Origin of the sequence: Streptomyces sp. cf386, from assembly GCF_900103585.1 — a bacterium.
GTDB lineage: Bacteria > Actinomycetota > Actinomycetes > Streptomycetales > Streptomycetaceae > Streptomyces.
Genome location: NZ_FNHV01000001.1, coordinates 651,508 through 750,386 on the forward strand (window position 1 = coordinate 651,508; position 98,879 = coordinate 750,386).

A 98,879-nucleotide genomic window follows, 5' to 3' on the forward strand; every position below is an offset into this window, starting at 1 on the left:
GAAGCAGCGGGAAGGTCGAAGCATCAGCCCGCTCCCAGGAGGTCAGGAGGTTCAGGGATGCCCATCGCAACGGTGAACCCGGCCAACGGCGAGACGCTCAAGACGTACGAGGCCATGGGCGCCGAAGAGATCGAGCGCAGGCTCCAGCTCGCCGAGGCCACGTTCCGCACGTACCGGACGACGAGCTTCGTCGACCGTGGCCGCCTGCTGCTCCAGGCCGCGAATCACCTGGACGAGGACCAGCAGGACGTCGCCCGGATGATGACCACCGAGATGGGCAAGCCCGTCAAGCAGGCCCGCGCGGAGGCCGCCAAGTGCGCCAAGGCGATGCGCTGGTACGCCGAGCGCGCTGAGGAACTGCTCGCCGACGAGGAGCCGCTCGACTCCGACGTGAAGGACTCGAACGCGTCCCGCGTACGGGTGCGCTACCGCCCGCTCGGGCCCATCCTCGCGGTGATGCCGTGGAACTTCCCCCTCTGGCAGGTCGTCCGCTTCGCGGCCCCGGCGCTGATGGCGGGCAACGTCGGCCTCCTGAAGCACTCCTCGAACGTCCCCCAGACCGCCCTCTACCTCGAGGACCTGTTCCACCGCGCGGGCTACACCGAGGGCTGCTTCCAGACGCTGCTGATCGGCGCCGGGCAGGTCGACGAGATCCTGCGCGACGAGCGTGTCAGGGCGGCCACGCTGACCGGCAGCGAACCCGCGGGCCGCGCGGTGGCCGCCACCGCCGGGGAGATGATCAAGAAGACGGTGCTGGAGCTGGGCGGCAGCGACCCGTACGTCGTCATGCCGTCGGCCGACCTCGACCGTGCGGCCCAGGTCGCGGTGACGGCGCGCGTGCAGAACACCGGGCAGTCGTGCATCGCCGCCAAGCGGTTCATCGTGCACACGGACGTCTACGACGCCTTCGCCGAGCGGTTCGTCGAGGGCATGAAGGCGCTGGTGGTCGGCGACCCGATGCTGGACGAGACGGACGTCGGCCCGCTGGCGACCGAGAACGGGCGGTCCGATCTGGAGGAACTGGTCGACGACGCCCGGCGCAGCGGAGCGGACGTGCTGTGCGGCGGCCACCAGCTCCGCCGGCCCGAACTGCCCGGCTGGTACTACGCACCCACCGTCATCGCCGGCGTCACCCGTGAGATGCGGATCCACCGGGAGGAGGCGTTCGGACCGGTCGCCACGCTGTACCGGGCCGGTGACCTCGACGAAGCGGTGCTGATCGCCAACGACTCGCCCTTCGGGTTGAGTTCGAACGTGTGGACGCGGGACGAGGCCGAGGTCGACCGTTTCGTACGGGATCTGGAGGCCGGGAGTGTCTTCGTCAACGGGATGACGGCGTCCCATCCGGCGTTCCCGTTCGGCGGAGTGAAGCGGTCCGGATACGGGCGTGAGCTGTCCGGGCACGGAATCCGCGAGTTCTGCAACATCACCACCGTTTGGCACGGTGCGTGAGCGCTGCGCGACTACGATCCCGGGTGTGAACCGCGAAGTTACTCTGCCGCTGATCGTCGATGACCGCGGGACCTTGCAGGTGGCTGCCGCCGATGTGAGCAGGCTGCTGCGTACCGTCGGTGGTCGGTGGCTGCACCTTGTCGAGGCCGGGGAGGACGGGCTCGACGAGGACACGGTGGCTGCGTTGACCATTGAGCTGGCGAAGCTCGCGGATCGCATTGATGTGGCGTGCATTGCCCATAGCAGCGGGAGTGCCCCCTAGGGGTGGGTCGGCTCGCGCAGCGTCTCCCAGAACATCTCCTCGTAGGACTGGAGCAAGCGGGCGTACCCGCGTGCGCGCTTCTCATCCAGGTGCCCGGCGTCTCGTCCCGCCTGGACCGCGGCTGCCGCTCTCTGCTCCAGCTCCGCGGAAGGTTCCGCGAAGAAGTCGAAGAAGGCGCAGGCCTCGTCCGTGAAGGCGTAGTGGTGGCGTAGGCCCTGGGCGATCGTGGCGCAATAGCCGCCCCAGGTGGAGAAGTTGGCCGTGAGGGCGAGGACCGCTTCGGCCGGTGAGGCGTTCAGGGCGAGCCAGGCGACGTAGGCGGGATAGGCCTGGCAGCCCGGGAGGGGCTCGTAGGCCGCCGACTGCCCCTCGGCCACGCCGCACGCCGCCGCGAAGGCACCCAGCCGCTCCGCCGCCAGGGCCTCACCCTCGGCCAGGAGGGTGAAGAAGGCGGCGGACTCGGGGGCGGCGGGCGTGGCCCGCTGGGCCAGATGGAGGAAGGCCCGGCGGTCGGCGGGGATCACCCGGCTCTGTTCGAGGGCGAGGGCGGCGAGGGTGGTGGTGCGGTCGGCTTCGCCACGGGCGATCAGCGGTACGAGGGGGTTGACCGTCATCGGGTTCCTCCTTCGACGCGGGTGCGGACAGCGCCCTGAGGGGCGCGGGGAACTGCGCGACCAGCCACCAACGACCCGCAGTCCGCATCGCGCAGAATCCCCCACGGCGCTACCGAATCGACATACCCGACAACGTACGCGCGATCACCAGCCGCTGGATCTCACTCGTCCCCTCGAAGATCGTGTAGATGGCGCTGTCCCGGTGCATCCGCTCCACGGGGTACTCCCGCGTGTAGCCGTTACCGCCGAGGATCTGTATCGCCTGCGCCGTCACCTTCTTCGCCGTCTCGCTCGCGAACAGCTTCGACATCGACCCCTCGGCCGCCGTGAACGGCTTCCCGCTGATCGCCATCCAGGACGCCCGCCACACCAGCAGCCGCGCGGCGTCGATCTGCGTCGCCATCTCGGCCAGCTGGAAGGCGACCCCCTGGTTGTCGATGATCGGCCGCCCGAACTGCTCGCGCGTCATCGCGTAGTCGAGGGCGACTTCGTACGCGGCACGGGCCGTACCGACGGCCATCGCGCCGACGGCCGGCCGCGAGGCCTCGAACGTGGCCATCGCCGCGTTCTTCACGCGCTCGCCGCCCGCCTTGGCCCGCTCACGTGCCCGCGCCAGCCGCTCGTCCAGCTTCGCCTTGCCGCCCAGCAGGCAGGAGCCCGGCACGCGCACGTTGTCCAGGACGACCTCGGCGGTGTGCGAGGCACGGATCCCGTGCTTCTTGAACTTCTGGCCCTGGGTGAGGCCGGGCGTGTTCGGCGGGACGATGAAGGAGGCGTGGCCCTTGGAGCCGAGCTCCGGGTCGACGACCGCGACGACCACATGGACGTTGGCGATGCCGCCGTTGGTCGCCCAGGTCTTCGTGCCGTTGATCACCCACTCGTCCTTGGCCTCGTCGTACACCGCACGCGTGCGCATCGAGGCCACATCCGACCCGGCGTCGGGCTCCGAGGAGCAGAACGCGGCGAGCTTGACATCGCCCGCGTCACCGTACATCTGGGGCACCCAGGTGCCGATCTGCTCCTCGGTGCCGTTGGCGAGGACGCCGACAGCGGCGAGACCGGTGCCGACGATCGACAGGGCGATGCCCGCGTCGCCCCAGAACAGCTCCTCCATCGCCATGGGGATGCCGAGACCGGTCGGGTCGAAGTACTGCTGGGCGTAGAAGTCGAGCGAGTAGATGCCGACCTTCGCGGCCTCCTGGATGACCGGCCAGGGAGTCTCCTCACGCTCGTCCCATTCGGCGGCCGCGGGGCGGATCACATCGGCGGCGAAGCCGTGGAGCCAGTCGCGGACCTCCTTCTGTTCGTCGTTGAGCTCCATGGTGAACTCGGCCATGACCCCTCCAGCGGCGGTACGTGCGTGTTACTAGCGGTAACCCTAGTTTGTTACTGGCTAGTAGGTAAAGTCAACTCCCGATGCCTCATCGACAGCCCATTCGATGGATGGGACATGTTGAGTGTTAGTTTGCGCAGGCGTCACCGATTCAGCACGGGTGGGGAGAGCACATGGACACCACGCAGCGGACCGATCAGCAACGGTCCGCCGACCGCCGTCGGCGCGAGCTGCTCGAGGCCGCCGACAGAGTGGTGCTGCGCGACGGCCCCCAGGCCTCGATGAACGCCATCGCGGCGGAAGCGGGGATTACGAAGCCGATTCTGTACCGGCACTTCGGCGACAAGAGTGGACTTTACGCGGCGTTGGCCAAGCGGCACACGGATGCGCTGCTGGACTCGTTGCGGGCCGCGCTGGACGCTCCCGCGGACCGGCGTGAGCGGGTCGAGGCCACGTTGGACACGTACCTCGCGGCGATCGAGGCCCGTCCTCAGGTGTATCGGTTTCTGATGCATCCGACGGAGGGGGGTCAGACGGCGGATCAGGGATTCGACGTCGGCAAGCACTCGATGCCGTTGCTGCGGCGGATGGGCGAGGAACTGGCCACCGTGATCGAGGAGCGGTTGGATCTCGGGCCGGGGAGTCAGCAGCTGGCCCGGGTGTGGGGGCACGGGATCGTCGGGATGATGCATGCCGCCGGGGACTGGTGGCTGGGGGAACGGCCTTGTTCGCGGGCGGAGTTGGTGCGGAGTTTGGCCGACCTTTTGTGGGGACGACTTGCTGCCGCGGGGGACAAGGTGGGCGGTCCGGGGTTCTGACGGTCGTCGCTCGACTGTCACCGGTGCCAGGAAGCTCGTGCCACTTGACGCATCAGGCGTCTGTGGCGCCAGCCCGTCACTCGGTCCGCGTACACCCGGCCTTCCAAGTGGTCGCACTCATGCTGCAAGCACCGCGCGAAGAAACCCGTGCCGTGGACCGTCACCGGCTCCCCCGTCATCGTGAAACCCTCGACCACCGCATGGTCGTACCGCTCCGTCCCCGCCTCCAGGCCCGGCAGCGACAGGCACCCCTCCGGGCCTCGGAGCACCACCCCGTCCGTCTCCACGAGCCGCGGGTTCACCACGTGTCCGAGGTGTCGTACGTCCTCGTCGTCGGGGCAGTCGTACACGAAGACCCGCAGCAGCTCCCCCACCTGGTTCGCAGCGAGGCCCACGCCCTGGGCGGCGTACATCGTCGCGAACAAGTCCTCGACGAGTGCCGCGAGTTCCGGGCCGAACTCGGTCACCTCGTGGCAGGGCTCACGCAGGAGCGGGGAGCCATGCAGGGTGAGAGGCCGGACGCGCCCGTTGGTGCCCGGAATGGAGCCGTTTCGCATGGCGGCAAGGGTACGGCGATTCGGGAGTGCGAATGGATCTCGATAGGCTGACCACCACCACGTTGCCGTAGGGCTTCAGGCGCGGCGCGTACGCAAGGAGGATCGAGAACTGATGGCAGGCAACTCGGACCCGCTTTCGCCGCGGGCCAAGCTGGCCGTGACCGCGGGCAAGGCGGTCGCGGCGGCATCACGCGCCGCAGGGCGCGGCAGCGGTTCGGTGATCGGCGGCCGGGTGGCGCTCAAACTCGACCCCGACCTCCTCGCTCGGCTCGCGCAGAACCTGGACGTGATCCTGGTCTCGGCGACCAACGGGAAGACCACGACCACCCGGCTGATCGCGGAGGCCCTGCGGGCCGCCGGGCCCGTCGTGTCCAACGCGCTCGGCGCCAACATGCCCGCGGGCATCACCTCGGCGCTCGCCGGCGGCTCGGAGGCGCGGTACGGCGTCATCGAGGTCGACGAGAAGTACCTCGCCGGGGTCGCCCGGGACACCGACCCGAAGTGCATCGCGCTGCTCAACCTCTCCCGTGACCAGCTGGACCGCGCCGCCGAGACCCGGATGCTCGCCGAGAACTGGCGTGAGGGGCTCACGGGTTCGAAGGCCGTGGTCATCGCCAACGCCGATGATCCGCTGGTCGTGTGGGCGGCTTCCTCGTCCCCGAATGTGATCTGGGTCGCCGCCGGGCAGATGTGGAAGGACGACGCCTGGTCCTGCCCGTCCTGCGGTGGTGTGATGCAGCGGCCGGGAGATGACTGGTTCTGTGGTGAGTGCGGCTTCCGCCGTCCTACGCCGAGCTGGGCGCTTTCCGGCGATCATGTCCTCGACCCGCACGGGTCCGCCTGGCCCATTCATCTTCAGCTGCCCGGGCGCGCCAACAAGGCCAACGCCGCCTCCTCGGCCGCCGTCGCCGCCGTGTTCGGAGTGCCGCCGCAGGTCGCCCTGGAGCGGATGTACCAGGTGCAGGCCGTCGCGGGACGGTACGACGTCGTGCAGTTCCAGGAGCGGGATCTGCGACTGCTGCTCGCCAAGAACCCGGCCGGCTGGCTGGAGACGTTCTCCCTGATCGACCCGCCGCCGACCCCGGTGATCCTCTCCGTGAACGCGCGCGGCGCCGACGGCACCGACACCTCCTGGCTGTGGGACGTCGACTACACGCGGCTGTCCGGGCACCCGATCTGTGTCATCGGCGACCGCAGGCTCGACCTCGCGGTGCGTCTGGAGGTCGCGAACCAGCAGTTCCAGGTCTGCGAGAACCTCGACCAGGCGGTCCAGCTGAGCCCGCCGGGCCGAATCGAGGTCATCGCCAACTACACCGCGTTCCAGGACCTGCGCCGCCGGGTCGGCAACTGAGCACGAGACTTCAGGGGACTTAAGTGAGCGACAACCAACTGCGGGTCGTCTGGATCTACCCGGACCTGCTCAGCACCTACGGCGACCAGGGCAACGTCCTCGTCGTGGAGCGCCGGGCCCGGCAGCGCGGCCTCGACGTGGCCCGCCTCGACGTGCGCAGCGATCAGCCGATCCCGACGTCCGGCGACATCTACCTGATCGGCGGCGGCGAGGACCGTCCGCAGCGGCTGGCTGCCGAGCGGCTGCGCCGGGACGGCGGTCTGACACGGGCCGTCGAGAACGGCGCCATCGTGTTCTCCGTCTGCGCCGGCTACCAGATCCTCGGGCACGAGTTCATCAACGACCTCGGTCAGCGTGAGCCCGGCCTCGGGCTGATCGACGTGGTGTCCGTGCGGGGTGAGGGCGAACGGTGCGTCGGTGACGTGCTCGCCGACATCGACCCGCGTCTCGGCCTGCCCCCGCTGACCGGCTTCGAGAACCACCAGGGCGTCACCCACCTCGGCCCGACCGCCCGCCCCTTCGCCCAGGTCCGCCTCGGCAACGGCAACGGCACGGGTGACGGCACGGAGGGGGCGTACAACGACACCGTGTTCGGTACGTACATGCACGGCCCGGTGCTCGCCCGGAACCCGCTGATCGCCGACCTGCTGCTGAAGCTGGCACTCGACGTGAACGCGCTGCCACCGACCGACGACCGCTGGTACGAGGCACTGCGCAGCGAGCGCATCGCGGCCGCGCAGCAGCCCGCTTGAACAGGGTCGCTCGGCAGCCCGTCTGACGGCACGTCCGCACAGGTGAGCGGGGTCGTCCAGCAGGCGGACGGACGGTTCGGCCCCGCCCCCCGATGCCGCTAGGGTGGCGGGGATTCGAGCCGGACAACGTGGTCCGGTCCCGGCCCACGTTGAGAAGGTTTTTCGGGCTATGCGCATTGGTGTCCTCACGTCCGGCGGCGACTGCCCCGGCCTGAACGCCGTCATCCGGTCCGTCGTGCACCGCGCCGTCGTCGACCACGGCGACGAGGTCATCGGCTTTCGGGACGGCTGGAAGGGCCTCCTGGAGTGCGACTACCTCAAGCTCGACCTCGACGCGGTGGGCGGCATCCTGGCCCGCGGCGGCACGATCCTCGGGTCCTCCCGGGTCCAGCCCTCCCATCTGCGGGACGGTGTGGAGCGGGCCAAGGGCCATGTCGCGGAGCTCGGCCTCGACGCGATCATCCCGATCGGCGGCGAGGGCACCCTGAAGGCGGCCCGGCTGATGTCGGACAGCGGCCTGCCCGTCGTGGGTGTGCCGAAGACCATCGACAACGACATCGCCGTCACCGACGTCACCTTCGGCTTCGACACGGCGGTGACCGTGGCGACCGAGGCGCTGGACCGGCTCAAGACCACCGCCGAGTCCCACCAGCGGGTGCTGGTCGTCGAGGTCATGGGGCGGCACACCGGGTGGATCGCGCTGCACTCCGGTATGGCGGCCGGCGCGCATGCCGTCGTCGTGCCGGAACGGCCCTTCGACATCGAGGAGTTGACCCGGGTCGTCGGGCAGCGGTTCGAGGCGGGCAAGCGCTTCGCGATCGTCGTGGCGGCGGAGGGGGCCAAGCCGAAGCCCGGGACCATGGAGTTCGACGAGGGCGGCAAGGACGTCTACGGGCACGAGCGGTTCGCCGGCATCGCGCGGCAGCTGTCCATCGAGCTGGAGGAGCGCCTCGGCAAGGAGGCGCGGCCGGTGATTCTGGGGCATGTGCAGCGGGGCGGTACGCCTACCGCGTACGACCGGGTGCTGGCCACGCGCTTCGGGTGGCATGCGGTGGAGGCGGTGCACCGGGGCGAGTTCGGCCAGATGACGGCGCTGCGCGGGACCGACATAGTGATGGTTCCGCTCGCCGAGGCGGTCGAGACCCTGAAGACCGTTCCCGAGGACCGCTACGACGAGGCGGAATGCGTTCTGTAGGTTCGGTTCGCCATTGAACACAATGCCCCCGGTCGCAAGGTCGACCGGGGGCAGTTCTAGTCTGGGGCGGACAGACTTGCACAACCCCCACGAATCAGGAGCCGGCGGATGGATCACAGCGGGCACGGCATGACCATGGATTTGCCGCCGTTCACGCTGGGGCGGGGACTTCAGTGGTCGACCGACCCGTTCTTTCTCGTCGCCTGCCTGGTCGGGCTCGCGCTGTACGCGTGGGGGGTCGTGCGGCTGCGGCGGCGGGGCGACGCGTGGCCCGTGGGGCGGACCGTGTCGTACGTCGTCGGTGTGCTGTCCGTGATGCTGATGATGTGCACCGGGCTGAACGACTACGGCATGGTGATGTTCAGCGTGCACATGGTGCAGCACATGGTGATCAGCATGCTGTCACCGATCCTCATCCTGCTCGGCGCTCCGGTCACGCTGGCACTGCGTGCGCTGCCGCCCGCCGGGCGCGGGCGCAAGGGGCCGCGGGAGTGGTTGCTGGCCCTGCTGCACAGCCGGTACATGCAGATCATCACGCACCCGGCGTTCACCATCCCGCTGTTCATCGCCAGCCTGTACGCGCTGTACTTCACGCCGATGTTCGACTTCCTGATGGGCTCCAAGACGGGGCACATCGCGATGATGGTGCACTTCCTCGCCGTGGGCGTGGTGTTCTTCTGGCCGATCATCGGCGTGGACCCCGGGCCGCACCGGCCGGGGTATCTGATGCGGATGCTGGAGCTGTTCGCGGGAATGCCGTTCCACGCGTTCTTCGGCATCGCGTTGATGATGGCGTCGGAGCCGATGGTCGAGACGTTCAAGAACCCGCCCTCCTCGCTCGGCATCGAGGCCCTCGCCGACCAGAACGCGGCCGGCGGTATCGCCTGGGCGTTCAGTGAGATTCCGTCCGTGCTGGTGCTGATCGCGCTGCTGTTCCAGTGGTACCGCTCGGAGCAGCGCCAAGCCCGGCGCAAGGACCGGGCCGCGGACCGGGACGGCGACAAGGAACTCGAGGCGTACAACGCCTATTTGGCCTCATTGAACGCACGCGGAAACTGAGGAAACCGAAAGGCTTCGCCTTTCAGTAGCATGAAGCGCGTCGGGGGAACCGCACCGGGGGGAGCGGTAATGGCGCTTCGTGTGTTCGTACGCAGGGTCGGGAAATCGGCGATTCGGAGGATCGCCGTCCTGTTGGTGTTCGTTCTGGCGCTCAGTGGGTGTGACCGGGACGCACCGATGTTCGCGGTGAAGGCCGTCGCCGCGGGAGTTCCGTCGCTCGCGCCCTTCTTCGACGAGGGCCAGGGGTTGGGACGGGACCAGCAGGTCAGGGCGCAGACGGCGCACGGTGGTCTGCAGCAGGGCGACTCTCCCGGCCTGTACGGGGGATCGAAGCAGCCGACGATCTGTGACGTCGTACGGCTCAGGGAGTTTCTCACCGATCCCGCCAATGAGCGGAAGGCACAGGCGTGGGCAGCCGCGCTCTCCATCACCAAAGCGGAGATTCCCGGTTATCTCGATCGCCTCACACCTGTTCTCCTGCGTCACGACACTCTCGTGCGGAATCACGACTACAAGAAGGAAAAAGCCGTCCCCTTCAACGCATTGCTGCAGACGGGAATCGCGATTCTCGTCGATACGGACGGACTTCCCGCCGTGAAGTGCTCGTGCGGAAATCCGCTGCGGCCCTTCGAGGGAGACACCAGTCGGATAAAGGTCGAGTTCGACGACCGCAACGAGGAGTGGAAGGGCTACGAGAAGACTTCCGTGGTGGCCGTGCGGCCCGCCACGCGGAAAGTGGAGCGGCTCGCGCTCGTCGATGTCGAGGAGCCGGATCGGGGCATCAACCGTCCGGTCGGGAGCACGGGCGAGGACGACACGTCGTTCGACACGCGCGAGCGGCGCGCGGTGCCCGACCTCGCCGGGGCGACCTTCCGGCGGGCGAGCCGGACGCTGGCCGACCAGGGGCTGGCGGTCGCCTTCGAGGGCGGAGGGCTGCCGCCGGAGGGCGCCCGGGTCACGGCGTCGGATCCGCCGGCCGGGACGGAGCTGCGGTTCGGGGAGTACGTGACGCTGAGCGTGGCCGGCGGGACGACGACGTCCACTCCCCCCAGCTCCGGGACCTCCCCGCCGACGCGGGATCCGTCGTCACCGACGCCGTCGGCTCCGTCCTCCGGGCCGGGCAGTTCCGGTCCGGGCAGCTCCGGGCCTACGAGCCCCGAGCCCACGAGCCCGGGTCCCACCAGTCCTGGTCCGACGAGCCCTGGCCCCACGAGCAAGCCACCGTCCTCGTCCGCACCGCCTGCCTCCGCGTCTCCGCCCAGCTCCAGGCCGCCCTCCTCGGACCCACCCCCGTCGACCAAGGACCCCACGACCAGCTCACCACCCCCGCCCGAGACCACCAGCGCACCACCGGCGACCACCAGCGCACCACCGGCTACCGCCGACCCGCCCCCGACCAGCGCCCCGGTCACCAGCAGCGAGCCGCCACCCGGGACTAGCGCGCCCGCCACGAGCACGACCGCCTAGCAACCAACGCGGCGCCCCCGCAGAACCCGGGAGTCACCGGATGCCTTCAGGATCACCGACGTCGGGAGTGGGCCGGGTCATCGCCGGCCGCTATCTGCTGCTGAACCGGCTCGGCAGCGGCGGTATGGGCCATGTCTGGCTCGCCCACGACCGCAGACTCGCCTGTGAGGTCGCGCTCAAGGAGATCGTGTTCCGGGACCCGGCCGAGGCCGACGAGCGCGAGGCCCGGGTGGCCCGTGCCCGAGCCGAGGCCCGGCACGCGGCGGGGCTGCGCGGACATCCGCATGTGGTGACCGTGCACGACGTGCTGGAGCACGAGGGGCTGCCGTGGATCGTCATGGAGTACGTGGCGGGCGCCGTCAACCTGCGCGACCTGGTCGAACGGCACGGTCCGCCCGCGCCCGCGGAGTGCGCCCGGATCGGGCTCGCCGTACTCGACGCGCTGACCGCCGGGCACCAGCGGGGCGTCATGCACCGGGACGTGAAACCGGCGAACATCCTGCTGTCGCCGGACCGCACCGGGGCGCCGTACGGCCGGGTACTGCTCACCGACTACGGCATCTCGGTGCAGCCGGACGCCGGGGAGACGCGGTACACGCTGGCGTCGGTGCTCGTGGGCACGACGGGCTATCTGGCGCCGGAGCGCGTCACGGGCGGGGCGCCCACGCCGGCCACCGATCTGTTCTCGCTGGGCTGCACGTTGTATTACGGCATCGAGGGTCGGGGGCCCTTCGACCGGGAGTCGCATCTGGCGGAGCTCACCGCGGTCGTCATGGAGGACCCGCGGCCGGCCGCGCGGGCCGGTGCGCTGGGCCCCGTCCTGCGGGCGCTGCTGGAGAAGGATCCGGCACAGCGGATATCGGCCGCGGAGGCGGAGGCGGCGCTGTCGCGGATCATCACGCCGGAGGTCGACGCGTACGCACGGACTCAGACCGACCTCGGTTCCCAGCCGCACTGGGGTGGGGCCCCGCCACCGGGAACCGCGCCCGACGCGGCGGCGGGATTCGGCTCCCCGCCGAGGGCGGATCGGCCCGGTACCGCGGGCTTCGGACCCCCGTCGGCAACCGATCGCCCCGAGGCCGCGGGCTACGGCCCTCATCCCGGGGCCGCACAGGGCTTCAGCCCTCCGTCCGGCCCGGCCGGGGCGGGATCAGGCTCGGGCTCGGGCTCCGTGGCCGGGCAGCCCGGCGTACCGCAGGGCTTCGCCTCCCCGCCCGGCCAACGCGACGGACCGCAGTTCTTCGGCCCCGGCCCCGGCGGGCGCCGCCGTACTCGCCCCCGCGTCCTCCACGCGGTGCTCGCCGGGCTTCTCGGGCTGGCGCTCGCGGGGGCCGGCGTCTGGTACGCCATGGCCCAGGAACCGGACACCAAGGGGACGCAGCGGCCGTACGGCGACGCCGTAGGACTCGGCGATGCGCTGAAGGGCGGGGACTGCGTGCTCGCCGACTGGCCCGGCGCGAAGGTCTTCCAGGGCATGCCCCGGCTGAGTCTGGATCCCAGTTGCGGGGAGAAGGCACCCGACGGTCAGGTGATGGACTTCGTCACGGCCGCGTCCGCCGCCGAGGCGCGTGAGGAGGGGCCGGCGGCGTGCGAGGAGCGGACCGAGGAGATCCGCGGGCGGCTCGCGGACGTCCGCAGCTTCGCCGTCGTACCGACCGAGGCGGGGTTCGAGGCGGCCGGGCGGCGTACCGCCTGTCTGGTGCTGGGCGCGCACGGGCCGGTGTTCGGGCCGCTGGGCGAGCATCGCAAGACCGGGGCGGCCTTCGCCGACACCGCGACCATGCAGCGGCGGGACTGTCTGGACGTCCGCTCCCAGCGGGACGCCCGCCTGGCGTCCTGCGACGGGCCGCACGACGAGGAGGTGCTCGGGTTCACCCGGTTGGGCGCCGACGTCACGCTGACCGAGGCACGCACCGAGTCGGACACGGCGTGCGCCCGGGAGGTGCCGCCACGCGACTATGGCTTCGATCCTTCCGTCTACACGGCCGGCTCCTGGACGAGCGACGGGCCCTGGAAGAACGGCACCCATTTCGTCGTGTGCACCGTCAGGAAGCAGAACGGGGGCACCATGGAGGGGGATGAACCTTAGGAGGGTGTTGCGATGCCCGGTTCTACGGACGGTTCTACGAAGGCGATGGGGGTGGTCACCGTCGGTGGGCTCGTCGTGGTGACGGCCTACACGGTGGCGCTCGGGAGCAATGGCTGGCTGTGGTTCGGGTGGGTGGTGCTGGGGCTGATCACGCTGGGGCTGGTGGTCAGCCGCGGCACCTGAGCCTCACTCCCGGGTGAGTCGCCCGGCGGAGTGCACGCCCGGCTGGTACTTCGGCAGCCGGGCGGTGATCTTCATGCCCGCACCCATGGCGGTCTCGATGACGAGGCCGTAGTCGTCGCCGTACACCTGACGGAGCCGGTCGTCGACGTTGGACAGCCCGATGCCGCCCGAGGGGCTGACCTCGCCGGCGAGGATGCGGCGCAGCACCTCGGGGTCCATTCCGGCGCCGTCGTCCTCGATGACGACGAGGGCCTCGGCGCCGGCGTCCTGTGCGGTGATGCTGATGTGGCTCTTGCCCGCGCCGGACTCGGCCCTGCCCTCCAGGCCGTGCTTGACGGCGTTCTCGACGAGCGGCTGGAGGCAGAGGAACGGCAGGGCGACCGGGAGCACCTCGGGGGCGATCTGCAGGGTGACGGAGAGGCGGTCGCCGAAGCGTGCCCGGACCAGCGCCAAGTAGTGGTCGATGGCGTGGAGTTCGTCGGCGAGGGTGGTGAAGTCGCCGTGCTTGCGGAAGGAGTAGCGGGTGAAGTCGGCGAATTCCAGGAGGAGTTCGCGGGCTCGCTCGGGGTCGGTGCGCACGAACGAGGCGATCACCGCCAGCGAGTTGAAGATGAAGTGCGGGGATATCTGGGCGCGCAGGGCCTTGATCTCGGCCTCGATGAGGCGGGTGCGGGACTGGTCGAGGTCGGCGAGCTCCAGCTGTACGGAGACCCAGCGGGCCACCTCGCCGGCCGCCCGGATGAGTACCGCCGACTCTCGGGGCGCGCAGGCGACGAGCGCGCCGTGGACCCGGTCGTCGACGGTGAGCGGGGCGACCACCGCCCAGCGCACCGGGCAGTCGGGCGCGTCGCAGGTGAGCGGGAAGGCCTCGCCTCGGCCTGACTCCAGTGGGCCCGCGAGGAGTTCCATGATCTCCGTACGGTGATGGCCGCCCACCCCGTCCCAGACCAGGACGTCCTTCTCGTCCGTCAGGCACAGCGCGTCGGTGCCGAGCAGTGAGCGGAGTCTGCGGGCCGACTTGCGGGCGGTCTCCTCCGTGAGTCCGGCCCGCAGCGGGGGCGCGGCGAGGGAGGCGGTGTGCAGGGTCTCGAAGGTGGCGTGCTCGACGGGGGTGCCGAGGCCGCCGAGATCCCGGGGGCGGGCGGTGCGCCGGCCGAGCCAGAATCCGGCGGCGAGCAGCGGGAGGATCGCCACGCACAGGCCCGCGATGAAGTCGCTCATGCCTTAGCCTCCGCCCGCAGTTCCTCCGGCAGATGGAACCGTGCCAGGATCGCCGCCGTCCCGGCCGGCACCCGGCCCGGGGTGGCCAGGGACACCAGGATCATGGTGAGGAAGCCCAGCGGCACCGACCAGAGCGCGGGCCAGGCGAGCAGCGCGTGCAGGGCACCGGAGCCCGGGAAGCCCGCCATCGTCGCCGCGACGGCGAGCAGCGCCGAGCCGCCGCCCACCAGCATCCCGGCCGCCGCACCGGGCGGGGTCAGCCGCCGCCACCAGATGCCGAGGACGAGCAGCGGGCAGAAGGAGGACGCCGACACGGCGAAGGCGAGGCCCACCGCGTCGGCCACCGGGAGCCCGCCGACCAGGACGCTCGCGGCGAGCGGAACGGCCATGGCGAGGACCGTGCCGAGCCGGAAGTGCCGTACGCCGCGCGACGGGAGCACGTCCTGGGTGAGGACGCCCGCGACGGCCATGGTCAGCCCCGAGGCCGTGGACAGGAACGCGGCGAAGGCGCCTCCGGCGATCAGCGCGCCGAGCAGGTCGCCGCCGAGGCCGCCGATCATGCGCTGGGGCAGGAGGAGTACGGCGGCGTCCGCGTCGCCGCTGAGGGTGAGTTCGGGGGCGTAGAGGCGGCCGAGGGCGCCGTAGACCGGGGGCAGCAGGTAGAAGGCGCCGATCAGGCCGAGCACGGCGACGGTGGTGCGGCGGGCGGCGACGCCGTGCGGGCTGGTGTAGAAGCGGACGACGACGTGCGGGAGGCCCATGGTGCCGAGGAAGGTGGCGAGGATCAGTCCGTAGGTGGCGTACAGCGGGCGTTCGCCGCGGCTCTCGGCCTGCGAGGGTGACAGGCTGCCGCCCGCTCGGTGGTCGGGTTCGGGGACCTCGGCGCCCTTGGCGAAGGTCAGACGGGTGCCGCCCTCGATGCGGTGTGTGCCGGCGGGGAGCCGGAGTTGCTTCTCCTCGTGGTCGCGGCCGTCGATCGTGCCGTTGACCGTGACCGTCAGAGGTCGGTCCAGCTTCAGGTCGAGGGTGCCGTCGACGCGGACGACGCTCTGTTCGCGGAAGGTGGCCGGTTCGTCGAAGGCACGGCTGGGGGCGCCGTCGCCCTGCCAGGCGAGGATGAGGAAGAGGGCGGGGACGAGCAGGGCGGTGAGTTTGAGCCAGTACTGGAAGGCCTGCACGAAGGTGATGCTGCGCATGCCGCCCGCGGCGACGATGGCGACCACCACGACGGCGACGATCAGCCCGCCGAGCGAGTCGGGCGCCCCGGTCAGCACGGTCAACGTCAGCCCGGCGCCCTGGAGTTGGGGCAGCAGGTAGAGCCAGCCGGTGCCGACGACGAAGGCGCCCGCGAGCCGCCGTACCGCCTGGGAGGAGAGGCGTGCCTCGGCGAAGTCGGGGAGGGTGTAGGCGCCGGAGCGGCGCAGCGGGGCCGCGACGAAGAGCAGCAGGACCAGGTATCCGGCGGTGTAGCCGACCGGGTACCAGAGCATGTCGGGGCCCTGGACGAGGACCAGGCCCGCGATGCCTAGGAAGGAGGCGGCGGAGAGGTACTCGCCGCTGATCGCGGCCGCGTTGAGGCGGGGGCCGACGGTGCGGGAGGCGACGTAGAAGTCGGAGGTGGTGCGGGAGATGCGCAGGCCGAAGGCGCCGACGAGGACGGTCGCGAGGACGACGAGGGCGACGGCGGGGACGGCGTAGCTGGAGTTCACGTCGGCGTCGCTCCTCGGGCTCAGCGGTCTTCGACGAGGCGCACGAAGTCCCGCTCGTTGCGTTCCGCGCGCCGCACGTACCAGCGGGCCAGCAGGACCAGGGGGGCGTAGAGACCGAAGCCGAGCACCAGCCATTCCAGGCCACGGGCGTCCGGCATGGCCGCGAACAGCAGCGGCAGGGGGCCGATGAGCAGTCCGAGGACGGCGAACACCGTGAGTCCGGCGCGGAGTTGGCTGCGCATCAGGGAGCGGACGTAGGTGTGGCCGAGGGTGGTCTGCTCGTCGATCTCGGTGCGCGGGCGGTAGTAGCCGGAGACGCGGCTGGTCCGCCGGGGCGGGCCGGTGACGACGACGCGGCGGTCGGCGGGGCTCTGGGGCATGGTCACGGCCTCCTCATCAGCAGGTCCCGCAGTTCGCGCGTGTGTCGGCGGCTGACCTGGAGTTCCTCGGAGCCGACCATGACGCTGACGGTGCCCGCGTCCAGGCGGAGTTCGCCGACGTGGCGCAGGGCGACGAGATGGCGGCGGTGGATGCGGACGAAGCCGCGGGAGCGCCAGCGCTCCTCCAGGGTCGACAGGGGGATGCGGATGAGGTGGCTGCCCCGGTCGGTGTGCAGGCGGGCGTAGTCGCCCTGGGCCTCGACATGGGTGATGTCGTCGACGGAGACGAAGCGGGTCACTCCGCCGAGCTCGACGGATATGTGGTCGGGGTCGGGCTCGCTCACGGGTATGCGGGGGGCGGCGGTGTCCCTGAGCTCGGCGGCCCGGCGGACGGCCTCCGCCAGGCGCTCCTTGCGCACGGGCTTGAGGACGTAGTCGACGGCCTTGAGGTCGAAGGCCTGGACGGCGAAGTCCTCGTGGGCGGTGACGAACACGACGAGCGGCGGGTCGGCGAAGCCGGTGAGCAGCCGGGCCAGGTCCAGGCCGTCCAGGCCGGGCATGTGGATGTCGAGGAAGACGACGTCGATCGCCTCGGGCCCGCCCGGCCCCGACTCCAGGGCGCGGTTGATCCGGCGCAGCGCCTCGGTCGCGTCGCCGGCGCCCTCCGCGGTGCCGATCCGGGGATCGGCGTTGAGGAGGTAGAGGAGCTCCTCCAGCGAAGGGCGTTCGTCGTCGACAGCCAGGGCGCGCAGCATGAACCCGGAGTGTAGGAGCAATTCGTACGCCTGCACACGTGCGGACGTCTGCGCGTTCCCGCTGGATACAGTGCCGCCATGGAGAGCAGCACCCCGCCGTTCGACGAGCTCGACCGGAAGATCATCACCGCCCTGATGGCGAACGCCAGGACGAGCTTCGCCGAGATCGGTACGGCCGTCGGGCTGTCCTCGACGGCGGTCAAGCGGCGCGTGGACCGGCTGCGGGACACGGGCGTGATCACCGGATTCACGGCCACCGTCCAGCCGTCGGCGCTGGGCTGGCGCACGGAGGCATACGTCGAGGTGTACTGCGAGGGCGCGGCTCCCCCGCGGCGGCTGGCGGAAGTGGTCCGCAACCATCCGGAGATCACCGCGGCGATGACGGTGACCGGGGGCGCGGACGCGCTGCTGCATGTGCGGGCACGGGACGTGGATCACTTCGAGGAGGTGCTGGAGCGGATCCGGATCGAGCCGTTCATCCGGAAGACGATCAGCGTGATGGTGCTGTCCCATCTGCTCCCGGAGAGCCCCGAGGCGGGCGCGAGCCAGCCCGCGCCGGAGTAAACCTCGCGGCGCGCAGCAAAGCTGCGTCCGGTCGGAAAAACTCGCAGCATTCCTGCGTAGACGCGCAATATTAATTCCTTGTCGGTCGTATTCGCCGCTTCCTACCTTTGTGTCAACCCTCAGTCGACACTCGCAGGAAGCGGAGGAACCCCTCTGTGTCCGACACCCGTGTGCCGCGCCGGCGGCGGTATCTCGTCTGCGAACCCAGACACTTCGCCGTGCAGTACGCGATCAACCCCTGGATGCGTCCCGACGCACCCGTCGACGTCGACCTGGCCCAGGCGCAGTGGCAGGCGCTGATCAGCACGTACCGGGCCCACGGTCACACCGTCGACATCGTGCAGCCCGCCCCCGGGCTGCCCGACATGGTCTTCGCCGCGAACTCGGCGGTCGTCGTGGACGGCCGGGTCTTCGGCTCCCTCTTCCACGCGCCGGAGCGGCGCCCCGAGTCCACGCACTACGACACCTGGTTCAAGACGGCGGGCTACGACGTGTACCGCCCCGAGTCCGTGTGCGAGGGTGAGGGCGATCTGGTCTGGACGGGCCGGTACGTCCTGGCCGGCACCGGGTTCCGCACGACCCGCGAGGCGCATCGCGAGGTGCAGGAGTTCTTCGGCCACCCGGTGATCAGCCTGACGCTGGTGGACCCGCGCTTCTACCACCTGGACACGGCGCTGTTCGTCCTCGACGACGACAACATCTCGTACTACCCGGAGGCGTTCTCGCCGGGCAGCCGTGAGGTGCTCGGGCGGCTGTACCCGGACGCGGTGCTCGCGACCCGCGAGGACGCGCTGGCGTTCGGGCTCAACTCCGTGTCCGACGGAAGCAACGTCTTCATCGCGCCCCAGGCCGAGGCCCTCGCCTCCGCCCTCGCCGACCGCGGCTATGTCCCCGTCCCCGTCGACCTGTCGGAATTCCGCAAGGCCGGCGGCGGCATCAAGTGCTGCACCCAGGAGATCCGCTGATGACCGCTCCCGTCACCACCCGCTCGTCCGCCGACCTGATCCGCGCCGAGGAGCCGGTCGTCGCGCACAACTACCACCCGCTGCCCGTGGTCGTCGCCCGTGCCGAGGGCACCTGGGTGGAGGACGTGGAGGGCCGCCGCTACCTGGACCTGCTGGCCGGGTACTCGGCGCTGAACTTCGGCCACCGCCACCCGGCGCTGATCGAGGCGGCGCACCGCCAGCTGGACCGCCTCACCCTGACCTCCCGCGCGTTCCACAACGACCGCCTCGCCGAGTTCGCGGAGCGGCTGGCGGCGTTGACGGGCCTCGACATGGTGCTGCCGATGAACACGGGCGCCGAGGCCGTGGAGAGCGGCATCAAGGTGGCCCGCAAGTGGGCGTACGAGGTGAAGGGCGTCCCGGCGGACCAAGCGACGATCGTGGTCGCCGCGGAGAACTTCCACGGCCGTACGACGACGATCGTCAGCTTCTCGACGGACGAGACCGCGCGGCAGGGCTTCGGTCCTTTCACTCCGGGGTTCCGGATAGTGCCGTACAACGACCTGGCGGCCCTGGAGGCGGCGGTCGACGAGACGACGGCGGCGGTGCTGCTGGAGCCGATCCAGGGCGAGGCCGGGGTCGTCATCCCTGACGACGGCTATCTGGCCGGGGTCCGCGAACTGACCCGCCGCAAGGGCTGTCTGTTCGTCGCGGACGAGATCCAGTCGGGCCTCGGCCGCACGGGCCGTACGCTCGCCGTCCAGCACGAGGGGGTCGTCCCGGACGTACTGCTCCTCGGCAAGGCGCTGGGCGGCGGCATCGTCCCGGTGTCGGCGGTGGTGGCCCGCCGCGACGTACTCGGCGTCCTGCGGCCGGGCGAGCACGGATCGACCTTCGGCGGCAACCCGCTGTCCGCCGCGGTCGGCACGGCGGTGGTCGAGATCCTGGAGACCGGCGAGTTCCAGCGCCGCGCCGCCGAGCTGGGCGTGGTCCTGCGGGGCGGCCTGTCGGCCCTGCTCGGCAAGGGCGTCGTCGGCTTCCGCGCGCGGGGGCTGTGGGCGGGCGTGGACATCGACCCGGAGGTCGGCACGGGCCGCGAGATCAGCCAACGCCTGCTGCGCGAGGGAGTCCTCGTCAAGGACACCCACGGCTCCACCATCCGGCTGGCCCCACCGCTGACGATCACGTCGGAGGAGTTGGAGGGGGCGCTGGGGGCACTGGCGAGGGTCCTGACGTAAGGGCACCTGGTCGAGCCTGCAGTCCGGCTCCCGTATCTCCGAGCAACCCGGCAGCCCGGCTCCCGCACCATCGGGGCCGGGCTGTCGGCGTTTCCCCCCCCGCCGCCCCCGCCCGGCCCCCGCGAAGAGGCGACGTTGACCGGAAGGGTGAAGATGGGGACAAGAGGTGGTAGACCGCTCTCAGCGACAGAGAGGTCGGCCGTGGGCACACACGAGGAGCAGGGCGTTGCCAGGCAGGGGTTCGACGTGGCGGACGCCGCGCCTCTGCTGCTCGACGCGCAGGGTCTGGTGACGGGGTGGACCAGGGACGCGCAGCGGCTGCTGGCGTACGCGGCCTCCGAGGCGGTGGGAAAGCACGTCGGCGAGCTGTTCTGTGCCGAGGACGCCGAGCGGATCCCGGGGCTGATCGAGCGGTGCCGTGACGAGGGCGGCTGGGCGGGGCTGCTCACCGCGCTGCACAGGGACGGCGCGCCCGTCAGGCTGATGGTGCGGATCACGTCGGCCCCCGACGCCGAGGGCCCCTCGCGCTGGCTGGTGCTTCTGTCCGAGCTCGGCGACGCGCACGGCTGGGACATGAGCCGGGGCACCCTGATGCAGATGGTCGCCCGCTCCCCCGTCGGCATAGCGATCGTCGACACGGAACTGCGCTACGTCTGGTCGAACCCGGCCCTCGCCCAGTTCGGCGGCGGCCCGCCGCCCCACCGGCTCGGTATGCGGCTCGCGGACATCCAGCCCGGCCTGGACTCCCAGTCCATCGAGGCACAGATGCGCCAGGTCCTGACGACCGGCGACCCGATCGTCGGCTACGAGCACGTCGGCCACGCACGCTCCGCCCCGCTGCGCGAGACCGCGCACATGATGTCGTTCACCCGGCTCGACGACGGCCACGGCCACCCCACCGGCGTGTACTACACGGTGGAGGACATCTCCGAGCGGCACCGCGCCCGGCAGCGTCTTGCCCTGCTCGACCGGGCCGGCGAGCGCATCGGCCGCACCCTCGACATCACGCGCACCGCCCAGGAGCTGGCGGACGTGGCCGTACCGGGACTCGCCGACATCGTCACGGTGGATCTGCTGGAGTCGGTGCTGCGGGGCGGCGAGCCCGCGCCCGGGCCGCTGGGCGACACCGAACCGGTGCCGCTCCGCCGGGCGGGACACCAGTCGGTCAACGGGAGCGTGCCGGTGACCGTCGTCGACATCGGCCAGGTGGCCGCCTATCCGGCGGAGTCGCCGCCGATCCGCTGTCTGCGGACGGGCAGGTCCTGGCGCGAGGAGAAGCTCGATCCGCTCGGCGAGGCCTGGGCCAAGCACTCGCGCGGCGGCCCGGCCGCCATCTTCCTCGAACTGGGCCTGCACAGCGTGATGATCGTGCCGATCCGGGCACGGGGCGTCACCCTGGGCATCACCACCTTCTTCCGGCGCCACCGCCAGGAGCCTTTCGAGGAGGACGACCTGAACCTGGCGGAGGACCTCGTCTCCCGCGCCGCCGTCTGTGTCGACAACGCCCGCCGCTACACCCGTGAGCGCGACGCCGCCCTGGTCCTGCAACGCAGTTTGCTGCCGCACCGGCTGCCCGAGCAGGACGCGGTGGAGGTGGCCGCCTGCTACCGGCCGGCCGACGAGCTGACCGGCCTCGGCGGCGACTGGTACGACGTCATCCCGCTGTCGGGCGCCCGCGTCGCCCTGGTGGTGGGCGAGGTGCCCGGGCACGGCATCGGGGCCGCCGCGGCGATGGGGCGGCTGCGGACAGCCGTACGGACGCTCGCCGCGCTGGAGCTGCCGCCCGACGAGGTGCTGGCCCATCTCGACGACCTGGTCGCTCGGTCGGCCCGCGAGGAGGGCGTCGAGCCGGGCGGGGAGCCGCGCGGGGAGGAAGCCGACGGCACGCAGTCCGTGGGCGCCGGGTGCGTGTACGTCGTCTACGACCCCGTCGACGGGACGTGCACGATGGCGGCCGCGGGCCATCCGGCGCCCGCCGTGGTCATGCCCGACGGCTCCGTCACCTTCGTGGACCTGCCGCTGGGCCCGCCGCTCGGCGTCGGCGGTCCCCCCTTCGAGTCGGTGGAGCTGGCCCTGGCGGCGGGCAGCACGCTCGCCCTGCACACCGACGGGCTGCTGGCCGGCGGGGACGCGTGGGCCGTGGACGCCGACCGGGCCCGGCTGCGGCAGGCCCTGGAGCGGGGCGCGGCCTCGCTCGACGAGCAGTGCCGGACCGTGGTCGACGCGCTGGTCCCGGACCGGCCGTTCGACGATGTGGCCCTGCTGATGGCCCGCACCCGCCTCCTGGGCGCCGAGCAGGTCGCCGACTGGGACCTGCCCGCGGACCCGGCCGCCGTCGCCGACGCCCGCAAGACGGCCGCCCGGCAGCTGACGGAGTGGGGCCTGGAGGAGCTGGCGTTCACGACGGAACTGGTCGTCAGCGAGCTGGTCACCAACGCCATCCGGTATGCCGCCGGACCCATCCGGCTGCGTCTGATCAGGGAGCGAGCGCTGTTCTGCGAGGTGTACGACGGCGGTGCCACCGCCCCCCATCTGCGCCATCCGCGCACCACGGACGAGGGTGGGCGCGGGCTGCTGCTGGTCTCCCAGTTCACCCAGCAGTGGGGTACGCGCTTCGTCCCCGAGGGGAAGATCATCTGGGCCGAGCAGTCGCTGACGGAACCACCACCCTGACCTGCCGAATCCTCTCAGATGTAGTACATCGGTACATACGCCGTACGGCGTGGGAAACTGGTCAGGTCCCGGTGGTGAGGCGGGAGCCATGGATGAGACGTCGATCGACTACGAGATGGTGTTCCAGGCCCTGCCCGGAATGGTGGCGCTGCTGACCCCGGAGCTGATCTACGCCGACGCCAACGAGGACTTCCAGCGTCTGTCCGGGCGCACCCGGGAGCAGTTGGTGGGCCGGTACATCTTCGATGTCTTCCCCGACAACCCCAACGACCCGGCCGCGACCGGCATGAGCGACGTCCGGGCGTCGATGCTCCGCGTGGTGGCCACCGGCGAGCGCGACACGATGGCGTTGCAGCGCTACGACGTCGAGGACCCCATGCTCCCCGGCCAGTGGGAGGAGCGTTACTGGAGCCCGATCAACGCGCCCGTGCACGGCCCCGACGGGCAGGTGGAGTTCGTTCTGCACCGGGTGGAGGAGGTCACCGAGCTGATCCGGCTGCGCGGCGGCGCGGGCGGTGACAGCCGGGCGCGGGTGCTGGAGGCCGAGCTGTACACGCGAGCCCGCGAGCTGCAGGAGGTCAACGACCGGCTGCGGCAGGCCCACGCCCGCGAGCGCGAGGTCGCGCTGGCGTTGCAGGAGGCGATGTTGCCCGCCCGGCGGCAGGTGGGCAACCACCGGGCGGCGGTGCGCTACCGGCCCGCGGTCGGCGCGCTGAACGTCTGCGGCGACTGGTACGACCTGGTCGACCTGGTGGGCGGCAACCGTATCGGCGTGTCGGTGGGCGACGTGGTCGGCCACGGCCTCGCGGCGGCCGGCGTCATGGGCCAACTGCGCAGCGCGCTCAGCGCCTCCTCCCGCGTGGCCGACGGCCCGGCCCAGGCGCTCGACGTCCTCGGGCGGTACGCCCATGTGGTCGACGGCGCGGAATCGGCCACCGCGGTCACCACGTTCATCGACTTCGACGCCCGCACCGTCACCTACAGCAGCGCGGGCCATCCGCCGCCGGTGCTGGTCCACCCGGACGGCCGGGTGGAGTTCCTCGACAAGGCCACCGACACACCCCTGGACGCCCGCCCCGAGCCGATCTCCAGACCACAGGCCGTGACGACGTACGCCGACGGAGCCACCCTCGCGCTGTACACGGACGGCCTGATCGAGCGCCGCCGCGAGGACATCGACACCGGCCTGTCCCGGCTCGCCGACTCCCTCGTCCGCCATCGCACGGCAGACCCCGAGAGACTCGCCGACGCCGTCCTGCTGGAGCTGCTGCCGCCCGGCGGCTCCACCGACGACACGGCGCTGATCATCGTGCGGCTGTGATGCGTGCGGCCACGGTGGACGAGCAGGCGCGACGGCGCCCCGCAAGGACGGGCCGCCTGCCACCCGGTGGCCGTGATCACGCCAAACCGGGCCCACCCGGTTGCCGCGCGCCGACCCGTGCCACCAGGCTGGTCCGGCGGTCCTCCCCATCCGCAAGCGCCGCCACCCGGCCACTTCCTGACATCCGGTCAGGATTCGCCATTGGTCGGCATCCGTCCGACCCGACCCGGTTCCGGCCCGTCAACCCTGCCCCTACACTGGCAGCCCCACGGCACGCTGGTTGACCTGCCAGAACGCGGCGGCCCGAGCTGATCCCCCCGAGTGAGGAGCGCCCCCTTTGTTCTACTACGTACTGAAATACGTACTGTTGGGACCTCTCCTGAGACTGGTCTTCCGGCCCCGAATAGAGGGTCTTGAGCACGTACCGGCCACGGGCGCGGCCATCGTCGCCGGCAACCACCTGTCGTTCTCCGACCACTTCCTGATGCCGGCGATGCTCAAACGGCGCATCACCTTCCTCGCGAAGAAGGAGTACTTCACGGGCCCCGGCGTCAAGGGACGCCTGACCGCGGCCTTCTTCCGCAGCGCCGGCCAGATCCCGGTCGACCGCACCGGCAAGGAGGCGGGCCAGGCCGCGATCCGCGAAGGCCTCGGCGTCCTCAGCAAGGACGAGCTCCTCGGCATCTACCCCGAGGGCACCCGCTCGCACGACGGCCGCCTCTACAAGGGCAAGGTCGGCGTCGCGGTGATGGCCCTCAAGGCCCGGGTCCCGGTCATCCCCTGCGCGATGATCGGCACGTTCGAGGCACAGCCGCCGGGCAAGGTCATCCCGAACATCCACCCGGTGACGATCCGCTTCGGCGAGCCCCTCGACTTCTCCCGCTACGACGGCATGGAGAACGAGAAGGCGATCCTGCGCGCGGTGACCGACGAGATCATGTACGCGATCCTGTCCCTGTCCGAGCAGGAGTACGTCGACCAGTACGCGGCCGTGGCCAAGGCCGAGCAGGAAGCCGCCGCCAAGGCCAAGGCCAAGGCGGAGAAGGAGCGCAAGTTCCCGCGGCTGCCCATAAGCTGACCCGCCCTCGCGGGGGGGACTCAGCCGACGGCGGCGAGCGCCTCGTCGAGCACCTCACGCAGCCGCAGCGCGTCCGCCGCCACGGCGCTCACCAGGGCGGCGGGCCCGGCGAGGGGCATGACGGCGGCGTTGTCCCCGAGCAGCCGGGCCATCACCGGAGCAGCCGCGAACTCGGGCCGTACGACGACGAGTTGCCCGACCGCGCGATACCCGCCGAGCCCGGCGGGGCCGTCCCAGCCACCCGGCGCACCGGGCCCACAGGCAAGCTCCTGATCAAGAACCACCCGCCCCGCGACACCCACCCGGATCCGGCTGCTCAGCCGCCCGGACTCCTCCCCCACCCGCCCGAGCACCTGCTCCTCACGCAGCACGAGCCGTCCCGTCGCACCGACGTCGACGCGGGTGGTGACGTGCAGATCGCTGCCCCGGGCGGAGATCAACTGCTCGGGCAGCCAGTGCAGTTCACCGCCGTCGGCGACGCGGAGCCGTACGTCGTAACGGGCCCCGCCCTTGCTCTGCCCCGGCAGCGCGATGGTGGCGGCAGCCGAACCGACGCGCAGCCGGGCACCGGGCTCCACGTCGGCCTCGACGGTGAAGTGGTCGCCGCCGAGGGGCCCGCTCATCGCGCCGACAAGCATGACCCGCGCCTGCGCACCGCTCCCCCGGGTCCGCCTGAGCGCCAGCGGCCCCTCGCTGTCGAGCACGGGCAGGGAGGCGCCGCCCCGCCCGTCGTCCCGGGCCACGATCCGCGCGACGGCCCGTACCCCACCGGCCACCGTCGTCATGCCGCCCACGCGGCGAGCTGGGCCCGCACCCAGTCGGCGACGTCCTGCACGCCGGGCTCGCTCCTGAGCGACTGGAACACCACCGGCAGCTCGGCCCGCTGGGCCTTGGCGTCCGCGGCCATCCGCGCCAGGTCGGAGCCGACGTACGGCGCGAGGTCGGTCTTGTTGACGACGAGCAGATCGGCGGTCGTCACACCCGGACCGCCCTTGCGCGGAATGTCGTCCCCACCGGCGACATCGATGACGAAGACCTGCGCATCGACGAGCCCCTTGGAGAAGGTGGCGGTGAGGTTGTCCCCGCCGGACTCGACCAGGATGAGATCGAGGGGCCCGACCTCGTCCTCCAGATCCTCGACGGCTTCGAGGTTCGCGGAGATGTCGTCCCGGATCGCGGTGTGCGGACAGGCCCCCGTCTCCACGGCCGTGATCCGCTCGGGCGGCAGCACGGCCTCCCGCAGCAGGAACTCGGCGTCCTCACGCGTATAGATGTCGTTCGTGACGACGGCGAGGGACAACTCGTCCCGCAACGCCCGGCAGAGCGCGGCAACGGTGGCGGTCTTACCGGACCCGACGGGCCCACCGAGACCGATACGCAGGGCGCGGCGCGAGCCGTCGGGACGGTGAGCGTCGGCGCTGACGGCGGCGGGACCGTCGTGGGAGTGGTCGAGGTGCATGGGCGGCTCCTTTTCATCGATGGACCGGCAAATATGGGGCCTCGGCGTGTGACGCCGGTCCGCGCATCTCAGCCCGTCCGGCGTTTGAGGACAAGGCCCCTTCAGGGCCGGAGCGGGGTCTGGGGCGGCAGCCCCAGCGGGGTCGAAGGGGCAGAGCCCCTGGGGATGGGACGGGTAGGGGCGGCGGGGGCGAAAACCCTCAGGACGCGAACAGCCGCACACCCCAAGCCGCATGCACCTCCGCCCCGATCTCCAGCAACGGAGCAGAAGCCGCAGGCAGCGCATCGACCCCGTCGTCGACCACCCGCCGAGCCGCCTCCACCGCCCGATCCGCAACCCGGTCCATCTCCGGCGCCAACCGCGCCAGCACAGCCGTAGCGTCAAAGGGATCGAGACTCAGCAACCGCACCGTCGCACTCGCCGCCCCGCTCACACTCTCGTACGCCGCACAGTACGCGGCATCAACCGCCCCCAGCCCGGCCGCCCGAGCCGCCAGCCCGAGCACCACCGGCTGGTGCGCCCCCTTGGGGAACTCCCGCGCCACGGCGTCGAGTTCCTCGGAGGGCCAGGTCGCCCGAGCCGCCCTCATCAGCTGACGCCCGAGCTTGCGCGCGGCCGTACGCAACGCGGGTGACGGCGTACGGGCATCGGCGGCCTCGTCCAGGGCCACGACATCGACCCCGAGCGCGGCCGCCCCGGCGAGGGAGGCCGCGACCAGCCCCGCCGTGTGCAACCGCCCCCGGCAGAAGTGGTCCAGGCTCGCGGCCCCGGTGATCCGCCCCGCCTTGACGGCCGCCTCCGCACCACCGGAGTGCGCATGGCCCCCGGCGGGAAATCGGCCGTCGGCGAGGACGAGAAGTGCTGCCCGCGACATCAGACACCAGCCATCAGAATCAGAGCCCAGCCATCAGAACAGGAAGTACCGCTGGGCCATGGGCAGTTCGGCCGCGGGCGTGGCCTCCACCAGCTCGCCGTCGATGTGCACGGCGAAGCTGTCGGGATCGACCCGCACGTCGGGCCGCGCGTCGTTCTGACGCATGTCGGCCTTGGTGACCCCGCGCGTCGACTCGATGGCCACGAACCGCTTCCCGAGCTGGAGCCGCTCCGGCAGTCCGTCCTCGATGGCGAGCGGCGCCACGAAGTTGACCGAGTTCGAGGCCGGTGCCCGCCCGATCGCACCGAACATCGGCCGGGGCAGGATCGGCTGCGGCGTCGGGATGGACGCGTTGGCGTCGCCCATCTGCGCGTACGCGATCTGCCCGCCCTTGATGACGAGGTGCGGCTTGACGCCGAAGAACGCCGGCTCCCACAGCACCAGGTCGGCGAGCTTGCCGGTCTCCACGGAGCCGATCTCGGCGCCGAGACCCTGCGCGAGTGCGGGGTTGATCGTGTACTTGGACACGTACCGCCGCACCCGCAGGTTGTCGGCCCGCCCGTCCCCGGGCAGCGCACCGCGCCGTCCCTTCATCACATGGGCGGTCTGCCAGGTCCGCATGATGACCTCGCCGACGCGTCCCATGGCCTGCGAGTCGGACGAGATGATCGAGATCGCGCCCAGGTCGTGCAGTATGTCCTCCGCCCCGATGGTCGACGGCCGGATCCGCGACTCGGCGAAGGCGAGGTCCTCGGGCACGGCCGCGTTGAGGTGGTGACACACCATCAGCATGTCGAGGTGTTCCTCGGCGGTGTTGACGGTGAACGGCCGGGTCGGGTTGGTCGAGCTGGGCAGTACGTGCGGCTCGGAGACGACGGTCATGATGTCCGGCGCGTGCCCGCCGCCCGCGCCCTCGGTGTGGTAGGCGTGGATGCCCCGGCCGGCGATCGCGGCGAGCGTGTCACCGACGAAGCCGGCTTCGTTCAGCGTGTCCGTGTGGATCGCGACCTGGATGCCGGTCTGGTCGGCGACGGTGAGCGAGGCGTCGATGACGGCGGGGGTGGAGCCCCAGTCCTCGTGCAGCTTGAGGCCGAGCGCGCCGCCGCGGATCTGGGACAGCATCGCCTCGTGGGAGACGGTGTTGCCCTTGCCCAGCAGGCCGAAGTTGACGGGGTGGCCCTCCATCGCCTCCAGCATCCGCGCGAGATGCCAGGGGCCGGGCGTGACGGTGGTCGCCTTGGAGCCCTCGGCGGGTCCGGTGCCGCCGCCGATGAGGGTGGTGGTGCCCGAGGCGAGCGCCTCGTCGGCGATCTGCGGGCAGATGAAGTGGACGTGCGCGTCGATGGCGCCTGCCGTCAGGATCCGCCCGTTGCCGGCGATGATCTCGGTCTCGGGGCCGATGACGAGATCCGGGTGCACCCCGTCCATCGTGTCGGGGTTGCCCGCCTTGCCGATGCCGGTGATACGGCCGTCGCGGATGCCGACGTCGGCCTTGACGATGCCCCAGTGGTCGATGATCACGACGCCCGTGATCACTGTGTCGGGGGTGCCCTCCGCGCGCGTGGCTCGCGACTGGCCCATGGACTCGCGGATGACCTTGCCGCCGCCGAACACGGCCTCGTCACCGGCGAGTCCGGGACCGCCGGAACGATCCTCCTCGATCTCGACCAGCAGATCGGTGTCGGCGAGCCGGATGCGGTCACCGGTGGTCGGGCCGAACAGGTCGGCGTACGCGGCACGGGAGATCTCAGGCATCGAGGGCACCTCCGGTCTCCCCGCGCAGCCCGGGCACCACACGGGCACCGGTGAGCGGGACGAGTTCGACGTCGACGGGGATCCCGGGCTCGAAGCGCACGGCGGTGCCGGCGGCGACGTTGAGCCGCTTGCCGCGCGCGGCGGCGCGGTCGAAGTCAAGACCGGGGTTGGCCTCGGCGAAGTGGTAGTGGGAGCCGACCTGGACGGGCCGGTCGGCGGCGTTGAGGACGGTCAGCCGGGTGACCTCACGGCCCTCGTTGTAGACGATCGGGTCCTCGGCGAAAAGGATCTCTCCGGGAATCACGGCGGGCCCCCCGTCAGACGATCGGGTCGTGGACGGTGACGAGCTTGGTGCCGTCCGGGAAGGTCGCCTCGACCTGGACGTCGTGGATCATCTCGGGGATGCCCTCCATGACGTCGTCCCGGGTGAGCAGCTTGCGCCCGGAGGACATGAGCTCGGCGACCGTGCGGCCGTCCCGGGCGCCCTCGAGGATGTGCGACGTGATGAGGGCGACCGCCTCGGGGTGGTTCAGCTTGAGGCCCCGGGCCCGGCGCTTCTCGGCGACGTCGGCCGCCACATGGATCAGCAGCCTCTCTTGCTCGTGCGGGGTCAGTTGCACGTCCCACCTCACAGTCCTCGCTCCGGACCGTGCGGGGTCCGGTTGCCGCAGCCATCCGGGCAAAGTCCCTGGTGGCGTCGATCGGCAGGCTAGTTGGACCGCATTTCAAGCAAGTTAACCGAGCTGTGATCTCTCAGCCGTCCGACGGTGGGGCCGACATGCTCATCAGCCCGCGCAGACCGTTCTGCAGGACCTCCACCGGCGCCGCCCCGAACAGGGCCTGCTGGGCGACGAACCCCTGCACGGTGGCGATCATCGTGCGTGCCACATGGTCCGCGGGGATGTCCGACCGCATCATCGAGGCGTCCTGGTACGCCTCGACGGCCAGCACCCAGCTGTCGCGCAGCTCGGTGTAGACGTCGGTCAGGACGACCGCCAGTTCCTCGTTGCGCACGGTCTCGGCCCACACCTGCATGATCAGCCGCGGGAAGAGCGGCTCGCCCTCGGCGTTCAGGGACGACCACACGCGCAGCGTCCGTCCCATGACCAGGCCGACCAGGATGTCCGGCGGCGGAGGCGGGCTCTGCCGGGTGACGTCGGCGAAGGCCGCGCGGATCTCGCCGAGCACCTCCTTCACGATCGCGGCGATCAGCTCGTCCTTGCCGCTGAAGTAGCGGTACACCGCCCCGGCCGAGAGGTCGACCTCCTTCAGCACGTCCTGCATCGACGTGGCATGGAAGCCGTTGCGCGCGAAGAGACGCGCGGCGCCGTCGAGGATCTGCCGGCGGCGGGCGTCGAGGTGTTCCTGGGATACGCGGGCCATGGTCCACAAAGTAAAACGAACATTCCTTCTTGACAAGGACCGACATCGGCAGGACGGTGGGAGCAGAAGTAAAACGAACGATCCTTCTTTTTAGCGCCCACGCCTCGAGACCCTCAGAGGGAGACCCCATGTCCACCCCCTCCGCCGCACCGCCCGGGAACGCCGCACCCCGGCGCCTGATCGCGGTCGTCGTCCTCGTCCCCGTGCTCGCCGCGCTCGCCCTGTGGGCCTTCGCCTGGCCGGCCGCCCGCACCGCTCCGCGCGATCTGCCGCTCGGCGTGGCCGGGCCGACCGCCGCCACGGCCCAGGTGGAGCGGCAGCTTGCACAGCAGGACGGCGCGTTCGAGATCCACCGCTACGCCGACGAGGCCGCAGCCCGGGAGGCCATCGAGGACCGGACCGTATACGGCGCCGTCGTCGTCACACCCCAGGGGCCCGAGCTGCTGACCGCCTCGGCCGCGAGCCCGACGGTCGCCCAGCTGCTCCAGCAGGCGGTGACCCACCAGGCCGCCGCCGAGGGCACCGAGGTCAGGACGGTCGACGTGGTGTCCGCATCCGAGACGGACCCGCGCGGCGCGGCCTTCAGCGCGAGCGTCCTGCCGCTCGCCCTTGCCGGCATGGCGGCCGGCGCGGCGGTGACCCTGCTCGGGCTGCGCGGCATCCACGCCGTGAGCGCCCTGGTCGGCGCCGCCGCTCTGATCGGCATGACCGCGGCCGCCCTCGCGCACAGCTGGCTGGGGGTCCTCACCGGCGGCTGGTGGGCGGAGGCGGGGGTGCTCGCCCTTTCGACGCTCGCCGTGAGCGCCGCCGTCGCGGGACTCGCCGCACTGATCGGCGCCGCGGGCATCGGCATCGTGTCGTTCGTGGTGATGTTCCTCGGCAACCCGTTCTCCGGGGCGTCCTCGGCTCCGCAGATGCTGCCCGAGCCGGTCGGCACGATCGGTCAGTGGCTGCCGCCGGGCGCGGGCGCGAGCCTGCTGCGCTCGGTGTCGTTCTTCGACGGCGCCGCGGCGACCGGCCCCGCCCTGACGCTGACCTGGTGGGCCGCGCTGGGCCTGGGCGCCGTACTGCTGGGGAGCGCCCTCAAGGCACGTACGACGACCGCCGAGCCCGCACCCGAGCGGGAACTGGCCACCGTCGGCTGACCGTCCGGCCACACCGAACCGACCGTGCACCCCCGCTGTAGCGGACGGGGGTGCACGGTCCTGTCGTTTCGGCCTGTTTCGAAGGAACCGGGAGCCGGCTCTACGAGGGGGTCGGCCCCCGATGCTCGGCCGCGATGCCGAACCGCTGCCGTTCGCGGGGAGCGGAAGCGACCCCGCGGACGCCGGAGACCGCGCTGATCACCTGCTCCTCGACCGGCGCGTCCAGGGCGTCGAGTCGCTCGAGGTCAGCAGCGGAGACGAGGGCGACGAGGGGCTTGCCGTGACGCGTCACGACGACGCGCTCACCGCCGTACACCACGCGATTGATCAGTTCGGCGAGCTCAGCCCTGGCTTGCGTCACCGGAATCTCGTAGGCCATGCTCCCTAGCTTACGTGGCGTCCATGGTGTCCACGAGGTCCATGCGGGACGGCAAACGTCCAGTTCAGAGTTGATTTGGCCGCCGCCTCACACAGGCTCTGTGAGATATGTGTGAGACGGCGGCAGGTTCGAGCAGGGCCCTCAGCGAGCACGACACGGCCCCGGCCGACGGAGGTTTCCGGTCCTCCGCCGACCGGGGCCGACGTGTGTAGACGCTAGCCGGATTCGAACACGTTTTCTAGCAACTCGGCATATGCCTGCGCGACTCTGCCGAGAAAAAGCCCGCCCCGCCGACGGTTTCCGGTCCGTCGACGGGGCGGGCGCCCAAGAGCGCGTGAGCGCATATATCTACCGCATGCCCATGATCGCCAAATTTACCCAGCCAGGTAAAGACTTCCCATCATGATCAATTCAGCGTGGTCGGGTGCCAGACAACCCCCCGCCCCCCTGGGTCCTCACCCGCCAACGGGCCATTGGGGTGCAGATCCGCGAAGCGCGCCGACAAGCCGACCTCACTCAGATACAGCTCGGCGACCGCATCGGCCGTGACCACAAGACCATCAGCCGGTGGGAGAACGCCGTCAGCACCCCTGACCTCCGGGACCTTGTGCTGCTCGCGCACGCTCTGGATGTCACGCTCGCCGACCTCGTACGCTGAGCGGCCGCCCCCGCCGGGGGTGACGGAGGCGACCGCCGTCTCGGCGCCGGCCTTTTGCCGTCCCGGCGCCGAGGCTCTACAGGCGCGTGCCGACCGCGACCCTGTCGTTGCCCGCAAGGACCGGCATCGCCCGCATCAGGATGAGGAGACGGCGCTCGTCCAGCTCCTCCACCGCCGACAGGGTGTGCAGGCCGATGCCCACCATGCCCAGCACCAGGCCAAGGAACGCCCGCTGCGCGTCGTCCAGGCCGAGCCCGTACAGACGGCCCATCAGGCCTTCCCAGCGGCACACCGGACCGTCGTCGCCCTCTATGACGAGCAGGCGGCGCACGCTGTCCAAGGCGAGGATTGTCTCCTCCTCTGCCAGGGCCTGAGCGGCCGCACGACCCCGGTCGAACGTGGATGATGCGATCAGCAGCTCGCCGAGCGTCTCGGTTTTGGCCTCATCTGTCTCGGGCGCGGCCGTAGTCGTCGTCATGGTGTTGCCTCCGTGTGGAGTCGGTACCCACCGGGGCCGAACGCGGCGGCGAGTACGGCTGGATCGGTGAGCTGCCCGGAACCGTCGGGATACGTGATCCACATCCGGCCCCCGACCAGCCAGCGCGTTGGCGGGCAGAGCAGGGTCCAGCCCGCGGGCTGCACCGCCAGCTGGCGCACGTCGGCGAGCTCCTCGGCTGCGTCAGGCGGGATCAGCCACCAGAGCTTGTCGGCTTCGGGGTCGGCGAGGATGGGGCCCCGGTGCTCATCGCGGATGCGGCCGATCAGCAGATAGGCGGTCGCGAGGCGTGCCTCAGCAACCAGCCAGCGTTCGCCCGAGGCGATCGGAGCCAGTGTCTCCTTGGCCCACGCCGCACGGACGAGGTCCGGGTGCGCGGAGCAGTCGGCGAGCCACGCGTCCCCGGCCTCGTACCGCTGGGCGAACTTCGATAGGGCCATGACCAGGACCGTAGGCAACGGGGTTGCCGCAATGCGGCGCGATTTCTCGGGATTTCTCACGCGTAGGCGAGCGGTTCCCGAGGTTGCTCACATCAGCTCAAGAGTGGCCCTCGCCCGGGCGATCAGACGATGCGCCTGAGGCCCGGTGACGGCCACCCGCTCCAGCTCTTCCCACACCGTCCGGTACAGGTCGATCTCGGCCCTGTCCGTGACGCGCAGCTCGGCACCGATCGTCTCCACCATGACCAACTGGTCGTCGAACAGCCAGAAGCCGTGAGTGGGGACCACCGTCATATCCGCCCCCAGGGGCACGATGCCGAGCTCCACAGTGGTCATGCCGAACACTCCGGACAGGCGGTCCAGCTGGCCGGCCATCACCTCACGGGGGCACAGGACCATATGCAGGGCGGACTCCCAGACCAGAAACCGAAAGTCCCGGCCTGGCGCGTAGAGGGCCTGCTGGCGCTGCATCCGCGCGTTGACCCCAGCCTCGATGTCGGGGGGCGTCCGGTGCAGGGCAGTGGTGCGCTCGAACATGTGCCGGGCGTACTCCGCGGTCTGGAGCAGCCCGGGGATGCAGGCGGACTCGAAGTTGCGGACCGTTCCAGCGGTGCCCTCCGTGGCCTGCCACGCCTCCTGGCGTGCGCGTACACCCGCGGCAAGCTGTCGCCGCCACGCGGCGTAGTGGGTCTCCAGCGTGCGCAGCCGGCCCATCAACTCCGTGAGGGCCTCGGGAGTGCCGAGGACGCCGACCAGGACGCGCAGGTCCTCGGCCGTCGGGCTCTGCTTGGCGTTCTCCAGCTTCGACACCTTCGACGGCGGCCAGCCGAGACCCTCGGCGAGCTGCTTACCGTTCAGACCGGCCTCGGCGCGCAGCTCCCGCAGCCGCGCGCCGAGTGCGATCCGGGCCGCCTGATAGTCGCTCACTGGGGAGGCGCGTGCTCCTTCTGGTAGTCCTCGAAGGTGATCGCATGGTGCCATGCCGCGCCCTGCCACTGCACGTGCCGCAAGACGTCCGCCGGCTCGTCGGAGAGCAGGACGCCGAGGAAGCGGTCGTGCTCGCCGAACTGGAGCCGGGCCACAGCCCGGCTGTCAAAGAGCCAGTAGTCGTACGCGGGCAGGCCAAGGGCGCTGGCCTGAGGCCTCGTGAGATAGCGAATGTCCTCGCCTACGGCCAGGTTGTACGGCGTGCCCCACAGCTCGAACCGCAGGTAGTCCGAAGGCGGTTCGTCGATGACGCGAACCCGCTCCACCCGCTTGCCCTTGCTCGTCTCTTCGCGCATCAGGTCCAACCAGGGCTCGAACCAGTCGAGGCCGGGGTCATCGCCCGCGAGGAAACGGCCGTACGGCTCGTCCTCCTCGGGGATGCCGTACGACGTGCGAACCTCCAGCCGGTACGCGGTGTGCTCGGCCTCCCGGAAGAGACGGAGGAATGCTTCGCCGCTGACCAGCTCAGGCACCGGCCACCTTCTCGGCGTGGAGCGCGAACAAGACGGCCGGCACGACGACGGCGTCCTCGCCGGGCTTGACCTTGAGGAGCTGGGCGCGCTTGTCGGGGTCGGTGAGCGAGATGCCCTGGACGATAATGTCGCCCGTCTCGGTGTCGCGGTAGAAGGACGGGCAGCCGCCGCCCTGTGAGGTGTTGCTGCTGCCGAGGAACTCAAGTGCCATGATCTCAACCTTTCGTGGCGGTTGGGGTACTCAGTGTGCTCGGCATGGCGTGAGTGCTGGCGCTGATTGCTCGAAATTTCGCGGATTGCTGTGCGGGTTGGCCGAGTTGCTCGCATCAGGGCATGACGAAAGGCCCCCTCCCGCCCGAAGGCGAGAGGGGGCGTTTGTTCATGGGTACTGGCGGCGGTTCGGGTCAAGGCCCGCGGAAAGCAGTCCGCCGCCGGTCGGCTCCGGATCCGGTGCTCCATCTCGTCGGCAGACCAAGGCGTCGGGGTCCCAGCTTGGCGCCTGGAGGCTGTAGCCGTCAGGGCAGTCGGGTCCGGGCGGTCCCTGCTCCCCTTGCTCGCCGCGCTCGCCCTGGACGCCCTGTTCGCCGCGCTCGCCCTGGGTGCCCGGGATACCAGGCTCGCCCTGAGTGCCCGGCGATCCGGCCGTGCCAGGCGTGCCGGGCGCCCCGTCTTTGCCCGGGGTGCCGTCGGTCCCGTTCTCGCCGGGCGAGCCGGACGCCCCTGGTTCTCCCGGTTCCCCCTGCTCGCCCTGGGCTCCTCGGGCTCCGGGGATGGGGACGGGGACCCGGGTGCGGTCGTCGAGGTCCTCGACGGCCTGGCTCGGGTCGGGCACCTTTGGCGTCTCCCCGGCCGCCTTGACCTGCTCGCGCAGGACACGGACGTCGGAGGCCAGGACGCTCACGGCCGAGCCGCGACGGTCTGCCTCGTCGGCCAGCTGGCTGTACCAAGTCCAGCCGACGACGGCCACACCGGACAGGGCCAGCAGCCAGCAAAAGACGGCGATCCACCGCCAGCGCCCGGCGAGCGCCCGTTCAGCACGGGTCACAGTGGATCGCCTCCCAGGGTGATGACTTGGGCACGGAGGCGGGCGATCGTCACGTAGTCGTCGCCCTGCTGCTTGAGCAGCTCGCCGACCCTGGCGTCGCGCGCGGCCAGCTGCGCGCGCAGCCCGTCGCGCTCCTCCTGAATCTGATCAATCTCCGAGTTCATGCGGGTGGTCGCGAGCTCTCCCCGCTTGCCGAGGTACGCCACCACGCTGCCGGACAGGACCCCAGCGAGCGCGAGAATCGCGCCGATGGTGGTGGCGTCCAAGGTGGCTCCCTACGACAGGCCGCGCGGGGTGTGCTTGGTGACCCAGCCGGACACGAACGTGATCGCCGTGGGGACCAGAGCGAGGACGAACGGAGCCAGGCCCGGATGCATCCAGCTGACCAGCTCGGCGTTGTCGCGCACGGCCTCCAGGCCGCCGAGCAGCGCGGTGCTGCCCACGAACGTGCCGGCGGTCGCCGCGGTGACCTTCTTCTCTACGCGTGCAGCCATGGTGGTTACTCCTTGACGTCGAAGCCGCGGCGCTTGCCGAGCTTGGTGAGGGATGCGATGCCGGGCGTGCCGTCGGCGTCGTCGCCGGACCAGCCACAACGGCGCTGCCACGCCGCGTACGCCGTGACAGTGGCGGTGCCGAAGTGGCCGTCCGCCAGGCTCTTGGAGAGGAGGCCCTCGGCGACGAGCGCGGCCTCCACGGTCTTCACACCGGAATACGAGACAGGCGTACCGGACTTGGGCGGGTCGGCCCTCCGCGCGGCAATGAGCTTCGAGAGGTCCACAACCGGCCGCGAAGGCGTCGACGTGGTCGGCTTGGTGCCGCCCGGCCAGGGCGCCCCCTGCTGCACCCACGCGTACAGCGGGCCGCCCGGGCACGAGGTCGCGTAGCCGTCCTTGTGGCCCTTGATCTCCTTGCCCGCACCGTGCTCCTGGAGGTGCTCGATCGCGTCCCGGATCGCGCCGAGGAGCTCGTCGGTCGGCTCCGTGAGCCCCGAGCTGCCAATCAGGCCGAGGACGGCGTAGTGCGCCTTGTTCAACGGCTGGCTGCCGTTCGCGCCCGTACGGCGGCCGACACCGCGGCCCTCGAGAACGTAGCCGTGCACGCAGGCCGCGTAGTTGTACGCCACGTCCGAGTAGCCCTCGGCGACGTTCGCGAGGTGAGCGACGCGGATGTCCCGCCACAAGTCGATGCACCGCTGGTGGTCCTTCAGCAGGGCCGTGGAGACCGCGCTGCCGGTGTAGTGGACCTTGACGCCCCTGGCCGAGGCCTGGGTGGGGGCTGCCGAGGCGGGCCAGCCCAGTTGCTTACGGGTGACGAGCTGCATGGGCCCTCCGGGGCATGAAGAAGGCCCCGAGCCGTATGGGCGCGGGGCGTGAGGGGTGGGACGAGGATCAGCCGATGCGCCAGTACAACAAGCGCGTCTGGTTGCCGCCACGAAGGATCGTGTCGCTCGCATGGGCCGTGTTCTGCGCGAACTGCATCGTGACCGAGCTGCCCGTGCCGTCCGTGGTGAACGTGCCACGGTCGTAGGCCGAGTGGAAACGGCCGGGCGGCGACGTCGTGTCGGTGCCGCCAGCGATGCGGGCTGTGGTGTTGCCCGGCCGCCTGAAGATGATCAGCGATCCGGTGTCGGCGCTGGTCGTCGCTGCGGTCGCGGCATATCCGGCCGTGAACGAGGCGAGCGGGGCGCCCGGAGCGTTCCATGCCCACTTGAAGTCGCCGCCGTCGACCGCGCTGTAGGAGATGAACAGCTCGTAGGCGAAGAGGGCGTTCGGCTCCGGCGTGAACGTGATCTCCGAGTTGACCAGCGTCGTCGAGTTGTTCACGGTCTGGTCGTTCTGCTGGATGATCAGCCTCGGGTGCCGGGCGTTCATGCCGTCCGCCGTCATCACCTGCCCGGCGAACCACTGGGGGATGGACACGCAAGGCCTCCTACAGGGCGACGGGGGCGGGCTGGGCGAGCGACAGCGCAGTGCCCGCGGCCTGCGGCTTGGCGACTGCGTTGATGCTGCGCGTCACGGTCATGCGCTGCGGGTTGGTGATCTCGAAGTTGTCGTAGGAGAAGACCACCGGCAGCGGGTTGGTGTTCGCGCCGTCCAGCACTGAACGCACCCCAACCGAGCCGGCCGCTGTCAGGGACGTGTCCGTGACGATCGCCTGCCACTTCTCGGGCTCGGCCTGACCCACGCGCCAGGCTTTTGCCCGCAGCGTTGTTCCGGCCAGCTGGAAGCGGACCGTGTAGAACGTGGCCGCCGCGTGCACGCCGGGCACGGTGACCGTCACCAGGTCCGTCTGGGCGCCGGCCACGCGCTTTTGGATGACCAGTTGCAGCGTCTGCGTGGTGGTGAACGCCAGCCGCGCCGCGTACATGTTGCTGACGTCCAGGTACCGGGCGAGCAGGTGCAGATAGTGGCTGCCGCCCGTGGCGAGGACGCTGGTGGCGACGTCGATGCGCAGGTCGAGGTCGGCCGCCGGGGACGGTGTGTGCGTGTACCGGGAGGAGTTGACCGAGCCGAGCGAGTGCAGCCCGACGGAGCCGTTGGTGGAGAAGTCCGACGCCGCAGCGTTGGCGATCGTCCACACCCCACCCGAGGACGAGGTGCCCCACCCGTTGGAGGTGGTGCGGGCGAAGTCGTCCCAGGCGCCGGGCGCGCACGCGGTGACCCGGGCCACCTCCCCTCCGAGGTGCACGTCGAACGGGAACTGGGTGGGCTTCAGGTTCGGTGCGCTGGCCAGACCCGTCGAAATGATCCACGGGGCACGGGGGAAGATGCCGTCTGGCGGCGTGTGCACCGTGAAGCTGGTCCCGCTGCTGGTCACCGCGGTCACCAGCTGGCACGCGGACGTGTCGAGCCGGTTGGGCCGGTTCGGGCCGGCCGAGTAGCCGGTCGCCCGAGCTTCCCGCACGGTGATCTGGTCGGCGTGCCAGATGTTCCCGGCCGCCGGGGTGCCGCCGTGGCGGGCCCGAGGCACGAGCCGGGAGGCGTTCGCGGGCGCGGTGAGCGTCTGCGTGAGCAGCGTCCACTGCCCGGCGGGAACGGCGGTGCCGGAGCCGAGCCCGGACGACAGGAACGTGCCTGCGGCGTTGTGCCAGTCCACGCAGGCCTGGATGTCCGACCAGCCGCCCGGCGAGTACACCCAGCACGAGGCGATGTACTGCTCCCCCGGGATGACCGTGCCCGCCGCGGTGAGCGGTCCGTTGATGCCGCCGGACGCGCTGGACCCGTTCGGGGTGATCTGCGCCGACCAGGCCCCGCCGAACGGCGACATGCCGGGGGCAGCCACGCGGGAGATGCTGCCGTTGTTCGCGGACCAGCCCGTGAGGCTGGTCTCGAAGTCGCCCTGGACGAGGATCTGCGGGGTCGCCAACTGGGCGACGGACCACAGTTTGCCGGGGGTGGCGTTCGATTGGAACGCCCACTCGTACTCCCCGATCGTCTCGCTGTACCCCTCAACGATCAGTTCCACGTCATCCGGCGGCAGATCGCTTGGCGGATTCGTGATCAGCATCTTGTTGCCGAGGCTGGCGGAGGCAACTGGGTCAGCGAGGCCGGTGGTGTTCCCCGCCTTCGCGAGGTCGCTGTGCACCTCGGGGATGCGGGCGTCCGGGCTGGTACCTACGTGGACGCGCCACGATGCCTGGCTGCCGAGCTGGTCATCGGAGGCGACCTCCACGGTGACACTGCCCGGCTTCGAACCGATCGTCGTGGTACCGCGCAGCCCCGTCGTCTGGGTGTAGCGGGCTTCACCGCCCCCCTGCCTCTGCGCGGTCACGTCGTTGACGATGGCCTCGGTGTCCACGGTGGGGCGGAACGGGTCGCGGATGTGCCCACCGGCGTAGTTGAGCGACAGCACGCTGCTGCCCACGCGCACATGCTTGGTGTACGCCTTCCACACCTGGCCGTTGATGTAGCCGGTGCCGGTCAGCGAGAGGGTGTGCCCGTTGTCGGCGACGCGCATCGTGCCGTACTGCTGGCGCCCCTGGTTCTGCCCGACGTCGTAGATCTCCGTGCTGTTGGTGCCGTAGCTGGAGTCCATCGACGCGAACATGAACATCGGGAAGTGCCCGTAGGGGTTGTACGGGCCAGAGCAGAGGGATAGGGCGTGCTCGTCGGCCGTCATGAAGATCATGCGATCGAGCCAGCCGGTGTCGCCGAACATCTGCACCATCTCGGCGCGCTCGTGCTCGAACGACGACCAGGTGTCGGTGCCGCCGATCCACCTGGACGACGACTGCCACACCAGGGCCTCGGCTCCGGTGTCGCGGGCCGTGAGGAGCAGGTTCTCGAACCACTGCTTCTGCGCCGTGCCCAGCAGCGTCTTGGCCGGCCCCTGAGGGTCGCTGTTGGGGTCGCGGAACGAGCGGCTGTCGGTGGCCACGTACAGGACGCGGCCGACCTGCCACGACTGGTAGATGCCGGTGCTGCCCCCGGCAAGCGGGTAGTGCGGCACGCACTCGCGGTACACCAGGTTCGCGGCCGGGTTGCTCGCGACGGTCCTGTTGCTGTCGTTGCCGCCGAAGTCGTGGTCGTCCCAGACGTAGGTGATGGCCTGCCCTCGCAGGAACATCCCCTGCCGCGCGCCCGGGTTGAACCCGAGGTTGAAGTTGTGGTTCTCGTCGTAGGCCTCGCGGAACAGCGCCGGGTCGTTGACGTTGTAGTTGCGGTAGTGCAGGTCTCCGAGGTGAGAGAACCATGTCCAGGACTCGTCGACGCACTGCTGGCGCATGACGTCGAACACCGGGTTGTTGCTGACCTGGTCGGTGATGTACGAGTCGTCCCCGGCGCCGACGAGGCCGGCGTCTCCGGCCGCGCCGAAGATGTAAGACAGCGGCTCGCCGACCGCGCCCGGGTGGGTACGGAACGTGCCCTTGTACGAGTTGTTGAGGCCGCCCGCGTCGACGACGTACCAGTACTGCGTGTCCGGGTCCAGGCCGGTCACGGCGAAGTCCAGGATGCCGTTGATGGTGGCGGTGACCGGGCCGACCGTCGTCGCACCCGTCATGGCCTCGTTGTCGGCCACCAGCAGGGAGCCGTTGGTGGGCGGGGCGGTATCGGCGACCACCCGCACCGAGGTGGAGGTCAGCGCCCCCGACCACACCGACTTGCAGTCCAGCGCCACGTGTTCACCTCACAGGCCTTGGTTGTAACGGGATGCGTTGGTCCGGTAGGCGAGCGCGAACTCGTCGCGGGCCTCGTGCAGGACCCCGCCGTCCACGGCTGCCGCACTCGCCAGCAAGTCAAGGAACTTTCCCGGTCTCTGCGGGCCCATGGCGGGGCTGGTGTCGAGGTCGCCGTTCACTTGGAGCGGCACACTCTGCTCGGCGCACAGACGCTCGATACGGCGCCCGGCGAGCTCGCGCACGTGTCCCTGGACGGCCCGCCAGGTGTCGATGGCCGCGGGGGCGTTCGGGCCCCAGTAGGTGAGGTGCCCGAACGGCACCGACTCGGTGGGGACGCCGCCGCCTTCAACGAGGGACCAGCGGAACACGGCTTGTTCGAGCGGGCGGAACACGGTCGCTCGGGTGCCGCTGGCCACGCTGATGCCGTCGATGTACAGCTCCCAGGCGAGCCCGCCGGCACCGTCGTCAGTGACCTTCAGGCGCAGATGATGCACGCCGCCGTCATAGATGCCGGGGGCGTTGATGGTCGCCAGGATCGCGGTCGTCGACGATGCGTCCAGTCGCTCGGTGATGCGCAGCTGCACCTGGTTGAAGCTGCCGCTGCCCCATTCGTCGATCCGCCACTCGACACGGGGCACGGTGGCCGACTGGGCGCCGGTGTCGTACACCTGGAGGCTGGTGACGTTGCCGGGGCCGCGGCTGTTGACGACGTGGTCGACGGACCAGGCGTTGATCGTGCGTGGGGAGATCGTCGCGGTGACGTAGCCGATGGTTTGCGCGGGCAGTTCCACGACCGGGTCCAGCCAGGACGCGAGCTGTCCCCTCCCCCAGTTCGGTTGCCCCTGGTAGAAGGAGCCGGCCTCGCCGACCGACCGCAGCGGGGAACCGCCGCCGGTGACCTCCGTGCCCTGGATGGCGTTCTCCCCGTCGGTGCCCGGCCAGTACGCCAGCGGCCCGTGCGCGTCGATGTGGCGGCGCAGCGTGTCTTGTGGCGGTGCGCTGCGCCTTTGGAGGCCGTAGAGGGGTCCGAAGGCGTCGACTGCGACCCACCGGTCCTTGTCGGTTCGATTGCGCTCCAGCGGGAAGCTGGGGATGTCCCCGAAGAAGCGGAAGCGCTGCGCGACGGCGGGGTTGACGCTGACCCGGACCGGCGTGTCGATGTTGAGAAGGCCGTAGTACTCGCCAGTGGGGTTCACCGGGCTGTACTTGGCCGCAGCAGTGTTCTTCAGGTAGAAGCGGCAACGGGCCGGGCCGGGGCGGGATGCCTGGTCCCTCCTGCCCTGGGTGATGCTGATGCGCGCGCGGAGGTAGACGTCGTCGGTGATGTCCACCCACTGCCCGCCGACGAAGATTTCGATCTTCGCGGTTGGGTAGGCCATCAGCTCACCCCGCCTTCCCGAAGGCTTCCTGGACGTCCCCGCCGCCCTCGATGTCCGCCCACTTGCGGATGAGACGGACCATCTCGTCGTCGCCTCCGCGCACGTCCAGGACGTTGCGGGTGACGACTTCCACGCGGGTCGGCGCCCCGTACCCGCCGGCAGCACCCATGCTCATGGCGCCGGCCATGGCCATGTCGGGCAGCGCGAAGCCGGGCAGATCGCTGGTCAGGCCCTGCAACTGCGACCGCAGAGCCGGGGTCAGGTCGTCGATACCGTCGATGAACCCGCCGAGGACGAGACGCCCGGCCGGGCGCAGGATCCGCTTGTCGACGTCCTCCGGGCCCTTCCACGAGGTCAGGTTGGACGTGAGGTCGCTGAGCGTGGACCGGACGCCGCCGATCATGTCCCGGATGCCGTTGATGAAGCCGCGGATCAGGTCGGCTCCCGCGTTGTAGAGGGTGCTGCCGATACCGGACAGCTGCGAGCGGGCAATCCCCGGGACCTTGCCCATCTGCTCTGTGAGCTCGTTGAGCATGCCGCGCACGCCCCTCAGGAGTCCGCTCGCCGCGTTACGGCCAGCGTCCGTCGTCCCGGTGATGAAGTCGTCCAGCCAGGGCCTGACACGGTCCGGCAGTGTGCCGAACGCGTGCACCTGGCTGTCGATCATGCCGTTGATGACGTCGCGGCCGATCTCCGCAGCCGTGGTGAAATCGCCCTGCATGATCGCAAGGAAGCCCTTCACCGCGGGGACGACGACGTCGTCCAGGAACTCCGCCATGTCCTCAAGGATGGGAAGGAGAAGGAGCTCCAGCCCTTCGGCCGCCATAGCGATGACGGGCGCCAGCTCCTCGATGATGTCGCTCACGATCCGGATGAGCGGGATCAACGACGGCAGCAGCTCGGCAATCAGCTCGCCTGCGAGGCTGAGGAGGGGCAACGCTGCGAGGATCAGCTCACCGAAGGCGCCAGCCAGTTCAACCAGCACCGGCCCCAACTCATCCAGGATCGGCCCCAGCGCATCACCGAGCGCCTTGATCAGCTCCTGGACCGGCGGCCCCAGCTCCTCCAGGATCGGGGCCAGCATCTTGATTGCCTGGCCGAGCAACGGCGCGGCCGTCTCCGCCAGCAGGCCCATGGTCTCGAACAGGGACCGAAGCCCCGCCTGTACCTCCGGCGACTCGAACGCGTCCGCGAGCGCGCCCGTGACCTCCTTCAGCGTGCCGATCAGGCCCCCACCAGAGGTCTGAGCCGCCTCGAACACCGAGCCGAGGATCCTGCCGACGTTCCTGCCGACGTCCACCAGCTCGCGGATCAGGTCGATCGCGTCCTCGATCGCCTGCTCCATCCGGCCGGACTCGAAGGCGTCCGAGATCCGCTCGGAGATCTTGTCGAAGGCGTTGCCGGCGGCCTTCGTCAGCCGCTCGAACGAGGGCCCGGCAGCTGCTGCAACCTGGGCCAGCGCGACCGTCAACTGACCGGGGATCCGCGACAGGTTGAACAGGCCGATGTTCGCCGAGCTGATCGCCTGCCCGAGCGTGCCGGACTTGCTCAGCCCGATCGCCGCGTTGCCCACGTTGCGGGCCATCAGGTTCACGGCGCCCGCGGCGTTGCTCAGCCCGTTGTGGAGGACAGGCAGCGTGTACTCGGCCATGCCGCGCAGGACCTCGTCCAGGCGCTCGAAAAGCCGGTCCTGGACGTTCTTCTTCAGGGCGTCGAACTCCTCCGACATGCCCTTCAGTTCCAGCACGAACGCTCGCGCGTTGGGGCTGAGCTTCTTGAGGGCCTCCTCGAACTCCTCGGCCTTCGAGGGGTCGAACGCGGCCGACACGGCGTCGCTGACTCCCGCCATACCGATCTTGACGGCGTTCGTCGCCAGCTGCACCGCGACGATGCCCGTAGCCGCCACACCCGCAGCCGGAGCGATGTTCGCCAGCGTCGTGGCCAGCCCGGCAGCGGCCGGAGCCGCAGCACCGAGCATGGCCACGATCCGGCCCACCGACCCCGCCACCCCAGCCAGGCCGCCGGCCATCCCGGCAATCCGGCCGAGCGAGAGGCTGAACCGGTCGCCCTCGTCGGTTCCCTCGCGCAGGCCTGCCGCGATCAGCTCTCCGGTAGTGGCGAAGCGGCCGTCCAGGTGGCGCAGGCGCCCCTCGGTGTCCCGCTGAAAGCCCCGCATGGCCAGATCGGCACCCGACAGGCCTCGCCGCATGCCGGAGTCGTCCGCGTTGATGAGACCGACCAGCTCGCCGATGGTGAGGGCCACGCCAAGCACCCCCTGCCGCTGTTGAGTTGTGGTTGGTCAGGAGTGCAGGGCCGCGCGGATCTGCTCGTTGTCGTCAACGACCGCGATGTAGTCGCCCGCGACCTTGCGGAAGATGGCCTCGGGGCTGAGGCCGGTGAGGAGGTTGATGAAGCGGCGCCGGGTCAGCGCTGCGATGTCTTGCGGCTGGAGCCGGTACTCGCGCGCGAAGTCGGCTTCGACCGCCCACCACCAGCGGCGGATCGCGAACTCGAAGCGGTCGTCTTTGCCGCCCGCCGCGTTGCCCGGTTCGCCCCCGCCGCTTTTCCCGGGTCGTCGCTGGTGACGATCTCGTAGGCCTCGCGGAACGACATGTCCGTGCCCTTGGCCTGCGCCATGCCCCACGTGATGGCCGTGAGGAACTCCTTCGACCCCATGCCGGCGTCGACCCACTGGCCGAAGGTGCCCTCACCGAAGAGCGGCGACACGAGATCTTCGAACTCCTCCAGCGGGGATTCCTCGCCGAGGTGGCGGAGCTGTTCGAGACGGGCCTGGAAACCGAGCGGCATGTCCGTGGGGACGGTGACTTCGACCCCACGGATGATCTCCGTACGGCCGCCGGACACCTCGGCCCAGAACGCGTCCCACGACTCGTGGGTGTTCTTGGCCGTCACGACTTGGCCGCGGTGCTGTCGGGACCGGAACGGGTCACGGTCACAGACCAGCCGACCTTGTCGTTGTTACCGCCGCCGGAGTCGCCGAGCTGGAAGTGAGCGTTCGCCCACACCGTCCAGTTCGCGTCGCCCGGGGCCGCGAAGCGGAAGCCCACGAGGCTGTCCTCGCCGAGGCGCGCGGCCTGGGCTTCCACGAGCGCCATCCCAGGATCGAGGGCTCCGGTGACCTTGTCCTTGAGGCGGAAGCCCTCCAGGGTGAGGGTCTTGCCCTCCTGCATGTTCTGCGACTCGGCGCGGCCGTCGCTGGCGAAGGTCGTGGTGTCGGTGGTCTCGTACTCGTGGCCGACGCTGAAGGTGTTGACGCCACCCTCGCCGGATCCGCCCTGGGCGGTCCGGATCGCCACCCACGTACCGGGGGTGTTGAAGTCCTCGATCTCGAACTCGCAGTCGCGGGCGTTGTACTTGGTCGCTGCCATGTCTCCTCCGGGGCATGACGAAATGCCCGCAGCGCACACCGCCCGGGCTGGAAAAGGGGAGTTGAGGGGCTACACGCGGTGCTCAGTCACCGCGCGGTGCTCCATGCGGAAGTTCACGACGTGCTCGTGCCGGCCGTTCTCGTCCGTGCCGATCGTCGCCGGGCCGTTCTGGAGGGCGACGGACAGGATCAGTTCGGTGCCGTCCGGCAGCGTCACAGGGCCGAGCCCGTGCAGCTCGGCATAGATGGCCTTGCACCGCTCCCGGGACACGCGGGGGTCCTTCGTTCCGCGCACGCGTACCTGGACGCGCGGCTCGTCGTAGCCGAGCAGGCTGTCCGGCTCGCGGCCGTCGTCGTACGTCGACAGGACGACCGCCTCGTCTGGCGTCTGCGGCATCGACTCCAGGAAGCAGTCACCCCCAGCCGAGGCCGTCCGGTACGAGACCAACTGCTTGTCCTGGAGGTGGCGGGCCAGGCCGTCGAGGAGGTCAGCCACGTAGCCACCTCCTCAGGTCCACCGCCATCAGCCGCAGCACGACGTCCCGTTCCCGGTTCATCGGGATCTCCAGATACTTCGCAGACCTGCCCGGGAGGTGCTTCCAGGTCAGTTCCTCGTGCTGCCTGCGCGCGTACACGGTGTCGTACGAGACGGCACCGTTGAGGCCGTCGACGTCGACCCGTCCGGACCGTTCGAGGGTGCCCTCGTCCAAGGGGACGATCTTCCGGGACTCCGCGAGTACGTGCTCCAGGCCGCGCCGAAGCCCGTCCGAGGCGAGGCGCCGGCCGCGCGTGGTCCACTGGCGTCGGCCCGAGAAGCTGAACCGCGTGTACTGCACGGCGACACCTCCTAGATGAGCTGCACTTCGAGGTGGTCCGGAAGGGGTAGGCCACCGCCGTCGTGCCGGGCCTGGTCGATGACGGTGGTCTGGCGGTCACCGGGCAGGGTCACCTTGGACTCCGGCGGTGCGTCGACTGCGTCCAGACGGCAGTAGAACGTCGTCGAGCTGGTGACCTCGCGGCCGTCCGGCGCGCGCACCAGCCGGTTCTTCTCCTCGAGGAAGCACCGCACCTGGACGGGCTGGCCGTACAGGGGCCCGACCGCGCTGTTGCCCTCGTACGGCTCCACGGTCACGGTGTGACGCAGCCACATGCCAGGGAGCTTCACGTCTGCGTCACCGCCCCCAGCGTGAAGATGTCCGGGGTGAGGTCCGGGGCCTGGAGCACGTCCCAGACCGCCGGGGCGATCTCCCGCGAAGGGGAGGATGCCCCCGACACGGAGGTCACCGAGCGGGACAGCTGCGCCGAGCCGAGCCGTACGCTGCCCCACCCGACCGCAGACGCCCCCGTGGAGTCCCCGACGTCATCGAACCACCGCGTCTGCGCGCACACAGCGTCGGTGAACGCCTGCCGTACGAGGGTGTTGGAGGGGTAGCCGTCCTCGTCAGCCTCGAAAAGGCACTGGCGGAAGACGGCCGCCTCCAGCATCCGCGTAGCGTCGGCCAGCAGGACGGTGATGTCCGACGGCGGGGTCTGCCCGGTGAACTCCTGGTAGTCGTCCGCCGTGGCGTAGATCCTGGCCACCGGGCACCCCCCTACGTCGCCGCGCCGAGGATCAGCACGTCGTACGTCACCGACGTGCCGGCCGCCGAGTTGGTCGCCGTCAGCAGGTCCCCGGTGCCTGCGGTGACCACGGCGCCAGCGGCGCTCGGGGCCACCCACAGGAACGCCCCGCCGGGCTGGACGGAGATGCCGTCGCCTGCGGCCAGGAAGACGCCTGGGACGCCGTTGGCCGCGGGCTGGGTCACCTGGACGTTGTTCGTGTTCGCCGCGGCCGCCACGACGAGCACGGCCTTGATCCGGGCGAAGGTGAGGGCCTGGCCGAACTTGTCGCTGAGGACGCCGGCCAGGTCCAGGTTCTCCGTCGCGGACGCGGCGAGGGTGCGCTTGTCGTGGAAGACGAGATTCGCCGCACCCGCCCCGGCCCCGTCCACGAACGACAGGGCCTTGAGGTACTCGATCGCGTCCTGAGGGACGGACAGGTCGTCGGGCTTGGTCTGGGTGGCGGTGAGCTTGACCTCCACCCTGGTGCGGGTGAGGGCCATCAGTCACCGCCTCCGTCCGTGTACTTCGCGGCCAGCTCGTCGCGCGGGGCCTTGTCCGCCTCGGCCTCGCCCATGCCTTCCTGGACGGCGTAAGCCTTCCAGTCCGCCTTGGACGCCGACTTGGACGGCCGCTCCAGGACGACCGGCTCCTGATCCGGCTCGGGGTCGGGCTCGGCGCAGCGCCACCCGGACGCGGGGTCGGCGGCCAGGGCGGCGTACCGCTCGGCCTCCTCGCTGCCCGGTACTGGCCGCACCCGCTCGGCGACGTGTGCGCCGGCGCCTCGCTCGTAGACCGCCACGTCACACCACCAGGCCGTTCATGACCGCATGCGCGCGCTCGTTGCCGAACTTGAGGCCGATCTCCCCGTACAGCTGGACCTCGTCGGAGGCGCCCGTCTTGGCGAGCGGCTCCTCGAACATGACGCCCTTGCCGGGGATGTTCAGCATGACCGGCATCAGCTGCTCCAGCGACGCCACCAGGATCGTGTCCTGCGGCATGTGCCGGTCCAACATGATCCCGAACCGGCCGAAGTCGGTCTCGATGGTCTGCACGTTAACGCCGCCGACGTTGCGGTTGGCCTCGGTGACCATGACGGACTTGCCGTACGCGTCGGCGAACGCCTTGGTGATCGCCCGCTTCTGGACCGAGTTCGTCACGATCGTTGCCGTCTCCTGCTCGGAGACGCCACCGTTGTCGTAGGCGAGCTGGATCAGGTCGTCGATGTGGCTGGTCGCCAGGGTCGTCGACCACGGCACCGTGTAGGAGATCCCCGAGGACGTGCCCAGGGTGATCGCCGCGCCGCCGCTGGTCGCGGACACCTTGAAGGTGTCGGTGGTGATCTGGTCGACGAAGTAGACGCGGCCAGCGATGATGCCGGTCGCGTCGCCGGTGTCCCGGAACACGATCTTGTTGCCGTCGACCAGGCCGTGACCGGTCGAAGTGATCGTGTCCGTCGCCGATGTCGCGCCCGTGACCGTGGTGCCCCGGGCGATCCGGTTCGTCACGATCGCTTCGAGGATGCCCTTGGTCTTACGGGCGGTCGCGTTCGTGGTCGGGTTCGCGAACTCGCCGTTCAGGAAGCTGAAGTTCACGTCCAGCGCGATGGACTTGAGCGCCTGGGCGATCTGCCAGTCCATCTCGTTGGAGACCGGGTTCGAGCCGTCCACGCCGCGGAACGGCGCCGCGCCGGGCGTCGCCAGCGCGCCGATGGCGGCCTGCTTGGTGTACGAGACGGAGACCTTCTCCTGGTGGATCTGGACGACGTTCCGCACGTTCGCCCGCACGCGCTCCTCGGCGGTCGGCGCGGTCGCGCCCTCCACCTTGGTGCGCTGCGACGGGTCGCGCAGGTCGTAGGTCTGCCACTCGAACTCCTGCGACGTCGTCATGCCGCCGCCCGTAAGTCCGCCGATGGCCGACAGGAACGGGGTGTCCTCCGGCGTGATCGCGAAGAGTTCCCCGGCGTAGTTGGGGAGGTTGAAGGTGGTGCCCATTCCGGTGATGCCGGCCATGGCCTACTCCTTACGTGGTCTGTGCGGCCTTGAGCCGCCTGAGTCGTACGACTTCGGCGAAGTTGCGGGCCTTGGTCGCGTCCTCGATCTGCTTGTCGATGGAGCCGCCCTGGTCTCCGGAGCCGCCTCCGCCGCCCATGTCGCCGCCGGAGCGTCCCGCGCCCTTCGGCGCGAGCTTGGAGAACTTGGTGACGGCGGCCTGGATGGCCTTGTCGTCGACCTGGCCGCCGTCGCCGACGAACTTGGTGAGGTCGATGAACTCGGCGAACTCGCCGAGGTCGACGCCCGCGCGAGCGGCAGCGGCTTCGAGCCGGGCTTGAGCGATCTGCGGAGCTGCCTCGGCGAGGGCGGCCGTGCGGCCGTCAGCCTTCGCCGCCTTGACGGCCTTCTCCTGCTCGCTCATGTTCGCGGCCTTGAGCGCTTCGAGCTCGTCGGCAGCGGTCTTGTTCGCCTTCGCCCGGTCCTCCCACTTGCGGGCCTCGGCCTTCCAGTCCGTGCCGTCGCCGCCCGCAGGGGGCGTGGCGGCCGGAGGTGCGGCTGGAGGCGTCGCGGGCGGGGTTCCCCCTCCGCCGGGTGCTGGCGGCGGGGTTCCGGTGCCGGAGCCGCCTTCGCCCTCGCCGCTGCCACCCGCGATGGCGTAGATCGGCGAGCCGTTGCGGCGCTGGCCAAGGACGGTGCCCGCTGCGTGAGTTGCCAGCGGGTGCTTGAAAGGGACCTGCATGTTGATCTCCCGTGCGGGATAGTCCGGCGGTCGCCGTGCGGCGGGTGCCGGGAGCATGAGAAAGGGCCCGCACAGTGGCGGGCCCTGAAAGGGGGTGGAGCGGTCGGAGCGCTACGCGGTCGGCAGCTGCCGATTCTTGGCGTAGCCGCGGATCCAGGCGGTACGGCGGAGGTCCCCAGCGGCGTACGGGCACACGGTGACGTGAGCGCCCTGCCGTGCGGCCTCGGCGCCCTCGTTGGTTGCCCTCACCAGCTGCTCACGCGGACCCACCTGGTACCCCCTGGGTCAGAGTCGGTTCTGCTGATCACCGCGGTTCTTGCGGGCCTTCTCCGCGGCCTCGCTGCGCTGCCCGGTGATCTGCTCCGTGTACTCGGCAAGCGTAGTGCGCGGGTTGTCTTCCCACCACCGCTTCAGCTCTTCCGAGGCACGCGCGTACGCGATGTGTGACGGACCCGTGAACAGCGACACTGGGTCGACACCGTCCGCCTGCGCCTTGCGGCTCAACAGGCGGCCGTTCGTGGCCTCTTCGGCGGCCAGCAGCTGCGCGAAGACGTGCTCGCGGTACATCTCCCGGACCTGCGCGCGCGTGTACGCGCCGCGCGCCGACTCGGCTTCCGCCTCGCGTTCGGCGATCCAGCGCTCCGTCGACGACATGCCCTCGAACGGGTCCGGCAGATCGTCTGCGAGGAACGCCCAGTCGTCCGGCGTTCCCGCCGGCCCGAGGATGGCGTCCATCGCGGCGTGGTCGGCGAGCTGCCCTTCCACTGAGTGCGCGCCCGCAGCTTCTGGTAGCGGGGTCGCTGGGTGCCGGCGGTCCATCTCGGCCGCGATCCGTTCGGCGTCCTGCGCGCTGGCGTAGCGCAGCGCCCACCCGAGGGTGTCCTCGTCGACGCCGGAGAGGTCCGCGGCGAGGCGACCACCGGGGAAGACCTCCGCGAGCAGCTGGCGCCGGTCGGCCTCCGCAGCAATCGCCGCCAGGTCCTCGCCGCTCGCGTCCCGGGCGAGCTGCCCGAGCTGCTCGTCCGACATGCGCGCCAGCCGATCGTCGACCCCGGGAAGCTGGGTGTCGGCATCGCGGCGGTCCATCTCGGCGGCCAGGCGCAGCACGTCACCCGTGTTGAGGTGCGGCAGCAGTCGCGCGAGCTCGTCGTCGGAGAACCCGGTGAGGTCGTCGACCAGGCGCAGGGCCGGGCGCGCACGGGCGAGCAGGGCCTCGGTCTCGCGCCGGTCGACCTCGTCCTGGACCCGTCGGAGGTCCTCGCCGGACAGTCGGCCGGAGCGCATGGCGGTGGCCAGCTGCTCCTCCGTCATCTCGCGCAGCGCGCCAGGGTCTGTACGCAGCCTGGCGGCCTCGGTGCTCTCTGCGCGGGCCGACGGCTGCGTCCGGGCAGTCTGGACCTGCTCGCGCTCAGGCTTGCGGCGCAGGTGCTCGTGCGCGGCCACGTGCTCGCGCATGGCCTTCTGCCACTCGCGGACCTTCGCGTTCGCCGATCGGCGGGCGTCGTCGTCCATAGCGGCTGCTGCACGGCGCTTCCACCGGCGGATGTGCCGCTCGATCTCCCGCTGCCGCTGAGTGTCCTCGTACGTCGTCCCTGGCGTCGGAGGTGCCTCGGGCCGCGTCGTGACGCCGGGCAGGTACGCGCTCAGGCTGTGGCGGCAGTTCGGGTGGAACAGCCCTGCTGCGCGGGCCTCAAGGAGACTGCCCGCGACATGGATGACGACCGTACGGCCGTCCTCGATCTCGTGCTCGGCACGGATCGTGTGAGGGCCGGAGCGGTCGGCCAGGGTGAGGATCTCGCCCTCCCACGCTGCGCACAGCGGGCACTCCAGCGGTGCGTCCGACACAACGACGAGTCCCACTTGGATCTCGGCGAGGGCGTCGATGTGGCCCTCGATCGCGGCGCGCGCGGTGACGGACCGTACGGCCATCTCGGCGTAGGCGGCCATGTCCCAGGAGCGGCCGGCGCGGTCGACGAACCCGGTGATTCCTCGGCTGGCGAACTGGTCCAGTGCCCTCTGGGTGGCCTGGCGGCGCGTCGTCGTGCCGAGCAGGACGCCGCCGGACACCCGCGACACGATCGAGCGGAAGGTGTCGACGACCGCGCGCGTGATGCGCTGGTAAAGCGGCCGGGTGTCCTCCGCCATCGAGGCGGCAAGCCGGTCGACCGCCGCGGCGTTGGGCAGCGTCCGGCGGGCCACCAGCTCCCGCCCGACGTCGAGCGCGCCGAGCTCGGCGACGGCGGCCTGGCGGCCGCGGTTGTACGCCTCGATCAGCGCTTCGGCGACGGCACCGGACGTGTCATTCGCCAGAGCCGTCGAGACGGTCTCCACGGCCCGCCGGAGATCGCCCACGGCCGCGAACTTGAGCTCCGCCCACCGGGGCGACTCGATGTCCGCTTCCAGGGCCGCGGCGAGGCGCTCCAGGAGCGAGGCCTCGGCGTCCTCGTAGAGGCGCCGGACCTCAGTCGCGAGGTCCTCCGCCATCGCTGGGGATACCGGCATTCGGCACCCCCTCGGCTCCCGTCTCAAACGGGTCAGCAACCGCGCGCCCGGACTCGCCGAGGATCTTGTCGACCTCGGCCTCAACCTGCTGGTCGTCCCAGTCCGGATGCATCATCCGCACGAGGGTGTCCGTGGACGCTGCCTCGGCCCGGCGCAGCAGCTCGGCCGTGGTGGCCAACTCGGTCGGGCCCTCACTGATGGAGTCCTGGAACTCCACCTTCGGCGGCTCCAGGTCCAAGCCCGTGACGCGGAACCTGTCGCCTGCCTGTACGGCCATCAAGGCGGCCGTGATGCTGGCGAGCGCCGGGCCCCAGTACAGAGTCTTGCGCGAGCGGGTAGCCATGCTCCGGCGCTCGCGAGCGCGGATCTCGGTCGCGGTGACCGCGGCCCCGTCGCCGGTCTCACCGAACGTCGAGGAGGAATAGCCGGCCTGCCGTACCGCCTGCTCCACGAGCTCGGCGCACGTGTCGCGGTGCTCCTGGACCCGGATGTCGAACTGGACGACGGTGAGCGGATTCGGGTCGCCTGGCCGCTGGAGCATGTTGAGCCCCGAGTAGACCCGGCGTTCCTCGCTCCATGCCACGCCCTGGCCGGGGCCGAGGGACTCCAGCATCGTGTCGGGGACGACGATGCGGCCCTTGCCGTTCTGCACGTCCCGCATCCACGACGAGTAGGTCTCGTCCAGCTGGTCCATCAGGCCTTCGATGCCCTGGAAGTCCGACTGTCCCCAGTAGGCGGCCGTGGGGATGTGCCGCCAGGCGCGCGCGGGGCGCACGTTGGGCACGTATGCCGCGGTGAGGTGGTCGGGGGCGCCGGTGTCGAGGCCGCCCTCCTCGTCGACCATCGAGGCGAGCGGTGCTGTCTCGGGGTGGTCGGCGAGCGGCCGTGCGGCGCCCAGGCTCGTTGCGGAGCCCTCGTAGAGGCCGTGGAAGATGCGGCCCTTCTCGTGGCGCTCCAGGTGCCGGAAGACCCTCTGGTCGTTGCGCCCTTCGGCCTCCAGGACGGTCCAGAAGGTGACCGCGACGAGCCGCCCGTACCGGAACTCGGGGACGGCGCGGTCGGCGGCCGCGGTGTCGATCCACGGCCGGTCGGACACCTCGTCGTCCCAGACGACGCGCAGGTAGGCGCCCCCGAGCGCTGCGCAGATCTCCCCGGCCTCCAGGAGGGTTGGCTGGAGACCGTCCTCCATGAGCGCGTCGAGGGCCTGCTGTGTCGCTTCGCTGGCCCCCTCCGGGGCAAGGAGTTTGGGCGGCTCCGAGAACAGCAGCTCCGAAGAGGTCCGGGCGATGTCCCCGGCGAGCGGCACGTGGAGCTTGTCGCGCTTCTCGCCCTCCGGTGTGGGCTGGCCCCAGAACCAGCGAGCGAGGCGCCCAACGAGGCCACCGCGGTGCTGCGCCGGCCGGTCGATGGCTTCGCGGTAGCCGCGGCCGGAGTAGCGGGCTTCAAGGCGGTCGGGCTCGGAGGAGTACCAGGCATCCCAGTCGGCGAGGGCGTACTGGACGCGCTCGTCGACGGGTGGCCACGTCATGTCGCCAGTGGGCAGAGGCATTACGCGGCCACCTCCAGGAGCATCGGGATGTGCGGCCGCCACAGGGCCTCGGTCGTACGGACGCCGTACCGCAGCGCATCGCACGAGTGGTCATCGATCTTGATGGGCTTGTCCTCGCCCTTCTCCGCTGCCTCGTCGTCCCAGGAGTAGCCCGGGAGTTCCTCGATCAGCCCGCGCGCGGACGGGTGTACGCGCAGCCGGTCACCGGCGAACAGGGCCGCCACGGTTCGGATGCCGTCCAGCACGGTGTTCTCTGCCGGGGTGACGCCGGAGACGCCGTCCCGGTGCAGCTGCTCGATGTACGAGGCCGCGGACGGGTCGACGACCGTCCAGTCCGGGTGGACACCGAGGACGTTGGTCTGCGGCTGGGCCACGGAGGCGAGCCAGTGCCGGCGTGCGGCGGAGTACTCGGCGTCGGTCTTCTTCCGGCGTTCGGTGCGCGAGTCCCACCGGTACTCCGAGACGACGTAGAGCCGTTGGTCGACGCCGAGCCCGATGAGGAGGTCGGCGTACGGGTTGGTGGTGCCGTAGTCGATCGCGTCGCACAGCCACCGTTGGATGTGCGGGAGGTCGGCGACGACGTGACGCTGCTCGTCGAACGCCTCGTAGATCGCGCCCTCGGCCTGCACCCAGTGCCCGAGGATGTTCCGCCGGTAGAACAGCCCGGTGTAGGTGGTCTTGAGGAACGCGACGTACTGCGGGTCGAGGTACGGGTTGTCGTCGAGGGTGAAGTGCCAGCTGCGCAGGCCGGTCTCGGCGGGCCGCTTCAGGTACTCCTTGCGGAACCAGTGCGCCGGGTTGTCCGGGTTGGTCGTCGTGAAGATCCGCGCGCCCTTGACGGAGCAGCGCGCGACCAGCTGGTCGAAGAACGTCCGGGGCAGGGTGGTCGCCTCGTCGACGTACGCGCCCGCGCAAGTCATGCCTCGGACCTTGGGTTCAGCCTTCGCGTCGTTCGCACCGAGGACGTGGACGACGCGGCCCATGATGATCGCGATCGGGGCGCCCGCGTTGTAGCTGATCTGCTTGGCGAGCGGCCCGAAGATCTCCGGGTTCGTGAGCGGCGCGATCACGTTCCGGTACAGGGAGTCGCGGGTGCGGCCCACCATCACCAGCTCGCCCCCGGTCGGGGCGTCGGCGACGAAGGCGAGCCAGCAGATCAGCGACGCGATCGTCTTCCCGGAACGGACCGACCCCTCCCACGCGTTGATGCGCGCCTCGGCCTCCACGACGGAGACGATCTGCTTGCGGGACAGCGGCAGCGCATCAAGGAGACTCACCCTCCGCCTCCTCGTCGGCGCCGCCCTCCTCGCCCGCGGCCTCGTCGTACGCCGCCTTGAGACCGAGCATGAGCTGGCCGAGCATCGACTTCGCGTCGTCGGCTCCGGCGTCGGCCGAGGGGGGCACAAGCTTCAGCGACCGGTCGATGGCCATGCCCGCGGTGGACATGAGCGCCTTCTTCGCGTCGGCCGGCGGCTCGTCGACCGGGCGCTCGTTGTAGGTGTTCTCCTTGCCGCCGAAGCTGTAGACCACCGAGGGCCGCCAGAGCTGCTCGGTGAGACGCTCGGCGTCGCCCTGGAGGGCCTCGGCGAGGACGGCGCGCCGCTCGGCAAGCTGGGCGACGCGGTGCCGGGTGGCCTCCTCGGTCATGGTGACGTCGAAGACGAGCCCGAGTTCGGCGGCGATGACGGAGACGGTGCGCTGCGCGCGGCCGATCTCGCGGGCGATGGCGTTGCGGCCCATCCCTTGCGCGTGCAGCTCGCGTACGCGCTCGTAGTCCTCGTCGGTGACGGGGGTCTTGGTCCAGCCGGAGACCATGGTCACCTCCGGGCGTGCGAAGGCCCGGCCGCGCACGGGCGCGAGCCGGGCCAGACTGCGGGGCGGGTAAGCGCTCCTACGGGCAGTTGATGGCGAGGTGCGGCCAGGAGTCGGGCCACGCCTCGGTGCTGCCGCTGTGGGCGCGGTACGCGTCGGGGTCGGCGTACCAGCGGGCGCGGCAGACGTAGCGGCTGGCGGCCTCGCTGTGCTGGACCTTGATGTAGTACAGCTCGGCGCCTCGGATGCCGCGCGCGTGGTCGCGGATGGCGGCGCGGGCTTGTTCCTTGGTTGCCCCAGGGATGATCAGGTCTGCGCTGCCGGTGCTTCCGTCGGCGGTCTCACGCGCGGTGACGCTCGCTTCGCGAACGGCGGCGCTTCCTGGCGTCTGATCGGCGCAGCTGGTGAGGGCGAGCAGGGCGCCGGCGGCGAGCGCGGTGGTGGTGTGGGTGCGCATGGTCCCCCCTGGACGTGCGTGCCTGAGGGTCCATCATGCGGCATGTGGAGACGATGTGAACGTCGGTGTCCGCTGCCTGGTGCGGAGTGTTGGGAAAGGCGGAGGCCCCGGCCTGTGCGGCTCGGGGCCTCCCGTCCGGAGCACGACTCCCGGTTACGTGCTGGGTGATTCTCGGAGTATCAGGGTCCGGGCACGCCGGACGTGGGGCCAGGATGCGGCATGATCGCGTCGAACGCAACTACGGACGTAGTCCAGCGATCACTTCGGAGCTGGCCCGGTACCCAGCAGGCCCACGCTCCAGTGCGCCCCGTTGAAGCCGATGCTCGTCACGAGCACCTGGCCCGTCCGGCCGTCCGGCAGCTCGATGAGCACGGACTGAGGGCCTTCCAGGTCCCCCGGGAAACCCTCTGGCGTGTCGCTCGCAGAGAAGCGCGCCGAGCCTTCCCAGGACCTCAGCCCTCCGTCCGGGGCGTTCTCCTGGAGCCGGACGTTCGGGAGCTGCACGCCGCCGATTGTGGCTGAACCGCTGTACGTGAACCGTTCGGTCATGGGCTCATCCTCCCTGTGGTGTCAAACGGGAGCGGTCAGTCGTCGTCCTCGTCGAGGGCGGTCTCAACTTCCTTGATCTTCCCGGTCGTCGACAGCTCCGCGCGTATCGGGTTGTCGCCGGGGACGCCGGCCTTCCTGGCGGCGTCGACGAACGCTGCGAGCTCGTCCAACGTCAGGTCCTTGTCGGCGCCGGTGAACTTCAGGGCTGCGGGCATGGGTTCAGGATGGCGTACGAAGGCCCCGCCGCGAAGGGGAAGCGGCGGGGCCAGTGGCGCTCAGCCTCAGGGGGTTGGAGGCTCTCGCCTGTGCGTCTTGCCGTGCGCCTTCTCGGCCTCGGCGAAGAAGCGGTCGACGATGTTTTCGAGGTCGCCGCGGGTTGGGGCGAGGTAACCGGCATCGCCGATGGCCTGTACACGGATCCCCTCCCCGGATGCCTCTCCGTCACCGTTGTTGCTGTTGGCGTTGTCGTCTGACCTGCAACAACAACCCTCTCCATGGGGTTCGGCAGCAGGGGGAGAGGGCGCGGGCGGGATGGCATCCCGGTGTACGGCCGGCCCGTTCCCCTCTCCCGTGCGTACGGCCTTCCAGGGGATGCCCTCGGCCTTGAGGAGCGCCTTCACGGCCTTGGTGTCGGGGAGCTTCAGGTCGGCGCGGAGGGTGGTGAGGAGGACGCCCTTGTCGTCGCCGACGAGGCGGCGCAGAGCCTCGCCGACGTCCGGGGGCGTCTCCTCCTCGGCGGCGGCCTGGTCGTCGTGGCGGCGGGTGGTCCAGTGGCGGGCCTTCTGCCAGCCGTGTGTGCCGAGGATGCCGACGATGACGTAGGCGATCTCAGGGAACGCGGCGACGAGGCCCCAGACGGCGAGCCCGGCAACAAGGGCGAGGATCACGCGGGCCGCGCGCTCGCTCATCCCGTCCGACTCCCCCGCCGGTTCGGCCTCCTCGGCCTCTGTCTCTGGGGCCTCGTCGGCGCTCACGTGAACGTCCCGGTGAACCCGGAGCCGAGCATGTTGACCGCGCTGCCGAGCGGTACCGCAGCCATCCCGGCCACGTTCCCGGACAGGGCCAGGCACACGCCGGAGAACGCTCCCGTCATCAGCTTCGAGTTCGGCACTTTGGGCGCCCACTTCAGCAGGGCGATGAACACCAGCGTGAACAGGAAGACGATCACGAAACCCCCGTCCGTGAGGACGACGGGGTTGCCGCGGACGACGAGCGGGGCGTTCCCCCCGACGCCGACGACCAGGCCGGCCCACCCGCCGACGTTGGCGATCCAGATCGCGAGCCAGGTGACGACGCCGAGCGCGGACCAGGCGGTGAACGTGGCCAGCGCGGCGAGCAGGCCGTAGATGTGGGCGAGGACGAACGGGACCAGGCCGGCCCACCGGTGTTTCTCCTGGAACCACCAGCGGATGAGGAACATGAGGATGATGCCGACGCCGATGGCGACGCCACCGAGGTTGATGACGGTGTACGGCATGGTCAGTGGCTCCAGACGGCCGCGACGTAGGTCACGGCGAGGGTGATGAGGGCGACGGTGCAGGCGGCCGGGCCGAGGTAGAGGAGTGGGGCGCGGCGGGGTGCGACGGCGAGCAGGCCGGCCGCGCCGATGGCTGCGATGACCGGCCAGACGATCACTGCGGGCCCGGCCATGGCCCCTCCGGTCGTACCGGCGTCGGGCCCTGGGCGCCCGGCGTAGGACCGGGCGTCGTACGGGCGTGATCGGACGTCGTACGCGCCCAGTAAGCGGTAGGAACGGTGGTCTGGAAGGTGCCGGGCTCGGGCCACTGACCGGGGTCGTACCGTGTGATCCAGTACCGCTCGATCGTCGGACGAGTGCCGAACGGTACGTCGGTGTTGTCCCAGACCTTGCGGTAGGTGCCGGCCACGATGCGCAGCGCGGAGCGGACTGCGTCGGACACGGTCATACCGGTGGCGAGCATGGCCTGGAGGTCGTCGTGCAGCTGGGCGTCGACCTTGACGGAGAGGGGCTTGCCGACGGGTGGCGGTGTGCTCACGGTGGTCTCCAAGATGGTGGCCGCCCCCGCCGGGGGATTTCGCGGGGGCGGCCGATCTGGTGGGCTCAGTTGGTCCAGTCGGTGTGGCGCCAGCCGCCGCGCCGGTCACGCTGGCGGTCGGCGTCCTCCCATGCCTGGCCCTCGGCCGCCGCCTTGCCGACGGAGCGGCGGTGGTTGCGGCGGCGCTGGGTGCTGAGGTCGGCGGCCAACTGCCGGTCGTTACCGGGGAGCAGGCTGCGGAGGAAGCCCTTCATCGGCGCGCCCTCGCTTCCTGGTCGGCGAGGGTGTCGCGGACGTCGGCGCCAGCGTCGTAGTCGGCGCGGCAGGTGTCGACGGTGGCGGGCTCGCTGAGGATGCGGCCGGGCGGCGGGGACCAGGGCGCGGGGCTGGGCTGCTCAGGGGGTTGATCGGTACGCTCAGGCATCAGGGCCTGCTCCTTCGTCACGGTTGCGTGCAGGTCCGCCCCCGGCCCGGGATCGCCAAATCAGCGGGCCGGGGGCTTAGTTGTTCGCACGGGACCAAGGAGGCGGCCCCGCCCGACCAAGCTAAACCCTAGGGTTGATGACCGCAACCCTAGGGTTTAACGTGAGGGCGGGTCGCGCTCACCGCAGGAAGGGGCGCGCGTGGCAGACGAGTTGGAGGAGGTGCGGCGCCTGGTGGAAGCAATCGAGGCGTTCGAGGCCATCGAGGACGACGAGGCGTGCGCCGTCGCCGTGTCGCAGGCGCTGGCCAAGTGGCCGGATCAGCACTCGAAGCTGCGTGACCTGCGGCAGCGCCGGGTCCAGTCGCTCAAGGCGCAGGGGAAGACCTGGGCCGAGATCGGTGCGCTCCTCGGCGGCATCAGTGCGGCGCGAGCTCAGCAGATCGGCGCCGGCCTGAGTGGAGCGTCCCGTAAGAAACTGAAGGCCGAGGAGTAGTCGGGCGTACGTGAGCCCCCGCGCGAGCGCGTGCGGGGGCTTCGTCATGCCGCAGCGCCCTCCCTGGGTGGAATCAAGGGAGGGCGCTACGGGTGTCCGTGTTACGCGAGTACGCGGACGTGGGTCACATTAGGCCTGGTCGCTCGGTTTAGCAAACTTGTTCGATTTTACGCGACGGCGGGTACGTCCTGTCCGGTCCACACGTGCCCGCACTCGGTGCAGCGAGCGACCGGAGGTGCGCCGGCGCCTCCGTACATCTCGATGCGGCCGTTGCACGGGAACACCACCTTGATCATGCGCGGGCAGGTCTGCGCGAGGGTGGCGGTGCGCTCGCCGACGTCGAGGACATGCTCGATGCGCTCGGCGGCTCCGCGGGCGACGTTAGCGATCAGCTGGGCCTCAGGGGCGGGGAGCGGGCGGAACGGGCCGGGGGCGCCCTGGACGCGGCCGAGGAGCCACAGCGCGGCGTACGGGGCGCCCGGGCGGGTACCGGTCCAGGACCACCGGCGCCGGTCGTTCCGGTCCTGGATGACGAGGAGCTCGCGGCGCTCGCGGTCCGCCTTCGGGTAGCCGGCGGGGAGTGGGCCCATGACGGGGCGCTGTACGACGGCCGCGACTTGGTCGGCGCACTCGATGAGCCCGGCCTGGACGATGCGCATCGTCTCGTGCACGGTCAGCCGGATCGGGATGGGGCGCTCGCCGATCTGGGACGGGTCGCGTTCCAGGGTGCGCAGGGCGAGGGCGCGGTGCCGCTCGGCCTCCAGCTCGTCGGCGTCCAGCTCGTCAAGGGCGCGGAGGTAGTCGGACATGCGACCGGCGGGCGGCCAGACGGGGGCGCTGGTTCCGCCGAGGGCGTCGACGAGGTCGGTCCAGTGGCGGATGACGGTGGTGAGGTGGTGTGCGGCGGTGGGGCTCATCGTCGTGGCTCCTGTGGTGCGTGGGGCGATACGGTGGGTCCACCTGGGGGCGTGCGCTGGTCCGGCCAAGACTGTGGCGCACGCCCCTTCGTCGTGCTCAGTCACGGCAGTTGGGGCAGCGCTGGCCGTACGTGCAGGCGCAGGCGGGCTGTTCGTCCACCTGGGTCGGCTCGCTGACCTGCGGGTTCGGCTCGGGGTGGACGAGGTTGGGCGCGGCCGGGATGGAGTCGTCCACTGCCGCGCGGAGTTCGACGAGGCGCGCGTCCCACCAGCGGGACACGGACGTGCCGAGCGGCGGCGGTCCGGCCTTCACCCACTGCTCGTACAGGGCGTGCACCCGGGCGAGGGCGGCGGCGTACTGGCCGGTGAGCGGGGCGCGGCGTGTCAGCTCGTTGGAGAGCACGGCGGCACGAGCGCGGGCGTTGCGCCATGCCGCCTCGTAGCGTTCGGCGGCGGCGAGGTACTGCGTGCCTACGCGTGACGCGGCCTCGGCACGGGCCTCGGCGGCCTCCAGCTCGGGCACGATCAGCTGGACGTGCCGCTTGTTGCCCGCGGCGACGTGCTCCAGGGTGGCGATGCGGTCGTACAGCGCGTCGAGTTGGTCGCTGTTGATCGTGTCGACGGTCAGGCGCTCCGGTGTGGCGGCCTCGGGGAGCAGCATCTCGGGCACGTTCATGCCGGACGGCGCCGGGACGATCACGCAGGACAGACAGTGTGAGCCGATACGTCCCGCCGTGGGGTGCTGCTCGCATCCTCCGGGCTCTACGAGGCCTTCCAGGGGCGTGTGTGCCGGGCTCATGTGGTCTGGTCCTTCCTGGTACAGGTGGCGGGCTCGTGCTCGGCGCCGGCGGATGTCCACCAGCGCTCGCAGCAGGCGGCAGCGAGCGCCACGGCGACAACCGCGTCCGTGGCGGGGGTGGGCGGTCTGGCGTTGCGCTCCAGCTGGGCGCGGGTGAAGCGGAGTTCGTCGCGGTGGTAGGCGTGGTGGCCGACGGCGAGGCCGAAGAGCACGGCGCAGGCGGCGAAGATCGCGCAGTACAGCGTGCTGCCGTTCTGCTGGCTGGTGATCGCGCAGTCGAGCATGGCGAGGCTGGCGAGGCAGTAGGCGGCGGTCAGGGGCGTGAGGATGCGGTTCACGGGGAGACCTCCGGGTCGATCAGGTCGGCGGCCGCTTGAGCGCCCTTCAGGCGGAAGATCCGGTTGTCGCTGAAGTCGCGGTCGTGCCGGGCCTGCGCGTCGGCGCGGATCTGCTCGGCGAGCTGGTGGGCGTGGGCGTCCTTCACGGCCGTCTGGTGGTCGTCGATGAGCTGAGCCACTCGCTCGTGCACGCGCGAGCCCTTCACGCCTTTGTAGAGCCAGGTGCTCAGCTCCTGGCGGGCGCGGCCGAGTTCGGCAATGAGGCGGTTCATCGGTTCCTCCGGGCCCATGAGGGCGTGTGGCGGGGCGGGTTGGGCTGGTCGTTGCCGAAGCGGGCCCACCGGACCGTCGCGAGGAACGTCCACGCGACGGTCACGGCGGCTATGGCGAAGCTGGCGAGGAGCTCGGCGATCACTTCGGCTCCTGGGCGGCGCGCCAGGCGTCGACGATGGCCTTCGGGACGCGGCCGATGGCGGGGCAGTCGAGGCCGTTCTCCTTCGCCCACACACGGACCTCTGCGGCCGGGTAGTCGACGGGCTTCCGGGCCTTCTTCGGTTTGGCCGGCGCGAGTTCGGCCTCACGGGCGCGGAGTTCGGCGAGGCGCTTCTCCAGCTGCTCGGCCTCGGTGGTGATGGCGGTGAGCTCCTGGTCGGCGGCGTGACGGTTGCGGAGCCCGGTGAGGCCGGCTCGCACGCGGGCTGCCTGGTCTCGGACCTCGGTGTCGGGGTGCTCGTCGCCCCACTTGAGGAGCTGGCCGACGGGGATCGGCTCGGGGTCGGCGGGGACGGTCTTGAGGCGGACGTCGGCGCTGGCCTTGAGCTGGACGTCGACGACCGGGTGGGCGGGTGCGGTGGACATGGGCTGTTGGGTCCCTTCGTCGTCGGGGAGGTGCAGGCGGTTGTGGCGGGCGGCTTCGGGGCCGCCCTGCTCGTCGATCTCGTCGAGGAGGCGGCGGAAGGCGGCGATGGTCATCTCCTGGCCTTCGGGGAGTCGGCGCCGGTCGGCTGCGGTGAGGCCGCCACGGACGCCGTACCGGTAGGAGGGCACCTCTTCGCGCATGCACTCGTAGAGGCACATGTCGCGGACGGGGCAGCGGGCGCAGATCGCGAGGGCTGCGCCGATCTCGTGGATCTGGCCGAACCATTGCTCGGTGTCTTGGCCGCGGCATGCCGCCCGCAGGCGCCAGTCCGCGGCGTCGCGGGCGGCAGTGGTCACGGCTGCTGCACCTCGGTCTCGGGCTTCGCCTCGGCCGCCGGCTGCGCCTTCGCAAGGAGCTTGCTCAGCAGGTAGGCGACGGAGCGGGCGCCGCGCGCCGGCTCGATGCCCACCTGGGCCTCAAGCCGGTGACCTTCCTCGCGGGCGACGTCGACCGCCTCCCGCAGTACGGCCTCCCGGTCCCCTGGCGGCTGCTCGTCGGCCCACACGATGCGAGTGGCGCCACCATGCCCGTGGACGTGCTCAGCGTCCGCCAGGCGATCCCAGTGGACCGTGGACGGCCGCTCGCCTATCCAGCGCAGCGAAACGGTCCCGTCGGGCCACAGGACGCCGTTGGCGACGCGGCCGGTACCGGAGACGCCGGAGACGTCGTGGTCGCGCTGGAGGTGGAACAGCCGCGGCTGCTCGGACGGCTCCACGACGGCCGGCGGAATGGGGCACGTGATGATCGAGTCGAGGAGCTCGGCGACGGCCGGTGCCTCCTCGTCGGCGGTCAGCTCGTTGGCGTGAGCGGTGAGGCTGAGAGCGGCGGCGACCTCCCACGCGCCAGCGCCGGGGGCCACTGCGTGCCAGCGTGCGGCGAGGACGTCGACGTGGTGGGCGAGGAGCGCGGCGAGCTGGGCGCGGTTCAGGCTGATGATCACGGGTTGCCTCTCGTGTGCGCGCGTGATGCGCGATGGCGGGCGGAACCGGATGAGACGGCGGTCAGGCGGCGTCTGTGTGGCTCTGCTCAGTCGGGACGAGGTGGAGGTGGCGCTTCTGCTCGGCTCGGTCGCTGGGGTCGTGCCAGTCGGCTACGGCTTCGTCGGCGATGCGGCGGTGTTCGGCTTGCTCGTGTGGAGTCCAGGGCCGCTTGTGGGGGTCACTGGGGGGCGGTGGGTAGCCGAACTTCCCGGTGGGGATCGCTTCGGCCATGAGCCGCTCGTAGGGGGTGCTCACGGCGCGGGGGCGAGCGGGAAGGCGTGCATGGTGCGGTCGTTGGGGAGGGTGATCGTCCACGGGCCGCAGAGGAGGCCGTAGGCGGCCCAGTCGCAGCCGCGGCCGGTGTACTTCCCCTGGCCCTTCGCAAGGGCGCCGAGGGTGCGCCCGATGCACTCCTGGCCGACGACGTCCGAGGCGATGACGGTCTCGCCGGAGCGGTGCTTGCGCGGGTTGGCGGCGAGGGCCTCGCTGAAGTCCTGGCCGTTGGCGACGTCGCCGCAGGAGGGGCAGACGAAGGCCCACTTGAGCGGGTCGTCTCCGAAGCGCTCGGCGGCCTCGGCGACGAGCTCGGCCTGGGTGAGGGTGCGGGGTCCGGTGGCGGTGGTCATGACGCGGTCCTCTCGGGTTCGGTGAAGGGCTGGCAGTGGGCGTGGGTGGTGCGGCCGTAGCGCGGGAGCATCGGGTCGCCGCAGCGGGCGCAGAGGAGCCAGCCGGATGTGTCGGCGGCGGCGTGGTCGTCTTCGTGGGAGTCGTGATCTTGTGACTCGGGGGGCCCTAGTGGCTGAGGTTGAGAAACGACCTGAGCCCCGTCTTGGGAAAGCTCTTGGGTAACCCCTGGGTTGTTCGGGTCGCGGTGACCCGAACCGTTCGGGTCGCGGTGACCCGAACTCATACGGGTCGCGGTGACCCGAACTTCGTTGTCCGTACCGTCGGTAAGTTCGGGTCGCGGTGACCCGTTCTGGTTCGGGTCGCGGTCACCCGAACTTCCGGTCTCTGTCGACCACGGCGCGGGACGCTTCCCCGGCTTCCGGGCGGTCGACTTGAGGTAGTCCTCGGCGGCCTTCCAGTCGGGCCACGGCGTCGGGACGATCACGTACAGCGTGGGCTTGCCGCGCTTCCGCTCGCCCTTGACGACGACGGCACCTGAGCGGATCGCGGCATCGAGGTAGCGGCGCGCGTCCTTCTCACTGGCGCCGGCCGCCCTGGCGATGTCCTGGATGCGGATGGGCTGACGGTCGCCGGTGAAGCGCAGTTCGCCGGAGGCGTTGGCCATGGCACGGAGGGCGTAGAGCAGCGTGAGGAAGCCGCGCCGCAGGGGCGTGGGCATCTCGCGGGACCACTTCCAGGCGAGGGCGTTACCGAAGGCGTTCGGCACGCTCCCGCTGGCGCGGTCCTGCTCTTCGTTGCTCAACTGGGGTCTCTCTCCGTGATGTTGCGGAACCGATACGGCAAGATCCGGGCAGCGGGGCGGCCCGCGGTGGACCGCCCCGAGGCGCGGCTACTCGCGGGCGCGGATGTGGGCGAGGGCGCCGTTCGCGAGGCTGGCGGCGGTGGCCAGGAGCTGGGCGACCGAGGACACGTACTCCTCGTCGCTGGACTCCAGGGCGCCCCGGAACAGGGCGATCGCGGTGTCCTTGTCGTCGTTGGCGTACGCGACGATGAACCGGGTGGCGAACACCTCGGCCGGGTCGGGGGACTTGCCGGGCAGCATCTGCATGGCCCACATGCCGCCCTGGGAGGCGTCAGGGGCCTGGTCGCCGTAGAACTTGACCAGGGCGGCCTTGCCGACCTCGGCGAAGGCGCAGCACGCGCCGTACACGTTGTGCCAGGTGCCGTTCTGGCCGATCTCCACCATGGCGTCGCTGGCGCCCGCGGCGTTGCCGTCCAGGGCGCAGCCGATGGCCCGCATGGTCAGCTCGTACAGGCGGTCGTGGTCCATCAGCGGTCCGCCGATCCGAAGCGCGTGCGCGTGCCGCCACGGGGCCGGAGCTTGACGCCAGCCTCCAGGAGCAGGTCGCGGGTGCTGCCGTACGAGCGGCCGATCTGCCGGGCCGTGGACTGGATCGTGCAGCCCTGGACGTACAACTCGGCGGCGCGGTCGGCGACTTCCTTGCGCTGGGTGCCCTTGAGGACCGGGGCGCGGTTGGCGGTCGTCATCGAGCACCCCCGGACGTGCGGCGGTGGCGCTTGGTGATGACCGCGGCGTCCGGGTCGTTGGCCTTCACGGCGGCCTGGAGCTGTGGTGAGACGCGGAAGCGGAGCTTCGCGCCGGCCTCCACGACCACCGGGTCGCCGGTCTGCGGGTTCCACGCCATGCGGGACGGGAGGTTCTTCGGCGCCCAGGTCCCGAAGTTGGTGACTGTGACGGTGTGGCCGGCGGCGACGGTGCGGGCGATCGTGTCGAGCACCGCGGCGACGGCCTGGTGGCCGTCGTCGATGCTGACGCCGAGCGTGGCGGCGACGACCTCGCCGAGCGCGGTCTTGTTGAGGGGCCCGACGGGGCGGACTTGTCGGCTCATTTGGAGTTTCCGATCTGGTAGGCGTCGGTCGCTTCGGCGGCCTGTTGGGCGATGGCGTGTTCGGCGCAGAGCTTGTGCGCGGGCTTCCGCTTGGAGTCGCGCATCTGGGTCGGCTTGCCGCAGTAGCGGCAGGGCTTCTCGGTCCAGGACCAGTGGTCTGGGGAGCGCCAGTCGAGGAGCGGCAGCTCCAGGCCGCCGCTCCCCTCCTGGCCGGTCACCTCAGGACCTTCGTGGTGCCGGTGCGCCGCAGCCGGTTGTCAGCGGCGGTGTTCGCGGCCCGGCACGCGTCGTCGATCGGCTCCCCGTTCTTTACGTGCCGCTGGTAGGCGGACCGGGTGCCGCACTTGGCGGGCTTCCGGCCCGTGCGCGGCTTCGGGGGCGCCTGGAGCAGTTCCTTGGCCTGCCAACGCAGCGACTCGGCGGCCAGCTCGGTGCGCTCGGCGGGGGTGAGCCCGCCGTAGATGCCGTACCGGCAGCCGTCCTCCGCGCGGAGGCCTTCGGCGAGGCACTCCTCACGGACCGGGCACCGCTTGCAGATCCGCTTGACGTACGCGACGTTGGCCGCGGCCTCGGAGAAGAACAGCTCCAAGTCGTAGCCGCGGCAGGCGGCGCGGTCAGCCCAGCTGAGCCCGTTGGGCAGCGTGTCCGGGTGCTGGCGCGAGGCGCTCACGAGTCCCCCTCAGGCCGGGTGGTGGTGAAGCAGTGGCCGCAGGTGTGCGAGCCGTCGGGGTGCAGCACGGACGGCATCTCGCCGTCGCACGGGCCGGAGCAGGGCCGCCACGCCTGCGTGAGGACGCCGCAGGGCGGCACGTCCGTCACGGTCGGCGTCGTGTACCAGGAGCGGGGGCCGAGGAGATCGTCAAGCGGGACCTCGATGCGCTCCGGCACCGACCCCGCCCGGGGCCCACGGTGAACGCCCCTCGGCGGCAGGACCCGATCGAGGAGCTTGTGCAGCGGGCTCATGCGCCGGCCTCCGATCCTTCGCGGAGGTCGCGCAGCTCGGCGGCCATCGCCTCGTTCGCGGCCTGGAGCGGGAGGATCTGCTCGTCGAGGAAGCGGCGGGCCCGCTCGGCGAGGTCGAGGCGGCGGCGCAGCTCGGCGTCGCCCTGCGGGGGCTGCGGCTCGCGCACCGGTGTGGTCGGGTGCCAGTCGTCGCGGCGGGTCAGTTTCTCGGCCTGCCGGGTGACGGTGGTCAGCCGCTCGGCGGCGAGGTTGACGGCCTGGTCCCGCTCGGCGATGACGCGCTGGTACGCGGCCTGGAGTGCGTTGTACGTGCTGCGGCGGACGAACATCACGCCTCACCGCCCTGCTGGCGGGGCGCCTGACGCTCCTGGTAGTGCCGCCTGCCGAGCGCGTCGAGGGTCTCCTCGTCGCCGTTCTCGTTCTGCACCAGGACGTGAAGCATGCGGGCGTTGCCCAGTTCGTAACTGATCTGCTCCAGGCGGCCGAGCGACGTGTCCGGGTTGACGATCTCGTCCCGGTAGTCCTTCGCCGACCGGACGGGGGCGTCACCCCGCTCCACCTGGGCGGCCTCGGGCTCCGGGTCGCCGGTCGGGATCATCCCGGTGTTGAACAGCAGCGCCCGCAGCGCTAGGGACTGCGCCTTCGCGGTGCCCTTGTCGCCCGAGTCGAGGGACTCGCCGGCCGATTTGAGCAGCGGCAGGCTGTCACCCTTCGGGCCGAGGACCTGCCACGTCACGACGACCGTGCACTCCCGCATCGGGTTGCCCCGGCTGGACTTGGTGTCGCGATACGACGTCTCCATGTCGACGGCCATCACGGTGATGCCGTGCCGGAGCGTGGCGGGACCGAAGGCGTTGAGGGCAGCCTCGATGCCACGGAACCGGTACTTCTCCTTCTGCCGACCGCTCTTCTGGTCGTACTCCATGTGCCGGTCGCTCTTGGCGACGGCCCGCACGTCGTTGCGGACGCGCAGCCACGCGATGTGCACCGGCACCATGGCGGGGGCCGGATACTCCTCGCTCGCCTCGAAGTCGAGGTCCGGCAGCCGCTCGCCAGCGGCCGGCGGGGCGTACTCGGTGGCGGCCGGGGCCGCGGGCTGGTCGCCGATGGCGTGCTGCTCGGCGCGCTCGGTCAGGGACGTCATGCGGTGAACTCCTCGCGCACGGGCTTGGGGATGGCGATGCGGTCGTGGGGCTTGTCCTCCACGCACGCGCGGTAGGCCTCGGGGAACTCCTCGGCGAGGCGCGCCAGATCAGGCGTCTTACGGAACGACTGCTCGATCGAGAAGAAGGGCCGGTCGTGCCGTACGGCGGCCTGGGCGCTGCCGAGGGAGCCGAGCAACTTGGCCTTGGCCGCCGCCTTCCGGCGCTTGCCCTGGCTCTCCAGGGCGGCGGCCTCCATGTACTCGGACATGGCGTCGACGGCGTCCAGGTCGCGGTCCAGGACCGTCACGCCCTGGCGGTCGGGGTGGAGGCGGTCGTACAGCTCGATCAGCGCGTCCGGCGGCTCCTCGCCGGACAGAGCCGGGGCCCGGCCGGGAACGATGTGGTCGTGCCACAGGCGGGACGCTTCGGCGTGCAGGAACGCGACGAGCTTCACGTGCTCTTCGCGGCGCACGGTGTACTGCCGGTAGTCCTGGCCCCCGATCAGGCACACCACGTGGATGTGGTCCAGGCCGGTGACGAGGATCTGCCACAGCACCTGGGCGAGGACGTCGTCCGGCGGACCCTGATTCCAGAGCTTCGCGACGAACGCGTTGCGGGTCTTCACCTCCAGCGCGCACAGCGACCTCTGCGACCGGTCCAGCGGGCACTCGGTGCACAGCCGGTCCAGGGTGCACATCTGCCAGCGCTCGTCGGCGTTCGCGATCAGCCCGACCGGTTCGACGACGGTCCGGTTGCGGCGGGCCCAGTCGCGGGCGAGGGGCTCCTCGAAGAGCACGCCGAAGTGGGCGGCCTCGCTGAACTCGTCGTCGTGCGGGAGGCGTCCGCGCTTGTCGTGGAAGACGTGCAGCGGGGTCTTGAAACCGCTGAGGTTCATCACGGCGGGCAGGTCGCTGGAGCCGATGCCCTGGCGGCGGGCGTCCAACCACACGTCACGCGCGGCGGTGTGGTGCAGGAGGAGCCGGCCGGTCGGGGTGACCGGGCCGGCGGCCGGGGACTGCTCCCCGGCCTGCACGGTCGTCGTCATTCGTCGGCCTCCGGGTCATACTCGGAGGCGACCGTCACCGGCGTCACGACGTAGCCGGTCATGGACTCCTCGTCGGGCCCCTCGACCACCGACAGCTCTTCGGGGCTGAGCGGGTCCGAGTCGTCCGGGGTCCAGGTGAAGGTGAGAGCCGTGCCCTTCGACCACGTGCGGCGTTCCTCTGCCTCGCACTGCGCTCGCGCGGCCGCCCGGTTCGTGTACAGGCCCATGGGGATCGATTCGTGCGACGCCCGGTAGACGATCGGTACGGCCTCGCCCGGCTGCATGGGCGTCCCGACGGTGACCTGCTGGAGCAGGTACAAGGCGCCGAGAGCTGCGGTTCCGGGGTCGTCGAGGTCGTGGCAGAGGGCGGCGAGGACGGCGCGCGCCTCCACAGCGGCCTGCTCCAACTGGGCCCGGTCAGCGTCGTACTCCGCGAGCAGCCGGGCGGCCGATACCTGCGGGTCGGTGTCGCGCCGGTAGTACCGGGCCAACGCCAGCTCGATCACATGGCGGCTCATCGCTGCACCTCCGGGAGGTCCCGGCCGACGCGGTAGCCGTGGTGCAGGGGGCTGTCGTGCGGGTCCTCCAGGGCGGCGCGCTGCCCGGCGACGAGCTCACGCAGCCCCCGCACGCGAGGCGTCACGTCCGCGGCCTTCTCGGTCAGCGCGTACGCGATGGGGTCCTCGTCAACCGGGTGGTCCTTCGCAGCGAGCTGCTGCTCCAGCTCGGCGACGCGGTCCCGCAGCGCGTTCTCGACCTTCATCCGCTCGCCGCGCTCCAGCACCAGCTGAGCGACTGTGGCCGCAGCCTCGGTGTACTTCGCCCGCAGCTGCTCCGTGTCGGCGGCGGTCTCCGGTGACTGGAGCAGCTGCGCCGACTCCAACGCGAACGCGGCCTGCGACGCGAGGTCGTACGACGGGCCATGCAGCCACGCGGCCTCGATCACCTTCTTCGCCGCGAGGGCGAGGGGCGAGATCGTCATGCCGACACCGCCTCAGCGGCCTCAGCCGACGCGTCGGCCGGGAACAGCGTCCACGCCTCGACGTGCACGCCGCTGATCTCGCGCGTCGCCTCGATGTAGACCGAGCCGTCCTCCCGGGTCTCCATGGACTCGGTCAGCATCTGGCCGTCCCGGAACTGCCGCAGGCCCGCCACGTCCCGGTGGAAGTAGAAGCGGAGCTCCGGCTCGTTCGGCGCGAACGCAGGGACCTTGACGTCGAAGTTCGTCGGCAACAGGCCCGTCTCGCTCATGATCTGCTCGGCCAGCGACAGAGCCTTCATGTAGTTCCGGCGCCGGACGCTCACACCGTTCTCGGCAGGCGTTTCGGTAATCTCTGTGGTCACGGTGACCTCTGCTTTCTCTGTGGTGGAGGCGCCGAGTCGCGGGGTCGTCGGGTCGCATCCGGCGGCCCTTCGGCGCGTTCAGGGGTGGATCAGGCGCCGAGCGGGCGATCCCGCCGGCACTTCCGGCACTCCATGCGGTGCTTCGGGTTCCGGTGCTCACAGGTCGGGCACCGCCAGCCGAGGAGGCCTCGGCGGCGAGCCCGCATCAGGAGCCCTCCAGCAGGCGGACCAGCGACGCGGTGATGACGCGGTGCCGGCCGTCCAGCGGCAGGACCTTGACCGGGGCGTCGCCCCGCTTGATCAGGGCGTGCAGGTAGGTCTTGGAGATGCCGAGCGCGGTCGCCGCCGTCGGCACGCTGACCGTCGCGGGCCACGCTCGGATCTCGTCGAGGGTCGGGACTTCGGCGGCCATCAGGAGGCCTCCGCCTGGTCGTCGTTCTGCTGCGGGGGCATCAGGTCGGCGATCTGGCAGCGGAGGGTCCTGGCGATGCGCATGAGGACTCTGGGCGATGCGTTGCGCTCTCCCCGTTCGAGCCATGTGACGTACGACGGGTGGATCCCGGCCCCAGCGGCCAGCTCGCGCTTGTTCAGGCCCGCCTCGATCCGTCGCCGTCTGAGGCGGTTCGGGTCTTGAGTGGGTGGTGACATACCTCAAGAGTAGATGAAAGTAGAAGCCAGTCAAGTAGTAAGTAGCGGAAAGTAGAACCCCGTTTGTGAAGGAGTCGTGTGGAGGGGTTCACGGCTTGGGGCCCCGCCTCGACTCTGGGACAGTTGACTGAAGTTGACGAAAGTTCACAGGAGTAGAGAGGACTCAAGCCATGAGCTCGCCCGAGCACGGCGCCCCCAAGCCGCCGCCCGAGGCAGACCTCATCCGTCTCGCCCGGCAGGCGCGCGGCCTCAGTCCCGAAGAAGCCGCCGAGCGGACACCCGTCCGCATCAAGGGCTTCCGCTGGCGTCAGATCGAGAAGGGTTTCAAGGGCAAGGTCGGTGAATCCGACCCCGTGAAGGCGCTCCCCAAGACGCTGGCGCACATGGCGTACACGGTCGGCGTTACCCCTGGCAGGCTCGTTGAGGCCGGCCGGGAGGATGCGGCGCAGATCCTGCGCGAGATCCAGATCCAGAACGCCGGGCAGACGGCCAGCCTGCCCGACCCTCTGGACGCCCTGGACCCCGAGCGGCAGCGCATCATCGTCGACATGCTTGGCCAGCTCCCGGCGCGCGACCGCGGGCCCGCCCTGCGCAGGCTCGCCGAGCGTGTCGAGGCTGGCGAGCTCGACGAGAGGGGAGACCCCCCTCCCGAGCTGCCGATTGAGCATCCAGCAGAGGGGCGAGCTTCACGCACAGGTACCTAAAAGTAACGTTTCGGCTACGAACCGCGTTCACCTGGTCACCAATGGTCAACTTCTGTCGCATCGTGTGTACCTCGCACAGAAGCGCCGACCTGTGCGAGGTACCGAGACCCACCTGCACAGGGGACGAGAATGATCGGAATCGTTCTCGCGGCTGGGCTCGGCTTCGCAAACTTGATATTCGTTGCGCTGCTTTTCCGGCGGGGGAGGCAACTCTCCCGGCAGCTCAGTGACATGCGTGCCGAGCGCAACAGCGAATGGATACTCCGCGCCCTCCAGGACGCACCCGACCAACCCGCCGTACGAGCAGCAAACGGAGCAGCCTCCAAACCACCGCCAGCAGGTCCGCAACCCGTCCGACGAAAAAGGCACTTGGGTCTCTACATCGGAGGGCTCGCCGCTGCGATGGTGGCCCTCGGTGGCACCGTACGGAACGCGTTGCAGACCCCCCGCGGGCAGTGGACAGCAGCTGCCGTGGGCGCCGCCGCAGTCGCGACCGCCATCACCCTGCTGATCGCCACCCAGTGGCCAGCAGACAAACGCGGGCCGCGGTCATCCGCACCGACCGCGACAGTGACCGTAAGCGTCGCCCCACCTTCCACACCTGCACCCAGCGCGACCGGCAGTCCACCAGCAACCAACGGACCGCCAGCCGCCGTTAGCCCCATGGCGCCAGCATCCGACAGCGCCGCGTCCACCACTGCCGGCAGCGCCTCCTGGGCAACCGCCGACGGCGGTATGTCTTCCGTGCCGATCACGCCCGCCGGTAGCGCATCATCGGGGGGCAGCGCCGAGCCGAGCCCGCCCACCGGAAGGCCCTCGCCCGCGCCCTCCACACCTGAGCCACCAGTAGATCCCACGCCGTCCCCGTCGCCCGGCAGATCCGGGCTGTGTCTGGCGCTGGCCCTCTGGCCAGTCCTGGACCTCGCGGCCTGCCTCGCGGGAGGCGGATGACCCCAACCCACCCCAAGGAGTAGGAGCCAGTGCCAGAGATCAAGAAGGTCGTACTGGGAAGCGGTGCCGTCCGGTACCGCTTCGTGGTCGACATCGGCTACGAGCCGAAGCGGGACGAGGTCACCGGCGAGGTGATCATCAACAAGGCGACCGGTAAACCGGTGCTGAAACGGAACCAACTGACCGTAACCAAGAACGGGTTGACGGAGGCGAAGGCCGAACTCGCGCGCATCATCAACCAGAGGGCCACCGGCACCTTCATCGCGCCCAGCGAGGTCACGGTGTCCGAGTGGATCAACACCTGGCTGGAGATGAAGGCTCGCGACCTGGAAGAGAGCACGATCACGGGGTACAGGAATGCGCTCGTGCACGTGCACGCCTATCTGGGGCACCTGCGGCTCCAGGCCCTCACCGAGGAAGACGTCGAGTCGATGGTCGCCTGGCTGCTCGTGGCGGCCCGCAGGCGTGGAGGGAAGCCCGGTACTGGACTGCGGCCCAGCACGGTCGAAGGGATCCTCGGCCGCCTCAAGGAGGCGCTCAACCGGGCTGTCACCAAGAAGATCGTGCACCTGAACGTCGCCCAGGAAGTCAACATTCCACGCAGGGCCAGGAAGGAAGACAGGCGCAACTACCCCCGCCCCGAGCCGTGGAACGTCGTAGAGGTGAAGGAGTTCCTCGTCGGCATCCGGGACGACCGCCTGTTCGCACCCCTGCTGCTCAGCTTGATGGGGCTGCGCCCTGCCGAGGTCGCCGGCCTCAAGTGGGAGCACATCGACCTGGAGGCGGGGAGCCTGAGTATCGCCAACACACGGACGATGATCGGCAATGCGAAGGTGGTGGAGAAGGACACCAAGACGGAGGCTGGCGAGCGGACGCTGCCCCTTCCCAGTCCGGTACACACGGCGCTGCTGGCGTTCCGAGCCGTCCAGGAGGCTGAGCGGGCGGCCCAGGGGTCCTGGTACAACTGTGCGCCCACGAGTCACATCTTCGTGGACTCGCACGGGTTGCTGCTCAACACCAGGCACCTTCGCGAGCACGCCTACGCGCTGATCGAGAAGCTGGGGCTTCGGAGGGTCCGCCTGTACGACGCGCGGCACTCGTGCTTGACGTTCCTGGCCGTCAACGGCGTGCCGGACGTCGTCCTGGCGGCGTGGGCCGGGCACGTGAATGCGAGTTTCACCAAGCGGGTCTACGTCCGCCCCTCCGCCGACGATCTGCGCGTGGCGTCGGATCACCTGTCGGCCCTGCTCGGCTTCGGCGGCGAGGACGCCGCGTAGCCCTCAGCCGCGTGTGAGATGTTGTGAGATTTTCTGCTCCCATCGAACCGGGAAAGCCGCTCTGACCTGTTGCTTCTTTTGGATCACTAGACCATGCTCCCTACATTACGTCATGTACGTCCTGTACATTTTTTACAGGCACCCCGGCTAAGGGAGCGTGAGTCATGACCCGCCCGTCCGCCCGCTATGCGTTGCCCGAGTTCACCGAACGCACGAGTTACGGCACCAAGACACAGGACCCGTACTCGAAGCTGCTGGAGGAACGGATCGTCTTTCTCGGCACGCCGATCGACGACATCTCGGCGAACGACGTGATGGCCCAGTTCATGTACCTGGAGCACAGGGACCCCGACCGGGACATCTCGCTGTACATCAATTCGCCCGGAGGCTCGTTCAGCGCCATGTCGGCGGTCTACGACACGATGCAGTACGTCACCTGTGACACGGAGACGATCTGCCTGGGCCAGGCCGGCTCGGCCGCCGCCGTGCTGCTCGCGTCGGGTACCCCGGGCAAGCGGTTCGCGCTGCCGGGGGCCCGGGTCGTGATCCATCAGCCGTCGCTGCCCGAGCCGGTGGAGGGCCAGGCCAGCGATCTGGCCCTCCAGGCCGACGAACTGACGCGCATTCGGACGCGCCTGGAGGAGATGCTCGCCCGGCACAGCGGGCGCAGCCGTGAGCAGGTGAGCCGGGACATCGAGCGGGACAAGATCCTGGGCGCCCAGGAGGCACTGGAATACGGGCTGGTGGACCGGATCATCCCCAGTCGCAAGGCCACCCTCGCCCCGCCCACGGGGAGGTGATCGGCCGGTGCTCCCACCCGAGTTGCCGCCGCTGCCCGCGCTGACCCGCGCGGAGGGGGAGTTGATCGACCGTTATCTCGACGTGGTCGACCTGCTCGGCCGGATCAATCCGGCCCAGTACGGCGACACCTACCGCGGACTGCGTGCCGCCCAGGCGCTGGTCAGCAAGGCGGCCGAGCTCCGGGACGCGCTGGCGCTGATGCACCAGCGGGGCGAGACGGAGCTGCACGCTCCCACGCTGGCGCGTGCGCTGCGCGTGCTGGACGGAGAGCGCCGCACGGCTCGTGTCACGGTGCCACCGCGCTCCGACAGTTGACGACCCGACGCAGACCGATTCCGGATGCCTCGACCCTTCGACGAGGCGTCCGGATCCACGCCGAAACGGACCAAACGGCGTACCCCCGTTCGGCGTAGTCGCGTCTCCAATTGCGCGCCCGCCGAGCTTGCGCAACAGGCATCGACGCAAGGCGGAATTGGGTGTTCCGTCGCTGGTCCGGGGCTCCTCGGGCATCTGGACATCTGCCCGGACACGAGGGCGTCCACCCGAACGGGTGAGTGGTGAGTAACCCCACAAATCCCCGATTCCGTTGGGTATTTCGCTCATCCGTGCGTCAAGATCCCTGTCTGACGACAAGCCCCCGCCACAACGGCGGGGCGATCCGGGCGGACGCCGAGTCCTGCCGCCGCCCGGACGACCGGTCGACGGAGTGGATCGGCAGGAGTGGAGGACCCAAGCAAGACGGGTCGCCGGAGCGGACGTTCGTTCGAGCCGAGCAACCCTTGGGGTGAAGCCGTGGCAACGCGGCCGGGCAACTTCGCCAGCCCGAATCCGACAGGTCATCCTTCACAGGCGGCTGACGAAGGGTTGCGCATGACTGCGCTCAATCGTGTCCCGTCGCTCATGGTCCGGGCCGGTACGGCCTCGGCTCTCACCCTGGCCGCAGTGGGCGGCACCGTCATCGCCCCAGGCTTCGCCTCCGAGGCCGAAGCCGCGACGCCGGCGACGAAGGCACTTCAGATCGCGGCCTCGAAGAAGGGCTCCCCGTACAAGTGGGGCGCCGCCGGGCCGAACAGGTTCGACTGCTCCGGGCTCACGCTGTACTCGTACAAGAAGGCGGGCAAGAAGCTGCCTCGTACGGCGGCCCAGCAGTACAACAAGACCCGCCACATCTCCGCCGGCAACCGCAAGGCCGGAGACCTGGTGTTCTTCCACTCGGGGTCGAACGTCTACCACGTCGGCATCTATGCCGGGAAGGGAAGGATCTGGCACTCCCCCAAGAGCGGGGATGTCGTGCGGCTGCAGAAGATCTGGACCAGGAGCGTCTGGTACGGCCGGGTCAAGTGACCTTCCCGGGGGCGGTGACGGCGACCTGACACGCCGTCACCGCTCCCGGGGCCTCAGGCTCTCAGAGGGCCGACAGCGGCCCGGCGAGGAGCGCGACGCCGAAGGCCGTCAGTGCGGCGCCGGTGACGAGCGTGACCGCCCGGGCGGCCCGCGGCCTGCGCAGCCACCGGCCGAGCCGGTCCACCAGCAGGGCGACGACCTGGAACCACACCATGGCGATCGCCAGGACGATCAGGGCGAGCAGCAGCGTCCGGGGCAGCGCCGGAGCGCCCGCGGGCACGAACTGCGGCAGCACGCTGAGGAAGGTCAGGGACGCCTTCGGGTTGAGGGCGTTGGTCACGAAGCCCTGCCGCAGCGGTCGCACGGTGGAGTCCCCGTGAGTGTCGGCCACCTCGGTATGCCGCTGCCGCAGCGTCTGGACACCCAGGTACAGCACATAGGCGCCGCCCACCACCTGGAGCGCCCGGAACAGCGCCGGCACGGCGGCCAGCACCGCGGCGACTCCCACCACCGCCAGCGTCACATGGATCAGCAGCCCGGCGCCGATCCCGAGCGCGCAGGCGATGCCGGCCCGGCGGGAGACGAGGGCGTTGCGTACGACGACGGTGAAATCCGCCCCGGGCATGGCGACCAGGCCGGCCGAGACCCCGGTGAAGGCGATGAGCTGAGCATCCATGCCGCAAGCGTGCCGCGCGGAAGCCTTCAGTAGGTATTTCGGATAATCTAGGTTGGCCTAAAGCGTTGCTTAAGGCTTGGCCGGCACGGGTCCAGCCAGACAGGAGCCGCTATGTACGACCCGACCCGCCTCGCCGCCCTGGTGGCGGTCGCGGAGGCGGGTTCGATCACCCGGGCCGCCGAGCGGCTCGGCTACACCACGCCTGCGCTCTCCCAGCAGCTGGCCAAGCTGGAGCGCGAGGCGGGCACCGCCCTGCTGGTACGGCACCACCGCGGGGCCCGGCTGACGGGTGCGGGTGAGCTGCTGGTGGCCCGGGCACGCCGGGTGCTCGACGAACTGGAGCAGGCCCGGCACGAACTGGCCCGGCTGACCGGCCTGTCGGGCGGGACGCTCCGCCTGGGTACCTTCCAGACCGCCGGCATCCATCTGCTGCCGCCCGCCCTCAGCGCCTTCCGCCGGGCGCATCCGGACGTGGAGCTGACCGTCGCCGACTACGAACCGTCGGCCGGTGTCACCGCCGTGGCCTCCGGCGAGGTCGACCTGGCCCTCACCCACGCCTATGAGCCCGGCGACCCGGTCCCCCTGCCGTCCTCCGTCGGCATCGAGCCGATCCTCGTCGAGGAGCTGGTCCTGGTGTCCGCTCCGGGCCACGCCCTCACCAGCGGGACCGCACGGCTGCCGCTGGCCGAGCTCGCCGGCCAGCCACTGATCAGCATGGCGCCGGACGCTCCGGCCCGACGGGACGTCGAGGCACTGCTGACCCGGGCCGGGGCCACGCCCTCGGTACGGGTCCCGACGCCGGGGTACCTCCTGGTGTGCGCACTGGCGAGCGCGGGGCTCGGGGTCGCGGTCGTACCGGAGATGGTGGCGCGCACGTCGGTCACACCGGTCGGGGTGCGCGCGCTGGAGGGCGGAAGCCTGCGCCGTACGATCTCGGTCGCCTACCGCAGCACCGAGAGGGCCCCTGCGGCGGACGCCTTCCGAGCGCTGCTGCGCGGTACTTTCGGCCGGGCCGGACACCCCTGAAAGCCCCTTCAAGGGCGCGGGGAACTGTGCGACCAGCCACAACGGACCCGCAGACAACACACAACCCATTTCCGCGGAACCAGCGGACCGCTACGACTTGCCCGCAGCCGACACCGGCTCCGCCGGAACCGTCCACGGCAGCTCGATGGAGACGGTCTTGCCACCCTCCCGCGTGGGCCGCACTCTCAGCTTGCCGCCGCACTCCGCGGTCAGCCAGCGGATGATGACCAGCCCCCGGCCGTTGTCCTGCTGGACGGCGGCCGGCAGTCGCTTGGGGAACCGCGGATGGCTGTCGGTCACCCCGATGCGCAGGTGCTCGTCACGGTCGAGCTCGATGTCCACCCGGAAGGTGGGTGACTGCCCCAGGGTGTGCTGTACGGCGTTGGTGGTGAGTTCGGAGACGATCAGCCGGATGGTCTCGGCCGTCTCGGTCTCCGGTGGCAGTCCCCACTCCGCCAGGGTGGAGACCACGTAGGCCCGGGCCGCGGAGACCGAGGCGGGATCGCTCGGCAGAGTGACGGATGCTTCCAGGTGATCTGCCATGGCGACGTCGTCCCTTTCCCAACGGGACCGCAGTCCGCACGGAGCGGGTGGTTCGAGTACGGTCCCGGATTGGTGCTTCGTCGCCAGACTGCCATTACCAGGGGCGTCAGGGTGCCGATCCACCAAGATATGCATATATCTGTCGCTCGAAGCGGTGAACTCTGCGACGGCAGAGCGTATTTGGGCGGCCCGGTTGGAGTAAGGAGTTGCCCATGCAGCACGGCCCCGCGGTACGCCGCCGGAAACTGGGCGCGGAACTGCGTGCGTTGCGCACCAGTGCCGGGCTCACCAGTGGTGAGGCGGCCCGGCTGGTGGGCTGGCACCAGTCCAAGGTGAGCCGGATCGAAACCGGCGCCAGCGGGGTGAAACCGGCCGATGTGCGGTTACTGCTCGACGCGTACGGCGTTCGGGACGCCCAACTACGGGAGCTGCTACTGGTGTTGGCGGGCTCCGACGAGGGGGGCGGCCGGCATCACTGGTGGCACGCGTACCGCGGAGTGCTGCCGCCGACGTACCGGGACTTCATCAGCCTGGAGTCCCAAGCGAGCGCGATGCGCACGCTGGAGACCTCCGTGGTGCCCGGGCTGCTGCAGACGCCCGAGTACGCCCGGGCGGTGACCCGGGCCGCGGTGAGCGGACTCGCCGACGAACCCGGCTCCGCCGACGAACGGCTCGACGCGCTGGTCGCGGTGCGTCTGGCCAGGCAGGACGTGCTGCATGGCGATCCACCGCTGCAGCTGAGCGCGGTGCTCGACGAGGCGGTGCTGCGCCGGGAGATCGGCGGGCCCGAGGTGATGGCGGGGCAGCTGAGGCGGCTGATGGAGGCGGGGCGACTGCCCCAAGTCAGGCTGCAGGTCCTGCCGTTCACGGCCGGTGAACATATCGGCATCACTGGGCCTTTCGTTATCTTCTCATTTTCGAACACTTCTGATCTGGATGTGGTTGTTCTCGACCACTTGACGAGTAGCCTCTACCTCGAACGGAAAGAAGACCTCCAGGCCTACACGGAGGCCTTCAACGCCCTTCGGATCCACGCCCTTTCGCCCGAGGAATCGCTGGATTACATCGCCGCGCTAGCCGGCGGCGCGTAAGGAGGCACCATGACCGCACTGCCTCGGAACGTACCCACAAGTGCCGATCTGCTCGGTGTGCGATGGCTGCGCAGCAGCTACAGCACGGGAGCGAACAACTGCGTCGAGACGGCACGGACGCAGTCCGATCCATGGACCGGACTGCTCGCCGTGCGCGACTCCAAGAACCCGGCCGGACCCGCGCTGCTCTTCTCCCCCGAGAGCTGGGCGGGTTTCACGGCCGCGTTCCAGTCCTGACAGTCCCGCCACTTACGGACTGTCCCGACAGCCCCGACAGGCCTGGTTCTGATCAGTCCCGATCGGATCTGATCAATACCGCCTGATGCGACGGCACGGCCGTGTCACGCCGACTCATGGTCGTGTCTCGCGGATCACCTGTACAGCTCGTTCGATCTGCCCCTCGGTGAGGTCCGCGCGGGCGGTCAGCCTCAGCCGCGAGATGCCGTCGGGAACGGAAGGAGGACGGAAACAGCCCACGGCGAGGCCCGCCGCCCGGCACTCGGCCGCCCAGCGCACGGCCCCCTCCGGGGACGGCGCGCGCACGGAGACGACCGCGGCGTCCGGACGTACCGCTTCCAGACCCGCGGCCGTCAGCCGTGCGTGGAGTTCGCGTGCCACCGTGCGCGCCCGCGCCGCCCGCTCCGGCTCACGGCGCAGCAGCCTCAGTGCCGCCAGGGCCGCGCCCGTCGCCGCGGGCGCGAGGCCCGTGTCGAAGATGAACGTCCGGGCCGCGTTGACCAGGTGCTCGATCACCCGGGCGGGGCCGAGGACGGCGCCGCCCTGGCTGCCCAGGGACTTGGACAGTGTGACCGTCACGACGACGTCGTCGGCGCCCGCGAGGCCCGCCGCGTGCGGGGCACCACGACCGCCGGCGCCGAGCACACCCAACCCGTGCGCGTCGTCGACGATCAGCCCGGCCCCGTGCTCCCGGCACGCCTGAGCGAGCCCGGCCAGCGGTGCGGCGTCGCCGTCGACCGAGAAGACGGTGTCGGACACGACGACGGCGGGACCGTCATGCGTCTGGAGTGCCTTGCGAACGGCGTCCGGTTCGGCGTGCGCGACGACCTGCGTCGTGCCGCGGGCCAGTCGGCAGCCGTCGATCAGCGAGGCGTGGTTGCCCGCGTCCGACACGATCAGCGAGCCGTGCGGCGCGAGCGCGGTGACCGCCGCGAGGTTGGCCGCGTAGCCGGACGAGAAGACCAGCGCCGCCTCGAAGCCGCAGAAGTCGGCCAGCTCGCGCTCCAGCTCGTCGTGCAGCTGAGTGGTGCCCGTGACGAGCCGTGAGCCGGTGGCGCCGCCGCCCCATGTCCCCGCCGCCCGCGCCGCGCCCTCGGTGACCTCGGGGTGGCGGGCCAGGCCCAGGTAGTCGTTGCTCGCGAGGTCGAGGAGCGGCGATTCGGCGGGCCGCGGGCGCAGGGTCCGTACGAGTCCGGCCCGGTGGCGCAGCTCCGCCTGCTCGTCGATCCAGCCGAACGCCATGGCTCCTCCGGGCTTTTGTAGGCAGTGCACAGACACTAGTCGCACGGTCCGCCACCCACGGTGTGGCAATACCCACACATCGAAGTGACAGGGTTGTGCGAACTCTCCTTGGCTCGGAGCCGCCTCGTACGTCAGGATCAGCTCCCATGGACCTGCTGAACACGCTGGTGGACAAGGGGCTTCGGCGCGAGCTGCCGACCCGCGAGGAAGCCTTGGCCGTCCTCGCCACTTCCGACGACGACCTGCTCGATGTGGTGGCCGCGGCCGGCAAGGTGCGCCGGCACTGGTTCGGCCGACGGGTGAAACTCAACTATCTGGTCAACCTGAAATCGGGCCTGTGCCCGGAGGACTGCTCCTACTGCTCGCAGCGCCTCGGCTCCACCACCGGCATCCTCAAGTACACCTGGCTCAAGCCCGACGAGGCCTCCCAGGCCGCGGCCGCCGGTTTGGCGGGTGGCGCCAAACGGGTCTGTCTCGTGGCGTCCGGGCGTGGCCCGACCGACCGTGACGTGGACCGGGTCTCCGCCACCATCAAGGCGATCAAGGACCAGAACGAGGGCGTCGAGGTGTGTGCCTGTCTCGGTCTGCTCTCCGACGGTCAGGCGGAGCGGCTGCGCGAGGCGGGCGCGGACGCGTACAACCACAACCTCAACACGTCCGAGGGGACGTACGGGGACATCACGACCACGCACACCTACGCCGACCGCGTCGACACCGTGCAGAAGGCGCACGGGGCCGGGCTGTCCGCATGCTCCGGTCTCATCGCGGGCATGGGCGAGAGCGACGAGGACCTGGTCGACGTCGTGTACTCGCTGCGTGAGCTGGACCCGGACTCGGTGCCGGTCAACTTCCTGATCCCGGTCGAGGGCACCCCCCTGGCCAAGGAGTGGAACCTCACCCCGCAGCGCTGCCTCAGGATCCTGGCGATGGTGCGGTTCGTCTGCCCGGACGTCGAGGTGCGGATCGCCGGTGGCCGCGAGGTCCATCTGCGCACCATGCAGCCTCTCGCCCTGAACCTGGCCAACTCGATCTTCCTCGGTGACTACCTCACCACCGAGGGCCAGGCGGGCAAGGCCGACCTGGAGATGATCGCGGACGCCGGGTTCGAGGTGGAGGGCACCGGCCAGGTGACGCTGCCGGAGCACCGGGTGGCGGACGGAGGTGGCTGCGGCTCGCACGAGAGTGCGGGCTGCGGGTCCCACGAGGGCGCCGGTTGCGGTTCGCACGAGGAGAGCGCCGGCTGCGGGTCGCACGCGGGTGGCGGTGTGTGCGGTACGGCCGCTGCCGCCCCGGCCAACGAGGCGCGCACCGACCTGGTCGCCGTACGCCGCCGGGGCGCCGGAACCGACCTCGCGCCCAATGCCTGACGTGCCCGGCCCCACCGGTCTGACCGTGCCGGAGCTGCTGGAGCTCGACCGACGGCACGTCTGGCATCCGTACGGCCCCATGCCGGGCCGCGTCGAACCGCTCGTCGTGGAGTCGGCGAGCGGGGTGCGGCTGAAGAGGGCGGACGGCTCGGGCGAACTGGTCGACGGCATGTCGTCCTGGTGGTCGGCGATCCACGGCTACAACCACCCGGTGCTCAACGAGGCCGCGCACGAGCAGCTGTCGCGGATGAGCCATGTGATGTTCGGCGGGCTCACGCACGAGCCCGCCGTACGCCTGGCGAAGCTCCTTGTCGACATGTCGCCCGACGGCCTGGAGCATGTCTTCCTCGCCGACTCCGGGTCGGTGTCGGTCGAGGTCGCGGTCAAGATGTGCCTGCAGTACTGGCGTTCGCTGGGCCGACCCGACAAGCAGCGGCTGCTGACCTGGCGCGGCGGCTACCACGGTGACACCTGGCAGCCGATGTCGGTGTGCGACCCCGAGGGCGGGATGCACGAGCTGTGGACCGGGGTGCTCCAGCGCCAGGTGTTCGCGGACCCGCCGCCCGCGGAGTACGAGGAGTCGTACGCCGACCAACTGCGGTCGCTGATCGAGCGGCACGCGCACGAACTGGCGGCGGTGATCGTCGAGCCGGTCGTGCAGGGCGCGGGCGGGATGCGGTTCCACTCCCCCGCGTATCTGCGCGTGCTGCGGGAGGCGTGCGACGCGCACGACGTGCTGCTGGTGTTCGACGAGATCGCGACCGGGTTCGGCCGCACGGGCGCGCTGTTCGCCGCGGACCACGCGGCGGTCACGCCGGACGTGATGTGCGTGGGCAAGGCGCTGACCGGCGGCTATATGACGATGGCGGCGACGCTGTGCACATCCCGCGTGGCTGACGGGATCTCGCGGGGCGAGGTGCCGGTACTCGCTCACGGCCCGACCTTCATGGGCAATCCCCTGGCGGCAGCGGTCGCCTGCGCCTCGATCGAGCTGTTGCTCGGCCAGGACTGGCTGGTCGAGGTCAAGCGGATCGAGGCGGGGTTGTGGGAGGGGCTGAGGCCCGCGATGGACATTCCGGGCGTGCAGGACGTACGCGTCCTCGGCGCCATCGGGGTCGTCCAGCTCGACCACCCCGTGGACATGCGGGCGGCGACGGACGCCGCCGTGCGCGAGGGCGTGTGGCTGCGGCCGTTCCGCGACCTCATCTACACGATGCCGCCGTACGTCACGGGTGACACGGACGTGGCACGGATCGCCCGCGCGGTGTGCGCGGCCGCGCGGGAGGGCTGACATGCCGGTACTGGTGATCACGGGCACGGGCACGGAGGTCGGCAAGACGGTCACGACCGCCGCGGTCGCCGCCGCGGCGGTGGCCGCCGGCCGGTCGGTGGCGGTGCTGAAGGCCGCGCAGACGGGCGTGGGCCCGGGCGAGCGCGGGGACGCGGACGAGGTGGCGCGGCTCGCGGGTGCGGTGACCACGGCCGAACTCGCCCGCTATCCCGACCCGTTGGCCCCGGCGACCGCCGCACGACGGGCCGGACGCACACCGGTCCGGCCGCACGAGATCGCCGAGGCCGCCGCCAAGCTGGCCACCGACCACGACCTGGTGCTGGTGGAGGGGGCGGGCGGTCTGCTCGTCCGCTTCGACGAGGCGGGCGGCACGCTGGCTGACGCGGCCGAGCTGATGGCGGCGCCGGTCCTGGTGGTGGCATCAGCGGGCCTGGGCACGCTGAACACCACTGAGCTGACGGCGCGTGAACTGCGCGTCCGGCGGCTGGACCTGCTGGGGGTGGTGATCGGCAGCTGGCCCGAGTCGCCGGATCTGGCGTCGCGTTGCAATATCGCCGATCTGCCGGACGTCGCGGGGGCGCCGCTGCTGGGTGCGGTGCCGGCCGGGACCGGGGCGCTGGCGCCCGCCGACTTCCGCGCCGCGGCGCCGGGTTGGCTGGCGCCGCGGCTGTTCGGGACGTGGGACGCGGAGGGGTTCCGGGGGCGGGAGGCGCCCTGAGGCGTGCCTGCCGAGGTGCCAGACCCTCGTGCCATCCTCTGATCGTGGCCAATACAGACGGCTGTCGGGGATCGGCACAACGCCCCTGGCCCTTGGGTCTGCCCTCGGAACCTCGCCGGATTCGCCCGCGCGTTCTCCGACGCGTAGACGACCGCTGGTCGGCCGCCAGGGCCGGGCAGGACCTAGACGGCCTCGCTCGCGTCGCTCTCGGCGATGAGCCGCACCAGTTCGATGCGGGAGCGGATCCCCAACCGGGTGAAAACACCCCGCAGATGGTGATCGATGGTGCGCGGGCTGAGGGCGAGACGGGTGGCGATCTCCCGGTTGGTGGCTCCCTCGGCGGCCATCCGGGCGATCAGCAGCTGCTGGGCCGTGAGGCGGGTGGTGAGGGCGTCGGGGCCGGGCTGTGCGGGGGCGGCCGGGGTGCCCAGGGCACGGAGTTCGGTGCGGGCCTGGGCCGCGCAGTGCGGGGCACCGAAGGAGTCGAAGGCCTCCAGGGCACTGTGCAGACGGTCGCGTGCCTCCGTGCGGTGGCGCAGTCGGCGCAGGGCGCTGCCGAACAGCAGCTCCGTGCGGGCGCGTTCGAAGTCGCGGGTGCCGTGGGAGTGCAGGTCGAGGGCCGTGCGGTAGTGCTCGACGGCTTCCTCGCCGGGTGCGAGCAGGGCGCGGCAGCGGGCGCTGAGGGCCAGGTCGTCGGGGCTGCGGACCGTGCTCGCCCAGCGGTGGTAGTCGGCGTGCGCGACTCGGGCGACCCTCGTGTCCCCCGTACGGACGGCGGCCTCCACGTAGTGCGGGGTGGCCAGGTGGCGGATGGCCCGGTGGCCGTGGCCGGGGCCGAACCCGGCGAGGGCGCGCAGTCGGGCGGCCGCGGCGGCGAATCGGCCGCTGCTCAGGTCGAGGTAGGCGAGCGCCCACTGGGCGAGGGCGGCGGGCAGGCCCAGGCCGTGGGTGAGGGCGTACGACCGTGCCGTCGTGGCGCGTTCACGGCAGACGTCGGCGTCACCGGTGAGCGCCGCGAACATGGCGAGGGCGGCCTGCAGATGACAGGCGCCGTTGTCCTGCCCGCTCGCGTGGGCCTGCCACAGCGCGTCGGCAGCGGCGGCCTCGCCGGCCCGGGGGCGCCCGGTCCAGAAGTCGGCGTACGCGCGGAACTCCATGGCCTGCGGCACGGTGACCGGCGTGCCGAGCGCCCTGGCGGAGGCAGCCGCACGGACGGTCGCGGTGGCCGCGCGGGTGTGGTCGCCGAGGAGCAGCGCGGCGATCCCGGCGTGGATGAGGACGGTGGGGTCACCACCGGGCCCACATCGCCCGGCCGCCGCCTTCAGCAGGTCACGCGCGTCCTCGTACCGCCCGTCGAAGGCGGCCACGAGCCCGGTCAACGTGCCGGGCGCCACCAGCCCGAGCCGATCCGCGACCCGGGCGGCCTCGCGCAGCCGGCGCACATCTCCGGTGTAGACGGCGGCTTCGGTGGCTCGGGCGAGGAGGTGGACGGCCGGGGTGGGGCCGGGGGCCACAACGGTGGTTGACGCGGCGGGAGCGGGGGCGGCCGTGACGGCCGACGGTGCGGGAACGTCGGCGGCAGAGGGTGCTGCGGGTGGAGAGGCGGCGTGACCTGCGGCCCGGGACCCCTTGCCGGCAGAGCCCGCCGACGGTCCGGCAACTCCGCCAACCGAGGACACCCCCGACACAGAGGCAGCGTGACCTGCGGCCCCGGACCTCCTCCCAGCAGAGCCCGCCGACCGCACGCCAACCTCGTCATCACCGACGGCCGCTGAGCTCACCACCCCCATCAGCAACGCGTCGAACGCCTCCGTAGCGTTCCCCGCCCGGAGGGCCAGCACCCCGGTCAACGCGTCGTCGGAGGTGGCCGCGGCCAGCCTGCGTGCCCGGTCCCCGTCGCCCGACCGCCAGGCGTACGCGGCGGCCCGGGTCAGCAGGCGGGACTGTTCGGACGGGTCGGGGCACAGTGCGGCGGCGCGCTCGGACAGTGCCCGTGCCACCGACACGCGCCCCGCCTCCCCCGCCTTGGCCGCGGCGGCGCCGAGTTCCGCTGCCAGGCGTGCGCTGGGGCCGAGCGCCCCCGCGCCCCGGTGCCAGGAGCGCCACGGTGTCTCGCCCGCGCCGCCCAGCACACGTGCCAGCAGGTGGTGGACGTCTCGGCGGTCGGCCGGGGAGCCCGTCTCGTAGGCGGCGATCCGGGTCCACGCGTCGCGGAACACCACCCCGCCCGCTCCCGAGTGCGCGATCCCGGCCGCCTCGGCGGCGTCCAGGAGCCGGGTGTCGAGGCGGGCGGCCATGACGGCGCGCAGGAAGGCGTCGGTGGACACGGGGTACTGGTCGGCCGCGGCGAGGAGCAGGAGGAGCCGGGTGTCGTCCGGCAACGCCCTGATCTCCGCCCGGCGTTCACGCAGCAGGGACGGGGCCAGCTCGGCCGGTGCCGTGGGGAGCGGGTCGACGCCCGTCGCCTGGCGGTCGGTCAGGCGCGGGACCAGTTCGGCGGCGGCGCGCGGATCGCCGTACACGGCACGCAGCACGCGCACGCGGACGCCCTCGGGCAGTGCCGACGCCGACTGTCGCCACGCGTCCGCGTGCGACAGTGGCGAAGTGCGGTCGAGAGGTGGGGGGTTCACCGGAGTCACCACACAAGTGACGTTACTGGCGAGTTAATTGAACCGTAAAGACCGGCGATTTCGCCGATGCGGCGCGCGTAGACCCGGCTCGACACTCCTGACAACCCCACACGTTTCAGGAGGCATCATGCAGCGCACCACGCGTCGCATCGCCACGACCGTCTCGGCCCTGGCGACCTCGCTCCTTCTGTCACTGTCCCTCTCCCCCACACCCGCGCAGGCCGCGACCCACGACCCCGTCGTCTTCGTGCACGGCCTCAGCAGCTCGGCGAGCAGCTGGGACGACTGGATCGGCTACTTCGAGGCCGACGGCTACAGCGCCTCCGAGCTGGACGCCTGGTCGTACGACTGGGCCCAGTCGAACACCACCACCGCCCAGCAGCTCGCGACCGAGATCAGAAACGTGCTCGCCCGGACCGGCGCCTCGAAGGTCGACGTCGTCGTCCACTCCATGGGTGCGCTCAGCTCCCGCTCCTACCTCAAGAACCTCGGCGGGACGTCGTACGTCGACGACTTCGTCTCCACGGCCGGCGTGAACCACGGCACGACCACCGCCTCGTGGTGCGCGTGGCTCTACACCTCCTGCGCGGAGATGAACACCGGCAGCTCGTTCCTGAGTTCCCTGAACTCCGGCGACGAGACCCCGGGCAACGTGTCGTACGCCAGCTACTGGTCGAACTGCGACGACGCGCTCACGCCCGACACCACCGCGATCCTCAGCGGCGCGACGAACGTCGAGGTCGGCTGCGTCTCGCACACCGACATGAACAACGACCAGGGTGTGTACGAGCAGGTGCGGGACTTCATCGGCTGAGGCTTCGGTAGCGACAGCGGGGGTGCGCCGGCCCCGTACGGGGGACAATCGGGAGTGAGTCCCGTCCCGTCCGGGAGGTCCCCATGGCCCTGAGGTCCGCACGGCCCGCCGGCTCCGGCAAGGTGGCACGGGATGCCGTGCACCACCCGCTGTTCGCCCGCTTCTACGCCCGGATGAGCGTCAACGCCGAGACCCGGATGGGTATGGGCGGCGTACGCGACCGACTGCTTTCCGGGCTGTCCGGCCGGGTGATCGAGATCGGCGCGGGCAACGGTCTGAACTTCGCCCACTATCCGAGCGCGGTCTCGGAGGTCGTCGCCATCGAACCGGAGCGCCTGCTGCGGAAGTTGGCGGTGGAGTCCGCGCTGCGCGCCGGCGTGCCGGTGGACGTGGTGCCGGGCGCGGCGGAGGCGCTGCCGGTCAAGAGCGAGGCCTTCGACGCCGTGGTGCTCTCGCTGGTGCTGTGCAGTGTGCGGGACGTGCCGCGGGCGCTCGGTGAGATACGCCGGGTGCTGCGGCCCGGCGGTGTCGTGCGGTTCTTCGAGCACGGGCGCGGCGGCGGGCCCGCCATGCACGTCACGCAGCGCGCGCTGGACCGGACCGTGTGGCCGCTGGTGAGCGGCGGCTGCCATCTCTCCCGCGAGCCGGTCGCCGCGCTGCGTGCGGCCGGGTTCGAGCTCGGCCCCTACCGGCGGGTGATGATGCCGGAGCGGGGGCCGGTGCTCCCGTCGTCGTACTGCGTGCTGGGGACGGCGTGGCGGCCGGCCGAGGAGCGGCCCGTCTGATCACAGGCTCCACTGGCGCAGTTCGCGCGCGATGTCCTCGACGGAGGCCTCACCGCTCTTGACCAGGCGTGCCAGGTCACGCACCTGCTCGGGTGAGGTGACGACCTTGAGGCCGCTGGCGACCAGGTAGGCATAGGCCACGGCGGAGGCGAACAGCGCGTTGGAGCGCTCCAACGCCGGGACGTGGATGAGCAGTTGGAGCAGGGCCGCGGCGCGGGCCTGCGGGCTGTCGTAGACGGGGATGTCGAATATCTGGGCCTCATGGCGGGCGACGGCGGCGACGAGAGCGCCCCAGTCGGCGACTTGGGGATCCCCCGGCGTCCGCTTCTCGGCCAGCATCAGCAGCCAGGCAAGGTCGATGGTCAGATTGCTCAACGGATCAGCGGCGACCTTCGCGCTCCGCGCCGAATTCCTCGGCGAAGACGGACTCGTACTGCTTCATGAAATCGGCGGCGGCGTCCACGAACGTGTGGCCGACCTCCCCGGTGTCCTTTCTGACCAGTTCCTCGATGTAGCGGTTGACGCTCATGCCACGGGCCAGGGCACGTTCGCGAGCGGCGCGGGCCGTGCCCTCGTCGACTCTCACGTTCAGCTGGGTCTTCGCCATACCTAGAAGCTAGCGCTCGGGCGCTAGCAACGGCAAGGGGTCACCCCAGGGGCGGAGGGTGCCCCTTACACCGATATCAGGGACCCGACCTGGGATGGAGACAGACCGGGACCTCGGGGGGATACCAGGTGTGGGGTGGATCACATTACGCTCGGCGGGGACGAGGAGTCCGTTACGTCCGTGAGGAGGCGGTCTTGTCCACAGCAGCTGCGGAGCACGCCCCGAAACCCGCGTCGGCCGACGGGATCGCGGCCCGCGCCCGCGCTCTGACCAAGGCCTACGGCTCGGGCGAGACCACGGTGCTCGCCCTCGACTCGGTGGACGTGGACATCGCGCGCGGCCGTTTCACGGCGGTCATGGGACCGTCGGGTTCCGGTAAGTCCACGCTGATGCACTGTCTCGCGGGCCTCGACGACGTCTCGGCGGGGCAGGTGTGGCTCGGCGACACCGAGATCACCGGGCTGCGGGACCGCGAGCTGACCCGGCTGCGACGGGACCGGATCGGGTTCATGTTCCAGTCGTTCAACCTCATCCCGACCCTGAACGCGGCCGAGAACATCACCCTACCCATGGACATCGCGGGCAAGAAGCCCGACGAGAAGTGGCTGGACCAGGTCATCGACACCCTCGGGCTGCGGGACCGGCTGAAGCACCGGCCGTCCCAGCTCTCCGGCGGCCAGCAGCAGCGCGTCGCCTGCGCCCGCGCGCTGGCCTCCCGGCCCGAACTGATCTTCGCCGACGAACCGACCGGCAACCTCGACTCACGGGCCGGCCTGGAGGTGCTCGGCTTCCTGCGGGAGGCCGTCGACCAGCTGGGGCAGACCGTGGTCATGGTCACCCACGACCCGGGCGCCGCCGCCCACTCCGACCTGGTGCTCTTCCTGGGGGACGGGCGGATCGTCGACGAGATGGAGCGGCCGACGGCAGAGGCCGTACTGGAGCGGATGCGCCTCTTCACCGGGACGAACCCCCAGACCCCCGGCTCCGACGTGATCCGCGACCAGTTCGACGACAGCGGACCCGCGCCAGGAGCGATCCCCACCGGCAACCCGTCGCCCGAGGAGCCCTGACCCGTGCTGAAGGCGACGCTCCGCAGCTTCCTCGCCCACAAGGGGCGGCTGCTGCTCTCCGCCCTGGCGGTGATCCTTTCCGTGGCGTTCGTCGCGGGCAGCCTGATCTTCTCGGACACCGTCAGCCGCACCTTCGACCGGCTCTTCGCCTCCACCGCCGCCGACGTCACCGTCACCCCGAGGGAGACCCTCGACGAGACGGTGCCCTCCGGACAGACCCTGACCCTGCCGGCCTCCCTGGCCGACCGCATCGCCAAGGTCGACGGCGTCGCGGCGGCCCGCCCGGAAGTGGACGTGCAGGGCCTCACCGTCGCCGACCAGAACCGTGAGTCGGTGGGCCCGACCACCGGTGCCCCCACGATCGGCACCGCCTGGAACCCGACCGAGCGCAGCCCCGTGGAGCTCACCTCGGGCCACGCACCGGAGGGCGACACTCAGGCGCTGATCGACGCGGACACCGCCGATAGCAAGAACGTACGGATCGGCGACCGCCTCACGGTCATCGGGCAGGAGGGCTCCTTCCCGGTCGAGGTCGTCGGCATCGTCACCTTCACGACCACCAATCCGGGTGCCGCGCTGGTCTTCTTCGACACCGCGACCGCACAGACGAAGTTGCTGGGCGACCCGAAGGGCGCCACCGGAATCTCGGTGGACGCGGCCGAAGGGGTCAGTGACGCGGAGCTGAAGCAGCGGGTGGCGGCCGCGCTGAACACGGACAACTACGAGCTGCGGACCGCCGCGGAGCAGGCCCAGTCGGACGTCGAACAGCTGGGCGGATTCCTCGACATCATCAAGTACGTCATGCTCGGCTTCGCCGGGGTCGCGGTCCTCGTGGGCGTGTTCCTGATCGTCAACACCTTCTCGATGCTGGTCGCCCAGCGCACCCGCGAGCTGGGCCTGCTGCGGGCACTCGGCGCCGACCGGCGCCAGGTGCGGCGCTCGGTCCTCACCGAGGCGCTGCTGCTCGGGCTGGTCGGCTCGACGCTGGGCCTCGCCGCCGGCATCGGACTTGCCGTCGGACTCATCGAGCTGATGGGTCTGATGGGCATGAACATCAGGGCGAACGAGATGGCCGTCGGCTGGGTGACCCCGGTCACCGCGTACGTCGTCGGCCTCGGCGTCACCCTCGTCGCGGCGTACCTCCCGGCCCGGCGCGCGGCCGGCGTCTCACCGATGGCGGCCCTCGCGGACGCCGAGATCGCCGATATCGGACGACCGCTGCGGATGCGCGCGGTGGTGGGCTCGGTGGTCGGGGCGGCCGGTGCGGCGGCGCTCGTGGGCTGTGCCGTGTCGTCGAAGACGTCGACGGCGGCGTCCCTGCTCGGTCTCGGCGTCCTGCTGACCCTCGTCGCAACCGTGATCGCGGGACCGCTGCTCGTACGGCCCGTGATCCGGGTGCTCGGCGGGGCCTTCCCCGCGCTGTTCGGCTCGATCGGCCGGATGAGCCAGCGCAACGCCCTGCGCAATCCGCGCCGCACCGGGGCCACGGCCGCCGCCCTGATGGTGGGCCTCGCGCTGGTCGGCGGAATGTCGGTGGCGAGCGCCTCCATGACCAAGTCGTTCGACGAGCAGATCGACAAGACGCTGGGCGCCGACTTCGTCGTGCAGAACAGCAACTTCGTACCGTTCCCGCGGGAGATCACCGAGAAGATCGACGAGACCGAGGGCGCGGGACTCGTCGTACGCTCGCAGTTCGCGACGATCGCGGTACGTCTGCCCGACGGCGACCGGGTGAAGACGACCGCCGCGGCGTACGAACCCGAGCTCGACAAGGTCGCCAACATCACCTACGCGCAGGGCGACACCGCTGCCGCGCTCGCGGACGGTCACCTGGCCATGGACAAGGACTTCGCCGAGGACCACGGCGTCAGCGTCGGCGACACGCTCCCCGTCGAGTTCCAGGGCGGTCGTAGGGCCGAGCTGACGGTGGGCGCCCTGACCGACCAGGAGTCCGCCGACGGGTTCGGCAGCCAGGGCGGGATCTACTTCGGCCTGGCCACCCTCGACAAGTACGCACCGGGCGGGCAGGACGCAGCCGTGTACGTCAACGCCGCCGCCGGCACGAGCGCGGGCGACCTGCGGGCCGGCCTGGAGAAGACGCTCGACCCGTATCCACAGGTGCAGGTCCGCGACATCGCCGACTACAAGGACCTGGTGCACGACCAGATCGCCGTACTGCTCTATCTCGTGTACGCCCTGCTCGGGCTCGCGATCATCATCGCGGTGCTCGGCGTCGTCAACACCCTCGCTCTGTCGGTCGTGGAGCGCACCCGGGAGATCGGGCTGCTGAGGGCCATCGGGCTGGCCCGGCGGCAGCTGCGCCGGATGATCCGGCTGGAGTCGGTGGTGATCGCCGTGTTCGGCGCGGTCCTGGGTCTCGCGCTGGGGCTGGTGTGGGGCGTGTGCACCCAGCAGGTGCTGGCGTTGCAGGGCATGACGGCGCTGGCGATCCCCTGGGGCACGATCGTCGGGGTGGTGATCGGCTCGGCGGTCGTGGGCGTCGTGGCGGCGCTGCTGCCCGCGTTGCGTGCATCGCGCATGAATGTGCTGGCGGCCATCGCGCACGAGTGATGGAATCGCGGCAGGCACTCAAGTCCCTGAAAGGCGAGGAGAGTTCATGTCGCAACCGGATGGCCCGCGTCCGTTCCGTTTCGGCGTCAACCTGTTGACGCCCGCCCCGGCCGTGGAGTGGCGGGCCAAGTGCCGCCGGGCCGAGGAGCTCGGCTACGACGTGATCCTGGTCCCCGACCATCTGGGCATGCCCGCACCGTTCCCGGCCCTGGTCGCGGCGGCCGAGGCGACCGAGCGGCCACGACTGGGCACGTTCGTGCTCAACGCGGGGTTCTGGAACCCGGCCCTGCTCGCCCGCGAGGTGGCGACGACCGACGCCCTGACGGGCGGGCGGCTGGAACTGGGACTGGGCGCGGGCTACGTACAGGCGGAGCACGACACGGCGGGTCTGCCGTTCGGCACTCCTCGCGAGCGCGTGGACCATCTGCGGCGCACGGTCGAGGAACTTCGGCGACTGCTCGGGGCCGAGTCGCACCAGCCGCAGCCGACGCAGAAGCCGCGCGTGCCGCTGCTGGTCGGCGGCAACGGCGACCGCGTGCTGCGGCTGACCGCCGAGCACGCCGACATCGCCGCGTTCGGGGGCGCGTACCCGGACCCGAAGAGCTCGACCGGGCGGCTGCTCCCCGTGACGGCCGAGCAACTCGACGAACGGGTGGCCCGCTACCGGAAGTTCGCGGCGGACCGGCCGGAACCGGCCGAGCTGAACCTGCTCCTCCAGATGGTGACCGTCACCGAGGACCGCGAGGCCGTGATCCAGCCCCTCCTCGACCGGGTACCGGAGCTGACCCTGGAGCAGGCTCTGGCGTTGCCCATCGTCCTGACCGGCACCCTGGAGCAGATCACCGCGCAGGTACTGACCCAGCGCGAGCGGTACGGATTCTCGTACCTGACCGTCCTGGAGCCGTACATGGAGGCGTTCGCCCCGGTGATCGAGCGGCTGCGCGCCAAGTAGCCGTCCGGATGCTGGAATTCCGCCCCCTGTCCCGGCACTCGTGATGAGATCACGGCATGACTGATCTGCGGATACGGGCCGCCACGGCCGATGACCTCGACAGTGTGCTGGCCTTCTGGAAGACGGCCGCCGAGGGCACGAGCATCAGCGACGACCGCAGCGGCGTGGAGCGGCTGGTCGCCCGCGACCCCGAGGCGCTGATCCTGGCCGAGCTGGACGGCGAGCCGGTCGGCACGGTGATCGCGGGCTTCGACGGCTGGCGCTGTCATCTGTACCGGCTGGCCGTGCATCCGGAGCGCCGCCGCCGGGGCATCGGCTCGGCGCTGCTGGCCGCCGCGGAGGAGAGGTTCGTACGGCTCGGCGGGCGGCGGGGCGACGCGATGGTGCTGACCCGCAACGAAACCGCTCACCATGTCTGGGGCGCGGCCGGGTACGCGCCCGAGGAGCAGTGGCGGCGGTGGGTGAAGCACCTCACAGACTGAAATACTTTGCCCGTCCTTTACTATTGGGGGACCACTTCGGTCCTCCAATGAAAGGTGTGAGCGTCCGCCCATGGGCGAGCCTCCCAGTAGACGACATCGCGCGATCCTCCCCACCCTGTCCGACGATGGGACGGAGGTGACCCGATGACCGAAGTGCTCCTCCTTCTGGTGGCGATCCTGCTGTCGCTCGCCTGTGGTGCCTTCGTCGCGGCCGAGTTCTCGCTGACCACGGTCGAGCGCAGCGAACTCGAACGGGCCGCGGAGCGCGGTGAGCGGGGCGCCGCCGGCGCCCTCAAGGCCGTACGGAATCTGACGTTCCAGCTCTCCGGAGCGCAGCTCGGCATCACCGTCACCAACCTGGTCGTCGGCATGCTCGCCGAGCCGTCGATCGCCGCGCTGATCGCGGGCCCGCTGGAGTCGCTCGGCATCTCCCGTTCGACGGCGAGCACGATCGCGCTGGTGATCGGCACCGCCCTGTCGACCGTCGTCCTGATGGTCGTCGGCGAACTGGTGCCCAAGAACTGGGCGATCTCCTCGCCGCTGGCCGTGGCCAAGCGGGTCGGGAACGCGCAGCGCTGGTTCAGCGCGATCTTCCGCCCCTTCATCACCCACCTGAACAACACGGCGAACCGCATCGTGCGCCGCTTCGGCGTGGAACCCACCGAGGAGCTTGCCGCCGCGCGCGGCCCCCAGGAGCTGGCCGCCCTCGCCCGGCACTCCGCCCGGGAGGGCGCCCTGGAGGCGGACACCGCCGAGCTCTTCGTACGGACCCTGAACCTGGCCGACCTGACCGCGGAGAACGTCATGACGCCGCGCGTCCAGGTCGTCGCCCTCGACGCCCAGGCGACCTGCGAGGACGTGGCGAACGCGACGCGGGCGACCGGGCTGTCCCGGTTCCCCGTCTACCGCGGCAACCTCGACTCGGTCGTGGGCACCGCGCACATCAAGGACATCCTGGCGGTGCCCGCCGAGCGCCGGCCCCGTGTCTCCGTCGCCGAGCTGATGCGCGAGCCGCTCCTCGTCCCCGAGACGCTCACCGTCGACCGGCTCCTCGACCGGCTGTCCGGCAAGCGCACCATGGCCGTGGTCATCGACGAGTACGGCGGCACCGCGGGCGTGGCCACGCTGGAGGACATCGTCGAGGAGGTCGTCGGCGAGGTGCGGGACGAGCACGACCCGCACGAGACGCCCGACCTCGCCGCCGCGGGCCGCGACGACGAGGGCCGGGCGCTGTTCTCGGCCGACGGTTCGGCGCGGGTCGACCACCTCGCGCGCGTGGGTCTGCGGGCGCCCGAGGGGCCGTACGAGACGCTGGCCGGTCTGGTCGCCACCGAGCTCGGCCGGATCCCCGCCGTCGGTGACCGCGTCGAGGTCGCCGGCTGGCGGCTCGACGTGGTGGACGCCGCGGGCCGCAGGGCCGCCCGGGTGCTGCTGCACGCACCGCTGGACGACATGGCGGAGCAGGACGAGAAGGAGGGTGGGCGATGACCGCCGTACAGCTGCTCATCGGTTTCGCGACGCTGGTCGTCAATGCCTTCTTCGTGGGCGCCGAGTTCGCGCTGATCTCGGTGCGACGCTCACAGATCGAGCCGTACGCCGAACAGGGCGACCGGCGCGCCAAGAGCGTGCTGTGGGGTCTGCAGCACGTGTCCGCGCTGATGGCGGCGGCGCAGCTCGGCATCACGCTGTGCACCTTGGTGCTCGGTGTGGTCGCGGAACCCGCCATCGCGCATCTACTGGAGCCGGTGTTCCACGCGGTGGGCGTGCCGGAGAGCGCCGGGCACGTGGTGTCGTTCGTGATCGCCCTGACGCTGGCCACGTATCTGCACATGCTGCTCGGCGAGATGGTGCCGAAGAACATCGCGCTGGCCGAGCCGGTGCGCAGCGCCCTGGTGCTCGGTCCGCCGCTGGTCACGCTGTCCCGGGCGCTGCGGCCGGTGATCTTCACGATCAACGCCTTCGCCAACGCGCTGCTGAAGCTGATGCGTGTCGAGACCAAGGACGAGGTCACGGCGACCTTCTCGGACGCCGAGCTGGCCCGGCTGGTGCGCGACTCCGGCGATGCCGGACTCATCGACGAGCGGGCGCGGGAGCGGCTGAACGACGCCCTGGAGCTCGGCCGTCGCCCGGTGCGTGACGTGGTGCTTCCGCTGGAACGCGTCGTCTACGCGCGCGTGGGCGTCACGCCGGAGGAGCTGGAGCGGCTGTCGGCCGAGTCGGGCTTCTCCCGCTTCCCGGTCGTCGACGAGGGCCGCCGCATCGTCGGCTACCTGCATGTGAAGGACGCGCTGGACGCCTCCCCGCGGGATGTGCCGCTCCAGGTGCGGGACATGCGGCCCATCGCGCGCGTGCGGGAGAGCACGCCGCTGGACGACGTGCTCACGGCGATGCGGGGCAGCCGTACGCATCTGGCGGCCGTGCTGGGCAGCGACGGCCTGCTGGCGGGGGTGGTGACCATGGAGGACGTGCTGCGGGAGCTGTTCGGACAGCGGGCCTGACCGCCGGCCACAGCGGTAACCCGGGCCGACCGACCGACGGGTATGTCGCCCCGGTACCATCTCTGTCGCCATGCAGACGAACCCCACTCACACCAGCCTGGTCGCCGTCGGCGACTCCTTCACCGAGGGCATGTCGGACCTGCTCCCGAACGGCTCCTACCGGGGCTGGGCCGACCTCCTCGCCGGACGGATGGCCGCCCGCGCCCCCGGCTTCCGGTACGCCAATCTGGCGGTGCGCGGGAAGCTGATCGGGCAGATCGTCGAGGAGCAGGTCGAGGTGGCGGCCGCGATGGGCGCCGATGTGATCACGCTCGTCGGCGGGCTCAACGACACGCTGCGACCCAAGTGCGACATGGGGCGGGTGCGCGGGCTCCTGGAGGAGGCCGTGGAGACGCTCGCGCCGTCCTGCAAGCAGCTCGTCCTGATGCGCAGCCCCGGCCGCCAGGGCCCGGTCCTGGAGCGGTTCCGGCCGCGCATGGAGGAATTGTTCGTCTGCATCGACGAACTGGCCGAACGGCACGGCGCGCTCGTCGTCGACCTGTACGGTGCCCCGTCGCTCTCCGACCCCCGCATGTGGGACGTGGACCGGCTGCATCTGACGCCCGAGGGGCATCGCCGGGTCGCCGAGGCGGTGTGGCAGGCGCTCGGTCACGACCCCGAGGACACCGAGTGGCGCACGCCGATGCCGGCCACGCTGCCGCCGGGGTGGGTCACGCGACGGGTCACGGACGTGCGGTTCGCGCGCCGGCATCTGCTGCCCTGGATCGGGCGGCGGCTGACGGGCCGGTCGTCCGGCGACGGAATGCCGCCGAAACGGCCGGAACTGCTGCCCTACGAGGGGCCGGCGGCGTAGGCCCGGACGGTCCTGGCCGCCCCGGGCCGGGGGTCAGGGGCGGAGGCCCCTGACCGCGCCGGCACCTGGTGCACTATCGACGGGACGTGGCCCGGCTTCGCCGGTACATGATGGTTCCGGCGATCAGCAGCGCCCCACTGGCCGCCACGCCCGCGATGACGCTCTCGGCGCCGGTGTCCGGCATCTGGGGGTGATCCGGCTTCTCGGACGGAGGCGTCGGGGGCTCGTGGTGGGGCGGCGTCTTGCTGGGCGTGGGTTCGGGTGTGTGCGGTTCCTCGTCGCCGTACCCGTCGCCGTACCCATAGCCGTAGCCGTGTTCGGTCGGCTTGTCGGAGCCGTAGCCCTCGTCGCTGGGCTCCTTGCCGTAGCCCTTGTCGCTCGACTCCTCGCCGTAGCCGTAGCCGTAGCCGTCGTCGCTCGGCTTCTCGGAGCCATAGCCATGGTCCTTCGGCTTCTCGGAGCCATAGCCGTCGTCGCTCGGCTTGTCGGATCCGTAGCCGTGATCCTTCGGCTTCTCTGACCCGTAGCCATGGTCCTTCGGCTTCTCTGACCCGTAGCCGTGATCCTTCGGCTTCTCTGACCCGTA

Annotated in this window: 121 protein-coding genes, 1 pseudogene and 1 riboswitch; of the genes and pseudogenes, 39 read left to right on the forward strand and 83 right to left on the reverse strand. The window is 70.8% G+C overall.

Features of this window, described 5'->3' with window-relative positions; translation table 11 throughout:
- The first annotated feature begins 57 nt into the window (after positions 1-57).
- Together BLU79_RS02785 and BLU79_RS02790 are read left to right on the forward strand one after the other, a co-directional pair.
- The gene (locus BLU79_RS02785) at positions 58-1,452 is read left to right on the forward strand and encodes an NADP-dependent succinic semialdehyde dehydrogenase (RefSeq protein ID WP_093903931.1); all 1,395 of its coding nucleotides are present in this window, start codon (positions 58-60) and stop codon (positions 1,450-1,452) included.
- Between the two features lie 25 nt (positions 1,453-1,477).
- Complete coding sequence (locus BLU79_RS02790; protein ID WP_093903932.1) at positions 1,478-1,714, forward strand: DUF6213 family protein; 237 nt, start codon at positions 1,478-1,480, stop codon at positions 1,712-1,714.
- Here BLU79_RS02790 and BLU79_RS02795 read toward each other — a convergent pair.
- Together BLU79_RS02795 and BLU79_RS02800 are read right to left on the reverse strand one after the other, a co-directional pair.
- Positions 1,711-2,328 (reverse strand): thiaminase II/PqqC family protein, encoded by a 618-nt coding sequence (locus tag BLU79_RS02795; protein ID WP_093903933.1) that lies wholly within the window; start codon positions 2,326-2,328, stop codon positions 1,711-1,713. The genes BLU79_RS02790 and BLU79_RS02795 overlap by 4 nt on opposite strands.
- A 109-nt stretch (positions 2,329-2,437) precedes the next feature.
- Entirely contained in the window at positions 2,438-3,664 is a 1,227-nt protein-coding gene (locus BLU79_RS02800; protein WP_093903934.1) for an acyl-CoA dehydrogenase family protein, read from the reverse strand.
- A 170-nt stretch (positions 3,665-3,834) separates the two neighbouring features.
- Between BLU79_RS02800 and BLU79_RS02805 the strand changes: the two genes are divergently transcribed.
- A complete protein-coding gene (locus BLU79_RS02805) occupies positions 3,835-4,479 on the forward strand; it encodes a TetR/AcrR family transcriptional regulator (RefSeq protein WP_093903935.1) in 645 nt (214 codons plus the stop codon).
- Between the two features lie 17 nt (positions 4,480-4,496).
- Here BLU79_RS02805 and def read toward each other — a convergent pair whose 3' ends face one another.
- Positions 4,497-5,036 carry a peptide deformylase gene (gene def, locus BLU79_RS02810; protein ID WP_093903936.1) on the reverse strand — a complete coding sequence of 180 codons (540 nt, stop codon included), beginning with the start codon at positions 5,034-5,036 and terminating at the stop codon, positions 4,497-4,499.
- A gap of 112 nt (positions 5,037-5,148) precedes the next feature.
- Between def and BLU79_RS02815 the strand changes: the two genes are divergently transcribed.
- The 7 genes from BLU79_RS02815 to BLU79_RS47285 all read left to right on the forward strand — a co-directional run bounded on the left by BLU79_RS02815 (position 5,149) and on the right by BLU79_RS47285 (position 13,132).
- The gene (locus BLU79_RS02815; RefSeq protein ID WP_093903937.1) at positions 5,149-6,387 is read left to right on the forward strand and encodes a MurT ligase domain-containing protein; all 1,239 of its coding nucleotides are present in this window, start codon (positions 5,149-5,151) and stop codon (positions 6,385-6,387) included.
- Between the two features lie 23 nt (positions 6,388-6,410).
- Positions 6,411-7,139 (forward strand): type 1 glutamine amidotransferase, encoded by a 729-nt coding sequence (locus BLU79_RS02820; RefSeq protein ID WP_093903938.1) that lies wholly within the window; start codon positions 6,411-6,413, stop codon positions 7,137-7,139.
- Between the two features lie 169 nt (positions 7,140-7,308).
- Complete coding sequence (locus tag BLU79_RS02825) at positions 7,309-8,334, forward strand: 6-phosphofructokinase (protein ID WP_093903939.1); 1,026 nt, start codon at positions 7,309-7,311, stop codon at positions 8,332-8,334.
- A gap of 108 nt (positions 8,335-8,442) precedes the next feature.
- Entirely contained in the window at positions 8,443-9,393 is a 951-nt protein-coding gene (locus tag BLU79_RS02830; protein ID WP_093903940.1) for a cytochrome c oxidase assembly protein, read from the forward strand.
- Between the two features lie 69 nt (positions 9,394-9,462).
- Positions 9,463-10,860 carry a PASTA domain-containing protein gene (locus BLU79_RS02835; RefSeq protein ID WP_093903941.1) on the forward strand — a complete coding sequence of 466 codons (1,398 nt, stop codon included), beginning with the start codon at positions 9,463-9,465 and terminating at the stop codon, positions 10,858-10,860.
- Between the two features lie 40 nt (positions 10,861-10,900).
- Entirely contained in the window at positions 10,901-12,949 is a 2,049-nt protein-coding gene (locus BLU79_RS02840) for a serine/threonine-protein kinase (RefSeq protein ID WP_093903942.1), read from the forward strand.
- Positions 12,950-12,961: 12 nt separating this feature from the next.
- Positions 12,962-13,132 (forward strand): hypothetical protein, encoded by a 171-nt coding sequence (locus BLU79_RS47285; RefSeq protein WP_107489268.1) that lies wholly within the window; start codon positions 12,962-12,964, stop codon positions 13,130-13,132.
- A 3-nt stretch (positions 13,133-13,135) separates the two neighbouring features.
- Here the strand turns inward: BLU79_RS47285 and BLU79_RS02845 are convergent, their stop codons facing one another.
- Genes BLU79_RS02845 through BLU79_RS02860 form a run of 4 tightly spaced genes read right to left on the reverse strand, consistent with a single transcriptional unit; the run spans position 13,136 to position 17,197 of the window.
- A complete protein-coding gene (locus BLU79_RS02845; RefSeq protein ID WP_093903943.1) occupies positions 13,136-14,353 on the reverse strand; it encodes a sensor histidine kinase in 1,218 nt (405 codons plus the stop codon).
- Positions 14,350-16,062 (reverse strand): sodium/solute symporter, encoded by a 1,713-nt coding sequence (locus BLU79_RS02850; protein WP_093903944.1) that lies wholly within the window; start codon positions 16,060-16,062, stop codon positions 14,350-14,352. The genes BLU79_RS02845 and BLU79_RS02850 overlap by 4 nt, the downstream gene beginning before the upstream one ends.
- A gap of 20 nt (positions 16,063-16,082) precedes the next feature.
- Positions 16,083-16,442, reverse strand: coding sequence for a hypothetical protein (locus BLU79_RS02855; protein ID WP_093903945.1), 360 nt, complete (start codon positions 16,440-16,442; stop codon positions 16,083-16,085).
- Between the two features lie 2 nt (positions 16,443-16,444).
- Positions 16,445-17,197: a LytR/AlgR family response regulator transcription factor gene (locus BLU79_RS02860; RefSeq protein ID WP_093903946.1), complete on the reverse strand. Its 753-nt coding sequence runs from the start codon at positions 17,195-17,197 to the stop codon at positions 16,445-16,447.
- Between the two features lie 78 nt (positions 17,198-17,275).
- On the opposite strand from BLU79_RS02860, the gene BLU79_RS02865 reads away from it, so the two are divergent.
- From BLU79_RS02865 to BLU79_RS02890, 6 genes are all read left to right on the forward strand, one after another.
- Complete coding sequence (locus tag BLU79_RS02865; RefSeq protein WP_093903947.1) at positions 17,276-17,761, forward strand: Lrp/AsnC family transcriptional regulator; 486 nt, start codon at positions 17,276-17,278, stop codon at positions 17,759-17,761.
- 155 nt (positions 17,762-17,916) lie between these two features.
- On the forward strand, positions 17,917-18,726 hold the full coding sequence (gene ddaH, locus BLU79_RS02870; protein ID WP_093903948.1) for a dimethylargininase: 810 nt from the start codon (positions 17,917-17,919) through the stop codon (positions 18,724-18,726).
- The gene (rocD, locus tag BLU79_RS02875; RefSeq protein WP_093903949.1) at positions 18,726-19,943 is read left to right on the forward strand and encodes an ornithine--oxo-acid transaminase; all 1,218 of its coding nucleotides are present in this window, start codon (positions 18,726-18,728) and stop codon (positions 19,941-19,943) included. The genes ddaH and rocD overlap by 1 nt, the downstream gene beginning before the upstream one ends.
- Before the next feature lie 201 nt (positions 19,944-20,144).
- Positions 20,145-22,616: a SpoIIE family protein phosphatase gene (locus BLU79_RS02880; RefSeq protein WP_093903950.1), complete on the forward strand. Its 2,472-nt coding sequence runs from the start codon at positions 20,145-20,147 to the stop codon at positions 22,614-22,616.
- Positions 22,617-22,704: 88 nt separating this feature from the next.
- Complete coding sequence (locus BLU79_RS02885) at positions 22,705-23,937, forward strand: PP2C family protein-serine/threonine phosphatase (RefSeq protein ID WP_093903951.1); 1,233 nt, start codon at positions 22,705-22,707, stop codon at positions 23,935-23,937.
- A gap of 337 nt (positions 23,938-24,274) precedes the next feature.
- The gene (locus tag BLU79_RS02890) at positions 24,275-25,015 is read left to right on the forward strand and encodes a lysophospholipid acyltransferase family protein (RefSeq protein WP_093903952.1); all 741 of its coding nucleotides are present in this window, start codon (positions 24,275-24,277) and stop codon (positions 25,013-25,015) included.
- 20 nt (positions 25,016-25,035) lie between these two features.
- Here the strand turns inward: BLU79_RS02890 and BLU79_RS02895 are convergent, their stop codons facing one another.
- From BLU79_RS02895 to BLU79_RS02925, 7 genes are all read right to left on the reverse strand, one after another.
- Entirely contained in the window at positions 25,036-25,800 is a 765-nt protein-coding gene (locus tag BLU79_RS02895) for an urease accessory protein UreD (protein ID WP_093904205.1), read from the reverse strand.
- Positions 25,797-26,474 (reverse strand): urease accessory protein UreG, encoded by a 678-nt coding sequence (gene ureG, locus BLU79_RS02900; RefSeq protein ID WP_093903953.1) that lies wholly within the window; start codon positions 26,472-26,474, stop codon positions 25,797-25,799. The genes BLU79_RS02895 and ureG overlap by 4 nt, the downstream gene beginning before the upstream one ends.
- 199 nt (positions 26,475-26,673) lie before the next feature.
- On the reverse strand, positions 26,674-27,348 hold the full coding sequence (locus BLU79_RS02905; protein ID WP_093903954.1) for an urease accessory protein UreF: 675 nt from the start codon (positions 27,346-27,348) through the stop codon (positions 26,674-26,676).
- Between the two features lie 33 nt (positions 27,349-27,381).
- Positions 27,382-29,103, reverse strand: a complete 1,722-nt coding sequence (locus BLU79_RS02910; RefSeq protein WP_093903955.1) for an urease subunit alpha — start codon at positions 29,101-29,103, stop codon at positions 27,382-27,384.
- Positions 29,096-29,407: an urease subunit beta gene (locus BLU79_RS02915; protein WP_093903956.1), complete on the reverse strand. Its 312-nt coding sequence runs from the start codon at positions 29,405-29,407 to the stop codon at positions 29,096-29,098. The genes BLU79_RS02910 and BLU79_RS02915 overlap by 8 nt, the downstream gene beginning before the upstream one ends.
- Positions 29,408-29,420: 13 nt before the next feature.
- Positions 29,421-29,723, reverse strand: a complete 303-nt coding sequence (locus BLU79_RS02920) for an urease subunit gamma (protein ID WP_010988499.1) — start codon at positions 29,721-29,723, stop codon at positions 29,421-29,423.
- Between the two features lie 133 nt (positions 29,724-29,856).
- On the reverse strand, positions 29,857-30,486 hold the full coding sequence (locus tag BLU79_RS02925; protein ID WP_093903957.1) for a TetR/AcrR family transcriptional regulator: 630 nt from the start codon (positions 30,484-30,486) through the stop codon (positions 29,857-29,859).
- Positions 30,487-30,614: 128 nt separating this feature from the next.
- Here BLU79_RS02925 and BLU79_RS02930 point away from each other — a divergent pair, with 128 nt between their 5' ends.
- Positions 30,615-31,631 (forward strand): ABC transporter permease, encoded by a 1,017-nt coding sequence (locus tag BLU79_RS02930; protein WP_093903958.1) that lies wholly within the window; start codon positions 30,615-30,617, stop codon positions 31,629-31,631.
- 100 nt (positions 31,632-31,731) lie between these two features.
- On the opposite strand, the gene BLU79_RS02935 is transcribed toward BLU79_RS02930, so the two are convergent.
- On the reverse strand, positions 31,732-32,010 hold the full coding sequence (locus tag BLU79_RS02935) for a type II toxin-antitoxin system Phd/YefM family antitoxin (RefSeq protein ID WP_093903959.1): 279 nt from the start codon (positions 32,008-32,010) through the stop codon (positions 31,732-31,734).
- Between the two features lie 424 nt (positions 32,011-32,434).
- Between BLU79_RS02935 and BLU79_RS02940 the strand changes: the two genes are divergently transcribed.
- A complete protein-coding gene (locus BLU79_RS02940) occupies positions 32,435-32,668 on the forward strand; it encodes a helix-turn-helix domain-containing protein (protein ID WP_093903960.1) in 234 nt (77 codons plus the stop codon).
- 76 nt (positions 32,669-32,744) lie between these two features.
- On the opposite strand, the gene BLU79_RS02945 is transcribed toward BLU79_RS02940, so the two are convergent.
- The 37 genes from BLU79_RS02945 to BLU79_RS48050 all read right to left on the reverse strand — a co-directional run bounded on the left by BLU79_RS02945 (position 32,745) and on the right by BLU79_RS48050 (position 59,635).
- Positions 32,745-33,146: a hypothetical protein gene (locus BLU79_RS02945; RefSeq protein ID WP_093903961.1), complete on the reverse strand. Its 402-nt coding sequence runs from the start codon at positions 33,144-33,146 to the stop codon at positions 32,745-32,747.
- Positions 33,143-33,604, reverse strand: coding sequence for a hypothetical protein (locus BLU79_RS02950; protein ID WP_093903962.1), 462 nt, complete (start codon positions 33,602-33,604; stop codon positions 33,143-33,145). The genes BLU79_RS02945 and BLU79_RS02950 overlap by 4 nt, the downstream gene beginning before the upstream one ends.
- 87 nt (positions 33,605-33,691) lie before the next feature.
- Positions 33,692-34,531 carry a helix-turn-helix domain-containing protein gene (locus BLU79_RS02955; RefSeq protein WP_093903963.1) on the reverse strand — a complete coding sequence of 280 codons (840 nt, stop codon included), beginning with the start codon at positions 34,529-34,531 and terminating at the stop codon, positions 33,692-33,694.
- The gene (locus tag BLU79_RS02960; RefSeq protein WP_093903964.1) at positions 34,528-35,064 is read right to left on the reverse strand and encodes a DUF6879 family protein; all 537 of its coding nucleotides are present in this window, start codon (positions 35,062-35,064) and stop codon (positions 34,528-34,530) included. Before BLU79_RS02960 ends, BLU79_RS02955 begins: the two co-directional genes overlap by 4 nt.
- Positions 35,057-35,275, reverse strand: a complete 219-nt coding sequence (locus BLU79_RS02965; RefSeq protein WP_093903965.1) for a hypothetical protein — start codon at positions 35,273-35,275, stop codon at positions 35,057-35,059. Before BLU79_RS02965 ends, BLU79_RS02960 begins: the two co-directional genes overlap by 8 nt.
- Positions 35,276-35,443: 168 nt before the next feature.
- On the reverse strand, positions 35,444-36,109 hold the full coding sequence (locus tag BLU79_RS02970; RefSeq protein WP_093903966.1) for a collagen-like protein: 666 nt from the start codon (positions 36,107-36,109) through the stop codon (positions 35,444-35,446).
- Positions 36,106-36,375 (reverse strand): Z-ring associated ZapG family protein, encoded by a 270-nt coding sequence (locus BLU79_RS02975; RefSeq protein WP_093903967.1) that lies wholly within the window; start codon positions 36,373-36,375, stop codon positions 36,106-36,108. Before BLU79_RS02975 ends, BLU79_RS02970 begins: the two co-directional genes overlap by 4 nt.
- A gap of 9 nt (positions 36,376-36,384) precedes the next feature.
- Complete coding sequence (locus BLU79_RS02980; RefSeq protein WP_093903968.1) at positions 36,385-36,603, reverse strand: holin; 219 nt, start codon at positions 36,601-36,603, stop codon at positions 36,385-36,387.
- Between the two features lie 5 nt (positions 36,604-36,608).
- Complete coding sequence (locus BLU79_RS02985; protein WP_093903969.1) at positions 36,609-37,430, reverse strand: N-acetylmuramoyl-L-alanine amidase; 822 nt, start codon at positions 37,428-37,430, stop codon at positions 36,609-36,611.
- A 67-nt stretch (positions 37,431-37,497) separates the two neighbouring features.
- On the reverse strand, positions 37,498-38,028 hold the full coding sequence (locus BLU79_RS02990; protein WP_093903970.1) for a hypothetical protein: 531 nt from the start codon (positions 38,026-38,028) through the stop codon (positions 37,498-37,500).
- A 10-nt stretch (positions 38,029-38,038) separates the two neighbouring features.
- Positions 38,039-41,227, reverse strand: a complete 3,189-nt coding sequence (locus BLU79_RS02995; protein WP_093903971.1) for an alkaline phosphatase D family protein — start codon at positions 41,225-41,227, stop codon at positions 38,039-38,041.
- Between the two features lie 9 nt (positions 41,228-41,236).
- Entirely contained in the window at positions 41,237-42,607 is a 1,371-nt protein-coding gene (locus BLU79_RS03000; RefSeq protein ID WP_093903972.1) for a hypothetical protein, read from the reverse strand.
- Between the two features lie 4 nt (positions 42,608-42,611).
- On the reverse strand, positions 42,612-44,870 hold the full coding sequence (locus BLU79_RS03005; protein ID WP_093903973.1) for a phage tail protein: 2,259 nt from the start codon (positions 44,868-44,870) through the stop codon (positions 42,612-42,614).
- Between the two features lie 161 nt (positions 44,871-45,031).
- Positions 45,032-45,520 (reverse strand): hypothetical protein, encoded by a 489-nt coding sequence (locus BLU79_RS03010; RefSeq protein WP_093903974.1) that lies wholly within the window; start codon positions 45,518-45,520, stop codon positions 45,032-45,034.
- The gene (locus BLU79_RS03015; RefSeq protein WP_093903975.1) at positions 45,517-45,996 is read right to left on the reverse strand and encodes a phage tail tube protein; all 480 of its coding nucleotides are present in this window, start codon (positions 45,994-45,996) and stop codon (positions 45,517-45,519) included. The genes BLU79_RS03010 and BLU79_RS03015 overlap by 4 nt, the downstream gene beginning before the upstream one ends.
- Before the next feature lie 69 nt (positions 45,997-46,065).
- Entirely contained in the window at positions 46,066-46,491 is a 426-nt protein-coding gene (locus BLU79_RS03020) for a minor capsid protein (RefSeq protein ID WP_093903976.1), read from the reverse strand.
- Positions 46,484-46,831 carry a minor capsid protein gene (locus BLU79_RS03025; protein ID WP_093903977.1) on the reverse strand — a complete coding sequence of 116 codons (348 nt, stop codon included), beginning with the start codon at positions 46,829-46,831 and terminating at the stop codon, positions 46,484-46,486. The genes BLU79_RS03020 and BLU79_RS03025 overlap by 8 nt, the downstream gene beginning before the upstream one ends.
- Positions 46,832-46,842: 11 nt before the next feature.
- Positions 46,843-47,145, reverse strand: coding sequence for a hypothetical protein (locus BLU79_RS03030; protein ID WP_093903978.1), 303 nt, complete (start codon positions 47,143-47,145; stop codon positions 46,843-46,845).
- An 11-nt stretch (positions 47,146-47,156) separates the two neighbouring features.
- Positions 47,157-47,576 (reverse strand): hypothetical protein, encoded by a 420-nt coding sequence (locus tag BLU79_RS03035; RefSeq protein WP_093903979.1) that lies wholly within the window; start codon positions 47,574-47,576, stop codon positions 47,157-47,159.
- Positions 47,577-47,587: 11 nt separating this feature from the next.
- A complete protein-coding gene (locus BLU79_RS03040) occupies positions 47,588-48,097 on the reverse strand; it encodes a hypothetical protein (protein WP_093903980.1) in 510 nt (169 codons plus the stop codon).
- Positions 48,097-48,396 carry a hypothetical protein gene (locus tag BLU79_RS03045; protein WP_093903981.1) on the reverse strand — a complete coding sequence of 100 codons (300 nt, stop codon included), beginning with the start codon at positions 48,394-48,396 and terminating at the stop codon, positions 48,097-48,099. Before BLU79_RS03045 ends, BLU79_RS03040 begins: the two co-directional genes overlap by 1 nt.
- Before the next feature lies 1 nt (position 48,397).
- Positions 48,398-49,606, reverse strand: coding sequence for an SU10 major capsid protein (locus tag BLU79_RS03050; protein ID WP_093903982.1), 1,209 nt, complete (start codon positions 49,604-49,606; stop codon positions 48,398-48,400).
- A 10-nt stretch (positions 49,607-49,616) separates the two neighbouring features.
- Entirely contained in the window at positions 49,617-50,327 is a 711-nt protein-coding gene (locus BLU79_RS03055) for a hypothetical protein (RefSeq protein WP_093903983.1), read from the reverse strand.
- 111 nt (positions 50,328-50,438) lie between these two features.
- Entirely contained in the window at positions 50,439-50,576 is a 138-nt protein-coding gene (locus tag BLU79_RS48040) for an Rmf/CrpP fold protein (protein WP_177000808.1), read from the reverse strand.
- A gap of 36 nt (positions 50,577-50,612) precedes the next feature.
- Positions 50,613-52,829, reverse strand: coding sequence for a phage minor capsid protein (locus tag BLU79_RS03060; RefSeq protein ID WP_093903984.1), 2,217 nt, complete (start codon positions 52,827-52,829; stop codon positions 50,613-50,615).
- Positions 52,789-54,357 (reverse strand): phage portal protein, encoded by a 1,569-nt coding sequence (locus tag BLU79_RS03065; protein WP_256333113.1) that lies wholly within the window; start codon positions 54,355-54,357, stop codon positions 52,789-52,791. Before BLU79_RS03065 ends, BLU79_RS03060 begins: the two co-directional genes overlap by 41 nt.
- 20 nt (positions 54,358-54,377) lie before the next feature.
- Positions 54,378-55,655, reverse strand: a complete 1,278-nt coding sequence (locus BLU79_RS03070; protein WP_093903986.1) for a PBSX family phage terminase large subunit — start codon at positions 55,653-55,655, stop codon at positions 54,378-54,380.
- Positions 55,642-56,193 (reverse strand): helix-turn-helix domain-containing protein, encoded by a 552-nt coding sequence (locus BLU79_RS03075; RefSeq protein WP_093903987.1) that lies wholly within the window; start codon positions 56,191-56,193, stop codon positions 55,642-55,644. The genes BLU79_RS03070 and BLU79_RS03075 overlap by 14 nt, the downstream gene beginning before the upstream one ends.
- Before the next feature lie 76 nt (positions 56,194-56,269).
- Positions 56,270-56,647, reverse strand: a complete 378-nt coding sequence (locus BLU79_RS03080; RefSeq protein ID WP_093903988.1) for a hypothetical protein — start codon at positions 56,645-56,647, stop codon at positions 56,270-56,272.
- A 258-nt stretch (positions 56,648-56,905) separates the two neighbouring features.
- Positions 56,906-57,196, reverse strand: a complete 291-nt coding sequence (locus tag BLU79_RS03085; RefSeq protein ID WP_093903989.1) for a hypothetical protein — start codon at positions 57,194-57,196, stop codon at positions 56,906-56,908.
- Between the two features lie 35 nt (positions 57,197-57,231).
- Positions 57,232-57,411 (reverse strand): hypothetical protein, encoded by a 180-nt coding sequence (locus tag BLU79_RS03090; protein ID WP_093903990.1) that lies wholly within the window; start codon positions 57,409-57,411, stop codon positions 57,232-57,234.
- Between the two features lie 66 nt (positions 57,412-57,477).
- Positions 57,478-58,170: a hypothetical protein gene (locus BLU79_RS03095; protein ID WP_093903991.1), complete on the reverse strand. Its 693-nt coding sequence runs from the start codon at positions 58,168-58,170 to the stop codon at positions 57,478-57,480.
- A complete protein-coding gene (locus tag BLU79_RS03100) occupies positions 58,167-58,673 on the reverse strand; it encodes a hypothetical protein (protein ID WP_093903992.1) in 507 nt (168 codons plus the stop codon). Before BLU79_RS03100 ends, BLU79_RS03095 begins: the two co-directional genes overlap by 4 nt.
- Before the next feature lie 2 nt (positions 58,674-58,675).
- Entirely contained in the window at positions 58,676-58,846 is a 171-nt protein-coding gene (locus tag BLU79_RS48045; RefSeq protein WP_177000834.1) for a hypothetical protein, read from the reverse strand.
- Positions 58,828-59,211 carry a hypothetical protein gene (locus tag BLU79_RS03105; RefSeq protein WP_093903993.1) on the reverse strand — a complete coding sequence of 128 codons (384 nt, stop codon included), beginning with the start codon at positions 59,209-59,211 and terminating at the stop codon, positions 58,828-58,830. Before BLU79_RS03105 ends, BLU79_RS48045 begins: the two co-directional genes overlap by 19 nt.
- Positions 59,212-59,276: 65 nt before the next feature.
- Positions 59,277-59,465, reverse strand: a complete 189-nt coding sequence (locus BLU79_RS03110; protein WP_093903994.1) for a hypothetical protein — start codon at positions 59,463-59,465, stop codon at positions 59,277-59,279.
- Positions 59,462-59,635 (reverse strand): hypothetical protein, encoded by a 174-nt coding sequence (locus BLU79_RS48050; RefSeq protein ID WP_177000835.1) that lies wholly within the window; start codon positions 59,633-59,635, stop codon positions 59,462-59,464. The genes BLU79_RS03110 and BLU79_RS48050 overlap by 4 nt, the downstream gene beginning before the upstream one ends.
- A 199-nt stretch (positions 59,636-59,834) precedes the next feature.
- On the opposite strand from BLU79_RS48050, the gene BLU79_RS03115 reads away from it, so the two are divergent.
- Positions 59,835-60,128, forward strand: a complete 294-nt coding sequence (locus BLU79_RS03115) for a hypothetical protein (protein ID WP_256333114.1) — start codon at positions 59,835-59,837, stop codon at positions 60,126-60,128.
- A 167-nt stretch (positions 60,129-60,295) separates the two neighbouring features.
- Here BLU79_RS03115 and BLU79_RS03120 read toward each other — a convergent pair whose 3' ends face one another.
- From BLU79_RS03120 to BLU79_RS03230, 24 genes are all read right to left on the reverse strand, one after another.
- On the reverse strand, positions 60,296-61,045 hold the full coding sequence (locus BLU79_RS03120) for a hypothetical protein (protein WP_093903995.1): 750 nt from the start codon (positions 61,043-61,045) through the stop codon (positions 60,296-60,298).
- Positions 61,046-61,142: 97 nt separating this feature from the next.
- Positions 61,143-61,844: a hypothetical protein gene (locus tag BLU79_RS03125; RefSeq protein ID WP_143052444.1), complete on the reverse strand. Its 702-nt coding sequence runs from the start codon at positions 61,842-61,844 to the stop codon at positions 61,143-61,145.
- Entirely contained in the window at positions 61,841-62,182 is a 342-nt protein-coding gene (locus BLU79_RS03130) for a hypothetical protein (protein WP_093903997.1), read from the reverse strand. Before BLU79_RS03130 ends, BLU79_RS03125 begins: the two co-directional genes overlap by 4 nt.
- Entirely contained in the window at positions 62,179-62,454 is a 276-nt protein-coding gene (locus BLU79_RS03135) for a hypothetical protein (RefSeq protein WP_093903998.1), read from the reverse strand. Before BLU79_RS03135 ends, BLU79_RS03130 begins: the two co-directional genes overlap by 4 nt.
- Entirely contained in the window at positions 62,451-62,597 is a 147-nt protein-coding gene (locus tag BLU79_RS48055; RefSeq protein ID WP_177000836.1) for a hypothetical protein, read from the reverse strand. Before BLU79_RS48055 ends, BLU79_RS03135 begins: the two co-directional genes overlap by 4 nt.
- The gene (locus BLU79_RS03140; protein WP_093903999.1) at positions 62,594-63,397 is read right to left on the reverse strand and encodes a WhiB family transcriptional regulator; all 804 of its coding nucleotides are present in this window, start codon (positions 63,395-63,397) and stop codon (positions 62,594-62,596) included. The genes BLU79_RS48055 and BLU79_RS03140 overlap by 4 nt, the downstream gene beginning before the upstream one ends.
- A complete protein-coding gene (locus BLU79_RS48780) occupies positions 63,394-64,041 on the reverse strand; it encodes a hypothetical protein (protein WP_256333115.1) in 648 nt (215 codons plus the stop codon). The genes BLU79_RS03140 and BLU79_RS48780 overlap by 4 nt, the downstream gene beginning before the upstream one ends.
- 61 nt (positions 64,042-64,102) lie before the next feature.
- A complete protein-coding gene (locus BLU79_RS03150; RefSeq protein ID WP_143052445.1) occupies positions 64,103-64,336 on the reverse strand; it encodes a hypothetical protein in 234 nt (77 codons plus the stop codon).
- On the reverse strand, positions 64,333-64,707 hold the full coding sequence (locus tag BLU79_RS03155) for a VVA0879 family protein (protein WP_093904001.1): 375 nt from the start codon (positions 64,705-64,707) through the stop codon (positions 64,333-64,335). The genes BLU79_RS03150 and BLU79_RS03155 overlap by 4 nt, the downstream gene beginning before the upstream one ends.
- Complete coding sequence (locus BLU79_RS03160) at positions 64,704-65,510, reverse strand: hypothetical protein (protein ID WP_093904002.1); 807 nt, start codon at positions 65,508-65,510, stop codon at positions 64,704-64,706. The genes BLU79_RS03155 and BLU79_RS03160 overlap by 4 nt, the downstream gene beginning before the upstream one ends.
- Positions 65,511-65,597: 87 nt before the next feature.
- Complete coding sequence (locus BLU79_RS03165; protein ID WP_093904003.1) at positions 65,598-66,038, reverse strand: hypothetical protein; 441 nt, start codon at positions 66,036-66,038, stop codon at positions 65,598-65,600.
- A complete protein-coding gene (locus tag BLU79_RS03170) occupies positions 66,038-66,256 on the reverse strand; it encodes a helix-turn-helix domain-containing protein (RefSeq protein ID WP_093904004.1) in 219 nt (72 codons plus the stop codon). Before BLU79_RS03170 ends, BLU79_RS03165 begins: the two co-directional genes overlap by 1 nt.
- A complete protein-coding gene (locus BLU79_RS03175; protein WP_093904005.1) occupies positions 66,253-66,618 on the reverse strand; it encodes an HU family DNA-binding protein in 366 nt (121 codons plus the stop codon). Before BLU79_RS03175 ends, BLU79_RS03170 begins: the two co-directional genes overlap by 4 nt.
- Positions 66,615-66,836, reverse strand: coding sequence for a hypothetical protein (locus tag BLU79_RS03180; protein ID WP_256333116.1), 222 nt, complete (start codon positions 66,834-66,836; stop codon positions 66,615-66,617). Before BLU79_RS03180 ends, BLU79_RS03175 begins: the two co-directional genes overlap by 4 nt.
- The gene (locus tag BLU79_RS03185) at positions 66,833-67,288 is read right to left on the reverse strand and encodes a WhiB family transcriptional regulator (protein WP_218137759.1); all 456 of its coding nucleotides are present in this window, start codon (positions 67,286-67,288) and stop codon (positions 66,833-66,835) included. Before BLU79_RS03185 ends, BLU79_RS03180 begins: the two co-directional genes overlap by 4 nt.
- Positions 67,285-67,581, reverse strand: coding sequence for a hypothetical protein (locus BLU79_RS03190; protein ID WP_093904006.1), 297 nt, complete (start codon positions 67,579-67,581; stop codon positions 67,285-67,287). Before BLU79_RS03190 ends, BLU79_RS03185 begins: the two co-directional genes overlap by 4 nt.
- Complete coding sequence (locus BLU79_RS03195) at positions 67,578-67,910, reverse strand: hypothetical protein (protein ID WP_143052446.1); 333 nt, start codon at positions 67,908-67,910, stop codon at positions 67,578-67,580. The genes BLU79_RS03190 and BLU79_RS03195 overlap by 4 nt, the downstream gene beginning before the upstream one ends.
- A complete protein-coding gene (locus BLU79_RS03200; protein WP_256333117.1) occupies positions 67,910-68,725 on the reverse strand; it encodes an ERF family protein in 816 nt (271 codons plus the stop codon). The genes BLU79_RS03195 and BLU79_RS03200 overlap by 1 nt, the downstream gene beginning before the upstream one ends.
- Positions 68,722-69,771 (reverse strand): YqaJ viral recombinase family nuclease, encoded by a 1,050-nt coding sequence (locus BLU79_RS03205; RefSeq protein ID WP_093904008.1) that lies wholly within the window; start codon positions 69,769-69,771, stop codon positions 68,722-68,724. Before BLU79_RS03205 ends, BLU79_RS03200 begins: the two co-directional genes overlap by 4 nt.
- Positions 69,768-70,289 carry a hypothetical protein gene (locus tag BLU79_RS03210; protein WP_143052447.1) on the reverse strand — a complete coding sequence of 174 codons (522 nt, stop codon included), beginning with the start codon at positions 70,287-70,289 and terminating at the stop codon, positions 69,768-69,770. The genes BLU79_RS03205 and BLU79_RS03210 overlap by 4 nt, the downstream gene beginning before the upstream one ends.
- Positions 70,286-70,753, reverse strand: a complete 468-nt coding sequence (locus BLU79_RS03215) for a hypothetical protein (RefSeq protein WP_093904010.1) — start codon at positions 70,751-70,753, stop codon at positions 70,286-70,288. The genes BLU79_RS03210 and BLU79_RS03215 overlap by 4 nt, the downstream gene beginning before the upstream one ends.
- Complete coding sequence (locus BLU79_RS03220; RefSeq protein WP_143052448.1) at positions 70,750-71,115, reverse strand: hypothetical protein; 366 nt, start codon at positions 71,113-71,115, stop codon at positions 70,750-70,752. Before BLU79_RS03220 ends, BLU79_RS03215 begins: the two co-directional genes overlap by 4 nt.
- A gap of 205 nt (positions 71,116-71,320) precedes the next feature.
- Complete coding sequence (locus tag BLU79_RS03225; RefSeq protein ID WP_093904012.1) at positions 71,321-71,527, reverse strand: hypothetical protein; 207 nt, start codon at positions 71,525-71,527, stop codon at positions 71,321-71,323.
- Positions 71,527-71,763, reverse strand: a complete 237-nt coding sequence (locus BLU79_RS03230) for a helix-turn-helix domain-containing protein (protein ID WP_093904013.1) — start codon at positions 71,761-71,763, stop codon at positions 71,527-71,529. Before BLU79_RS03230 ends, BLU79_RS03225 begins: the two co-directional genes overlap by 1 nt.
- A gap of 170 nt (positions 71,764-71,933) precedes the next feature.
- Between BLU79_RS03230 and BLU79_RS03235 the strand changes: the two genes are divergently transcribed.
- From BLU79_RS03235 to BLU79_RS03255, 5 genes are all read left to right on the forward strand, one after another.
- On the forward strand, positions 71,934-72,467 hold the full coding sequence (locus tag BLU79_RS03235; protein WP_177000837.1) for a hypothetical protein: 534 nt from the start codon (positions 71,934-71,936) through the stop codon (positions 72,465-72,467).
- A 980-nt stretch (positions 72,468-73,447) separates the two neighbouring features.
- Positions 73,448-74,695, forward strand: coding sequence for a site-specific integrase (xerC, locus tag BLU79_RS03240; protein WP_093904014.1), 1,248 nt, complete (start codon positions 73,448-73,450; stop codon positions 74,693-74,695).
- Between the two features lie 164 nt (positions 74,696-74,859).
- Positions 74,860-75,495, forward strand: coding sequence for an ATP-dependent Clp protease proteolytic subunit (locus BLU79_RS03245; RefSeq protein ID WP_093904015.1), 636 nt, complete (start codon positions 74,860-74,862; stop codon positions 75,493-75,495).
- A gap of 7 nt (positions 75,496-75,502) precedes the next feature.
- Complete coding sequence (locus BLU79_RS03250; protein ID WP_093904016.1) at positions 75,503-75,811, forward strand: hypothetical protein; 309 nt, start codon at positions 75,503-75,505, stop codon at positions 75,809-75,811.
- A gap of 342 nt (positions 75,812-76,153) precedes the next feature.
- Positions 76,154-76,363, forward strand: a riboswitch (cyclic di-AMP (ydaO/yuaA leader).
- Between the two features lie 3 nt (positions 76,364-76,366).
- Complete coding sequence (locus BLU79_RS03255) at positions 76,367-76,840, forward strand: C40 family peptidase (RefSeq protein WP_093904017.1); 474 nt, start codon at positions 76,367-76,369, stop codon at positions 76,838-76,840.
- Positions 76,841-76,901: 61 nt separating this feature from the next.
- On the opposite strand, the gene BLU79_RS03260 is transcribed toward BLU79_RS03255, so the two are convergent.
- Complete coding sequence (locus BLU79_RS03260; protein ID WP_093904018.1) at positions 76,902-77,516, reverse strand: LysE family translocator; 615 nt, start codon at positions 77,514-77,516, stop codon at positions 76,902-76,904.
- Between the two features lie 111 nt (positions 77,517-77,627).
- Here BLU79_RS03260 and BLU79_RS03265 point away from each other — a divergent pair, with 111 nt between their 5' ends.
- Complete coding sequence (locus BLU79_RS03265) at positions 77,628-78,542, forward strand: LysR family transcriptional regulator (protein ID WP_093904019.1); 915 nt, start codon at positions 77,628-77,630, stop codon at positions 78,540-78,542.
- A gap of 90 nt (positions 78,543-78,632) precedes the next feature.
- Here the strand turns inward: BLU79_RS03265 and BLU79_RS03270 are convergent, their stop codons facing one another.
- Positions 78,633-79,085, reverse strand: a complete 453-nt coding sequence (locus tag BLU79_RS03270) for an ATP-binding protein (RefSeq protein WP_093904020.1) — start codon at positions 79,083-79,085, stop codon at positions 78,633-78,635.
- 212 nt (positions 79,086-79,297) lie between these two features.
- Here BLU79_RS03270 and BLU79_RS03275 point away from each other — a divergent pair, with 212 nt between their 5' ends.
- Both BLU79_RS03275 and BLU79_RS03280 read left to right on the forward strand, forming a co-directional pair.
- Positions 79,298-80,176, forward strand: a complete 879-nt coding sequence (locus BLU79_RS03275; RefSeq protein ID WP_093904021.1) for a helix-turn-helix domain-containing protein — start codon at positions 79,298-79,300, stop codon at positions 80,174-80,176.
- A gap of 9 nt (positions 80,177-80,185) precedes the next feature.
- A complete protein-coding gene (locus BLU79_RS03280; RefSeq protein WP_093904022.1) occupies positions 80,186-80,413 on the forward strand; it encodes a DUF397 domain-containing protein in 228 nt (75 codons plus the stop codon).
- A 114-nt stretch (positions 80,414-80,527) separates the two neighbouring features.
- Here the strand turns inward: BLU79_RS03280 and BLU79_RS03285 are convergent, their stop codons facing one another.
- Positions 80,528-81,655: an 8-amino-7-oxononanoate synthase gene (locus BLU79_RS03285; protein WP_093904023.1), complete on the reverse strand. Its 1,128-nt coding sequence runs from the start codon at positions 81,653-81,655 to the stop codon at positions 80,528-80,530.
- Positions 81,656-81,801: 146 nt separating this feature from the next.
- Here BLU79_RS03285 and bioB point away from each other — a divergent pair, with 146 nt between their 5' ends.
- The 3 genes from bioB to bioD are packed head-to-tail and all read left to right on the forward strand — an operon-like array spanning position 81,802 to position 85,031.
- Positions 81,802-83,022, forward strand: coding sequence for a biotin synthase BioB (gene bioB / locus BLU79_RS03290; RefSeq protein ID WP_093904024.1), 1,221 nt, complete (start codon positions 81,802-81,804; stop codon positions 83,020-83,022).
- Positions 83,015-84,313, forward strand: coding sequence for an adenosylmethionine--8-amino-7-oxononanoate transaminase (locus tag BLU79_RS03295; protein ID WP_093904025.1), 1,299 nt, complete (start codon positions 83,015-83,017; stop codon positions 84,311-84,313). Before bioB ends, BLU79_RS03295 begins: the two co-directional genes overlap by 8 nt.
- Before the next feature lies 1 nt (position 84,314).
- Positions 84,315-85,031, forward strand: coding sequence for a dethiobiotin synthase (bioD, locus tag BLU79_RS03300; RefSeq protein ID WP_093904026.1), 717 nt, complete (start codon positions 84,315-84,317; stop codon positions 85,029-85,031).
- Positions 85,032-85,213: 182 nt separating this feature from the next.
- Here the strand turns inward: bioD and BLU79_RS03305 are convergent, their stop codons facing one another.
- Positions 85,214-87,670: a LuxR C-terminal-related transcriptional regulator gene (locus tag BLU79_RS03305; protein ID WP_371131806.1), complete on the reverse strand. Its 2,457-nt coding sequence runs from the start codon at positions 87,668-87,670 to the stop codon at positions 85,214-85,216.
- Between the two features lie 118 nt (positions 87,671-87,788).
- Here BLU79_RS03305 and BLU79_RS03310 point away from each other — a divergent pair, with 118 nt between their 5' ends.
- Both BLU79_RS03310 and BLU79_RS03315 read left to right on the forward strand, forming a co-directional pair.
- A complete protein-coding gene (locus BLU79_RS03310; RefSeq protein ID WP_093904028.1) occupies positions 87,789-88,475 on the forward strand; it encodes an esterase/lipase family protein in 687 nt (228 codons plus the stop codon).
- Positions 88,476-88,558: 83 nt separating this feature from the next.
- The gene (locus tag BLU79_RS03315; RefSeq protein WP_093904029.1) at positions 88,559-89,260 is read left to right on the forward strand and encodes a class I SAM-dependent methyltransferase; all 702 of its coding nucleotides are present in this window, start codon (positions 88,559-88,561) and stop codon (positions 89,258-89,260) included.
- Here BLU79_RS03315 and BLU79_RS03320 read toward each other — a convergent pair whose 3' ends face one another.
- Positions 89,261-89,635, reverse strand: coding sequence for a fic family toxin-antitoxin system, toxin component (locus BLU79_RS03320; protein ID WP_093904030.1), 375 nt, complete (start codon positions 89,633-89,635; stop codon positions 89,261-89,263).
- A 4-nt stretch (positions 89,636-89,639) separates the two neighbouring features.
- Positions 89,640-89,867 (reverse strand): antitoxin, encoded by a 228-nt coding sequence (locus BLU79_RS03325; RefSeq protein WP_062704383.1) that lies wholly within the window; start codon positions 89,865-89,867, stop codon positions 89,640-89,642.
- 194 nt (positions 89,868-90,061) lie between these two features.
- On the opposite strand from BLU79_RS03325, the gene BLU79_RS03330 reads away from it, so the two are divergent.
- From BLU79_RS03330 to BLU79_RS03360, 7 genes are all read left to right on the forward strand, one after another.
- The gene (locus BLU79_RS03330) at positions 90,062-90,937 is read left to right on the forward strand and encodes an ABC transporter ATP-binding protein (RefSeq protein WP_256333118.1); all 876 of its coding nucleotides are present in this window, start codon (positions 90,062-90,064) and stop codon (positions 90,935-90,937) included.
- Positions 90,938-90,940: 3 nt separating this feature from the next.
- Positions 90,941-93,508, forward strand: coding sequence for an ABC transporter permease (locus tag BLU79_RS03335; protein ID WP_093904032.1), 2,568 nt, complete (start codon positions 90,941-90,943; stop codon positions 93,506-93,508).
- 46 nt (positions 93,509-93,554) lie between these two features.
- Entirely contained in the window at positions 93,555-94,460 is a 906-nt protein-coding gene (locus BLU79_RS03340; RefSeq protein WP_093904033.1) for an LLM class F420-dependent oxidoreductase, read from the forward strand.
- Positions 94,461-94,516: 56 nt separating this feature from the next.
- Entirely contained in the window at positions 94,517-94,942 is a 426-nt protein-coding gene (locus tag BLU79_RS03345) for a GNAT family N-acetyltransferase (RefSeq protein WP_093904034.1), read from the forward strand.
- A gap of 144 nt (positions 94,943-95,086) precedes the next feature.
- The gene (locus BLU79_RS03350; RefSeq protein WP_093904035.1) at positions 95,087-96,430 is read left to right on the forward strand and encodes a hemolysin family protein; all 1,344 of its coding nucleotides are present in this window, start codon (positions 95,087-95,089) and stop codon (positions 96,428-96,430) included.
- Entirely contained in the window at positions 96,427-97,440 is a 1,014-nt protein-coding gene (locus tag BLU79_RS03355; protein WP_093904036.1) for a hemolysin family protein, read from the forward strand. Before BLU79_RS03350 ends, BLU79_RS03355 begins: the two co-directional genes overlap by 4 nt.
- Positions 97,441-97,510: 70 nt before the next feature.
- A complete protein-coding gene (locus BLU79_RS03360; protein ID WP_093904037.1) occupies positions 97,511-98,293 on the forward strand; it encodes an SGNH/GDSL hydrolase family protein in 783 nt (260 codons plus the stop codon).
- A gap of 73 nt (positions 98,294-98,366) precedes the next feature.
- On the opposite strand, the pseudogene BLU79_RS48570 reads toward BLU79_RS03360, so the two are convergent.
- Positions 98,367-98,879, reverse strand: a pseudogene (locus BLU79_RS48570) (hypothetical protein); the annotation flags it as partial.

What these genes read in the sequence shown, in the direction of transcription:
- BLU79_RS02895 (WP_093904205.1), bottom strand. Translation starts at nt 25,800, where the DNA reads ATGACGACGGTGGCCGGTGGGGTACGGGCCGTCGCGCGGATCGTGGCC.
- ureG (WP_093903953.1), bottom strand. Translation starts at nt 26,474, where the DNA reads ATGCACCTCGACCACTCCCACGACGGTCCCGCCGCCGTCAGCGCCGAC.
- BLU79_RS03165 (WP_093904003.1), bottom strand. Translation starts at nt 66,038, where the DNA reads ATGGACCACGACCGCCTGTACGAGCTGACCATGCGGGCCATCGGCTGC.
- BLU79_RS02800 (WP_093903934.1), bottom strand. Translation starts at nt 3,664, where the DNA reads ATGGCCGAGTTCACCATGGAGCTCAACGACGAACAGAAGGAGGTCCGC.
- BLU79_RS48050 (WP_177000835.1), bottom strand. Translation starts at nt 59,635, where the DNA reads ATGCCTGAGCGTACCGATCAACCCCCTGAGCAGCCCAGCCCCGCGCCC.
- BLU79_RS03205 (WP_093904008.1), bottom strand. Translation starts at nt 69,771, where the DNA reads ATGACGACGACCGTGCAGGCCGGGGAGCAGTCCCCGGCCGCCGGCCCG.
- BLU79_RS03030 (WP_093903978.1), bottom strand. Translation starts at nt 47,145, where the DNA reads ATGTGGCTGCGTCACACCGTGACCGTGGAGCCGTACGAGGGCAACAGC.
- BLU79_RS02945 (WP_093903961.1), bottom strand. Translation starts at nt 33,146, where the DNA reads ATGACGACGACTACGGCCGCGCCCGAGACAGATGAGGCCAAAACCGAG.
- BLU79_RS02950 (WP_093903962.1), bottom strand. Translation starts at nt 33,604, where the DNA reads ATGGCCCTATCGAAGTTCGCCCAGCGGTACGAGGCCGGGGACGCGTGG.
- BLU79_RS03075 (WP_093903987.1), bottom strand. Translation starts at nt 56,193, where the DNA reads ATGGTCTCCGGCTGGACCAAGACCCCCGTCACCGACGAGGACTACGAG.
- BLU79_RS03195 (WP_143052446.1), bottom strand. Translation starts at nt 67,910, where the DNA reads ATGTTCGTCCGCCGCAGCACGTACAACGCACTCCAGGCCGCGTACCAG.
- BLU79_RS03235 (WP_177000837.1), top strand. Translation starts at nt 71,934, where the DNA reads ATGAGCTCGCCCGAGCACGGCGCCCCCAAGCCGCCGCCCGAGGCAGAC.
- BLU79_RS03255 (WP_093904017.1), top strand. Translation starts at nt 76,367, where the DNA reads ATGACTGCGCTCAATCGTGTCCCGTCGCTCATGGTCCGGGCCGGTACG.
- BLU79_RS03055 (WP_093903983.1), bottom strand. Translation starts at nt 50,327, where the DNA reads ATGCAGGTCCCTTTCAAGCACCCGCTGGCAACTCACGCAGCGGGCACC.
- BLU79_RS03270 (WP_093904020.1), bottom strand. Translation starts at nt 79,085, where the DNA reads ATGGCAGATCACCTGGAAGCATCCGTCACTCTGCCGAGCGATCCCGCC.
- BLU79_RS02910 (WP_093903955.1), bottom strand. Translation starts at nt 29,103, where the DNA reads ATGCCTGAGATCTCCCGTGCCGCGTACGCCGACCTGTTCGGCCCGACC.
- bioD (WP_093904026.1), top strand. Translation starts at nt 84,315, where the DNA reads ATGCCGGTACTGGTGATCACGGGCACGGGCACGGAGGTCGGCAAGACG.
- BLU79_RS03080 (WP_093903988.1), bottom strand. Translation starts at nt 56,647, where the DNA reads ATGCGCACCCACACCACCACCGCGCTCGCCGCCGGCGCCCTGCTCGCC.
- BLU79_RS03325 (WP_062704383.1), bottom strand. Translation starts at nt 89,867, where the DNA reads ATGGCGAAGACCCAGCTGAACGTGAGAGTCGACGAGGGCACGGCCCGC.
- BLU79_RS03360 (WP_093904037.1), top strand. Translation starts at nt 97,511, where the DNA reads ATGCAGACGAACCCCACTCACACCAGCCTGGTCGCCGTCGGCGACTCC.
- BLU79_RS03275 (WP_093904021.1), top strand. Translation starts at nt 79,298, where the DNA reads ATGCAGCACGGCCCCGCGGTACGCCGCCGGAAACTGGGCGCGGAACTG.
- BLU79_RS02985 (WP_093903969.1), bottom strand. Translation starts at nt 37,430, where the DNA reads ATGCAGCTCGTCACCCGTAAGCAACTGGGCTGGCCCGCCTCGGCAGCC.
- BLU79_RS02835 (WP_093903941.1), top strand. Translation starts at nt 9,463, where the DNA reads ATGGCGCTTCGTGTGTTCGTACGCAGGGTCGGGAAATCGGCGATTCGG.
- BLU79_RS02805 (WP_093903935.1), top strand. Translation starts at nt 3,835, where the DNA reads ATGGACACCACGCAGCGGACCGATCAGCAACGGTCCGCCGACCGCCGT.
- BLU79_RS03085 (WP_093903989.1), bottom strand. Translation starts at nt 57,196, where the DNA reads ATGACCGAACGGTTCACGTACAGCGGTTCAGCCACAATCGGCGGCGTG.
- BLU79_RS02830 (WP_093903940.1), top strand. Translation starts at nt 8,443, where the DNA reads ATGGATCACAGCGGGCACGGCATGACCATGGATTTGCCGCCGTTCACG.
- BLU79_RS03065 (WP_256333113.1), bottom strand. Translation starts at nt 54,357, where the DNA reads ATGACGTGGCCACCCGTCGACGAGCGCGTCCAGTACGCCCTCGCCGAC.
- BLU79_RS02965 (WP_093903965.1), bottom strand. Translation starts at nt 35,275, where the DNA reads ATGGCACTTGAGTTCCTCGGCAGCAGCAACACCTCACAGGGCGGCGGC.
- BLU79_RS03175 (WP_093904005.1), bottom strand. Translation starts at nt 66,618, where the DNA reads ATGAGCCGACAAGTCCGCCCCGTCGGGCCCCTCAACAAGACCGCGCTC.
- BLU79_RS02855 (WP_093903945.1), bottom strand. Translation starts at nt 16,442, where the DNA reads ATGCCCCAGAGCCCCGCCGACCGCCGCGTCGTCGTCACCGGCCCGCCC.
- BLU79_RS03120 (WP_093903995.1), bottom strand. Translation starts at nt 61,045, where the DNA reads ATGAGCCCCACCGCCGCACACCACCTCACCACCGTCATCCGCCACTGG.
- BLU79_RS03050 (WP_093903982.1), bottom strand. Translation starts at nt 49,606, where the DNA reads ATGGCCGGCATCACCGGAATGGGCACCACCTTCAACCTCCCCAACTAC.
- BLU79_RS03000 (WP_093903972.1), bottom strand. Translation starts at nt 42,607, where the DNA reads ATGGCCTACCCAACCGCGAAGATCGAAATCTTCGTCGGCGGGCAGTGG.
- BLU79_RS02905 (WP_093903954.1), bottom strand. Translation starts at nt 27,348, where the DNA reads ATGTCGCGGGCAGCACTTCTCGTCCTCGCCGACGGCCGATTTCCCGCC.
- rocD (WP_093903949.1), top strand. Translation starts at nt 18,726, where the DNA reads ATGACCGCTCCCGTCACCACCCGCTCGTCCGCCGACCTGATCCGCGCC.
- BLU79_RS03355 (WP_093904036.1), top strand. Translation starts at nt 96,427, where the DNA reads ATGACCGCCGTACAGCTGCTCATCGGTTTCGCGACGCTGGTCGTCAAT.
- BLU79_RS02935 (WP_093903959.1), bottom strand. Translation starts at nt 32,010, where the DNA reads ATGGCCTACGAGATTCCGGTGACGCAAGCCAGGGCTGAGCTCGCCGAA.
- BLU79_RS03215 (WP_093904010.1), bottom strand. Translation starts at nt 70,753, where the DNA reads ATGACGATCTCGCCCCTCGCCCTCGCGGCGAAGAAGGTGATCGAGGCC.
- BLU79_RS03350 (WP_093904035.1), top strand. Translation starts at nt 95,087, where the DNA reads ATGACCGAAGTGCTCCTCCTTCTGGTGGCGATCCTGCTGTCGCTCGCC.
- BLU79_RS03265 (WP_093904019.1), top strand. Translation starts at nt 77,628, where the DNA reads ATGTACGACCCGACCCGCCTCGCCGCCCTGGTGGCGGTCGCGGAGGCG.
- BLU79_RS03295 (WP_093904025.1), top strand. Translation starts at nt 83,015, where the DNA reads ATGCCTGACGTGCCCGGCCCCACCGGTCTGACCGTGCCGGAGCTGCTG.
- BLU79_RS02840 (WP_093903942.1), top strand. Translation starts at nt 10,901, where the DNA reads ATGCCTTCAGGATCACCGACGTCGGGAGTGGGCCGGGTCATCGCCGGC.
- BLU79_RS03100 (WP_093903992.1), bottom strand. Translation starts at nt 58,673, where the DNA reads ATGCCGTACACCGTCATCAACCTCGGTGGCGTCGCCATCGGCGTCGGC.
- BLU79_RS03280 (WP_093904022.1), top strand. Translation starts at nt 80,186, where the DNA reads ATGACCGCACTGCCTCGGAACGTACCCACAAGTGCCGATCTGCTCGGT.
- BLU79_RS02925 (WP_093903957.1), bottom strand. Translation starts at nt 30,486, where the DNA reads ATGGCCCGCGTATCCCAGGAACACCTCGACGCCCGCCGCCGGCAGATC.
- BLU79_RS03135 (WP_093903998.1), bottom strand. Translation starts at nt 62,454, where the DNA reads ATGAACCGCCTCATTGCCGAACTCGGCCGCGCCCGCCAGGAGCTGAGC.
- BLU79_RS03170 (WP_093904004.1), bottom strand. Translation starts at nt 66,256, where the DNA reads ATGACGACCGCCAACCGCGCCCCGGTCCTCAAGGGCACCCAGCGCAAG.
- BLU79_RS03060 (WP_093903984.1), bottom strand. Translation starts at nt 52,829, where the DNA reads ATGCCGGTATCCCCAGCGATGGCGGAGGACCTCGCGACTGAGGTCCGG.
- BLU79_RS03155 (WP_093904001.1), bottom strand. Translation starts at nt 64,707, where the DNA reads ATGACCACCGCCACCGGACCCCGCACCCTCACCCAGGCCGAGCTCGTC.
- BLU79_RS03015 (WP_093903975.1), bottom strand. Translation starts at nt 45,996, where the DNA reads ATGGCAGCGACCAAGTACAACGCCCGCGACTGCGAGTTCGAGATCGAG.
- BLU79_RS02825 (WP_093903939.1), top strand. Translation starts at nt 7,309, where the DNA reads ATGCGCATTGGTGTCCTCACGTCCGGCGGCGACTGCCCCGGCCTGAAC.
- BLU79_RS48045 (WP_177000834.1), bottom strand. Translation starts at nt 58,846, where the DNA reads ATGGCCGGGCCCGCAGTGATCGTCTGGCCGGTCATCGCAGCCATCGGC.
- BLU79_RS02845 (WP_093903943.1), bottom strand. Translation starts at nt 14,353, where the DNA reads ATGAGCGACTTCATCGCGGGCCTGTGCGTGGCGATCCTCCCGCTGCTC.
- BLU79_RS03040 (WP_093903980.1), bottom strand. Translation starts at nt 48,097, where the DNA reads ATGGCCCTCACCCGCACCAGGGTGGAGGTCAAGCTCACCGCCACCCAG.
- BLU79_RS03245 (WP_093904015.1), top strand. Translation starts at nt 74,860, where the DNA reads ATGACCCGCCCGTCCGCCCGCTATGCGTTGCCCGAGTTCACCGAACGC.
- BLU79_RS03090 (WP_093903990.1), bottom strand. Translation starts at nt 57,411, where the DNA reads ATGCCCGCAGCCCTGAAGTTCACCGGCGCCGACAAGGACCTGACGTTG.
- BLU79_RS03285 (WP_093904023.1), bottom strand. Translation starts at nt 81,655, where the DNA reads ATGGCGTTCGGCTGGATCGACGAGCAGGCGGAGCTGCGCCACCGGGCC.
- BLU79_RS47285 (WP_107489268.1), top strand. Translation starts at nt 12,962, where the DNA reads ATGCCCGGTTCTACGGACGGTTCTACGAAGGCGATGGGGGTGGTCACC.
- bioB (WP_093904024.1), top strand. Translation starts at nt 81,802, where the DNA reads ATGGACCTGCTGAACACGCTGGTGGACAAGGGGCTTCGGCGCGAGCTG.
- BLU79_RS03345 (WP_093904034.1), top strand. Translation starts at nt 94,517, where the DNA reads ATGACTGATCTGCGGATACGGGCCGCCACGGCCGATGACCTCGACAGT.
- BLU79_RS02860 (WP_093903946.1), bottom strand. Translation starts at nt 17,197, where the DNA reads ATGCTGCGCGCCCTGGCTGTCGACGACGAACGCCCTTCGCTGGAGGAG.
- BLU79_RS02885 (WP_093903951.1), top strand. Translation starts at nt 22,705, where the DNA reads ATGGATGAGACGTCGATCGACTACGAGATGGTGTTCCAGGCCCTGCCC.
- BLU79_RS03310 (WP_093904028.1), top strand. Translation starts at nt 87,789, where the DNA reads ATGCAGCGCACCACGCGTCGCATCGCCACGACCGTCTCGGCCCTGGCG.
- def (WP_093903936.1), bottom strand. Translation starts at nt 5,036, where the DNA reads ATGCGAAACGGCTCCATTCCGGGCACCAACGGGCGCGTCCGGCCTCTC.
- BLU79_RS03190 (WP_093904006.1), bottom strand. Translation starts at nt 67,581, where the DNA reads ATGAGCCCGCTGCACAAGCTCCTCGATCGGGTCCTGCCGCCGAGGGGC.
- BLU79_RS02795 (WP_093903933.1), bottom strand. Translation starts at nt 2,328, where the DNA reads ATGACGGTCAACCCCCTCGTACCGCTGATCGCCCGTGGCGAAGCCGAC.
- BLU79_RS03225 (WP_093904012.1), bottom strand. Translation starts at nt 71,527, where the DNA reads ATGGCCGCCGAAGTCCCGACCCTCGACGAGATCCGAGCGTGGCCCGCG.
- BLU79_RS03125 (WP_143052444.1), bottom strand. Translation starts at nt 61,844, where the DNA reads ATGAGCCCGGCACACACGCCCCTGGAAGGCCTCGTAGAGCCCGGAGGA.
- BLU79_RS02930 (WP_093903958.1), top strand. Translation starts at nt 30,615, where the DNA reads ATGTCCACCCCCTCCGCCGCACCGCCCGGGAACGCCGCACCCCGGCGC.
- BLU79_RS03260 (WP_093904018.1), bottom strand. Translation starts at nt 77,516, where the DNA reads ATGGATGCTCAGCTCATCGCCTTCACCGGGGTCTCGGCCGGCCTGGTC.
- BLU79_RS02815 (WP_093903937.1), top strand. Translation starts at nt 5,149, where the DNA reads ATGGCAGGCAACTCGGACCCGCTTTCGCCGCGGGCCAAGCTGGCCGTG.
- BLU79_RS03340 (WP_093904033.1), top strand. Translation starts at nt 93,555, where the DNA reads ATGTCGCAACCGGATGGCCCGCGTCCGTTCCGTTTCGGCGTCAACCTG.
- BLU79_RS03200 (WP_256333117.1), bottom strand. Translation starts at nt 68,725, where the DNA reads ATGACGTCCCTGACCGAGCGCGCCGAGCAGCACGCCATCGGCGACCAG.
- BLU79_RS03315 (WP_093904029.1), top strand. Translation starts at nt 88,559, where the DNA reads ATGGCCCTGAGGTCCGCACGGCCCGCCGGCTCCGGCAAGGTGGCACGG.
- BLU79_RS03110 (WP_093903994.1), bottom strand. Translation starts at nt 59,465, where the DNA reads ATGAAGGGCTTCCTCCGCAGCCTGCTCCCCGGTAACGACCGGCAGTTG.
- BLU79_RS03230 (WP_093904013.1), bottom strand. Translation starts at nt 71,763, where the DNA reads ATGTCACCACCCACTCAAGACCCGAACCGCCTCAGACGGCGACGGATC.
- BLU79_RS02980 (WP_093903968.1), bottom strand. Translation starts at nt 36,603, where the DNA reads ATGGCTGCACGCGTAGAGAAGAAGGTCACCGCGGCGACCGCCGGCACG.
- BLU79_RS03210 (WP_143052447.1), bottom strand. Translation starts at nt 70,289, where the DNA reads ATGAGCCGCCATGTGATCGAGCTGGCGTTGGCCCGGTACTACCGGCGC.
- BLU79_RS02865 (WP_093903947.1), top strand. Translation starts at nt 17,276, where the DNA reads ATGGAGAGCAGCACCCCGCCGTTCGACGAGCTCGACCGGAAGATCATC.
- BLU79_RS02785 (WP_093903931.1), top strand. Translation starts at nt 58, where the DNA reads ATGCCCATCGCAACGGTGAACCCGGCCAACGGCGAGACGCTCAAGACG.